Origin of the sequence: Kitasatospora sp. NPDC101183 (assembly GCF_044767945.1) — a bacterium.
Classification (GTDB): domain Bacteria; phylum Actinomycetota; class Actinomycetes; order Streptomycetales; family Streptomycetaceae; genus Kitasatospora.
This window is the reverse complement of record NZ_JBIWOW010000006.1, coordinates 1-114,114: the sequence shown is the minus strand read 5'-3', so window position 1 is coordinate 114,114 and position 114,114 is coordinate 1. Positions and strand designations below refer to the sequence as shown.

Genomic DNA, 114,114 nt, shown 5'->3' with positions numbered 1-114,114 from the left:
TAAGACCTCTAGGTAATTTACCTTTCCGTCCCATGAAGCCGTTGACCGACAAAGAGATCCGCGCCGCCTTCGTGAACTGCAGCAAGGGCGAGGCCTCCCGCCTGAACACCCCCCGCAACCTGACCGAACTCCCCTGGGAGGACTTGGACTTCCTCGGCTGGCGAGACCCCCAGGCCCCTGATCGCGCCTACCTGGCCGGCGAGCTCGGCGGCAGGCTCGTCGCCGTCGTCCTGCGCTCCACCTCCGCCGCCTCCTGGCAGGCCCGCCGCAGCATCTGCTCCCTCTGCGTGACCCCCCAGACCGGGAACGTCGCCCTGCTGGTCGCCCCGCGCGCCGGCCAGGCGGGCAAGCAGGGCAACTCGGTGGGCGCCTACATGTGCGCCGACCTCGCCTGCTCGCTCTACATCCGGGGCAAGAAGGAGTACGGCACCCGCATCCACGAGTCGCTGACCGAGGAGGAGCGGATCGAGCGCCTGCTCGGCAACCTCGCCGAGTTCGTCGGCAAGGTCACGGCGTAGCGGCCCCGGCCGTGGTCCGGAGCGTGGCCGGCGCCGGGGAACGACCGGTGGCGCCGCTCGGGGAGCGGCGCCACCGGTCGTTCTCTCGCTGTTCTGTTGTTCAGCTGGTCATCAGCTGTGGCGTCCCGGTCGGCGGTAGGCCATCACGCAGATGATCAGACCACCGAAGACCGCCAGGGCACCGAAGGCCAGGAGCAGCGGGCCGTTGGTGCTGCTGCCGGTGCTGGGCAGGGACGGGCTGGTCGAGCCGGACGGGACGCCCGGCGTCGTGCTCGGGCTGGTCGGCGGGCTGACCGTGCCGCTCGGCGAGGTCGACCCGGAGGGGGAGGACGACGGCGAGGTGGAGGGCGACGGGGAGCTGCTCGGGCTCGGCGACGGCGAGGAGCTGGGGCTCGGGCTCGGGGAGGAGCTCGGGCTGGGGCTCGGCGACGGAGAGGGCGACGGGGACGGGCTCGGCGAGGGAGACGGGGACGGGGACGGGGACGGCGAGGTGTTCGGCAGGATCACGCCCATGTCGAGGTCCAGGTACCGCTGCCCCCCGCTCAGGGTGACGCTCTGCGTGATCCCGGTGGTCGGGTCCGCGTCCGAGTCCTTCGTCGGGTCGGTTCCCGCGTGCTGCTTGGTGACGGTCGCGCCCTTGGGCAGCGTCGACAGGTCGAACTGCACCTGGTACGTCCCGTCCGGCAGGTTGTCGAACAGGTAGTGCCCGGTGGCGTCCGTCACCGTGGTGACGGGCTTGCCGTCCTTGTCGCGCACGGGCTGCCCGTTGCCGTCCAGCAGCTTGACGGTGACGCCGGAGATGCCGGTGTCACCGGGCTTCTGGACGCCGGACTCGTCCTTGTCCCACCAGACGAAGTCGCCGAGCGCGTTGTTCGACGGCGCCGTCCGCTTGACCGCCACGCCGACCTTGGCCGGCTCGGCCGGCAGCAGCTGCCGGCCCTCGTTGTCGGTGGCGGTGTAGGCGAAGCTGTTCCACGCGTACTCGCCCTCGGGGGCGTCGTACGAGGCGACCATCGGCCAGGTGAGGGTGAAGGACGCGCCGGAGGCGATGGTGCCGGGCCGGTGGATGCGGAACCAGGTCGCCATGCCCGGGCCGGGGAAGGCGGCGGCCCAGACGGCGCCGCTGTTGCAGCCCGTGCGGTCGACGACCACCGTCTCGACGCAGGGGTTGGGGTCGGTGGTGTACTCGATCAGCACGGTCGGGTCGCTGCTGGTGATCGGCTGGCTGAGCGAGGGCGTCCAGGCGCTGCCGCGCGCCGCGCCCTGGGTGAGGACGTAGTTGTCGCCCGGGGTGGGCAGCTTGTCGTAGGCGATGAAGTCGGTGACCGGGTCCGGCGAGTCGTTGCGGACGGTCATCCGCCAGGAGGTCTGGCCGCCGGGGGTGGCGGTGCCGATGGTGACGTAGTCGGCGTCGAGGTCGCCCTTGACCTCCTTGTACGAGCGCAGCACGGCGGGCGCGTCCACGCGGATCTTGGAGGAGGCGTGGCACATCAGCTCGGTGGTGTCGCCGTTGCCGTTGAGGTCGAGCACGTCCGGGGTGCTGCCGCTGTCGGAGCCGGAGAACATGCAGGACACCGGGGCGTTGGGCTTGTCGACGGTGACGTAGATGTCGTTGGTCAGCTCACCGGTGCGGATGCTGCTGGCGACCTGGACGTCGAAGAGCATCCGGTAGGCCAGCTGGTCGTGCAGGTACGTCATGTCCGGCGCGCCGGCGGGCCATTCCATCCGGAGGATCTGGCGCCCGTCCGGGCCGGGGGTGACGGTGATGGAGCTCGGGGCCTTGGCGTCCGGGTAGTTCGGGTCCGGGCGGGCGGAGCCGTCGATGTAGACGACGCCGGCCGGGAGCACGTCGTAGAGGACGAGCGGGCGGTCGAGGTCGCGGGCGCTGCGGTTGTACGGGATGACCTGGAAGGTGGCCTTGCCGCCGGGGGCGGAGAGTTCACCGGCGACGGTGGTCTTGGCGGCGCCGAGGTTGGTGGCCTGGGTGATGGTGGTGGAGGCGCAGGCGTTGGCGGAGGCGCTGTTGGTGCCGTCGCTCGCGGTGGTGTCCACGCAGTTCGTCAGCGGGGCCGGGGCCTGGCGCCCGTCGTGGCCGGGGGTGGCGACCTGGGTGACCACCTGGACGGCGTTGCCGGGGCTCCAGCCGGTGGGGATGGGCCCGTTCCAGGTGAACCTGAGCCCGTCGAGCCAGCGCCCGGCGGGGATGCCGAGGTCGTCGTTCGCCGGGTCGCTCGCGCCCTGCACGAAGGTGATGCGGCGCGCGCCGGAGCCGTTGAACGGGCTGGAGGGGGTGAAGGTCTGCCAGGTGGGGTCGCCGTTGAGGCGGTACTGCAGGGTGAGCTGGATGCTGGTCGGGTTCCACGGCTCCAGCTGGATCGACTGCGGGTAGATCCAGTTGTAGACGCCGTCCGTGCTCCCGGCCCCCGGGTCGGTGATCGTCAGGCTGGTGGCCGGCCCGGAGGTGTTGGTGGCCGACAGGCTGAAGGAGTTGAGGTCGCCGTTGGTGGTGGTCTCGCGCCACACCTTGCTGGCGGTGACCACCACGCCGCTCGCCGGCGGACGGAACTGACCGGTGGTGGTGGAGGCGCTGTCGAGCTTGCGCTCGGTCTCGGTCAGCGGGGCGCCGAGGAGGTCGACGTTGTTGTCGGAGGTCGTCCCGTCCGGGAAGGAGGCCTCGGGGTAGTTGACGACCAGCACGCCGGGGTTGCGGCAGCCACCGCGCCCGTTGCCGGAGGTGAAGGCCCCGATGTCGTAGCCCCAGGTGTTGGGCCCGGGGGCCACCTGGGACCAGCCGGGTGAGCGGCCGGTGTCGACGACGGCGCCGGCCGGGAGGGTGTCCAGGAGGCGGCTGGTGTCCAGGTCGACGTTGGGCACGTTGTCGGTGGCACAGGTGCTGAACTGGTAGGTGACGGTGCGTCCGTCGCTGCTGGAGGTCTGGATGCCCTTGGTCACCGTGTACTGCGGCTGCACGGCGGCCTTGGTGTCGGCGCTGGACGACTGCGTGGGCTCGTTGGTGGCCGACATGGTCGCCGAGTTGGTCGAGGTCGCGCCGTTGGAGGTGGAGAAGTTCGGGTACTTCATCGTCACCGTGATGGTGGCGGTGGTGCCCGGGCTGAGGCTCTTGAGCTTGATGTCCATCGCGCCGCCCATCGCCCCGGCGGCCGGCGTGGTCGAGGCGGCCTCGTCCACGGTGGAGGGGTCGGGCGTCCAGCCGACGAACTGCATGTTCGACGGGAGGGTGTCGAGGATCTGGCCGTTGGTGCACTCGGTGATCGAGCAGGTGTAACGCAGGGTGTAGGTGACGTTCTCCCCCGGAGAAGCGGTCGCCTTGTCCACGGTCTTGGTGAAGGAGATCGCGGCTTGTGCCGGTGGCGCCAGCACGCTGCTGCTCAGCAGCGAACCCGCCACCAGGGCCATGACCGAGGCGATCCTCCCGGTCCGGAATCGAAGTCTCATACCCCGGAGTTCATCCGATCGGGCATCAGACGCCCGTGCGACTCCAGCGCGTCAGATGATCTTTCACCCTTTTGGCGCAGTTTCACCCGTTACGTCCGCCCTCCATTCCCACGATCGGCACGCACGAATCACTCTCCGTAACCCATCCCGAGGAATGCCCGAATGCGCACCCTTGCCCGTAATGAACGGTTGTGTTCCCTATGCCCCGGGGCTACCGTCGGTGGTGTCGGACGAGTCCGCTCGCCCTCCCCGTCGTTCGCACCCGAGCCACTGGGGGACCAGCCATGGCCACCTCGCGCGCCCTGGCCACCGCCGCACCCGCGACCGCGCGCCGCGGCCAGCACCCAGGGATAGCCCTCACCGTCATCGCGGCCACCCAGCTGATGGTCGTCCTCGACATCACGATCGTGAACATCGCCCTGCCGCACATCCAGCAGGCGCTGAAGTTCAACACCACCGACCTGTCCTGGGTCATCAACGCCTACACCCTCACCTTCGGCGGGCTGCTGCTGCTCGGCGGCCGGGCCGGCGACATCCTCGGCCGGCGGCGGGTCTTCATCGTCGGCGTCCTCGTCTTCAGCACGGCCTCGCTGCTCGGCGGCGCGGCCCAGTCCTCCGCCTGGCTGCTCGCGGCCCGCTCGCTCCAGGGCCTCGGCGGCGCGATCGCCTCGCCGACGGCGCTGGCGCTGATCGCCACCAACTTCGAGGAGGGCCCGCCGCGCAACCGGGCCTTCGGCGTCTACTCCGCCGTCGCCGGCGCGGGCGGCGCGGTGGGGCTGCTGCTCGGCGGGATGCTCACCTCCTGGCTGTCCTGGCGGTGGGTGCTCTTCGTCAACGTGCCGATCGGCCTGGCCATCGCCCTGCTCGCGCCGCTCTACATCAACGAGTCCGAACGCCACCCCGGGCGCTTCGACCTCACCGGCGCCTTCACCGCGACGGCGGGCATGGTCTCGCTGGTGTACGGGTTCATCCGCGCCTCCGACCACGGCTGGACGGACCCCGTCACCCTGCTCTCCTTCGGCCTGGCCGTCGTCCTGCTCGCGGCCTTCCTGCTGAACGAGCGGCGGGCGCCGCAGCCGATCACCCCGCTGCACCTCTTCCGCGACCGCAACCGCTCCGGCGCGTACGGGCTGATGCTCTGCGTGGCGGCGGCGATGTTCAGCATCTTCTTCTTCGTGACCCTGTTCGTGCAGGACGTCCTGGGGTTCAGCCCGCTGCGCGCGGGCTTCGCCTTCCTGCCGATCAGCGTGGCGATCATCGCGGCCGCGCAGTTCGCGGCGCGCAACCAGATCCGCTTCGGGGCCAAGCCCTTCCTGATGGCGGGCTCGCTGCTGGTGTTCGGCGGGGTGCTGTGGTCGACGCGGATCGACGCCCACACGAGCTACGCGGGCGGGATCCTCGGGCCGACGCTGATGTTCGGCTTCGGCATGGGCTCGATCTTCGTCCCGGCGATGCTGACCGCCGTCTCCCACGTGGCCCCGCACGAGGCGGGCGCCGCCACCGGCATGCTCAACACCACGCAACAGGTCGGCGGGTCGCTCGGGCTGTCGATCCTCGTCACCGTGTACGGGACGGCGAGCCGCAACGAGGCCCGGCAGCAGGTCGGCGCGTTCCTGCGGCAGGCGACCCCGCAGCAGGCGGCCGCCTTCCGGGCGAGCGGGCGGCTCCCGGCGCCGTACTCCACGGAGGTGCTGGTCCACGGCATCGCGAGCGCCTTCCAGATGGGGCTGGTGTTCGCGGCCCTCGCCGTGCTGATCGCCGCGTTCGTCGTCAAGGTGCGCCGGCCTGCGGCGACACCCCCCGGCGGTGGCGCTTGACAGGGCGTCAGAGCGCCCGGCAGAGTCCTTCTTGCAATGGTTTTCATCTTCGATAACCAGGGCCTTCACCCGCACGCCCGTCTGAAAGAGGACCTCCATGTCGCTCGACGTCTCCCCCGCCCTCCTCGCCCAGGCCCAGGAAGGGCGGGTCGCCCAGGCCGACTTCATCGACACCGTCCGCGGCTCGCTCCCGTACGCCTACCAGGTCGTCGCCGGGCTCAGCACCGAACTCGCGGCCGCCGAGGGCGAGTTCGCCACCGACAACACCACGCCCAGCGACGAGGAGCGCGCCCAGCTGCTGCGCGCCCTGGCCAGCAACGCGATCCGGGGCAGCCTGGAGGACCACTTCGGGGTGAAGCTCGCCTTCGTCAACTGCCACCGCGTCGGCGCCTTCCGGCCGGGCTCCGAGGGCAGCGAGGCGTACCTGGAGTTCACCTCGCTGCACAACCAGATCCGCAACCAGAGCCCTGAGCTGCGCAGCTGCTGAGACCGCCCGCGTGAGCGCCGGCCCGCCCGCAGGCCCCCGTCCCAGGGCCCCGGGCGGGCCCCGGCGTGAAACGGCGTGAACCGGGATTGCGCCGTGTTGCGCGCCCGTGTCCGGATCGCGTGCCGATCTTGTGGCGGCGCCGCGCGTCTGCGTACGTTCGACGGGCACCCCCGGCCCGGACGCCACCGGGCCCGCCCCACACCACGCGGAGCCGCCACCATGCCGTCGACCCCCCGCCCGCTGCGCCAGCTCGGCTTCCTCACCATCGGGCTCTTCGACGAGGCCGACCCGCGCCGGGGCCACGAGGAGACCCTCGACCTCATCGCGCTCGGGGAGGACCTCGGCTTCGACAGCGCCTGGCTGCGCCACCGCCACCTCCAGTACGGGATCTCCTCGCCCGTCGCCGTGCTGGCCGCCGCCACCCAGCGCACCAGCCGCATCCGGCTCGGCACCGCCGTCACCCCGCTCGGCTGGGAGAACCCTCTGCGGCTGGCCGAGGACCTCGCCACCGTGGACCTGCTCTCCGGCGGGCGGCTCAACCCCGGGTTCAGCGTCGGCCCGCCCGTCCACTGGGAGCAGGTGCGCGGCGCCCTCTACCCCGACACCGGCGAGCACGAGGACTTCTCGCCGGCCCGCGCCGAGCGCTTCCTCGCGCTGGTGCGCGGCGAGGACGCCTCCGCGTTCGAGGGAACCGAGGGCATCGAGGACTACTCGCGGCGCGTCCAGCCGCACTCCCCCGGGCTCGCCGAGCGGCTCTGGTACGGCGCGGGCAGCCTGCGCTCGGCGCGCTGGGCGGGCGAGCAGGGGATCAACCTGCTCACCAGCAGCGTCGTCAAGGCCGAACAGGCCGGGCGGGCGGCCGACTTCGCCGAGATCCAGGCCGAGCAGATCCACGCCTTCCGCAGCCGCCACCCGCTGGGCGAGCGGGCCCGGGTCTCACAGGGGCTGGTGGTCATCCCCACCGACTCCGCCACGGCCGAGCAGCGCGCCCGCTACGAGGCGTACGCGCTCTCGCGCACCCCGCGCACGCTCGCCCCGCAGGGGCCCGCCCGGCTGCTGTTCGCGCCGGACCTCGTCGGCACCACCGAGCAGCTGGTGGAGCGGCTGCACGCGCACGCGGGCTTCCGGGAGGTGGACGAGGTCGCGTTCGCGCTGCCGTTCACCTTCGGGCGCGAGGACTACGTGCAGATCCTCACCGACCTGGCCACCCGGCTCGGGCCTGCGCTGGGCTGGCGCCCGGGCTCCGACCTGGGCTGATTCGGCCGAGGAGAGGGGCCGTCAACTGCCCGACGATCTCCTGGCGTTCGTGTGCAACCGGGCGCCCGCCGGCTGCGTCCACCCGGGTACGAACAGCCGAACGGCTGTGCCACCGGGGGGACCTTTCATGACGATCAACGACGCCGTACCCGCGCCGCCGGGCACCGCGCTGACACCCTGCCCGTCCTGCGGGCTCACCGACCACGTCCGCGGCGTGCCGGCGGTGCACCTCGCCGAGCGGCGGACCGTCACCGTCCGGGCGCGGGGCGAGCGGGGCCGGTCGGGGCACACGGAGACCCGCGAGGAGGTCTCGGCACTCGGCAAGGCACTGGCGCCCGCACCGCCGAAGGCGAGCGCCCTCGTCCCGGTGTTCTCGCTGCTGGGATTCGCGGCTCTGGTCGCGGCGGTCGTCATGTTCGTCGTGGGGCTCAACCAGCGCAAGAACGCCGACTCGGCGAAGCTGGACATGTCGCCGCCGGCGTGGGCCACCAAGGGCCCGTCGTGGCCTTTCCCCGACCACCTGCCCGACGCCCCCGCGCCCCACGTCACCCACGTCGCCGAGCGGCAGGACGGCTTCGACCCGCTGCCCCTCTCGTTCCTGGTTCTCGGCGTCGCGATCGCGCTGGTGACCACGGCCGTCCTGCTCTACCGCTCCCGCAGCCGCCTCCTGCGCGCCGGGCAGCCGCAGGCCGAGCGGCTCTGGCGGCAGGCCTGGTACTGCGACCGCTGCGGGAGCGTGCACTTCTCCCCCGCCGCCGGCCAGGGCGCGGGCGCCCTCGACCTGCAGACGTTCCGCATGGCCGTCTGGTCGGCGGGCGGGTACGGCGAACTCGCCGACCGCTACCGGGTGTAGCGGCGGCGTCCGGCCCCGCCCCGCGCGTTCGGGGCGGGGGTCCGGCGGATTCGTCACGGAGTGTTCAGTGGAGGTCCACCCGGCCATCGATGTGGCAGTTGTGCCACTTTCTTAGTGTCGGCTGCACCGGCCACGACCCCGTGGCCTGATCCCGCAGCACTGTGAGGGCCCCCATGAACCACCGCGTGGACACCACCGCCCCCGAGGCCATCGGCATCGTCCAGATCTCCGACCTGCACTTCCGCGACGGGGCCGGCGCCCGGACGTTCGTCGCCCACGAGCCCCAGGACGGTCTGGCGGCGGTGCTCGTCCACGCCGAACAGGCGATCGGGACCTCCGCCGCGGTGATCGCCACCGGCGATCTGGCGGACCTCGGCGAACCCGACTCGTACGCGCGGCTCGGCGAGGCACTGGGCGCGCTGCCGGTGCCCGTCTACTGCCTGGCGGGCAACCACGACCGTCAGGACCCGATGCAGGCGTGCCTGCCCCGCCCCAACGTGCACCTGGAGCCCGCCGTGCAGGTGGGGAACTGGCTCATGCTCCTCCTCGACACCAACGCCCACGGGCTCCGGGCCGAGGCCGACGGCACCTACGTCGACCGTGAGGACCGGGTGCACGCGGCCTCCCATCCGGGCCTCACCCCGGTCGAGGAGAAGCGCGCCCGGGCCATCCTGACGGCCACCCGTGCGGACCACGTCTTCCTGTGGCTCCACCAGCCGCCGCTGCCCGAGATCACCCCGGCGGCCCAGGGCGACAGCGAACTCGCCCGGCTGGTGCGCGACTTCCCCGCGATCCGGGCGATCGGAGCGGGCCACCTGCACGGCGACCTCTCCGGCGAGTTCGAGGGCCGTCCGGTCTACGTCGCCCCGTCCACGTTCATGAGCATCGACCCTCCGAACCGCGCCTTCGAGGGGCCCGGCTACCGCACGTACCTGCTGCACCCCGACGGCCGGATCGAGACCGAGGTCCACATCGTGCCCGGCGCACTGACCGACGCCCTGCGCACCGCCCCCCTGCCCCCGTTCTTCACCGACCTGCTGACGGGCACGGTCACCACGGACGAGCTCGCCGCGCTCAGCGACGCGGAGTTCGAGGAGCGGTACGGCGAGCCCCGGCCGATGCGCCGCTCGTAGCCCCCGGTACGCCCGAGCAGGCGGTGATCCTCGCGGTGTCGCGCGAAGATCACCGCCTGCTCGCGCGTTCCGGGCCCGAGGCGTTTACTTCCGCTCCGCAATTTAGTCTCCGACCCGGGCCCGGGACTAGGCCGAACTCCCGGTCGAAGCACGCCCGCCACACCTTCGACACCTGCCGCAACGTACGGCCAAGGGGCTGCAACACCCGTTCTCAGCAGGCATGTTGACGATTGACATCCGGCCGCGGCGTCAGCACGATGAGCGCCGAGCCCACTCGTAGCGAGACGGAAGGAGGGGCCGTGCACACCGCCGATCGCCGTGTTCCGTGCTCCGTTCCCGCTCGCTGCCGGTGTTGTCGCCGCGCGCTCGCGCACTGACCGCCCGCCGGGGCCCTCCCTCTCACGCGTCCCCGCGGCCGGAACTCCGCCGCGCCGCCGGGCCCTGCCGTGCTCCGTCGCACCGCCACACCGCCACACCGCCATCACGCAAGCACGCCCAGTCGAAGGGAACCGTCATGACCACCGCCCTGACCGAACTCCGCCTCACCCCCGCCGCCGGCCGGATCGGCGCCGTCGTCCACGACCTGCGCCTCGGGGGCGACCTGCCCGCCGAGACCGTCGCCGCCCTGGAGGCCGCCCTCTACGAGCACAAGGTGCTCTTCTTCCGCGGCCAGCAGCACCTCGACGACGCCGCGCACGAGGCCTTCGCCCGCCTGCTGGGCCAGCCGGTCGGGCACCCGACCGTCCCCAGCGCGGACGGCCGCTACATCTTCGAGCTGGACGCGACGAAGGGCGTGCGCGCCAACAACTGGCACACCGACGTCACGTTCGTCCCGTCCTACCCGAAGGCGTCGATCCTGCGCGCCCTCGAACTCCCGACGGCAGGCGGCAGCACGGTCTGGGCCAACACGGCGGCGGCCTACCAGGACCTGCCCGCGCCGCTGAAGGCCCTGGCCGACGGCCTGCGCGCCGTCCACACCAACGACTACGACTACGCCGCGAACCTGGCGCTGCGGCCCGAGCTGGCCGACAACGCCGAGGTGGCGAAGCTGTTCCGCGAGGTGTTCGTCTCCACCGCGTTCAAGACCGAGCACCCGGTGGTCCGCGTGCACCCGGTGACGGGTGAGCGCACGCTCCTCCTCGGCGCTTTCGCCCAGAGCGTCCAGGGCGTCTCCGGCGCCGACAGCAGGGCCCTCATCGGCATCTTCCAGCGGTACGTCGAGCGGCTGGAGAACACCGTCCGCTGGGACTGGCAGGTCGGCGACGTCGCCGTCTGGGACAACCGCGCCACCCAGCACTACGCCGTCGCCGACTACGGCGACGACCCGCGTCTGGTCCGCCGGATCACCCTGGACGGCGACCTTCCGGTGGGGGTGGACGGCACCCCCAGCCGTCTGCTCGCGCCCGCCGACCCGCCCCGGGTGGCCGGGCTGGTCCCCGCCGAGGAGCTCGAAGCCGCCTGATCCGCGCCGCCTGATCCGTACGACTCGAACCGCACCACCCGATCCGCGCCGACAGGACCGACGACCATGACGACCACCACCGGAGTCCGCCCCCGCACCGGGGACGACCGCCGGGACGCCAACGCCGCCACCGTCCTGCGCACGGTGCTCGACCACGGGCCGGTCGCCCGCAGCCGGGTCGCCGCGCTCACCGGGCTCAGCGCCTCCGCGGTGTCCCGGCAGGTGGTGGACCTCATGGGATCCGGACTCCTGCGCGAGCACCCGGAGTTGGCGGGCACCGGCACGCTGGGCCGCCCGCAGCTCCCGGTGGACGTGGACACCGACCGCCTCGCGGTGGCCGGACTGCACATCGGCCTGCCGGGCACCACCTTCGCCCTGCTCGACCTGCGCGGCCGGGTGCTGCACCGGCAGGAGATCTCCCACCGGGGCCGCACCGGAGCCGCCGTGCTGAGGCCGCTGCTGGCGCGCCTTCCCCGGCTGATCGCCGCCCGGCGCGGCGGGCGGACGGTCGTCGGGGTGGGCGCCGTGACGGGTGGCACGGTCGACCCCGTACGCGGGGTGACGATCCGTCACGATCCTCTGGAATGGCGTGACGTGCCGCTTCGGGACCTGCTCCGGGCGGCCACCGGGCTCCCCGTGCAGGTCGACAACCACGCCCGGGCGCTCACCCTCGCCGAGATCCTGTTCGGCCACCCGGCGGCCCGCCGGAGCGTGGTGCACCTGTTCGTCGGCCACGTGGTGGACGCGGCGCTGGCGGTCGCGGGCACGGTCCACCTGGGACCGCCGTCCGCGACCGGCGACGTCGGCCACCTGCCCGTGCCGGACAGCGAGGAACCCTGTCGCTGCGGCCGGCACGGGTGTCTCGCGGTGGCCGCCTCGGACACGACGCTGTTCGCGGCGGCCGCCCGGGAGGGGATCACCGCCGGGCCGGACCGGGCCGGGCTGATCGCCGCCGTCCGGGAGGGCGACCGGCGGGCGGACCGGCTGGTCCGCGAGCGCGCCCGGGTGATCGGGCGGGCGCTCGCCCTGCTGGCCGACGTCGTCAATCCGGACCTGCTCGTCCTCACCGAGACCTTCGCCCTCATCGACCCGGTCTACCTCGACGTCGTCCGCGCCGAGTTCGCCCTCCGCTCGCACCTGCACCGGGACGCCGACCTGCTGATCGGTCAGCGGCACGGCGCCGACGTCCTCGCCGTCGCGGCCGGCGCGGCGTTCCTCGGTGAGCTCTACGCCCGCCCCTTCCGCACCCTCACCACCTGACCACCGCCCCCGGTCTCCGACCACACCGCCCCGATCGAAGGACCCGCCCGATGACCGCGTTCACCACACCACCCGCCCACGGCGTGACCCGCCGCGCCCTGCTGCGCGGCGGCCTCGCCGGAACCGGCCTGCTGGCGCTGGCGGCCTGCCGGTCGGCCACCGACACGGCCGCCTCCTCCGCCACCGGCGGGGCGGCCGGACCACGCAGGGGCGGTGTCCTCACCGTCGGCACCGGAATCGACTTCACCCCCGGCCTGCTCTTCGCCCAGAGCGCCAACACCCTCGTCCAGCGTCTCGTCTTCAACACCCTGACCAGGTACGACGACCAGCTCCGCCCGCAGCCCGAACTCGCCACCTCCTGGCAGGTCGCCCCGGACGGCAGGAGCGTCACGCTCAAGCTGCGCGAGGACGTACGGTTCCACGGCGGGCGCCGGTTCACCGCCGACGACGTCGTGTTCGCCGTCAAGAACCTCCAGAACCCGGCCCGCTCCGCCCAGTTGCGCGCCACGGCCGCAGCCGTCACCGACTTCCGCAAGAACGGCGACTTCGAACTCACCCTGGTCCTGGCCCACCCCGTCAGCAATCTGTTCGACCTCTTCGAGTTCATGATCATCCCGGACTCGGCCACCGTCGAGGACGCCGTCGCCGGGACCAGGCTGATCGGCACCGGCCCGTTCACCTTCACCGAGCGCCGGCCGGGCTCCTCGATCACCTTCGCGCGCAACCCGGACCACTGGCTCCCGGACCGCCCCCACCTCGACGGCGTGGAGATCCGGATCGTTCCGCAGGCCGAGTCCCTCCTGTCCTCCCTGCGCACCGGCCAGACCCACCTCTCCTACAACATCCGCGGCAAGGACGTCGCCACCCTCAGGAACGACCCGCTGTTCCGGATCAAGCAGTACGACACCGGCGCAGGCGCCTACTACATCGGCGTGAACCTCACCGCCGAGCACGTCGGGGACAAGCGCGTCCGCCAGGCCATCGCCTGGGCGATCGACCGCGACCGCTTCCTCCAGCAGGCGCTCGGCGGCTACGGCACCGTCTCCTCCACCCCCTGGCCGAAGTCCTCCCCCGCCTACCGCGAGGCCGACGCCGCCCGCTACCGCCACGACCCCGACCGGGCCCGCGCCCTGCTCAAGGAGGCCGGGGTCGGCCCGATCACCCTCCCGTTCGCCCACTCCTCCGATCCCGGCTCCACCGCCGTCGCGCAGATCCTGCAGTACGACCTCCAGCAGGTCGGGATCCAGACCGTCCTGCAGCCCACCGACTCGCCGACGATGCAGAAGCAGCTCATCTCCCAGTCCATGCCCGCCCTGTGGACGCTCAGCCACGGCTTCGCCCAACTCCAGCCCTCCACACTGGCGGTGAGCGCCTACCCGTTCAACGAGGCCAAGAACAGCTCCCACTTCAGCTCGCCCGCCTACACCGACGTCGTGCAGAAGGCCTGGAACCGCCCCGACAGCGACGGCGCCGAGGCCAAGACCCTCCACCAGCAGATCACCGAGATCCTGCTGGACGAGTCCTTCGTGATCGACCTGGCCATCGCCGGCCTGATCGAGGTCGCCGGCAGCAAGGTCCGCGGCGCGGACCTCAACAAGTTCGGCTACCTCAACCTCGACGACGCCTACCTCACCGCCTGACGGAGCCCGACCGTGCGCACCTTCCTCCTCAAACGGCTCCCCAGCGGGCTGCTCGTCCTCCTCCTCGCCTCCTTCCTGGTTTTCCTGATCCTGCGGCTGATCCCCGGCGATCCGGCCACCACCCTGGCCGGCCCGGACGCCACCCAGGCCACCGTCGACGCCATCCGCGCCCGACTCGGGCTCGACCAGCCGCTGTTCACCCAGTACGTCCAGTGGCTCGGCCACCTGCTGACCGGCGACCTCGGACCGAGCTACGCGATCGGCGGCCAGGTCTCCGACCTGATCGGCAACGGAATCGCCGCCACCGTCCAACTCACGCTCGGTGCCCTGCTGCTGGTCGTCCTGATCGCCGTGCCGCTGGCCATCCTCGGCGCCACCAGCACGCGCCGCGCGGTCACGGCGACCGTCCAGGCCGTCACCACGGCCGTCCTCGCCGTGCCGCCGTTCGTCACCGGCGTCCTCCTCGTCCTCCTCTTCGCCGTCACGCTCGGCCTGCTCCCGGCCGGCGGGCACGAATCCCTGCTCGACGCCCCCGACCTGGCCGTCCAGTACCTGCTGATGCCCGCCCTCTGCCTGGCCCTGCCCAGCGCCGCCGTCCTCGCCCGCTACCTGAAGAACGGCATCGAACGGGCCCTCGGCGAGGACTACGTGCGCACCGCGACCGCCCTCGGCGTCTCCCGCCGGCGCATCCTGTGGCAGCACGCCCTGCCCAACGCCCTGCCGCCCGCCCTCACCGTGCTCGGCCTCCAGATCGGCCAACTCATCGCCGGGGCGGTCCTGGTGGAGCGGATCTTCGCCTGGCCCGGCCTCGGCCAGCTCATCGAGCAGGGCGTGCTGCGGCGGGACTACCCCGTCGTGCAGGACCTGCTGCTGCTCGTCGTCGCCGGCTACGTCGCCGTCCAGCTGCTCACCGACCTCGCGTACGCCTGGCTCGACCCCCGAGTCCGGTGGGAGTGACCTCATGACCACCACCACTGCCCCCGCCCGCTCCCACACCCGCCACCGAAACCCCTACCTGGCCGGCCTGTCGACCTGGCGCGGCCTCACGGGGCTCGCCCTGGTCGGCCTCGTCGCCCTCGCCGGGCTGCTCGCACCACTGCTCAGCGACGCCGACCCGAACGCCCAGGGGCCCCTCGCCCTCGCCCGGCCCGGCGCCGAGCACCCCTTCGGGACGGACGACCTGGGGCGAGACCTGTTCGCCCGGGTGCTCCACGGCATCGCCACCGACCTCTCGATCATCCTGCTCGCCGTCCCGGCCGGCGCCCTCCTCGGCTGCGCGTCCGCCCTGCTGGCCGTCAGTTCCCGGTGGGCCGACCTCGCCGTCCAGCGGCTCTTCGACCTGCTGCTCTCCTTCCCCGGCCTGATCCTCGGGCTCGCCGTCACCGCCGTTCTGGGGCCCGGCCGCTGGACCGTCGCACTCGTCATCGCGATCGCCGAAGTCCCGTACTTCGGACGGCAGTTGCGGGCAGGCATCCTGGTCCAGCAGGAACGCGAGTACGCGGTGGCGGCGCGGGTCGGCGGCGCGACCCGGAGCAGGGTCCTGCTGCGGCACGTCGTCCCCAACGCCGTGGACCCGCTGATCGTCCAGACCGCCGTGGCGCTCTCCGTCGGCGTCTTCATCGAGGGCGCGCTGAGCTTCCTCGGCCTGGGTGTCCGACCGCCGGAGCCCACCCTCGGCAGCATCCTCAGCCAGTCCGTCGCCTACCTCGACACCGACCCCGCCTTCGCCGCCGCCCCGCTGGCCGCCACCACCGCCCTGGTGCTCGGCTTCACCCTGGTCGCCGAGGCCCTGAACCGGGGGATACGCCGATGACCGCCGCCCTGCACGTCCGCGACCTCACCGTGGAGTTCGACGGAGCAGCGGAAGCCGCCGTCGACGGCGCCGCCTTCGACCTCGCTCCCGGCGACACCCTCGGTATCGTCGGCGAGTCCGGCTCCGGCAAGTCCACCACCGCCCTCACCCTGCTCCGCATGCTCCCGGCCGGCGGCCGGATCACCAGCGGCTCGGTCGACCTGACCGGTCAGGACCTCGCGGCCCTGCCCGAGGACGGCCTGCGGGCCCTGCGCGGACGGCGGATCGCGATGATCTTCCAGGACCCGATGTCCTCGCTGAACCCGGTCCTCACGATCGGCAAGCAGCTGGACGAGGCGCTGCGCGCTCACGGCTCCCTCACGCGCTCCGAACGCCGGGATCGCGCAGTCGAGTTGCTCGACCTCGTCGGCATCCCGGACGCGGCCGGCCGACTGCGCGACCATCCGCACCAGTTCTCCGGCGGGCAGCGCCAGCGCATCATGATCGCCCTCGCGCTCGCCCACGACGCGGAGGTGCTCGTCGCCGACGAACCCACCACCGCGCTCGACCCGACCGTCCAGCGGCAGATCCTGCGCCTGCTCACCCGGATCAACCGGGAGAACGGCACCGCCCTCGTCGTCATCAGCCACGACCTCGGCGTCATCGCCCACACCTGCCGCCGTCTCCTCGTCATGCGCGAGGGCCGGATCGTCGAGCGGGGTGACACCGCCGACGTCCTCGAGGCGCCGCAACACCCGTACACCCAGGCCCTGCTGGCCGCCGTACCCCGGCTGGAGACCCCGTCGGGCGCCGCCGCCAACAGCACCCCCGGCCCCGAGCCCCTGCTCACCGTCACCGGTCTGCGCAAGACCTACGGCCCGCGCCGCCGCCCCGTCACCGCCCTCGACGGCGTGGACCTCGTCCTGCATCCCGGCGAAACCCTCGGCCTGGTCGGCGAATCCGGCTCCGGCAAGTCCACACTCGCCAAGGCCCTCGTCCAGGTGCACGCTCCCTCCGCGGGCAGCATCCGCTTCCGCGGCGGGGAACTCGGGCGCACACCGCGCCGGGAGATTCAGATGGTCTTCCAGGACCCCTATTCCTCGCTCAACCCCCGGATGACCGTGGGCCAGATCATCGCCGAGCCCCTGCTCAACCACGGCCTCGGCGACCGCGCGCAGCGCGCCGCCCGGGTCGGCGAACTGCTGCGCCAGGTCGGCCTCGACCCGGCGACGGCCTCCCGGTACCCGCGCTCCTTCTCCGGCGGCCAGCGCCAGCGGATCGGCATCGCCCGCGCGCTGGCGCCCGAACCGAGCGTGCTGGTCTGCGACGAACCCGTCTCCGCCCTCGACGTGTCGATCCAGGCCCAGGTCATCGACCTGCTCGCCCGGCTCCAGCGCGAGCTGGGCCTGGCCGTCCTCTTCATCGCCCACGACCTCGCCGTCGTCCGCCGGGTCAGCCACCGGATCGCCGTGATGCACCGCGGCCGGATCGTCGAGACCGGCCCCGCCGACCGGGTCGTCACCGCGCCCGAACACCCGTACACCGCCGAACTCCTGGCCGCCGTCCCGCGCCTCGACACGACCGGGGCCACCCTGCGAACCACCCCGCGACCCACGACACGGAGCACCGCATGACCAGCGCCGACGCCGACGCCAACGCCACCGGCACCCCCGACGACCCGCACCGCCGCGACCCGTACGCCGGTTTCCCGGGCACCGTCGGCCGCACCTTCGCCGAGTCCACGCCCGCCTGGCCCGGCAGGGTCCGCCCGCGCGAGGGTGCACCCAACATCGTCGTCGTGCTCATCGACGACATGGGGTACAGCGACATCGGCCCGTTCGGCGCCGAGATCCCCACCCCCACGCTCGACCGGCTCGCCGCCACCGGCGTCCGGCTCGCCAACTACCACACCATGCCGCTCTGCTCGCCCGCCCGCGCGGCCCTGCTCACCGGCCTCAACCCGCACCGCGTCGGCTACTCCTTCGTCGCCAACGCCGACCCCGGCTTCCCCGGCTACGGCATGGAGGTCGCCGCAGACATCCCCACCCTCGCCGAACTCCTCCACGACACCGGCTACGCCACCTACGCCGTCGGCAAGTGGCACCTCACCCGCGACTCCGCCTCCAGCGCCGCCGACGACCGCGCCAACTGGCCGATCCAGAAGGGCTTCGACCAGTACTACGGCGTCCTGGAGGGCCTGACCAGCCTCTTCCACCCGCACCAGCTCGTCCGCGACAACAGCCCGCTGGACATCGACGAGTTCCCCGACGGCTACTACTACACCGACGACCTCACCGACCAGGCCATCGCCATGGTCAAGTCCCTGCGCGCGCACGACGCCGACAAGCCCTTCTTCCTCTACCTCGCCCACAACGCCGTCCACGGTCCGCTCCAGGCCAAGCCCGAGGACCTCGCCCGCCACCGGGGCCGCTACGACGGAGGCTGGGACGAACTGCGCACCTCCCGCTTCGCCCGTCAGCTCGCCGCGGGCCACTTCCCGCCCGGCACCGAGCTGCCCGACCGCAACTCCGAGGCCGGGTACGAGGTCGGCCCCTGGGACGAACTCACCCCGGTCCAGCAGAAGTTGTACGCCCGATACATGGAGGTGTACGCGGCGATGGTCGACAACGTCGACCAGAACCTCGGCCGCCTCACCGACACCCTCGCGGCCCTCGGCGAGCTCGACAACACCATCATCCTGTTCACCTCCGACAACGGAGGCACCGGCGAGGGCGGCGCGGAGGGCACCCGCAGCTACTTCAGCCGCTTCGTCCACCACCCGCGCCTTCCCGAGGACTGGAACCCGGACGTCGAGCGCGAGATCGGCCTGATCGGCGGCCCGCAGAGCCTCGTCCACTACCCGCGCGGCTGGGGCATGGCCTCCAACACCCCGTTCCGCCTCTACAAGGGCCAGACCTACGCGGGCGGCGTGCGCGTGCCGTTCGTCCTCTCCTGGCCCGCCGGCCTCCCGCGTGCCGAGGGCGACGACGGTGTCCGGGCCCAGTACCAGTACGTCACGGACATCCTGCCGACCCTCCTCGAACTCGCGGGCGTGGAACGGCCGTCCTCGCGCCGGGGCGCTCCCGTCCAGTCCCTGGACGGCGTCAGCTTCGCCCCTGTCCTGAGCTCCGCCGAGGCGGCGAGCACCCGCGTCGAGCAGTACTGCGAGATGACCGGCAACCGCAGCCACTACCGCGACGGCTGGAAGCTCGTCACCCTGCACCAGCCGGGGGCGGCGTACGACGACAGCGAGTGGGCACTGTACGACCTCCGCACCGACCCGACCGAGATCCACGACGTGGCCGCCGAACACCCGGATCTGGTCAAGGAGTTGTCCGCCGCCTGGGAGGCCGCCGCCTGGCGCAACGGCGTCTTCCCGCTCGCCGACGGCAGCGGGTCCCTCGCCCTGCGCGGCCCGGAGGCCGAACGCCTCCGCCGCCCGGTCACCCTCCTCCCGGGCACCCCCGAACTGGAGCGCTACCGCTCGTCCCGGCTGATCTCCTTCCGCTCCTTCACCGTCGAAACCGCCCTCGACCACCACGCCGAGGGCGACCAGGGCGTGCTGGTCTCGCACGGTGACCAGGGCGGCGGCTACAGCCTCTACATCGAGGACGGCCGGCTGCGCTTCGCCTACAACCAGTACGGCGAGCTGTTCGAGACGGACGCGGGGCCGGTCCCGGCGGGCACCCGGCTGATCACGCTGGAGGCGGCGGCCGTCGCGGACCTCAAGTGGGAGTTCCGGCTCACCGTCGACGGACGGGAAGCGGGCCGGCTCGGCCCCGTCCACCAGCTGATCGGCATGGCCCCGTTCCAGGGCATCAGCGTGGGAATCGACCGGAAGTCCCCGGTGTCGTGGCCCGTCCACGAACGCCACCGGTCCTTCCGCTACACCGGTGGCCTGCGCTCGGTGACCTACGTCCCCGGCGACCCCGCCCCGTACGACCCGGAGACGGTCGCCCAGGCCCTGAGGGAGGCGGCGGCGGCCTTCGAGTGACCGCGGGGCGGCCCGGGTCACGGACGACGTGCCCCGGGCGTGCCGGCGGGGTCAGGCCTCGTCCGGCCAGGGGTAGCCGAGGTCGGCCGCGTCCTCGCGGGTGTAGCCGTCGAGGCGGGCGTAGGTGGTCGGGTGGTGGTCGGTCAGACGGCACACGGCCGCGTCGACCTGGTCGAGGGAGGGGGTTCCGTCGTCCGGGATCAGCCAGCGGAAACGCAGGGGCCTGGCCTCGGGGGACGGCCGGTACCAGATCATCACCACGACCGTGTCCGGGTCGTCCGGGTTGGTATTGATCCAGCCCGGCTTGGAGTCCCAGCGGCCCAGGATCTCCGGGGCGTTGGTGAGCGTGGTCCTGATCCAGCGGGCGATGGTGCGGGCCGGCCAGGTCCAGGACCGGTCCGCCGTGGCCCGGGTGATCTCGGCGTCGTACTCGGCGGCGTCGAAGCGGTACGCGGGGAGTTCGGGCGCGGGCACCTGGTTGCCCGGCAGCGTGCGCGGGTGGCGCCAGTTCTCCCACACCACCTCCTCGCCGTCCCGGCGGACGGTGACCTGGAGGGCGCCGCAGCACCCCTCCGCGCAGTGCGCCTCGGCGAGTTGTACCTCGTGCGGCTCCTCGCGGGCCCGCAGGGCTCCGGCCGTGAGCAGGTGGTCGGGCGGGCTGCCGGGGCCGTATCCGAACACCGCCGGGACCACCGGCCGGCCGTCGACGAGGATGCGGGTCTCCGCACGCGCCTGCTCGGCGGGATCGCCTGCCACCACCTGGATGCGCAGGCGCCGGGGCTCGGCCGGGCGCTGGGCGAGCCGTCGTCTGCCGCGGTGGAACCAGGCGGTCCGGTGTCTCTGGTCGGGTGCGCCCACGGTGGCCCAGCGGGGGCCGGCGAGGAGGCGTTCGAGGGCCTGGAGGAGTTCGGCGCGTCGGCCCGGAGGCCAGTCCAGGAGGACGCCGGTGCCGGTGTCCAGGTCCTGGACGAGGGAGAGCAGCACGGCGGCGTTGTCGAGGGTGGGCGGCAGCTCGTCGGCGCGGGTGACCACCGTTCCGTACAGCGCGAGCGCGTCGGCGCAGGCCAGGAGGTCGCTCGGGTCGTCCGGCGAACGGCCCATCCGCGCGAGCAGCAGGGCGGCCCGGGCGAGGAGGTCGGTGTCGGACGGGTCCTCGCGCAGGAGGTGCGCCAGCCGGACGGCCTCCGCGATGCGCCGGGCGGCGGTGCTGGGGAGGCGGTCCGTGGGGAAGGCGAGCAGTTCCGTACGGGCGGTCGCACCGTCCTCGCGCCACAACGCCTCCACGAGTGGCCGCAGTTCGGGTCGGCGGGTGTGGAACAGGAGCCAGAGCGCGGCGGAACGGCGGCGGTCGAGGACGTCGAGGGCCCGGACTGCGAGCGTGCCGAGGTCCCGGTAGAGGCCGAGGACGGCGAGGTACGGGACGTCCTCGGGCTCGCCGACGCGGGCGAGCAGCGCGAGGCCGGCACCGACGCCGACCCTCGTCGTGCCGGTACGCGTCAGCTGCCGCCCGAGGGCGCGGGCCGTCGCCAACCTGTCTTCCGACAAGGGGAGTCGGGCGATGACGGCCGCGATCCGGTACGTGTGGAGCCCGGTGAGACCGAGGAGCGCGAAGCGGCGCAGAAGGGTGGCGGCATCGGCGGGCAGCGGGGTGAGCGCCCCCAGGACGAGGCCGTCCACATCGGCCCAGGGCGGGGCCTCGCCCGGCTCGGGCTCGTCGGGCAGGCGGTATCCGCGCGGAGGCGGCACGGCGGTGGGGTCGGCGCGCAGGCGGCCCAGCGCGCGGTCGTGGAGGGAGCGCCCGCGGCGCTCGGCCCGGGCGCTCACCGGGCGGAGGGGAACTCGATTCCGTTGCTCATGGGCGGCAGAGTGCCACGCCCGGCGGTCCTCTGTCGAACGAATTTACGGTCCGTCAGGCGGCCGTCCACCGGGCCAGGCCCGGGGTGGAGAGGCGGCGCCCGTCGGGGAGGATCGCGAGGGCTTCGAGGTCGGGGCGGGCGGCGGCCCAGGTGAGGGCCTGGTCGGGGCCCATGGCGAAGGCGGCGGTGGCGCAGGCGTCGGTGTCGGCGATCCGCCGGCCGACCAGGGTGAGGGAGGCCAGGGCGGTGGCCGGTCGGCCGGTGCGGGGGTCGTGGATGTGGGCGCCGCGCTCGGCGGTGCCGGAGGTGGCCACGGCCAGGTCGTGGCCGGTGATCACGGTGGCCAGGGCGCCGGGGTTCAGCGGGTCCGCGATCCCGATCCGCCAGGGGCCTCCGGCGGTCTGGACGTCGCCGCCGCCGCTGACGCAGTACTGGGAGGAGCCCCCGGCGCGCAGGGCGTCGGCGGCCTCCTCGATCGCCAGGCCCTTGACCCAGCCGCTCGGGTCGAGGCGCCCGGCGGGGTGGTCGGTGAAGTAGCCGTCCGTCTCCCCGGCGATCCGGGCGCACTGGCGCAGTGCCTCGGCGATCTCCGGGTCGCAGTCGGCGAGGGCGAGTTCGCCCCGGGCGAGGCGGCTGACGGGGCTGTCGGGGCGGTAGGTCGAGAACAGGGCGTCGAGGTGGTGCAGCCGGGCGGTGGCGCGGCGCAGGGCGGCGGCGGTGGCGGGGCCCGGGTCGCGCACGGTGAAGGAGAAGACGGTGCCCATGACGTGCTCGGCGTGCCGCAGCGGTGTGGTGGCGGCCGTCATGCGTGGGCCTTGTCGAGGGCGCTCTGGAGGGAGCGGGTGTAGCCGTCGCTGGTGTAGCTGGCGCCGGAGACGACGTCGATGGTGGCGCTCTGGGCGGCGATGGCCTCCTGGTTGAGCTGGGGCAGGGCGTAGGAGTTGATGGAGCGGTCGCGGCCGCTCTCGTTGGGGTACCGCACCACGTCGATGCGGGTGATCCTGCCTCCGTCGAGGGTGACCTTGACCTGCACGGGGCCGTAGCGGGTGTCGACGGAGTCGCCGGTGATGCTGCGGGTGGTTCCGGCGGCGGCGCTCGTGGTTGCCGAGGGCTGCGCGGCGGGCTGCGGGGCCGGTGCCTGTGCGGCCCCGGCGTCGGAGCTGATCGGACGGGTCGCGGCACCGGCCGCGCCCGCGTGCGGCTTCAGCGACAGCAGCAGCACCACGCCGGCGGCGGTGGCCGCGGTGGTGACGACGGCTCTGCGCACGTTCGTACTCCTCACAAGGCTGGCGGGGAAGGGGGTTCGGCGAGGGCGGTTCAGAAGGCGTCAGAAGGCGAAGGACTCGTGGTGCAGCCGGGAGCGCGGCACCCCGGCCGCCCGCAGGGCCCGGACGGCCTCGGTGGTCATCGCCTCCGGCCCGCACAGGTACACCTCGTGCCGGGCGAGGTCCGGCACCAGCCGGGCCAGGGCCGCGCCCAGGCCACCCACCTGCTCGCGGGAGCCGACCAGGTGGTGCACCCGGGCGCCCCGCCGCTCCGCCACGGCGGCCAACTCCTGGACGAACAGCAGGTCCTGGGTCCGCCGCGCCCGCTGCACCAGGGTCACCTCGCCCGGCAGCGTCTCGAACAGCGCCCGCAGCGGGGTGATCCCGACGCCCGCGCCGAGCAGCAGCACCTTGCGCTTGCGCTGCACCCTGCCGGTGAACGCCCCGTACGGGCCCTCGGCGCGCACCCGGGTGCCGGGGCGCAGCCGGGCGACGGCGGCGCTGTGCCCGCCGAGGGCCTTGACGGTGAAGCGCAGGAACCTCGGGTGCGGCGGCGCCGAGAGCGAGTAGGGGTTGGCGGCCCAGCGCAGGCCGGGCGCCTGGAACTGGAGGCGGAAGAACTGCCCGGCCTGGGCGCGCAGTTCGTCCAGGCGCTCGCCGGTGACGTACACGGAGACCACGCCCGGCGCCTCCTGGCGGACCTCGGCGACGCGCAGCCGGTGGCGGCGGTCGCGCAGGGCGGGGACGGCGAGGCGGAACCAGGCGATGAGGAGCGCGGTGCCGCCGTACAGCAGGTACCAGAGGGCGAGGCCGGGGCCGTCGCCGAGGTCGGAGCCGGTGCTGAGCTGGTGGCCGAAGGCGAGGGCGACGGCCAGGTAGGTGGCCAGGTGGAGGTGGTACCAGGTCTCGTAGCTCAGGCGGCGGCGGGCGGCCCGGGCGGAGACGGCGCCGGTGCCGAGCAGCAGGAGCATGCCGACCGCGGCCTTGAGCATGTCGGGGAAGTGGAAGACGATCTGCACGCCCTCGGCGAGGACGCCCTGGCCGTCGGTCAGCGCGTAGCCCCAGATGATCGTCAGCACGTGCGCGGTGACGAGGCCGACGAGCCAGCGGCCGCCGTACGCGTGCCAGCGGGCCAGGCGGTCGGCGCCGACCTCGCGTTCCAGCGGCGGAATCCGGGCCATGAGGAGGAGCAGCACCGGCGCGGCGTACCCGGCCAGCAGGCCGGTGATCCGGCCCGCGCCGGTGAGCCAACCGGCGGCTCCGGAGATCATGGCGGTGTCGCGCCACCAGGGCAGCAGGACGGCGAGCGCCCCGGCGGCGATCAGCGCGAGCGCGGCGGCGGGGACCAGCTGCGCGGGCGCCCTGCGCGGCGCGGCGGCCTGGGGGCCGGAGGTGCGGCGGTCCTGGGTGACGGTGCTCACGGGCGGGCCTCCCCTCGGTTTCTGCTTCGGTCGACTGGGCGGTCAGCCTCTCAGCCGAAGCTCTGAGTTCCCTCTGAACCTGCCGCGCCCCGGCGATCGTTTCCCCAGGTCAGGGCCAGTTTCGCGGGGCCTGCGGGGCATTGTGGATCTCACCGCTTTCTCATCGCGGACTGGAAGAATCGACGGCGTACCGCCCGCTCCCGCCCCCCGGAGTCCCATGGACCTCAGCCCCGACCGGCAGCCCTGGCGCATCCTGGTCGTCGACGACGAACCGGATCTGGTCGAGGTGCTCTGCGCGGCCCTGCGCTACGAGGGCTGGCAGGCCCGCGCGGCCGGGGACGGCGCGAGCGCCGTGGAGATCGCCGCCGAGTGGCGTCCGCACGCGGTGGTGCTGGACATGATGCTGCCGGACTTCGACGGCCTGGAGGTCCTGCGCCGCATCCACCTCGGCCGGCCGGAGGTGCGGGTGCTGTTCCTGACGGCGCGCGACGCCGTGGAGGACCGCATCGAGGGCCTGGCCGCCGGGGGCGACGACTACGTGACCAAGCCGTTCAGCCTGGCCGAGGTGGCCGTACGGCTGCGCAGCCTGCTGCGGCGCACCCCCGCCCAGCAGGCCGGGCCGCCCGGGCCGCCCGAGGGCGCGCTGGTGCTCGGCGACCTGGTGCTGGACGAGCGCGCCCGCGAGGTCACCCGGGGCGGCGAGGTGATCGAGCTCAGCCCGACCGAGTACGCGCTGCTGCTGCACCTCGTGCGCCATCCGAGGCAGGTGCTCAGCAAGGCGCAGATCCTGGAGGCGGTGTGGTCGTACGACTTCGGCGGGCGGGCGCACGTGGTGGAGCTGTACATCAGCTACCTGCGCCGCAAGCTCGACTCCGGGCGGCTGCCGATGATCCACACCGTGCGCGGGGCCGGGTACCTGATCAAGGCCGCTCCGTGAGGCGGCTGCCGCGGCTGGTGCCACGGACGCTGCGCTCGCGGCTGATCGCCGGGGTGCTGGCGCTGCTGGTGCTGACCTGCGGGGGCGTGAGCCTGGCCACCACCGAGCTGCTGCGGCACTTCCTGGTCGGCCGGCTCGACCAGCAGCTCGTCCAGACCGGGGCCCGCTACGCGGCCAGCCTGGAGCACTCCGGGGCCGGAACCGGCGCCGGACCGGGGACGGACACCCGGGCGCAGGCCCCCGGCACCTTCGGCGCCCGGCTGCTGAACGGGCAGGTCACCGCCGCCGGCGTCGTCGACGGCGACGCGGACGACGCCGAGGTCGCCGCCGGGGACCGCCCCGCCGACACCGACGACCTCGTCCCCCTCTCCCCCGCCGACCGCCGCCACCTGGCCGCCCTGCCCGCCGACGACTCCGCGCAGGGCATCCACCTCTCCACCCTCGGCGGCTACCGCGTCCGCGCGACCGCAGGGCGCGACGGCGACGTCCTGGTCACCGGCCTGCCCACGGGCCCGGTGGACGCGACGGTGCACAAGCTCGTGATGGTCGAACTGCTGGTCTTCGGCGTCGCCCTCGCCGCCACCGGGATCGCCGGGGCGGTGTGGGTGCGGCTCTCGCTGCGCCCGCTGGAGCGCGTCGCGGGGACGGCCGAGCGGGTCAGCGCCCTCTCGCTCGCCAGCGGCGCGGTGGCGCTGGACGAACGCGTCCCGGACGAGGACCCGCGCACCGAGGTCGGCCGGGTCGGCTCGGCGTTCAACCGGATGCTCGGTCACGTCGAGGACGCCCTCGCCCGGCGCCACCAGGTCGAGGAGCGGCTGCGCGCCTTCGCCGCCGACGCCGGGCACGAGCTGCGCACCCCGCTCGCCACCGTGCGCGGCCACGCCGAACTCGCGCTGCGCCACCCCGGCCCCGTACCGGCGGAGGTGCGGCACTCGCTGGGCCGCATCGAGGGCGAGGCCCGGCGGATGGGCGCGATCGTCGAGGACCTGCTGCTGCTCGCCCGCCTCGACGCCGGGCGGCCGCTGGCCGACGAGGAGGTCGACCTGACCAGGCTCGCCCTCGACGGCGCCGCCGACGCCCACGCCACCGCGCCCGGCCACCGCTGGCGGCTGGACCTGCCCGAGCGGCCCGTCCTCGTCCGGGGCGACGCGGACCGCCTGCGGCAGGTGGTCGCCAACCTGCTCGCCAACGCCGCCGCCCACACGCCGGAGGGCACCGAGGTCACGCTGCGGCTGGCCCCGTCCGGGGGCGGGGTGGCGCTGAGCGTCACCGACAACGGGCCGGGCATCGATCCGGCGCTGGTCGGGCAGGTCTTCGAGCGCTTCGTCCGCGGCGACGCGTCGCGTTCGCGGGCGGCCGGGAGCACGGGTCTCGGGCTGGCGATCGTACGGGCGGTGGTCGAGGCGCACGGCGGCGGCGTCGGGGTGGAGAGCAGCCCGGGGAGTACGGTCTTCACCGTGCGGTTGCCGCAGGGAAGTTGAGGGGCGGTAGGGTCGGCTGATGGAGACCCCGAACCCCGCCTGCCCCGCGCACGGGCCCGGTATCGACCCGTCCTGCCTGGTCGGCAGCCGGCTGGTCGGCGCGATGGCGTCCTGGCACGTCTACGACGGGGAGCCCGACGTCGAGCCGGGGGCGGGGACCTGCGGCTGACGGCGCTGGGGGCTCAGGCCTCCGGGTAGGCCGTGGTGTGCACCTCGCGGACCTCGACGCCCAGGCCGTCGATCGCGGCGTCCGGGATCAGGGCGGCCAGCTCGACGGCGCGCCCCAGGCTCGCGCACTCGACGAGGTAGAAGCCGCCCAGGTACTCCTTCGCCTCAAGGAACGGGCCGTCGGTGACCACCGGCTGCCCGCCCCGGACACTCACCACGACGGACCGGGACGGGTCGGCGAGGCCGTGCGGGGTGACCAGCTCGCCGGAGGCCGTCGCGGCGGCGACGAAGCGTCGGTGGCCGGCGCCGAGCGCGGCCCGCTCCTCCTCGGTGAGGGCGTCCATGACGGCGGGGTTGAGGTGAAGGGCGATCAGGAACGTCATCGAGTGGCTCCAGGTGCGTCGTGCTGCGCGCGTCGCGGGCCATCCTAGGCGCGCGGGGCGGGTGATCGTCCACGGAGGCCTCTTGACCCTTACCCCACGTCAGGCTTCAGCGTGGGGCGCAGCGGAACGGCACGAACACCGAGGGGGACATGTGAGCTGGTCGGTCGGGCAGGTCTCGGGCTTCGCCGGGGTCACGGTGCGGACCCTTCACCACTACGACCGGTCCGGGCTGCTGTCGCCCAGCGAACGCAGCCCGGCCGGCTACCGGCTCTACGGCTCCGCCGACCTCGCCCGGCTCCAGCAGATCCTCTTCTACCGGGAACTCGGCTTCCCGCTCGAGGAGATCGCCACCATCCTGGCGGATCCGCAGGCCAACGCGCTCGACCACCTGCGCGCCCGTCGCCAGGCGCTCACCGAGCAGATCACGCGGCTGCAGAAGCTCGTCGACGTCGCCGAGCGGGCGATCGAGGTCCGCAACCTCGGGGTCGACCTGACTCCGGAGGAGCGCTTCGAGGTCTTCGGTGACGTGGTCTTCGACCTCAGCTACGCCACCGACGCCCACCTCAAGTGGGGTGACCGCGAGGGGCACCAGGAGTCCATGGCCCGCGCCGCCGCCCACTCGAAGGAGGACTGGCGGCAGTTGATGGCCGAGGCCGGTGCGTGGAGGGTCAGGCTGCTCGCCGCCTTCGACGAGGGGCGGCCCTCGCACGACGAGCGGGTGCTCGACCTCGCCGAGGAGCACCGGCAGCACATCACCCGCTGGTTCACGCCGTGTCCGCCCGAGATGCACTGCCGGATCGCCGACGACTACGAGGCGGACGCCCGCGCGTTCGCCCTGGTCGTCCCGCCGGCCGAGCAGCGCCCCGGCCTGGCCGCGTACCTCCGTGCGGCCATCGGCGCCAACGCCGAGCGCCGGGCCGGGGCGGACGTGAACGACGCGAACGACGCGAAGGAAGCCCAGTGAAGATCCTCATCATGGCAGCCGGTTCACACGGTGACGTCGCCCCCTACACCGGCCTCGGCGCCCACCTGCGCGCGGCGGGACACGCGGTCGCGCTCGCCGCGCCCGAGGCCTTCGGCGGCCTCGTGGCGGCCGGCGGCCTCGAGTTCCGGCCGCTCTCCGCCGACCCGCGCGGCGGGACGGGCGGGCTGACGGGCGGGGCGACGGGCGGGGGGTCCCTGCTGGGGAAGGCCGCCGCGTTCATCGACCGGCTCGGTGACGGGCTCGCCGACGCCGCCGCACCCGGCGCGGACCTGCTCCTGCTCTCGACCACCACCGCCCCGCTCGGCTGGCACCTCGCCGAGGCGATGAACGTGCCGAGCCTCGGCGTGTACCTGCAACCCACCCTGCCGACCGGTGAGTTCCCGCCGGTGGTCGGCGGCACCCGCTCGTTCGGCCGCTGGGGCAACCGGGCCGCCGGCGCGATCGGCCAGCGCGTCGTCGACCGCCTCCACGCCGACGCGGCCCGCCGGCTGCGCACCCGACTCGGGCTGCCCCCGCTCCCCCAGAGCGCTCAGCGGCGGGCCCGGGAACGCGGGAACTGGCGCGTCCTGCACGGCTTCAGTCCGGTCCTCGTGCCGAGGCCCGCGGACTGGCGCAGCGGGTTGGAGGTCGTCGGCACCTGGTGGCCGCACGTGGCACCGGACTACCAACTGCCCGGCGAGGTCGAGGACTTCCTGCGGGCCGGGCCGGCACCGGTGTTCATCGGCTTCGGCAGCACGGCGGGCGGGGAGGGCGAACGCCTGGGCGCGCTGGCGGCGGAGGCTCTGCGGCGTGCGGGCGTGCGGGGTGTGGTGCAGGCGGGCTGGGCGGGGCTCGCCGTGGACGGGGACGACGTCCTGACCGTCGGCGAGATCCCGCACGCCCACCTGTTCCCGCGCATGGCCGCCGTCGCCCACCACGCCGGGGCCGGCACCTCCGCCGCCGCGCTGCGCGCCGGCGTCCCGAGCATCCCGATCCCGGTGACGGCCGACCAGCCCTTCTGGGCCGCCCGCCTGGCCCGTCTCGGCGCGGCGACCGACCCCGTCCCGTACGGGGAACTGACGGCGGAGCGCCTGACCGAATCGATCCGCCGGGCCGTGGAGGAGCGCACCTTCCGGGCACGGGCGGAGACGGCGGCGGGCGAGCTGGCGCGGGAGGACGGCGCCGCGCGCGTGGCGGAGGCGGTGGGGCTCAGCTGGGCCTGAGCGGCTGTCGCATCCATCGCTCGCTCGTCGCCGAAACGATCGTCGTGAGGACGATCGCTCCGGCGACGACCGTTCCCGCCCCGGTCAGGCGTCCCGGCGCCGCAGGCTCACGGCGGCGAGGGCGAGCGCGACGGCGAGGTAGCCCGCCAGGGTGAGGAAGCAGGCGGTCGGGGCGAGGCGTTCGGCGCCGCCCGCCCCCGTCACCGTGGTGCCCAGGCCTTCGAACACGCCCTGGAGCCCGTACCGGGAGGCCTCGTCCCCGAAAGGCTCCAGCAGCATCGGCGAGAGGAAGAACAGGCCGAACAGCAGGGCCAGCGCGCCCGCCGTGTGCCGCAGGACGAAGCCCAGGGCGAGCCCGATCAGCGCGAAGGCGGCGAGGAAGAACCCGCAGCCGATCACGGCCCGGGCCACGCCCGGGGCCCCGAAGGAGACGGCGAGGTGCTTGCCGTCGATCGCCCGCATCCCCAGCAGGAAGGTGAGCACGGCGAGGACCTGCCCGAACAGGCCGGCCGCCGCCACGACCACCAGGGCCTTGGCGAGCAGCAGCCGCCCCCGGCGGGGCACGGCGGCCAGGGTGGAGCGGATCTGCCCCGTCCCGTACTCGCTGGAGGCGGCCAGGGTGCCGAGCGTGCCCATCGCCAGGACGGCGATGTAGAACCCGCCGGAGAAGCCGTAGCGGACGGGGTCGAAACGGGCCCGCTCGGCGGCCGTCCAGGTGTCCCAGTGGTCGGCGGCGCTGCCGTAGTCGATCAGGCCGATGAACAGGGCGGCGGCGAGGGCGACGGCGGCGGAGAGCGGGGTGGCGCGCACGCTGCGCAGCTTGATCCACTCGCCCGCGACGGCGCCCGCGAGGCCCGCGCCGCGAGCGTTCGGCTCCCGAGCGTTCGTCTCCTGAGCGTTCGTTCGCCCGACGATCGTTCCCGGCTCGTTCGCATCCACGGTGCTCATGCGGCCCGCTCCCCCACTCCGGTCTCGACGGCCTCCAGGAAGGCCTCCTCCAACGACGACTGCCGCGCGGTCAGTTCGTACACCCCGATGCCGTGCGCGGCGGCCAGCTCCCCGATCGCGGCGGGCTCGCGGCCGGTGACGGCCAGCGCCCCGCCCTCCCCCACGGCGACCTGTGCCCCGGCCTCCCGCAGCAGCCGCGCCAGTTCGGACGGCCGGGCGCAGCGCACCAGCACGTCCGTGCGGGCGTGCCGGGCGAGGAACTCCCCGGTGGTGCAGTCCGCGACCAGCCGCCCCCGCCCGATGACCACCAGGCGGTCGGCGGTGACGGCCATCTCGCCGAGCAGGTGCGAGGAGAGCAGGACGGTGCGTCCCTCGGCGGCGAGGTCGCGCATGAGGGTGCGCATCCACAGCACGCCCTCCGGGTCGAGCCCGTTGACCGGCTCGTCGAGCATCAGCACGGGCGGGTCCCCGAGCAGGGCGGCGGCCAGCCCCAGGCGCTGCTTCATGCCGAGCGAGTAGGCCCCGGCCCGGCGGCGCCCCGCCGCCTCCAGCCCGGTGAGCGCCAGCACCTCCCGCACCCGGCGGGCCCCGAGGCCGTGGGTCGCGGCGAGGGCGAGGAGGTGGTGGCGGCCGGAGCGGGCGGGGTGGACGGCGCCCGCGTCGAGCAGCGCGCCGACCTCGCACAGCGGCCGCCGCAGCGCCGCGTACGCGCGGCCGTTGATGGTGGCGTGCCCGCCGGTGGGGGCGTCCAGCCCGAGGACCATCCGCAGGGTGGTGGACTTGCCGGAGCCGTTGGGCCCGAGGAAGCCGGTGACCTGCCCGGGCCTGGCGGTGAAGGTGAGCCCGGCCACGGCGAGGGTGCCGCCGTAGCGTTTGGTGAGGTCGCGTGCCTCGATCATCGTGGTGCCTTTCCTTGTGACGTGCCTCCACGCTCCCGTCCGTACCGGGGCCCCGGCGTCGGGCCGTGGGCAGAACACCGGCTTGAGGAGAGCTGTGCTCTCCACCCGTGGTCATAGGCCTGCGGGGCGATGCCGGGGCCCCGGGCCGGGGCTAGCCTGGGGCGATGATCGCTGCCCCGCTCCCGCCGGTTGCCAGGAGGCTGCGCCCGGGTCACTGGCTGGCGCTGGACGCGGTGGTGTCGCTGGCCCTGACCGTGGTCACCTGGCTGCGGGTGCTGGAGGCGGGCCGGGTCTTCGATCCGCACCACCGGGGCTACGCCCGCCCGGCCGCAGCCGAGCTGGCCGTGGTGCTGGCCTGCGTGCTGGTCGTGGGGGCGGCCGCCGCACTGCGGCGCCTCGCGCCGGTGGCCGCGTCCGTGGTGGTGTTCGCGGCCTGGGCGGTGGTCGTGGCGGTGGCCGGCCGGCTGACGATCGCCAACCTGGCCGGGTTCCAGATCGCGGTGGCCGCCGGGATGCTGGTCTACCTGACGGCCGCGCTCCGGCCCCCGCGCACCTCGGCGGCGGTGCTGGCGCTGGGCCTGGCGGGTGCGGGCCTGAGCGTCCTCGGCTCGCGGGAGCTGTGGAACAACCTGGTGGTCGTGGCCCTGGAGCTGCTGGTGTGCTGGGCGCTGGGCCGCGCGGTGGCCCGCTACCGTGCGTACGGGGTGGAGCTGCGCCGGTACCAGGTGGAGCTGGCCCGGGCGGAGCTGACGGAGGAGCGGATGCGTCTGGCCCGGGAGCTGCACGACGTGATCGCGCACAGCATGAGCGTCGTCAACGTCCAGGCGGGCTACGGCCGCTTCGTGATCGGGCGGGACGGTGCGAAGGCCGAGCAGGCGCTGGAGGCGATCGAGGCGGTGAGCCGGGACGCGATGGTGGAGCTGCGCGGCCTGCTGACGGTGCTGCGCGGCTCGGTCGTCGAGGAGCTGGCGCCCGCGCCCCGGCTGGCGGACCTGGAGCGGCTGGTGGCGAGCAGCGCCGAGGCCGGGGTGCGGGTGGAGCTGCGGGTGGGCGGCCGGGTGCGGCCGCTGTCGGAGGGTGTGGAGCTGTCGGCGTTCCGGATCGTCCAGGAGGCGTTGACGAACGTGGTGCGGCACGCGCACACCGACGCGGCGCGGGTCGCGGTGGCGTACGAGGAGGAGCGGCTGGTGCTGGAGGTGACGGACGGCGGCCGGGGCGGCCCGGTGGGCGTCGGCGGGCACGGCCTGGCGGGGATGGCCGAGCGCGTCGGCCTGTACCGGGGGCGGCTGGAGGCGGGCCCGCTGCCGGGCGGCGGCTTCCGGGTGCGGGCGGTGCTGCCGGTGGCGGGGGCGGGGGCATGACGGGCGCGCCGCCGATCCGGGTGGTGGTCGCGGACGACCAGGCGCTGGTCCGGGCCGGGCTGGTCGGGATCGTGGCGGCCGGCGGGGGCTTCGAGGTGGTCGGCGAGGCTGCGGACGGCGCGCAGGCCGTACGTCTCGCCCGCACCGCGCACCCGGACGTGGTGCTGATGGACATCCGGATGCCGGGCACGGACGGCCTGGCGGCGACGCGCCGGGTGACGGCCGAGAGCGCGGCCCGGGTGCTGATCCTGACCACCTTCGACCTGGACGAGTACATCTACGGCGCCCTGCGCGCCGGGGCCTCCGGCTTCCTCCTGAAGTCGACCCGCCCCGAGGACCTGCTCACCGCGATCCGCGTGGTGGCCGCCGGGGAGGCCCTGCTCGCCCCGAGCGTGACACGCCGCCTGATCCGCGAGTTCGCGGCCCGCCCGGCCGAAGCGGCCGCCGCGAGGCCGAGTGAGGCCGAGCGGGTGCAACGCACCGTCACCGAGCGGGAGTTGGAAGTCCTGACGCTGATCGGCCTCGGCCTGACCAACGCCGAGATCGCCGCCCGTCTGGGCGTGAGCACCGGCACGGTCAAGACCCACGTGGGCCACCTGCTCGCCAAACTCACCGCCCGCGACCGGGTCCAACTGGTCATCACCGCCTACCGCGCGGGCCTGGTGGAGTAGGGATCAGTACACCGTGTCGGCCTGGTCCGGGACCACCGCCCCCCGGTCGTCGAGGACGGGGCCGGCGGAGCCGTCCGGGCGGGCGAAGGCAGTGGTCGAGCAGGGGTAGCGCGTGGCCCTGGCGGGCAGCGGCCCGATGAACCTCGGGTTCACCAGCCACCGGCCGTCCTCGTCGTCGTAGGCGCGGCACATCAGCTCCTCCGCGTTCCGGTTGACGACCAGGCGGAGCCCGGTGGCGTCACCGACGAACGTGACGTCGGTGGTGGCGTCCCCCGCCGCGAAGGCCTGTCGCACTGCGGCGGGCGCCTGCTCGAAGGCCGCGCCGCCGGGGATGCCGAGGATCTCCTGGTTGATGAAGCAGCGCTTGCCCTCGATGTAGGTGATGACGGTGTCCTCGCCCGAACCACCGCAGTCGGCCAGGTGGGGCGTCAGCTTCCCGGCGACGACCCGGTTGCGGATGCCGATCACCCGCGCCGCGGGGATGCCCAGCGCCTCGGCCCAGACCCGGGCCACCGGCTCCGCCGAGGCCGAGACCACCCGGACGTCGAAGCCGGCGCGCTCCAACGTGCGGGTCAGATCGGCCATCTGCTCGTAGTAGCGCACCCAGGCGGTCAGATTCTGCCGGGTGCCTACGGTCTGGGTGGCCCCCTGCGGCGCCGCCAGGCTCTCGGCCCTGGCCCGACGGGCGAAGTCCAGCACCTCGTCAGGGGTCCAGCCGGCCAGCAGCTGGGCGGCCCAGGCCAGGGAGGGCTCGATCCGCCGGTGGTCGTAGTTGCCGAAGGCCGGCTCGTGCCGTGTGGTGGCGGAGTCCAGGTAGACCGCGAGGATCTCGTCCGCGCACCGCGAGTCGCTGTCCGTCGGCAGGGGCTCCCCGGCGGCCGCCGCATCCGCACACGCGGAGTTCAGCGCGTCGGCCGCGGCGGGGGTGAGGTACCGACTGGTGGTCGACCAGTCCTTCCGCTCGGGCTGGCGCACTGTGCCGTTCCGCAGCATCCAGAGCACCGTGGCATCACCCGTGTCGTTCCTGACCATGGTGTTGTCCCAGTCGAACAGCGCCAGCGGATGCCCGCCCGGGTGGGTGCACGTTCCGTGGGCGTCGATGAACTCCTGCAGCCGGGCACGGTTGTCCCCGTACCAGGCCGGGCCGGCGTCCAGGGCCGGACAGTCCGCCGCGGCCACGCGCGGAGCGGCCCGAACGCCGGGCGCCGGCGCCGGTACGGCCAGAGCGGCGGCGGTCACGGCGACCACCCAGAACGGAACTCTCATGCGCCACCTCGGAGGACACGGCCGGATCGGCCGCCGACGGATTCCGCACCCTGGGTACCCGGCCGCCGCTGCCGCCTTGCAGGAGCGGCCGGGGGCGCACTCGAATGGGTCCGTGGCCCGCGTTCGGCGGCCACCAGGGATCGATCGTAGACAGAGTGTCGCTGTCCAAGACGCTCGGTGACCGCGTGTCAGACTCGGGCGGACGGTTCCCACCGAACCGCGGCGGGTTCGCGCTGTGCGGCCGCCCGAGCTGGTCGCCGTCGACCCTCACCCTTTCTCCCGTTCGGGCTCCCCCGCCTCCGAAGGAGATCTGCCCATGACCCAATTCACGTTCACCACACGCAGGTTGGTCGCCCACACCGACCCGGCGCCCGAGCCGCAGGCCATTCGCAACTGGGAGGACAGATGAGCAGCGACACCCCGAAGGCTGCGCCCGCCCTGCCGGCGTCGCTGCTGGAGGCCATGAACCGCAAGCCTCGTCCGGGTGGCTTGAAGGCCATTCGTCACGTCGTCTTCCTGATGCAGGAGAACCGCTCCTTCGACCACTACTTCGGCAGCAACTTCCGTGGGGTGCGCGGATTCGCGGACCGCAACCTCGTCAAGCTCGCCGGGCCGGGCGACTACACCGTCCTCCAGCAGCCCGACCAGGACCACCCGGGCATCTTCTTCCCGCCCTACCGGCTCAGGCCGGAGGAAGGCACGGCCGGGCCGAAGTCGCACGACTGGGGCTCCGGCCACGAGGCGTGGCACAACGGCCACCACGACCGCTGGTACCACGCCAAGTGGTCGAGGTGCATGGGCTACTTCGACCAGGAGGAGGTTGTGGGGACGTACCGCACCCTGGCCGATTGCTTCACGGTCTGCGACGCCTACCACTCCTCGGTGATGGGCGAGACCACCTCGAACCGCAACTACCTCTTCACTGGGTACGGCGGCTACGAGCCCGACGGGAAGCGGGTGACCGGCTCTGCGGCGCACGACCGCGAGGATTCCACGAGCTCGGCGTTCTCGCCGGCGGGCTACGACTGGAAGAGCTACCCCGAGATCCTGGAGGGCCAGAAGGACCCCTTCGGCGCCGACGGGATCAGCTGGCGGGTCTACCAGGGCTGGAACAACTTCTACGACAACAACCTGGAGTTCCACGCCGAGTTCAAGCGCATCTTCCAGGCCGTGCTGGACAAGGCCAGGGCGGACAACCCCCACCTGAACCTCCACTACCAGAGCCTGTTCGAGTTCTACGACCGTCCCCGCAAGGGGAAGGCCGACTGGCCGGCGGTGACGCAGGCGGAGGTGGAGGCGCTCGCCAAGGCAGCCGCCGCGGTGCTCTCCCCGGCCGACCAGATCCTCTACGACCGCGGGCTCTTCCGCTACCCGTCCGAACCGGACCAGACCAAGAACCCCAACGGCTACACCGACTTCGTGTACGCGTTCTGGAAGGACGTCAACAACGGAACCGTCCCACGGGTGTCGTACCTCGTTCCCTCGGACACGGACTCGGAGCACCCGGGGGATTCCGGCCCCACGGACGGCGAGGGGATCGTCCGCCAGGTCCTGGAGGTCATCTCCTCCAACTCGGAGATGTGGGACTCCACCGTGCTGTTCATCAGCTACGACGAGAACGACGGGTTCTTCGACCACGTTCCACCACCCGTACCCCCGCAGACGGTTGAGAACAAGAAGGACGAGTACGTCGGCGACCAGCCCATCGGCCTGGGCATCCGCGTCCCGATGATCACCGTCTCACCGTGGACCGTGGGCGGATTCGTCAACTCGCAGGTCTTCGACCACACGTCACAGGTCCGCTTCCTGGAGAAGTGGCTGGGCGTGAAGCAGGATCTGATCAGCCCGTGGCGGCGCACCGTGGCCGGCGACCTGACCTCGGTGTTCGACTTCGACCGCACCGGCGACGAGCCGCAGCAGGCGCTCGTACCGGACCGCAGGCCGGCGCGGCCGCTGCCCTACCAGGCGGACGCCCACGGCGTCCTCAGCCACGACACCGGCACGTTCCTCCTGCGGATGGCCAACACCGGTACCGCGTCCGCGCACCTGACCCTCTACTCCTACCACCCGTGCGCCACGTCCGACGAGTGCGACGCCCCTCAGCACTTCGACGTCCTCGGAACCGCCGTGCCATCTGCCAAGGTTCCGGTGAAGGACGGCACGTACGACCTCGTCGTCACCGGGCCCAACGGGTTCCGCCGCGAGTTCGGCGGGGACGCCAAGGGCGCCGCCGCCGAGCTCGACGTGACGTCCGTCGTCAGCCCAGCCCCGAAGCGCACCGTGACCGTCACGATCACCTCGCCCAACTCCCAGTCCCAGGCCGTCACTTTGACGCCGCGGTACTACAGCAGCGCGAAGGCCCTGGGAGGGGACGTCGTCGCGGGTACGCCCCTCGTCCTCACCTGGGACGCCGAGGACGCCAAGGGCTGGTACGACCTGGACCTCTCCGTCACCGGAGACAAGTCATTCCGCCGCCGTCTGATGGGCCACGTCGAGAACGGCCGCCCGAGCATCAGCGGCTGAGCAGCGGAAACGGGCGGGGGGGGGGGGGGGCGCCCCCCCCGGGCCCCCCCCCCCCCCGGGGGGGGGGGGGGCGCGGGGGCGGGGGGGGCCCCCCCCGCCCCCGCGGCCCCCCCCCCCCCACCGCTGGGAACCGCTACCGCATCAGCCGAGCTTGTAACAGAGGTAGATGTACTTCCCCTTCGCGCCCTTGTTGAGGTCCAGGTCGTAGCGCTTGAAGCCCGCCGGAGGGTTCGCGTTCGGGTCGGAGGAGCTGATCACGCAGAGGTCCGTGATGGGCGTCGCGCCGCCCTTCGCGAAGCAGAGGTACAGGTAGTCGCCGCCGGCCCCCTTGTTGAGGTCCACGTCGATCTTCGTGTAGCCGGAGGGGGCCTCGCCCTGGCCGTCGAGGACGTAGAGGTCGGTGACGGCGCCCGAGCTGCCGTCCGTCTCCCAGGTCAGGTAGAGGTAGTCGCCGCCGGCGCCCTCGTTGAGGTCGTGGTTGTCCTTGTGCCAACCCGACGGCGGGGGCTGGTCCTTGCCGTCGAGGATGTCGATGTTCGTCACTGCCATGGAGTGCCTCCTCGGATGTGCGCCGGCCTCGGCTCCAGGGCGAGTGACGCCTGGTCGGTCGGCCGACGAGCTACGGGAAGCGGGCCGAACGCCCGCTGCCGCGGCCAACAGTAGGCATGACGGGCAAGTCTCGTGCGCATACGGACTTGAGGATCGACCGCATCCACCCAGACGGGTGACGCCGAGCCTCCTCCCACCCCGCCTTCCGTCCGAACTCTCCTCGGCGCAGCGGAATCCCCCGCCGGGCGTCCCTCAGAGCCAGCCGCGTTCCTCGGCCAGGCGGAGGGCCTCGGTGCGGTTGCGGGTGCCGGTCTTGGCGATGGCGGCGGAGAAGTAGTTGCGGACGGTGCCCTCGGAGAGGTACAGCTTCGCGGCGATCTCGGCGACGCCGGCGCCGGAGCGGGAGGAGTTGAGGACGTCGCGTTCGCGGGCGGTGAGGGGGGAGGCTCCGGCGGCGAGGGTGGCGGCGGCGAGGTCGGGGTCGACGACGCGTTCGCCGGCGGCGACGCGGCGGATGGCCTCGGCCAGGACCTCGGCGGGGGCGTCCTTCACGACGAAGCCGACGGCGCCCGCCTCCATGGCCCGGCGCAGGTAGCCGACGCGGCCGAAGGTGGTGAGGATGACGACCCGGCAGCCGGGTGCCTGCTGGGCGAGGACGGCGGCTGCCGCGAGGCCGTCCAGTCCGGGCATCTCGATGTCCAGCAGGGCGACGTCCGGGCGGTGCTCGCGGGCGGCCTCGGCGACCTGGTCGCCGCGCCCGACGGCCGCGACCACCTCGAAGTCCTCCTCCAGGTCGAGCAGGGTGCGCAGCGCGGTGCGCACCAACTCCTGGTCCTCGGCGAGCAGCAGGCGGATCGTCACGTGGTGCCTTCCTCGTAGGCGCGTGCGTCGGCGGATTCACGCGGGCGGCGGCCCGGCGCCGGGAGGGTGACGAGCAGGCGCCAGCCGTGCGGGGCGAGCGGCCCGGCCTCGACCGTACCGCCCGCGTCGGCGACGCGTTCGCGCAGGCCTCGCAGGCCCCCACCGTCCGTGCCGGTGGCGGCGCCCCGGCCGTCGTCGCGGATCTCCACGGAGTCGGCGGCGAGGGCGACGGTGCAGCGGGTGGCGCGGGAGTGCCGGACGACGTTGGTGATGCCCTCGCGCACGACCCAGCCGAGCAGTTCGCGCTGTTGGGGGGCGACGGCGTCGGTGGCGGTGGGCAGGTCGGCGACGATCCCGGCGGCGCGCAGCAGTTCGCGGGCGCGGGCGAGCTCCCCAGCGACGGTGACCTCGCGGTAGCCGGTGACGGCGGCGCGGACGTCGGCGAGGGCCTGGCGGGAGAGCGTCTCGACGGCGGCCATCTCGGCGACGGAGGCCGGCTGGTCCTTGGCGGCGAGGCGCTGGGCGAGGCGGGCCTTGACGGTGATCGCGGTGAGGGAGTGGCCGAGCAGGTCGTGCAGGTCGCGGGCGATCCGGTTGCGCTCGGCCTCGGAGGCGAGCCGCTCGACCTCGGCGCGGGCGGCGACCAGGGCGGCGTTGGTGGCGACGAGTTCGGCGAAGCCGCCGCAGGTCAGCGCGGTGAACAGCAGGGCGAGCGCCTGGAAGCCGGCGGGCCCGGTCTGCCAGGGCCGCACCGCCCAGGGCACCAGCAGGGCCGCGAGGGTGGCTCCGCCGATGACGAGGCCCACGTGCCGGGGCCGCAGGATGGCGACGAAGGACACCACCACGGCGGCGAGGTAGAAGGCGTTCTCGTGGGTGAAGGGCAGTGCGGCGAGGAAGAGCGCGGTCATGGCGGCGAGCGCTGCGGTGAGCCAGGCGCGCAGGCGCCGGCCGAGGGCGAGGGCCGCGAGGACCATGCAGACGACGAACGCGCCGATCACGGCGTATCCGGCGGCCGCCGCGCGGCCGTGGACGGTGGTCCCGACGGCCACGGCGGCGATCGCCGGGTAGACGAGCATCCCGGTGGCGAGCATCAGCCGCCCCGGCAGCCGGGGCCGCCTGCGGGCGGAGCCGGTCGTACGGTCGAACAGACTCAACCCGTCCCCCTCCTCAGTGCCCGGCGAACAGGGTACGCAGGTGGCGGCCGTTGATCACGACGGCCACCCCGAGCAGGGCGAGGCCGCACAGCACCTGCTCCGCCTTGAACCAGAGCGGGAACCCGCCGGGCAGGGCGACGATCACGACGATGGCGGCGAGCATGACGCCCGAGACGATCCGCAGCCGTATGAAGGCACTGCGGGAGCCTCGGGCGGCGCGGGCCCGGAACAGGAGGGTGAGCGCCGCGCCGACGGCGACGAGGGCGCCGCGCACCCAGACCGACGGGGTGACCAGGCCGGGGTGGTCGCGCAGGAGGGCGGCGACGGCGAGGGCGGCGAGGCTGAGGCCGAGGTAGGCGAGCAGGAGGCCCCGGACGGTGCGAAAGGCCCGACGGGTGTCCGGGTGGTCGAGGCCGGGAACGACGGTCCCGGTGCGGTGCGGTTCGGTGGTGGTCATGCATCCATGCTGGCCGCGCGGGGTGCGCCGGGGGCAGTGTGCCACCGCACCGGTGCGGCATGACAATTGTCAGCCCCTCCCCGCTCCCCCCGGCGCCCGCCCCTCACCCGTACGGGTGAGCGCACGCGCCCCACCCGTACCCCCGCGCACGCTCCGGCGCCGCGCCCGTAGCACGAACTCACTGGCATATGCCGGGAATTGCTCCGGAAACCCTTCTCACGAGCGAATCCGGCGCCAGTTCCCTGTGCGCGCGCGCCGGGGGGACAAGCCTTGGGGGCGGGGCATCGGACCGGCCTCCCGGAACTGGTGTGCGAGCAGCCCGACATGTCGGGCGAGTTGCCACAAGTCGGTTGTCGCGCAGTATTTTTGGGATTCGGTCAGGATTGTCCGGAACTTGGCTATGCTGCGGCCCACGCCTGCGGAGCCGGTCGACGCCCCGTCCCGTACCGCTCACGATCAGTTGAGGATTCCCCGCATGCATCGAGCTGGATCGTCATCCACCAGACGGCGCCCCGCGCCCCTGTTCGGCTGGCTGCTGCCCACCGCCGTCATGGCGGCGGCGGTGGGCGTCGCCGGAGCGCTGGTGGACGCCGGGGCCCGGGCCGCGGTGCTCTGGTGCGGGGCGACGGGCACCGTGCTGGTCGCCGTGGTGGCCGCCGAATCCGCCCGCCGGGGCACCGCGCTCGCCGCCCTGCGCGACCAACACACGCGCCAGCTGGACGAGTTGAGGCGCCAGGCCGCCGCCCAGGAGGCGGCCGTGGTGCGGATGTCCGAGAACGGCATGGCCCTGCTCGTGGCCGCGACCCGCAACGGCTCCCCGCACGACGAGCTGATGGGCCCGTACGAGAGCCCGTCCGACGCCTCCCCGGTGTTCCGCAAGGCCCTGCGCGCCGTCGCCAAGAGCGTCTGCATCGCCGTCGACGACGAGGTCAGCCGCCGCGACTCCGCCGAGCGCGCCTTCGTCAACATCACCCGGCGCATCCAGGCGATCATCCACCGCCAGGCCAAGGACCTGCGCGAGATGGAGGACCGGCACGGCAACGACCCGGCCGTCTTCGACGACCTGCTGCGCCTGGACCACGGCAACGCGCTCACCGGCCGCCTCGCCGACTCCATCGCCGTCCTCTCCGGCGCCCGGCCCGGCCGCCAGTGGACCAGGCCCATCGCGCTGTACAGCGTCCTGCGCGGCGGCATGTCCCGCATCCTGGAGTACCAGCGCGTCGACCTGCACCCCACCCCGGAGCTGTCCGTCAGCGGCCCGGCCGTCGAGCCGCTCATCCACGCCGTGGCCGAGCTCCTCGACAACGCGACCCGCTACTCCCCTCCGCAGACCCACGTGCACCTGAGCGCCTCCGAGGTGCAGAGCGGCATCGCCATCGAGGTCGAGGACGGCGGCCTCGGCCTGAGCGACGAGGCCCGAACCCGCGCCGAGCGGGCGATCCGCGAGGGCATGGTCTCCAAGGACTTCGACGACCTCACCGAGTCCCCCCGTTTGGGCTTCGCCATCCTCGGCCGGCTCTGCCGCGCCTACGGCTACCACCTGTCGCTGCGCCGCTCCGCGTACGGCGGCGTGCGCGCCGTGCTGATCGTGCCGCAGGCCATGTTCACCACCGCTCCCCCGACCGGCCGGGCGCACGGCATCGGCGCCGTCTCCGGCCCGCGCCCGCTCCCCCCGGAGCCGCCCCGCCACGCGGCCCCCGCCTGGGGCTCGCGCCCCTCGGCCGGCGTCGGCCCGTCCTACGGCGCGACCAGCCCGTGGGGCCCGCCCGCCGGAGCCGTCGCCGCGGCGGCCTCCGGCGGGGACGACGAGTACGTCGTCACCGAGCGCACCGCCAACGGCCTGCCGCAGCGCCGCCGCCACCGCGGGTCGGCCCTCGGCGGGTACGCCACCCCCGCGCGCGGCACCGCCCAGCCCGCCGGCCCGACCGCCGCGCCCGCCCCGGGCCCGGCCGCGCCGGCGCCCCGCCCCCAGAAGGAGCCCGGCCTGTGGCTGGAGGCGTTCATGGACGGCTACAAGGGCACCGGACCGTACGCCGGCCCGTCCGCCGGACCGTCCGGCCGGACCAGTGAAGAGACGGCAGGGAAAGGCGAGCAGTGATTCCTCACCGCAACAACATGGACTGGATCCTCAACGACCTCGCGCACAGCGTCCCGTACGTGCGGCACATCATCGTGCTGTCCTCGGACGGTCTGAGGATCGCCCAGTACGGCGCGGACCCGGACACCGCGGACCGGCTGGCCGCCGCCTGCGCCGGGCTGCAGAGCCTGGCCGCCGCCGTCGGGCAGCAGTTCCCGCACGGGAACGGCTCGATGCGGCTGGTGGTGATCGAGGTGGACGGCGGCTACTTCTACCTGATGTCGGCCGGCGACCGCGCGTACCTCGCGGTGCTGGCCGACGAGGGCGTGGACGCCGGGCTCGTCAGCCACCAGATGCGCGACCTCGTCGCCCGGATCGGCGAGCACCTGGCCGCCCCGCCGCGCAACCCCGAAGCGGTCGCGTGAACCGGGGCGGTCGCGAGGACCCGCACGACCACGGCCGCCCGGACCGGCGCGGCCGTGCGAACCAGCACAGTGAGGCGAGCACATGACGGCAGCGGACCAGGGCGGCTGGGACGGCCCCTCACCGGACCGCCTCTACGTGATCACGCGCGGCCGCAGCGGCCCGTCCGGGCCGGGCGTCTTCGACCTGGTCACCCTGATCGTCTCCCTCACGGAGCCGACCCCGGCCATGCAGCCCGAGCACGCGGCCATCCTGCGGCTGTGCCGCTCCCCGCTCTCGGTGGCGGAGGTCTCCGCCTACCTGGGGCTGCCCACCAGCGTGGTCACCGTCCTGATGGCCGACCTGCTCGACGACGGACGGATCGAGGCCCGATCCGCCGTCCCCCGGGCCGAACTCCCCGACATTGCCCTCCTGGAGGCGGTGATCCATGGACTACAGCGGCTCTGACACCGTGGCGGGCCCGGCCCGGGAGGACCTGCTGCCGGACTCGATGACCATGGCCGTCAAGGTGGTGATCGTCGGCGGCTTCGGCGTCGGCAAGACCACCCTCGTCGGCTCCGTCAGCGAGATCCGCCCGCTGACCACCGAGGAGACGATGACCCAGGCCGGCATCGGGGTCGACGACCCGACCGGCGTCGAGCAGAAGACCGCCACCACCGTGGCCATGGACTTCGGCCGGATCAGCATCGACGACCGCCTGGTGCTGTACGTCTTCGGCACCCCCGGACAGGAGCGCTTCTGGTTCCTGTGGAACGGCCTCTTCGAGGGCGCCCTCGGCGCGGTGGTGCTCGTCGACACCCGCCGGCTGGAGGTCAGCTTCGAGGTGATCGGACGGCTGGAGGACCGCGGCGTGCCGTTCGTCGTCGCCGTCAACGGCTTCCCCGAGGCGCCCGCCTTCGCCGTCGACGAGCTGCGCCAGGCCCTGGACCTCCCGCCCGAGGTGCCGATCGTCGACTGCGACGCGCGCAGCCGCGAGTCCAGCCGGGACACCCTGATGACCCTGATGCGCTACCTGTACGACCTCGCCGTACCGGCCCCGCGCCACGCCTGACCCCCATACACCCCCCGGCAATCCCCCGGAGACCTTGTGACCACCCCCTACCACGACGACCCGGCCCTCACCCCGCCCCCGGGCTGCCCCGCCCACGGGCGCCCGGCCGTCGACCCGATCGGCCCCGGCGGCCTGCGCCGCCTGTACGGGCCGGACGCCGAGACCGACCCGGCGAGCCTGTACGAGAAGCTGCGCGCCGAGTACGGCGACGTCGCCCCCGTACTGCTGCACGGCGACCACCGGGCCTGGCTGATCCTCGGCCACGCCGCCAACATCACCGCGATGCGCACCCCCTCGCTGTTCTCCCGCGACTCCCGGCGCTGGACGGCGTTCCGCACCAACGAGGTCCCGGTGGACTCCCCGCTGATGCCGGTCGTCGCCTGGCAGCCGATCTGCGTGTTCGCGGACGGCGAGGAGCACCGCCGGCTGCGCGACGCCCTGCTGGACGGCCTCAACGGCTTCGACCGGCGCGGCATCCGCCGCCACGTGCGCCGCTACACCACCGAACTCGTGCAGGAGGTCTGCCGGACGGGCCGGGCCGAGCTGATCACCCAGTTCGCCGAGCACCTGCCGATGCTGGTGCTCGCCCGGCTGATCGGCATGCCCGTCGACGACGGGCCCCGGCTCGTCAACGCCGCACGGGACCTGATGAAGGGCACCGAGACGGCGGTGGCCAGCAACGAGTACGTCGTCGCCGCGCTGCGCCGCACCATCGCCCTCAAGCGCACCGACCCCGGCGACGACCTCACCAGCCGCCTGCTGGCCCACCCGGCCGAGCTGACCGAGAACGAGGTGCTGGAGCACCTGCGGGTGGTGCTGCTCGCCGCCAACGAGACCACCATCAACCTGATCGCCGACTCGCTGAAGATGGTCCTCACCGACCCGCGCTTCCGCGCCCACCTGTCGGGCGGTCAGATGACCCTCGGCGAGGCGCTCGACCAGGTGCTGTGGGACTCCCCGCCGATGTCCCTGGTCGCCGGCCGCTGGGCGACGGCCGACACCGAGCTGGGCGGGCAGCAGATCCGCGAGGGCGACCTGCTGCTGCTGGGCCTCGCCGCCGGGAACGTCGACCCGGTGGTGCGCCCCGACCTCGCCGCCCCGCTGTACGGCAACCGCTCGCACCTGTCCTTCGGCGCCGGGCCGCACGAGTGCCCGGGGCAGGACGTCGGGCGGCACGTGGCCGAGGCCGGGATCGACATCCTCCTGACCCTGCTGCCGGACCTGCGCCTGGCCGGGCGGGAGGAGGACCTGGTCTGGACCTCGGCCTGGATCTCGCGCCACCTCACCGCGCTGCCGGCCGAGTTCACCCCCTGCGAGGTGGAGGACGACCCGGACACCGTGGCCGAGGCCGCCGTCCGCTCCACCCCGGCACCCGTGGAGGAGCCGGCCCCCGTGGAGCCCGAGCCGCAGCCGGTGGCGTTCGTGCCGGCACCTCGGCGCAGCTGGTGGGACGCCCTCACCGACTTCCTGCGCGGGCGCTGAGCCGCGAGCGGGTCGCGGGCGGAAGGGGTGCGGGCCACAGGGGCCCCGCCCCTTCCGCGTTCACGGCTTGCGGCCGATGGCGCCGTAGGCCGGGGTCTCCTCGCGGGGGGCGGGGGTGTCGCCGAGTTCCGGGTGCCAGCGGTTGATCAGGACCACGCCGGGGTCGTCGAGTTCGAGGCCTTCGAAGAACCGGCTGAACTCGGCCCGGGTGCGGGCGTGGACCTCGACGCCGGCCTCGGCGTAGCGGCGGGAGCCCTGCTTGATGCGCTCGGTGGCGGCGTCGGTGGTGCCGGCGGTGAGGGCGAGGAAGCTGCCGGAGGGCAGGGCGGCGACGAGCTCGCGGACGGGCGGGTGCGCGGCCTCGTCGGAGAGGAAGTGGACGATGTTGATCAGCGTCAGCGCGACGGGCTGCCGGAGGTCGAGGGTGGCGGCGACGGCCGGGTCCCCGAGGAACTTGCCCGGGTCGCGCAGGTCGCCCTCGACGTAGGCGGTGCGGCCCTCGGGGGTGCTGGTGAGCAGCGCGCGCGAGTGGGCGAGGACGATCGGGTCGTTGTCGACGTAGACCACCCGGCCCGCGGGGTCGACGCGTTGGACGACCTCGTGCAGGTTGGGCGTGGTCGGGATGCCGGTGCCCACGTCGAGGAACTGGCGCACGCCGTGCGTCTCGGCGAGGCGGCGGACCATGCGGTGCATCACCGCGCGGGCGGAGGCGGCGGCCTCCCGGGCGCCGGGCCAGTCGGCGAGGACGCGGTCGCCCACCTCCCGGTCGGCGGGGAAGTTCGTCTTCCCGCCGAGGAGGTAGTCGTATATCCGGGCGGGGTGGGCCCGGTCGGTGTGCAGATCCGTCTGCGGCGGCAGTTCGAACCCGGCTTCGGTCAGCCAGGTGTCCGGTGTGCGCTCGGTCATGGAAGCCCTCCCCGTCGGCTTGTCCAGACCACTGAACCACAGGGGGTGAGCGTCCGTCAGGCGGTTCAGGCTGTCCGCTGGAGGCGACGGCCGTCCGTCTCCCGCAGGGCCGTGACGAAGGAGGGCACCCGCATCGCGGTGAGGAGGCCGAGGAGCGGGCCCGCGGTGCAGAGCGTCACGTAGAAGGGGATCAGGCCGAGCCCGTGGTGGTGGCCGAGCCATTCGGCGAGTAGCGGGAAGGTGCCGCCGAAGGCGGCGATGGTGGCGGCGTTGACCACGCCGAGGCCGACGGCCCGCACCTCGGTCGGGAAGAGCAGGCCGGTGAAGACGTTGAGGGTGCCGAGGACGGTGGCGACGAGCACGCCGAGGGCGACGGCCACGAGCTGGAACGGCAGCCAGCCGTGGCGCAGCGCGGCCAGCAGCACGGGGACGAGCGGGATCGGCAGGGCGAAGCCGGCCCGGGCGACGGGCATCAGGCCGAAGCGGTCGGCGGCGGCGCCGGTCAGCAGCATGGCGACGAGGACCACCGCGAGGACGACGGTCATGAAGGAGGCGGCCTCCTCCTTGCCGATGACGCCGTAGGCGGCGGCGTACTGCGGCAGGTAGACCAGGGCGAAGTAGTAGCCGACCGTGCCGCCGAGGGTGTTGAGGAAGACGGTCAGGGCCGCCCAGCGGTGGGTGCGCAGCATCCGCAGGAAGGGCGGGCGGTCGCCGCCGTGCGAGGCGCGGGCGCGGTGGAACTCCTCGCTCTCGGGGGCGGTGCGGCGCACCCAGACGGCGGCGAGGCCGAGCAGTGCGGCGACGAGGAAGCCCCAGCGCCAACCGCCGTTCTCCAGACCGGACTTGCCGATGAGGTGGATGAGCAGGGTGAGCACGCCGAAGGAGAGCAGCGAGCCGATGATCACCCCGCCGTAGGAGAGCGCGCTGAACGCGAAGCGGTGCCGGGGCGGCGCGGTCTCGGTGACGTACGCGGCGACGCTGGGCGCCTCCCCGCCGAAGGCGAGGCCCTGGACGAGCCGGGCGGCGACGGCGAGCACGGCCGCCCAGACGCCGATGGTCGAGCGGCCGGGCAGGGCGGCCAGGCCCAGGCTGGCGGCGGCGATGACGACCATGCCGAGGGTGAGCGCGAAGCGCCGTCCCCGGGTGTCGCTGAGCCGGCCGATCAGGTAGGAGCCGATCGGCCGGGCGACGAACCCGACGGCGAAGGTCGCATAGGCGGCGAGCAGGCCGCTGACGCCGCTCCTGCCGTGGCCGAAGAGGTCGGCGGCGAAGTAGGTCGCGAGGACGGCGTAGACGTTCCAGTCGAAGGACTCGACCACCGAGCCGACGGTCGCCGCGGCCAACTCCCGCCGCCGGCCGGTGCTCTGGCGCGCGGCGGGCGGGGCCGTGGCGGCGATGGGATCTGTCATGGACTCAGCATGGCACCGGGGTGGGCGGGGCGGAACGCTCGCGGAGCCGGGTGTACGGGTGTTCGGATCTGAGTACGGCTACTCATGTGCGGGCCGGGCCGCTCCCGCCAGACTCCGGGTATGACCAGCAGCGTTCCGTACCCGTCCGACCCACCGCTCGACGCCCACCGGTGCCCCGACTGCGGCGCCGGGCTGCCTCCGGGCGGCGCGGCGCGCTGCCCGGCCTGCGGGCTGCCGCTGACCGGACCCCTGGCGGCGCGGCTGTGGCAGGTCGTGACGGGGCTCCACGCGGTGGAGGTGCAGCGGGCTTCGCTGCTGCGGGCGCGGGGCGAACTGCTGGTCCAGCTGCGGGCGTTGCGCGGGGTGCCGGACGCACCCCTGGGAGGCCCCGCCGTGGCGGCGAGGGCGGGCGAGGTGTCCGGGCGTTCGGCGCAGACCGCGCTGCTGGTGCTCGGCGGCGTGCTGGTGAGCATCGCGGCGCTGGTGTTCACGGTGGTCAGCTGGGGCCGGATGGGCGTCGGCGGCCGGGCCGCCGTGCTGTTCTGCCTCACCGCCGCCGCGCTGGCCGCCCCGCTGGTGCTGCGGTGGCGCAGGCTGTTCGCGACGGCCGAGACCTTCGCCGGGATCGGCGTCGCGCTGCTCCTGCTGGACGGGTTCAGCCTCCAGTACCTCGGGGTCGGCGGGTTCGGAGCGGTCGGAGGGTCCGACGGGGTCGCCTACTGGGCGGGCGTGACGGCCGTGGTGTCGGTCGTCTCGACGCTGTACGGCTGGGTGCTGCGCATCGGCGTGCCGGTGTTCGCGGGCTACCTGCTCGGCCGGCTGCCCCTCCTGCTGGCCGCCCACGCCGCCGGGTACGGCTCCCTGACGGGCTCCGCCGCCGCGATGGCCGCGACGGCGGCCGTGGACTTCGGGCTGCTGCGCCTGGCCACCGGGCGCCTGGCGCGGCCTGACCGGCCGCTGCCGCAGGGCGTGGTGAACCTCTACGGGGCGGTCACCCTCGCCTGGGCGGGGCTGGCGGGCGCGCTCGCGCTGCGGGTCTCGCTGGCCGCCGGTCTCGGCCTGGCGCCGGTCGGCGGCGAGGGCCCGGTGCGGGCCTCGCTGGGGGCCTGGCTGCCGCTGGTGCCGCTGGCGCTGCTCGCCCTGGCCGTCTCCCTCCCGAAGGGCTTCCCGGGCCTCGGCCCGGCGGGCCGTCGCACGGCCGCCCAGGCGGCGGGCGCGGCGGCCGTGGTGGCCGGGGGCGGCACGCTGGCGGCGCTGCTGCCGCGCGGCTGGGGCGCGGTGGGCTTCGCCGTCCCGGCGGCGCTGCTGGCGGTGGCGGGCGCGGCGCGGCTGCGACGGGGCCGGTTCGACGGACGGGTGGTGCCGGTCGGGCTGCTGACGGTGGCGGGCGGGGTGCTGTTCCTCACCTCGGCGGCCGCGCTGGCGCAGCTGCTCCCCGGGGTGGTCGAGCCCGTGACGCACTGGCGGGCCGCCTGGGAGGGCACCCGGGCGGTGCCGTGGAGCCGGTCGGTTCCGGGCGCGGCGCTCACCGCGCTGGGGCTGCCGGTGGCCGCCGCCGTGGCGCTGCGCCTGCTCGGGCTGCGGGGGTCCGCGACGGCCTCGGCGGAGGCGGGGCTGTGGGCGGGAGCCGCCTTCGTGCTCGCCCTGCTGCCGGTGGCGCTGGGGCTGCCGCACCCGGTGGTGGTCGGGTTCGCCACCGGGCTGGCGCTGGTGGGCGGCTGGTTCCTGGCGGCGCGGCCTCCGCTGGCGGCCGGGGTGCTCGTGGCGGGTGTCCTCGCCCTGGTGTGGGCGCTGGCCGACCGGTCGTGCACCGTGGTCGTCCTGGCCCTGGGGGCGGCGCTCGCCGTGGCGCTGACCGTCCGGGGGCGCCCGGCGCCGGCCGTGACCGCCGCGCTGGCGGTGGCCCTGCTGGGCGGGGAGGCGGCGGCCGTCGCCGTGACGGCGGGGCTCCAGCGGCCGGACCACCTGCTGGCGGTGCTCGGCGTCGCGCTGGCCACCGCGCCGGCGGCGGCCCTGCTCGCGGCCCGTACGGACGCGGCCGTGGCGCGGGCGGTGGAGTTCACGGGCTACGGCCTGGCGGCGCTCGCCCTGCTGCTGAGCGCGGACGTGCCCGGGCGGCTCTCCTTCGAACTGGCCGTGACGGGGGCCGCCGCGCTCGGCGTCGGCCTGCGGGAGGAGCGGCGGCGCAGCGCCCCGGCCGTCGGGGTCGGCCTGCTGGTCGCGGCCTCCTGGATCTGGCTGGCGCTGCTGGACGTGCGCGCGCCCGAGGCGTACAGCCTGAGCCCGGCGGCGGCCGCGCTGGTCTTCGGGCACCTGCGGCGGGAGGTGTTCCGGCAGGAGGGTCTCGGCTCCTGGGGCGCGTACGGGCCGGGGCTCGCGGCGGGGCTGCTGCCGAGCCTGTGGGCGCTCTTCCCGGACGGGTACTGGCTGCGGCCGCTGCTCCTGGGGGCGGCGGCGCTGGTGGTGACGGTGCTGGGCGTTCGGCTGCGGCTGCAGTGCCCGCTGCTGCTGGGCGGCGGGGTGCTGGTGCTGGTCGCCGGGCACGAGCTGGCCCCGACGGTGGTGCAGGTGCTCGGCCTGCTGCCGCGCTGGGTGCCGTTGGCCGCGGCGGGGGCGCTGCTGCTGGCGCTCGGCGCCACGTACGAGCAGCGGCTGCGGGACGCGCGGCGGCTGCACGGGGCGCTGCGCCGACTGGGCTGAGGCGCGGGAACGGAAGGGGGCTCCGGCGATCGCGCTGCCGGAGCCCGCTTCGATGCGCGTGTCAGCAGCCGAAGTTGATGGTGCGGAACGTCGCGTAGTGGTCGCTGGTGTAGTAGTCCTCGTGGTAGCGCTGGCCGGTGATGATGCGGCGGGCGCCGCGGGTCGGGGCGCCGGGGGTGACCACGGTGTACTCGTGGTAGTAGCCGGAGGACTTGACGGGCAGGACGTTGCCCTTGTTCTGGAAGACGATGCCGTCGTGCGGGTACGGGAACGGCCCGTTCGAGGCGATCAGGTTGAGGGTGGTGTGGGCCTGCGCCGGAAGCGCGGAGAGGCACACCGAGCCGCTGACCGCGGCCTGGGCCTCGGTGGCGACGGCGACGGGCGCCAGGGTGACCAGGGCGAGGGCGGCGGTGACGGCGGCAGCGCGGGTCTTCGCGCGTAGAGTGCGGGTCATGTCAAACAGGATGGCGACCGCCCGGGCACTCCGGAAGCCCCCGGAGCGACTCTTCATCTCCGGTCAACTCGACGGACGCGCCCAGGACTTGCCCCGGCCCCGCGTCGGCCGTCCCGGACCTGTGCGCCACGCCCGGCGATGACGGACCGTCACGACTGTCACACCCTGCCGCTAGCGTGTGCTCCCGTACCGGCGGTGCCCCCGCGCCGCCCGCCGCACACCGAGCAGAGGAGGCAGCCCATGTCCCTGGTCCGGGTCCACAACTTCTCGATCTCCCTCGACGGCTACGGCACCGGCGAGGGCCAGAGCCTGGACGCGCCCTTCGGCCACGCCGGCACCCGCCTGACGGAGTGGTTCTTCGAGACCCGCGCCTTCCACCGGATGACCGGCCGGGAGGGCGGCACCACCGGCGTGGACGACGCGATGGCCTCCGCCTGGGGCCCCGGCATCGGCGCCGAGATCATGGGCCGCAACAAGTTCGGCCCCCAGCGCGGCCCCTGGGAGGACGAGAGCTGGCGCGGCTGGTGGGGCGAGGAACCGCCCTTCCGCACGCCCACGTTCGTGCTCACCCACCATCCGCGCCCCTCCGTGGAGATGGAGGGTGGCACGGTCTTCCACTTCCTCGACGCCACGCCCGAGGAGGCGCTGCGCCGGGCCAGGGAGGCCGCCGGCGGGCTGGACGTGCGGATCGGCGGCGGGCCGAGCACCGTCCGGGCGTTCCTGGAGGCCGATCTGATCGACCACCTGCACGTCGTCCTGGTGCCGATCGTGCTCGGCCGGGGCGTCCAGCTCTGGCCGGGCCTCGAAGGCCTCCAGGAGCGCTTCGACACCGAGGCGGTGAGCAGCCCCGGCGGGGTCGTCCACCTCACCTTCACCCGGCCCCGGGCGTAGGCCCTCTCGCGGCCGGGAACGCGCACGGGCGGCCTCCCCTCCCCGCAGTACGCGAGGGGAGGCCGCCCGTGCGGCGCGTGGATCAGACGCGGTCGGCGGCGATCAGCACGTACTGGAACGAGCCGTCCTTGTAGGACTCGATGAACGCCTCCTCGATGCCGGTGACCAGCGAGGTGGTGTTGCGCAGCTCCCAGTAGGGCAGGGTGTCCGGGGTCAGGTCGATGACGGCCTGGGGCACCAGGCGGTTGTCGGCCATGGCCCGCAGGTACTCGCGGCGGGAGTGGATGTTGCACTCGAAGTGCGCGTTGATCTGCGAGACCCACTTCGACGGCTGGCCGTACTTCGGGTTCCAGCAGCCGGTGATGGTCACGTAGCGGCCGCCGACGGCGAGCACGCGGGAGTGCTCGGCGAACAGGTCGTGCAGGTCGACGTACATGCTGGACTCGTTGTTCCAGGAGCCCGCGATGCTGCCGTTCTCGATCGGCATGTCCAGCATGTTGGCGACGCGGGAGCGCACGGAGTCGCCGATGCCCAGTTCGCGGGCACGGTTGTTGCCGAAGTCGGCCTGCTGCACGGAGAGGGTCAGGCCCTCGACCTTGGCGCCGAAGCGCTGGTGGGCCATGACCATCGAGCCGCCGCGGCCGCAGCCGGCGTCGAGCAGGGTGTGGTCGGCGCGGATGTCGCCGAGGTGGTCGAGCAGGACGTCGGCCTGGGCGGACTCCAGGCGGTGCAGCTCGGTGATGACCTTCTTCTCGCGCTCGCTGTCGGCCGGGTCGCCGATCGCGGCCTCGTCGATGGCGCCGATCCCGTAGTGGTGGTGGTACAGGCCGTCGACGTCGCCGAGGCGCAGGTTCACGGGGCGCGCCTCGTTGTTCCAGTAGCGCGCGATGTCGCCCTGGTAGGGAGTCGCCGGGCCGGGGATCGCGGCGTCGTTGGCGGTGAGGTCGTCGGTCAGGGACATGCGGGTCAACTCCATGATTCTCATCGGTTGTTACGGTCGGTACGGGACAGGCAGCACTGTCGACGGCTGGTTACCAGAAGTCGGGCAGGCTGTAGCGGTGCGTGTTGGTCTGGTGCCAGTGGTGGTTGCCGTCGAGCCAGGCGGCCACGCCGCGCAGGAAACGCACGAGCGTCGGTACCGGGCAGGCGACGGCCAGGGCCGCCGACTCGGCCTCGAAGGCGTGCATCAGGTCGTTGTGGACCTCGACGGCCTTCAGGTAGCCCTCCTGGCGCGAGACGTTCTCGCGTTCGGAGATCACCACGGGCAGGTTCAGGTGCAGGCCGGGACTGGCCAGTTCCTTGGTGTACGAGTACAGGTCGTTGACGATCGTGGTGGCGTTGCCGGCCAGCGCGATCACCCGCTGGAGGGCGGGCAGGGCGTGCAGCTCGGCGGGCAGCTCGTAGCCGCCGACCGTGTCCGTGATCGTCGGACAGGGGCGGAAGTTGTTGAACTGGCGCATCGCCAGGTACTCCCACACCTCCGGGACGTGCTCGGCCTCGGCCCAGGAGGCCTCGGCCAGGTAGCCCATGTGCAGCCGCGCCATGTCGTGCCGGAAGCGGTCCGCCTGGGAGGGTGTGGAGGCGCGGACGAAGTAGTCCATCGCCGAGCGGTACGAGCGCCGGGGCGCGTCCTCGGAGAGCGAGGCCTCCCAGGCCGGGTGGTACTCCGGCGTGGTGTGCAGCGGGTCCAGTGCGGTGTGCGCGAGCAGCAGGCGGCTGCCGAGGCCGACCGGTGAGCCGCCGAGGTCCTCGCAGTAGCAGTCGTCCACCGCGTTCTCGGCGACCATGAGCCGGGCCGCGAGCATCAGGTGGTCGATGCTCGGCGCGTCCGGGTGGCAGGCCACCATGTAGCGGCCGGTGGAGAACCCGTCGAAGTCCTTCTCCCACTCCGGCGGGTAGAGCTCGATCTCGTCGATCGCCCATTCCTTGATCCGCTGGCTCAGCAGTTCCACGCGCAGCGGGTCGGGCTCAGCGATGGGGTGGTGGTAGAGGCCCGGGATGGGGTCGCCCGTCTGCGGCTTGCCGCTGGGCGCGGCGGAGGCTGCCGGCGCGGCCACCTCGGCGAGCACCTGGGCGATGAGCCCGGACAGCCCGTTGGACGGGTGCCGGATCAGCTCGACGGCAGGGGACTCCACCACGGGCGCCTCGGCGGAGGGCGGCTCGACGGTGGGGCTCTCGGCGGCCGGGGCCTCGACGGACGGCAGCGCGAGGGCGGGATGTGCCACGAGGGCGGGAGGTGCCGCGGGGACGGGAGGCACCGCCACCGGGGCCTCGGCACCCTCGGCGACCTCGACGGTTTCCACGGCGGGCGGCTCCGCCACGGGTGCGGGCGCGAACTGGAGCCCCGCGGTGCCCAGTCCGGTCGGTCCGCGCAGGATGCGGTCGATCGCCGTCGAGGTCATGACGGCACCACCGCGGCGACGGCGTGACCGGGCGGGGTCTGCGCTCTGGTGCGCACGGACATGGAGACTCCTCCGGGAAGGAAAGGATCGCTCGATAGGACGGTTCGTCAGCTGGCCTGCTGAGCAAGGGAATCTCCGGACGCGCGGGCTCCGTCTCGCTCGCGACCCAACCGTAGGGGCGTAAGGCGCTCAGGAAACGCTCTGGACGATCTTCTACACCCGATTAGGTGAACGTTCGTGCTTATGGCGTTTGAAACGCGCCCCCGGTGTACACCGGTCCGCCCCACGCCCCCGGCGCGCCTCCGCGCCGTTCCCCCGGCCCCTGTCGCCCGCGTCACACCCGCCGCCCCGGCACCCCCGATCGGCCCGGGTTCGCATAAGGAGGAGAAGAATGGCCGTCGGCGCCGTCGCTGGTGGCGGGGCCGAGAAGGAGGACCAGCGCATGCAGAGCGAGACCGGCAGCCGTACCGCCCTCGTCGAGGACCTGATGGGGCGCTTCCCCGACGTGCCCCGGGAGGCGGTGATCAAGGAGGACCTGCTGCGCGGCGGCATGGCCTTCGACGAGTCCGCCCTCAGCGGCAGCACCGGGGCCGGGGGCGGCGAGGTCAAACCGAAGTCGTACTTCATCTTCTCCTTCGACCACCGCACCCTCCCCGAGCTCGGCGCCGCCGCCCTCAACCGGCCGCCGGAGGAGGTCGTGCTGACCGGCGGACCGTACGGGCTGCGCCGCACGGTGGTGTCGGTGCGCGTCAACCCGGACTCCCCGTACCGGGTCGGCGCGGGGGACGACGGCACGCTGGGCCTCTACCTGGACGGCGCGCGGATCGCCGACGTCGGCCTGCCGCCGATGCCCGACTACTACCGGCACACCCTGGCCAACGGGAAGTCGGTGATGGAGGTCGCCCCGACCATCCAGTGGGGTTACCTGATCTACCTCACGGTCTTCCGGGTCTGCCAGTACTTCGGCGCCAAGGAGGAGTGCCAGTACTGCGACATCAACCACAACTGGCGTCAGCACAAGGCCGCCGGCCGCCCGTACACCGGCGTCAAGCCCGTCGAGGAGGTGCTGGAGGCGCTGGCGATCATCGACGAGCACGACACCGCCCGCACCTCCACGGCGTACACCCTCACCGGCGGCGCCGTCACCTCGCAGGTCGGCGGGAAGGACGAGGCCGACTTCTACGGCCAGTACGCCAAGGCCATCGAGGAGCGCTTCCCCGGCCGCTGGATCGGCAAGGTCGTCGCCCAGGCGCTGCCGCGCGAGGACGTCCAGCGCTTCCACGACTACGGGGTGCGGATCTACCACCCCAACTTCGAGGTCTGGGACAAGCGGCTGTTCGAGCTGTACTGCCCGGGCAAGGAGCGCTACGTCGGCCGGGACGAGTGGCACCGCCGCATCCTCGACTCCACCGAGGTGTTCGGGCCCGAGAACGTCATCCCCAACTTCGTCGCGGGCGTGGAGATGGCCGCGCCGCACGGCTTCACCACCGTCGACGAGGCCATCTCCTCCACCGAGGAGGGCCTGCGGTACTTCATGTCGCACGGCGTCGTGCCGCGCTTCACCACCTGGTGCCCCGAGCCGACCACCCCGCTCGGCAAGGCCAACCCGGGCGGGGCGCCGCTGGAGTACCACATCCGGCTGCTCCAGACCTACCGGGGGACGCTGGAGGAGTTCGGCCTCTCCTCCCCGCCCGGGTACGGGCCGGCCGGGCCGGGCAACGCGGTGTTCTCGGTGAGCTCCTTCATGGACTCGCTGACGGGCTGAGGCGCCCCCCGGAGGTCACGTCCGCTTGAAGAACTCGACCTCGGCCAGGGCGATGCTGCGGCCGGGGCCCGCGCCGGCGGCCTCGCGGACGGTGAGCCGCACCTGGACCACGTCGCTGATCCCGGTGGCCACCGTCTGCGGGCCCGGGCGGTCCTCCAGCGTCACCTGCTGGTGGTGCGTCCCGCCGTCCTTGTCCGTGACGTCCAGGGCGAGGACGACGGGGCGGGCCTGCTGGTGGAACTTCTCCGGGTCCGGGGCGGCGCCGGTGTGGACGATCAGGTCCACCAGCCGGAACGGGGAGCGGAACGAGAAGGTGATGGAGCCGCCGACGGCGGGGGCTCCCCAGTAGGTGTTGGTGACGCCGTCGTCGGCCGCCGTCGCGGGGTGGCCCTCGACGGCCGCGCTCGCCTCGGTGGCGGAGGGGGCGACGGCGGCCGTGGAGCCGAGCTTGTCCAGCACGTCCTGGAAGGCGCGCTCCCCCGCCGGGTAGAACACGATCCCCGCGACCACCAGGGCGGCCAGCACCAGCAGCGCGATCGTGCGCCGCAGCACGGTGCCCGAGCCGCCGATGCGCACCCGGCGGCGGAAGGGCCAGCGGGTGCGCCACCACGGCAGCGGGGGCGGCGGGGCCTTGACGGCGAGCGGGGCGGCGCAGCGGCGGCAGAAGCGGCGCTCGGGCAGGTTGGGGGTGCCGCACTTGGGGCAGGGCGGGCCGTCCTGGGTGTCGTCGGGGCCGGTGGGGCGGACGACGGGGCGGGGGGCCTCGGGCTTGGCGGGCCGGACGGCGATGGGGTCGGGGCGGGGGTCGGTCTTCGGTTCCGGCTGTACGGGCTGGGGCTGTACTGGCTGTACTGGCTGGACGGGCTGTGACGTTACGGGCTGTGGCCGTACGGGCTTCTCCGCCGGCTTCTCGGGTTCCGTCGCCGTCGGTTCGGGCTTCTGCGCGGGCTCCTCGGGCCCCGTCGCCTCGGGCCCCGTCGCCTCAGGTCCTGCGGGCTCCTCGCGCACGGCCGCCCCCGACCAGCCGAGGTAGGCGCCGCAGTTGCCGCAGAAGTCGTCCCCCTGCGCATTGGCCGTTCCGCACTCCGGGCACACCGCCATCCGTCACCCCTCCGCTCGGCCGGGCGGGCCCGGCAGGATCTCCACCCGGCAGCTCAGGTGGACCGGGCAGCCCGCCCTCACCACGGCGAGCACCTGGCCCTCGTCCGGTTCCGTACCGCTCAACGCGCTCAACGGCCAGGCCCGGACGAGAAGTTCGCCGCTCGGCGCGGGCGGCAGGTCGGCGCCGGCGGTGGTGGACCAGGCGGCCCCGCCGCCGTCCACGATCTCGGCGCCCACCCCCAGCACGAGCCGCAGCCGTTCGACCAGGCCGCGCCGGGTGCCGCGCCAGCGGTGCAGTTCCACCGCGCGGCCGACGACGGCGCGGCGCACCTCCAGCGGCCAGGCCCCGTCCGTCTCCACCGCGACCCAGGAGGCCAGCCAGTCGACGAAGTCCGCCGGGGCCAGCCGGGGTTGGAGGTAGGCGGGCAGGTTGTCGAGGGTGGCGAAGACGGGGGCGAGGACGGTGTCCAGGCCGGCGGTGAAGCGCTGGGCGAAGTCGTCGTCGGCGAAGAGCGCGGGCAGCAGCGCGCCGATCGGATGGGGGCTGGGCAGCCCGGGGACGGCGGCGCGGGTCATGCCGTGCCCTCCTCGGCCGGGGTGACGATCACCTGGTGCTGGTGGGAGAAGGCGAGGGCGTCCGGCGGGACCTCGATCCGCTCGGCGGGCGCGCCCCGGCGGCCGGTGATCGGGTCCGCCGGGAAGAGCCGCAGCTCCTCGACCCCGGCGACGGCGGCGACGCGCTGGAGCACGGCGAACACCTCTCCGTAGCGCACGGCCCGTCCGAAGGGCCAGCCGGTGCCGTCCGGGCCTCCGCGCAGCGGGTTGAGGTGGCGGTAGAGCGCGGCGAGCGCGGCCTCCCGGACGCGGTCCGGGTCCGGGGAGCGGGTGGTGAGCCGGGCGACGACCGTCACGCCCTGGTAGGCGGGCGGCTGGACGAGCAGCCGGGTGCCGATCAGCCGCCGCTCGTCGAGGGCGGTGGCGACGGCGGCGAGCACCTGCTCGTCGGGGATCAGCTGCTCGAAGCGCAGCCGGTCGCCGTCGTCGGCGACGGCCTCGGGGACGACCAGCACCCGGACGGCGCCGGGCTCGCCGGGGGCGGCGGGCACGCAGCTGATCCGGGCGGCGGAGGGGGCGGCCTGGCGGGCGATCAGCTCGTAGTCCCCGGCGGTCACGGCCCGTCCCTGGAGCCGGAGTTGGTGCGGGGCGCGCTGCTTGGCGTTGTCGACGCTCTCGCCGTCCACCCCGCCCCGGGCGGCCTCGCGGTTGTCGACCCGGGCGATGTACGGGACGGAGCTGCGCAGCACGGTGATCGTGCCGCGGGCGACGTTGCCCGCCGTGCCGCCGCCCGTGCGGTAGCTCGGCACGCGCAGGCGGGCGCCCTTGGGCGGGACGGCGCCGAAGGCGCGCAGGGTGCCGTCCGGCTCCCGTACGGCGGGCGGGAGGTGGAACTCGCCGGTGGTGGCGTCGAGGACCACGTGCCGGTCGGTGGGCGCGGAGTCACCGAAGTGCTCGACGACCGTCCAGCGCTCCCAGCCCTCGCCGTTCGAGACCTCGACGGCCGGGGGCCCCGCGTCGAGCAGGACGGGCGGCCGGGCGAGCCGGTAGCGCTGACCGGCGACGCCCTCGGAGGTGCCGAGCTGGGCGTCGGTGACGGTCTGGGCGTGGGCGGCCGTCGCGGTGCCGCCGACGGTGAAGACCTCGGCGCTGCGGATGGTCGGGGACTCGGAGTAGAAGGGCTGGCCGGGGCGCGGTTCGGTGACGCGGCAGCGCAGCCAGCCCGCGCGGCGGCCGGAGACCACGGAGGCGGTGTGGCCGGCGGGGACGAACACCACCACCTCGCCCGGCCGGTTGAGGCCGCCGGTGGTGTCGGCGCCGGTCTCGCAGGCCGTCCAGCGGGCGCCGTCCCAGGCCTCCCAGGCCAGCGGCGGCTGCCGGGGGTCGACGCCGACGCCCTCGACGCGGCTGTCCAGGCGGACGGTCAGGATGCAGCGCGGGACGGCGGCGGGGAGGGCGAGGAGCATGGCGTCCCCGGCCTCGGGGCGGGCCTGGAAGCAGGGCACGTCCGTGCCCTCGGCGAGCCGGGCCGTGCGGTCGGCCTGCTCCCCGGCGGCGGAGACGGTGATCAGGCGCTCCAGGGTGCTGGGGACGATCGGGAGGTCCTCGGCGGTGGCGAGGACGACGGCCTCGTCGGTCTCGGTGCGCAGGGTGGAGACCTCGGTGCCCGCGCGCAGCAGGACGGTCTCGGGCTGCGGGGCGGAGAGCCAGAAGTCGACCTCGGCGCGGGCGGCGGCGGGCGGGAAGAGGCGCACGCCGAGGAGGTCGAGGAAGGCGGCGTAGTTCTTCTCGGGGACGCGGTTGAGGCGGTAGAGGAGCTGGTCGACGAGGTAGGCGAAGGTCTCGATGAGGGTGACGCCGGGGTCGGAGACGTTGTGGTCGGTCCACTCGGGGGCGCGCTGCTGGACGTAGCGCTTGGCCTCGTCGACGAGTTGCTGGAAGCGGCGGTCGTCCAGGTTCGGGGAGGGCAGGGCCATCAGTTCGCGCCCCCGTCCGTCCGGAGGGCCTCGGCGGCCCGGTCCGGGTGCTCGGGGATCGTGTAGAAGGGGAAGACGAGGTTGCGGCGGTCGTTGGTGGAGCGGACGGTGTAGTGGACGTCGATGTAGAGGGTGCCCTCGTCGACGCCGTCGAAGGCGATCACCACGTCGTCCACCTCGATGCGGGGCTCCCAGCGCTCCAGGGCCAGGCGCACCTCGCGGGCGATGCGGCCCGCGGTCGTGCCGTCGCCGGGGGCGAAGACGTACTCGTGGATGCCGCAGCCGAATTCGGGGCGCATCGGGCGCTCGCCGGGGGCGGTGCCGAGGACGAGGCGGATGGCCTCGGCGATCTCGCGGTCGCGTTCCACCATGCCGATGCCGCCGGTGGCGTTGACGCGCAGGGGGAAGGCCCAGCCGCGCCCGATGAAGCTCGCGGTCATATCGCGCCCCCGATCAGCACGTTGAAGGCGCCCGCGACGATCGCGGCGCCGCAGACGGTCTTGTCGCCCATGCGGGCGGCGGGCAGGCCGCCGATGAGGACCACTCCCCCGGTGAGGCCGCCGAGGTCGGGCTCGACGAGGTTGGCGGGGCCGAGTTCGACGTGCGGGACGCAGGCGTGCAGGGTGCCGACCACGGCGGCGGGGCGGCCGCCGATCAGCACCGTCGCCACCTTGAGGGCGCCCGGCGGCGGGGTGGTGAGGACGCCGCCGTGGTCGGTGGGGTCGCCGGTCCGGGCTGCGGGGGGCATGTGCGGGTCTCCGTTCGGGGTTCGACGCGTGGTTCGTTCGACGTGCGGTTCGTTCGACGTGCGGTTCGTTCGACGTGCGGTTCGTTCGACGTGTGGTCAGTTGATGCGCACCAGTGCGGCCTTGAGCACCGCCTCGGCCCCGCCGTCGACGGTGACGGCGGCCGTTCCGCGCACGGTCACGGAGGAGCCGCGCACGTTCACCTCGCCGGTGCCCGCGTCGAGGGTGATGCCGGAGGGGGACAGCCGTACGGTGCTGCCCGCGCCGCCGCCGAGGCCGTGGACGGTGAGGACGATCTCCCCGGCGCGCTGGTCGAGCTTGACCTCCAGCTTCCCGTCGCCGCTGGCCAGCCGGACCCCGGAGGCCCCGCCCGGAACGTCGAGCAGCTCCAGCCGGTGGCCCGAACGGGAGACGACGGAGCGGCGGTTGACGGTGCCGGAGCCGGCGTCGACCAGCGGCACGTCGTGCGGGGAGGGCCGGTCCACGCCGTTGTAGAGGCCGCCGAGGACGTACGGGCTGTCCAGGTCGCCCTGCTCGAAGCCGACGAGCACCTCGTCGTTGACCTCGGGGGTGATCACCCCGCCGCCGCCCTGGCCGCCCCACTGCACGGTGCGCACCCAGTCGGAGACGTAGGTGTCGTCCAGCCAGGGGAACTTGAGCCGCACCCAGCCGCGCTGCCCCTGCTCCGGCTCGCGGACGTCCGTCACCAGGGCGACGGCCAGCCCGGGCATCCGGGGCCCGCGCGGCGGCGCGCTGCCGCCGGTGACCAGCCCGGCCAGCGAGCGGTCCGGGGCCGCGCTGACCACCACCGTGGTGCGGTAGCCCCGGAAGGGTTCGAGCAGGTGGCGCACCCCGGTGGCGGTGTAGCGGCCGGAGAAGGCGGCGCCGACGTTGCCCAGGGCGACGGCCGTCCCCGCCCGCAGCCTCGGGTTGCCCTCGACGACGGCCTCCAGCTCGCCGAACCCGGAGGCCACGGAGGCGGCCAGCGAACGGGCCGCGGCGGCCGTCTCCGCCTGAGTGCGGTACGGGGTGTCGGCGACGGTCAGTTTGGCCGCCGGGCCGGGGAAGGCGGAGGCCGCGACGGCGGGGCTCATGCCCGGCTGGACGGTCGGGGAGGTCACGGACGGCTCGGTGGCGACCAGGGCGCGCTTGGTGGTGACGTTCCAGCCCCGCGCCTCGACGGTGCCCGCCCCGGCGGCGCCGGTGAGCACCCCGCGCAGCTCCAGCAGGTTGCGGCCGTACTCCAGCACCAGCGGGCTCTGCGGCGCGGGCGTGGACGGCGCGGGCGCGCCCGAGGCGGGATCGGGGCGGACGAACTCCAGCCGCCCCTCGTCGTCCACCCGCACCTGGGCGCCGCTCTCCTGCGCCAGGAAGGAGAGGAACTCCCAGTCCGGGACGTTCGCCTGGGACAGCTGCTGGTGGACGACGGGAAAGGAGTCGACCTTCCCGCACTCCAGCCCGGCCCCGGAGGCGACCTCGCGGACGATGTCGGCGGTGGTCATGTTCCGGAAGGCCTTCACCCGGCGGCCGCGCATCAGGCGGTGCGTCACCGCCGAGGCCCGCACCACGGTGTACGAGCCGGTGGCGTCCACCTCCAGCTCCAGCGCCGTCACCTCGCCGGTGAACAGGCGCACCCGGGTGTTGCCCTGGACGGTGACCACGGAGACCTTCAGCTGCGTGCCGATGGTGACGCCCGTCGCGGAGAGGAAGGTGTGGTCGGCGTCGCGGAAGGACAGCACGGCCGTGTCGGGCAGGCCGACGCTCTCCTCGATGTCGCAGGAGACCAGTTGGGCGGCCCAGACCGGCGGCAGCGGGCCCGGCGCCTCGACCACCGGGTCGGCGGCGAAGGCCCGGCCTCCCCGGGCCTCGGGGGTGGTCACGGCCGGCCTCCCCGGGTGAGTTCGTCGATCCCCGGGACGATCAGCTCCGCGCCGGGGGCGAGCACCATCGGGTCGTCGATGTCGTTGGCCTCCGCGATGGTGCGCCAGGCCGTCGCGTCGCCGTACGCGCGCCAGGCGATCAGCGGCAGGCTGTCGCCGGCGATCACCCGGTGGGTGCTGCGGGCCTCGGGCGAACCGGAGGTCGGGTTCTGGCCGGCCGGGTCGACGCTGGCCTCGTCGATGGTGAGGGAGCAGACGGCGCGCAGCGGGTTCCCGTCCACGTCGAAGAGCGTGTACGAGACGGACAGGCCGGTCAGCACGCCGTTGAAGGAGGTGGTGGTGGAGGTGCCCCAGTCCAGGCGGATCCACGGGCTGGCGGGGGTCTTGCGGGCGAGGCTGGCCGGGGTCGGCACGCAGGCCGTCATCAGCTGCTCGACCGCGCGCTCCACGGAGTTGTCGTGGGTGGCGGTGGCGTCGAGGAACACGTCGAGGGAGAGGGAGCGCGGGCCGCTGCCGACGAATTCGGGCAGGGCCGACTGGCCCGCCATCCGGGAGGGCGTGCGGCGCCACTCGGTGCTCTTGCGCAGCGAGAGGGTGGCGGGGTTGAACTGCAGCGGCAGGCGCGCGAGCGCGCCGCCGGGCTGGGCTCCGACGGTGGACGGGGGCTCCATGATGGTCAGTTGGGCCCGGGTGACGCTCGCGGGGACGGTGGCGGACATGGTGGGCTGCTCCTCTCTCCTCTCCGTGGCCGCTGCTCTAGGACGGGCGCAGGCCCGCGTGGGCGATCTCCAGGCTCTCGGTGGCGGCCTGGGAGCTGGACGGGTCGAAGGAGGGGCCGTCCCAGCGGACCGGGACGATCCCGAGGACCTGCCAGCCGACGATCCGGCTCAGGTCGGGGCGCAGGGCGACGATCTCGCCGTCCTTCGGTTCGACCTTGCGGACGATCTCGCTCAGCCAGCGGGCGATCTTCGTGGTGTCGGCGGTGACGGCGCGGCTGAGCGTGATGTTGGACCAGGTGATGCGGCCGGGGAGCTGCCAGGCGAAGCCGTTGTTCCCGCCCTCGGCGTACTGCTCGATCTCGACCTGGGCGCCGAGGCCCGAGCAGGTGGTGAACTCGCCGAGGTCGTTGCCGCCGATGGTGAGGCTGAAGAAGACGCTGGTGGCGAAGATGTTGTCGGTCATCCGTTCCTGTTCCCTGGTCCCTGGTTGTTGCTGTTCTCAGCGGCGGCCGTCGTACGGGCGCCCGGTGCGTTCCCTGCCCCTGCGGAGGTCGGTGCGCAGAAGGCGCGCGAGGGGTTCGACCAGGCGGCGGGCGAGCTCGTCGAGGTCGGCGGGCTCGGTGGGGTGGGGCGGTGGCGGGGCCTTCGTCGGCGGTGCGGCCTGGGTGGTGGAGGTGCGTGCCTGCACGGGGGTCAGCGGGATCCCGGTCAGGCCCGCCTGTTCGGCGACGCGCTGCAGCACGCGGGCGGGGGCGGCGGGGCCGCTCGGGGCGGACTGCGGTGCGTGGTGCTGGGCCTGGGGCCGGAGCACGGCGGGGAGGGGTGGGGGTGCGCCGACCTGCGGGGGCGCGGGGCGTACGAGCGGGGGGTGGGGCGCGGCGGGTGGGGCGGCGATGCGCTGGACGGGGGGTGGGGTGCTGCGGCGCGGCTGGAACGATCGTTGGTCCGACGAGCGGTTCCGGGACGAGCGCTGGACTGCCGGTGCGGCGGCGGGCGCCGGGGCTGCGGAGATCGGCTGGCGTGGTGCGGTTCCGTCACCGAACGATCGTCCGGCCGACGAACGGTTCCGGTCCGAGCGCTGAACCGCTGAGGCCGCACCGGGTACCGGGGCGACGGTGGACGGCGGGCCCGATGCCGTTCGATCGCTGGACGATCGTCCGCCTGACGAACGGTCGGGCACCGAACGGCCCTGGGAGGGCGGCTCAGCAACCGATCGTTCCTCCGACGAACGGTTCCGGACCGAACGCTGAGCCACCGGTGCGGTAGTCGGCGCCGGGGCTGGGGCTGGGGCTGGGGTGGACGGCTGGCGTGGCGTGGTTCGGTCGCCGAACGATCGTCCGGCCGACGAACGCTTCCAGGCCGAACGCTGAACCACCGGCGCCGTGCCGGGCTCCGCGTCCTCGGCGGCCGCCGGGCTGACCGGCGTCGACCTCCCGCCGAACGATCGTCCGACCGACGAACGGTCCCGTGCCGAACGGCCCCGCTCCGAACGGCCCCATGAGGGCGCCTCGCCGAACGATCGTTTCTCCGACGAACGGTTCCCGGGTGAACGCTGAACCACGGGTACGGCTGCGGACGGCTGACCCTGAGCCGACTCACCGCCGAACGATCGTCCGGCTGACGAACGGTCCCGTGCCGAACGCTGGAACACCGACGAGCTCCGGCGCGAAGCGCCCGGTGTCGGCGTTTCGCCGACCGATCGCTCCTGCGGCGATCGTCGTGACCCCGAACGCCCCGGAGCAGACGGCCGACCGTACGACCCGTCGCTCGGCGCCACCGGCTCGCGGGCAGGCTCGGCGTTCGTGAGCGGCGCGACCGACCTGCGTCGGACGACCGGGACCGGTGGCCGCGCGGTGGCCGATCCCGTTGCGGGCGGGGCCGGGAGGGCGACCTTCAGCGGGCGCTCGCCGATCAGCCCCAACCGCCGACCGATGGGCTCCGCCACGGCCCGCTGCACGCCCCGGCCTCCGGGCGCCGTCCTGACCCGGACCACGGGAACGGCCGAGCCGGGCCGGGCCGAGCCCGCACCTCCGTCGGCCTGGGCCCCGCTAGCCCCGACAGCCCCGACGGCCTCGGCGGCCTGCGTCACGGTCCTGGTGGCGGCAGGCACGGCCGTCGGCCGCTCCGCGACGGCCTTGGCGGGCGTGGTCCGCACCGACGGCCCGCGGCGGCCCGGCAGCCGAGCCGCCGCAGTCGGCGGCAGCGCATCGAGAGGAGCACCGAGGCCCGTACGCCTGCTCGCCCCGCCAGGCCGCTGAGGCGCGGGGGAAGGATCGGAGGCACCGCGGGTGCCCCGCACCACGCCCTCCCCCGTCCTCGGGGCGGGCGGAGAACCCACCGGAGCGACGGGCAGCACCTGGCCAGGGGCCGTACGCTCGCCGCCGACCGCAGGCGTGGCACGCGCGGGCGTGGCACTCGCGGGCATCGCCGTCAGCGGTGCGCCGAGGACCGGGCGGGCCGCCGAGGCCGGGCGTCCTCCCGCCTCGGGCACGGCGACGGCGGCAGGGCCGGTCGTGGCCGGCTGCTCGCCATCCGCGGATCGGGCCACCGGGCTCGGCATCCCGCCTGCCGCAGCCCGGGCCACGGGCAGGGAGCGCGTGGGAAGCGACCGGGGGCGGCGCGCCACGACCAGCGATTCACCGACCGATCGCAGCCGCGACGAACGGTTGCGATCCGAACGCTCGACACGATCGGGTGAGGCCGTCTCCCGAGCGGCAGCCGGGGCGGCACCGCCCGGCTCCTCCACCCCCTGAGCGTCAGACCCACCGGCAACAGCACCGGTCGACCCGACAGCCGGGTGCTCCTGACGACCAGGCGAAACCTTTCTCTGCGCGCCCTGCCCGGACGGCGTGTCCCGCTCGGCCGAAACCCGCCCAGCCGAGACCCGCCCCTCCTCCGACGGTCGGCGCGGGCCGGACCCGCCTCCCGCGCGGGTCCGGCCCGGCGCCGCGCTCACCCGCACCGGGAGCCGCCGCCTCGGCAGCGCCCGCTGGACGGGCCGAGCCGACTCCTCCGCCCCGCCTCCGGCGTCGGCGGCGTCGGCCGTCCCGACCTCACCGGTGAACACGGGCAGCTCGAGCCCGGCCCCCGCCGAGTGGATCGGCGACGCGAGCGGCACCGCCACCGCCCGCAGGATTCCCGCCGGGGCGGAGGGCATGACGGCGTGGCCCAGCGGCCCGCTCAGCGACGGGTCCTGCCAGGCGCTCAGCCGCGACCGGAACCGCAGCCCGTCGCTGACGCCCCGCGACGACGCCGCGAGGGTCGGCACCAGCGGCCGTACGTCCCGCCAGCCCTCCGGACGCGGCGGCACCGGGCCCCGTACCGGACCCGGCGCCGGGGCGGCAGCCTCCTCCGACGCCCGCCGCCGCTGCCCGAACCACTCCCGCAGTCCCACCTACCCGCCCTCCCCCACCCGGACGTTGAGCCGCGCGATCTCGCGCACCCACTGCCCGCGCTCGTGGTGGGTGAGGTCGAGGACGTCCTCCCGCTGCCAGTGGAAGTAGTACGCGATGTACGCGATCTCCTCGTACAACCGAGCAGGCGCGTACGTCACGATTCCCCCAGGCGCCCACCGGCGAGGTCGACCTCGAAGGCGCCGTCGCAGTGCGGGCAGGTCACGGCGGCGCGCGTGTGGCCCTCGCTGTTGATCCGCTGGTAGAGGTCCTGGAGGAACGCCACGTCCGTCGCGTACATCCGCTCGACGATCCCCGCGTGCACCTCGGGCACGTCCCCCAGCCGGGTGATGACGTGGCTGAGCAGCACGACGCTCAGGTACGCCGGGTTCTCCTTCACCCGCAGGTCGATCTGCGGCATCAGCTCGTCGCGCGCGGTGGCCAGGCGCATCGCGCCGTAGCGGTGGACGGTGCCCTCGTCGTCGACGTAGCCGATCGGCAGCTCGAACTCGAACTCGGTGTGCGGCGCTCGCCCCTGGGGCGCCCGGGAGGCCCCGGGCGCCGGGGCGGGCGACGGCTCCTGGGCCGCCGGCGCCCGCTCCAGCAACTCGTCGAGGCCGATGCGTCGCCTCACTCGACGCTGATCTCTTCGAAGACGATGGTGACCGTCTCCGTCGCCGCGCTGGACTCGCCCGCGCTCAGCGTGGGGCCCTCCCACCGGCTCGCCCAGGCGTTGGTGAGCTGGATGCGCCGCAGCGTGGCGCCGGTGGTGTCCTTGACCTCGATGGTGAGGTTCTGGCGCGCGGTGTTGATCGCCCCGTTGTTGAGGGTCTCCTTGATCCAGTCCGTGAACGCGCCGCTCTTGTCGAGGCCGCGGGTGATCGTGACCTCCCCGGGCAGCCGCGCGCCGGGCTGCTTGCGGACGATCAGCTTGCCCTCCTGGGTCACCTGCTTGTACTCGACGACGTCCTGTTCGACCGTCAGGTTGCTGATCTCCTTGACGGACTCGACGTTGTAGCCGCCGAGTTGGACGCCGAAGATGTGTGTGGAGAGCGGATCGCCTTCAGCCATGGCGTGCTGTCACCTTCCAATCCGATGCGCGAGGCGCGTTGTGCGATGTGCAGTGGGCGAGGGCGTGTGCGAGGGCGTGGGCCTGGGCCTGGGCCTGGGGTCACTCGTCGACGAGGCTCGTGCTGTCGGAGAACTGCGACAGCCGGAACACCACGAACTCGGCCGGCTTCACCGGCGAGACCCCGATCTCGCAGACGACCTGCCCGAGGTCCACGGACTCCGGCGGGTTGTTGTCGCGGTCGCACTTGACGTAGAAGGCCTCGGCGGCGGTCTGGCCGAACAGCGCCCCGCGCCGCCACTCCTCGGTGAGGAACGCGGTGATGTTGCGGCGGATGCTGGACCAGAGCCGGTCGTCGTTGGGTTCGAAGACGACCCACTGGGTGCCCAGGAGGATCGACTCCTCCAGGTAGTTGAACAGCCGGCGCACGTTGAGGTAGCGCCAGGCCGGGTCGGAGGCGAGCGTGCGCGCGCCCCAGATCCGGATGCCGCGGCCGGGGAAGGCCCGGATGCAGTTGACGCCGATCGGGTTCAGCAGGTCCTGCTCGCCCTTGCTGAGCCGCAGTTCGAGGTCCACCGCGCCCCGGATGACCTCGTTGGCGGGCGCCTTGTGGACCCCGCGCTCGGCGTCGCTGCGCGCCCAGACCCCGGCGGCGTGGCCGCTGGGCGGGACGAGCACGTTGCGGCCGCCCGCCGGGTCGAACACCTTGATCCACGGGTAGTAGAGCGCGGCGTAGCGTGAGTCGTAGCCCGCCTCGTCGTTGCGCCAGGTGCGCATCCGCTGGGCGTTGAGGCCGGGCGGCGGGTCGAGGACGGCGATGCGGTCGCCCATCTGCTCGCAGTGCGAGATGACGGCGAGCTGCACGGTGCGCACGCCCTCCTCGTCGAGGTCGCCGCGCTGGTAGGCGCTCATCAGGTCGGGGACGGCGACCATGGTGATCTCGTCGATCGCCTCCAGGCCGGAGAAGCCGGTACGGGCGGCGGCGTCGCCGACGTACTCGGCGGCGTCGAGCCGGCCGGTGGGGGCCGTGGCGGGCGCGGGGGCGGCGGGCAGGGCGAGGGTCTGCCGCTCGGGGCGGCCGGGCGCGGCGCCGGGCTGCTCGGCGACGGCGACGAGCTTGGACTCCCGCAGCTGGGTGACGACGTAGCCCTTGGTGTTCTTCCGGGTCGAGACCTCGTACGTCTCCGCGACCTCGGCACCCCGGCGCACGAGGACGCGGAAGCGGTCCTCGGGGACGTTCTCGCCCTCCACGTCGGCGATCTCGACGCTCACCTCGCCGCCCGCGCCGGGCAGGGCCGTGAACAGGAACCCGGCGTGCGCGACGGGCTGCGGCGCGGCGGCCTTCTCCCCGCCCGCCGCCTGCCGCGCGGCCGGGTCGCCGACCCGCACGACGTACGCGGAGCCGCCGCCGTTGGCGAAGTAGCCGTACACGGCGTGGGCCAGGTAGGTGCCCTCGGTGAAACCGCCGAAGCGCTGGACGTACTGGTCCCAGTTGGTGACGAGCGTGGGCTCGTGGAAGGGGCCGGCCTCGGCGAAGCCGACGAACGCGGCGACGGCCGTGCCGACGCCCTCGATCGGCCGCGCACCGGACTGGACCTCCTCCACGTACACGCCCGGGGTCAGGTACGACGGCATTCGCGCTCCTTCGGGTGGCCGGTCGTTCGCCCCCGAGTCTGCTGCGGGGCGCCCGCCGGGGACATGTCCCGAAGTCCCGGACCGGGGGCAAGGTCACTGCCCCGCGGGGCACTTCCTAACTGTCCAGACCGTCCAGGCTGTCCAGAACACGCATCCAGGGGCCGAACTCGCTCTCCAGCACCAGCCTCCCGAGCTTGCGGTACTCGCCGACGATCGCCCCGACCAGTTGCGCCATGCCCAGCGGGGCGCCCGTCCCGGCGGCGAGGTAGGCGGCGGAGACGGCGCAGGCGCGGATGGAGCCGCCGCTGAGTTCGAAGGCGCGGGCGCAGAAGTCCAGGTCGAGGTCGTCCTTCCTGGGCAGGTGGGGGCCCAGGCAGCGGTCCCACAGCAGGCGCCGCTGGGCCTCGTCGGGCAGCGGGAACTCGGCGATGACGTCGATCCGGCGGGTGAAGGCCTCGTCGAGGTTGGCGCGCAGGTTGGTGGTGAGCACGGCGAGGCCGTCGAAGGACTCCAGGCGCTGGAGCAGGTAGGCCGTCTCGACGTTGGCGTGCCGGTCGTGGGCGTCCTTGACCTGGGAGCGCTTGCCGAAGAGGGCGTCGGCCTCGTCGAAGAGGAGCACGGCGTTGACCTGGGCGGCCTCGGTGAAGACGCGTTCGAGGTTCTTCTCGGTCTCGCCGACGTACTTGTCGACGACGGTGGACAGGTCCACCACGTAGAGCTCCATGCCGAGTTCGGCGGCGACCACCTCCGCCGACATGGTCTTGCCGGTGCCGGACTCCCCCGCGAACAGGGCGATGACGCCGTGGCCGCGCCCGCCGCCGGGGCGCATCCGCCAGGTGCCGAGCACCTGGTCGCGGTGGCGGGCGCGCAGGACGAGTTCGCGCAGCCGGCCGGCGGTGGGGGCGGGGAGCACGAGGTCCTCCCAGCCGACGCCGGGGTCGATGCGGCGGGCGAGGCGGGCCAGTCCCGCGCTGTTCTGGGCCCGGACGGCGGCGCGCAGGCCGTCCGGGTGCAGCGCGCGGCCCTCGGCGGCGGCGGTGCGGACGGCGAGGGCGGCGGCGCGCCGCAGCTGCTCGTGGTCGAGGCGGTGGGCGGCCACGGCCTCGGCGATCTCCCCCGCGTCGACGGGGGCTCCGGCGGCGGTGAGCGCGTGGGCCCACTGGCGGGCGCGGTCGGCCGCGTCGGGCGGCGGGAGGGTGATCGTGACGGGGCTCTCCTCCGCCCAGCCCGGGTCCCAGGCCTGCGGGCCGTACGCGATCAGGCGCAGCCCGGCGAGGGCCGCGCACAGCCCGCGCACCAGGGCGGCGCGCTCGGGCCGTTGGGGTTCGAGCCGGTCGATCGGCCCGAGCACCACCCCTCCGCCGTGCAGCCGTGCCTCGCGGGCGAGGGCCCGTACGGTGTGGCGGTCGCCGTGGGCGGCCAGGGCTGCGGCGTCGACGACCAGGGGCGGCGGGGCGCCGTCGGCCGTCAGGGCGGCGACGGCCTGCGGGGCGGCGTGGCCGGAGCGGTCGAGGAGGTACAGGAAGCCGGTCGGGAGGCGGGTTCCGAGGGCGACGGGCGCGGTGCGGCGGGCGATCCCGGCGAGCGCGGCGTCCGGTTCGTCGTCGCCGAGCAGATGCGCCGTGACCCGGTCCGGGACGCGCAACACTCGTGAGAGCAGAGGCCGTTCGGGTTCGGTGACCTCCAGCAGGCCGCCGGCGACCAGCGGCGCCCCGGGCGAGAGGCGGAAGCGGCCGGCGCCCGCGCTGGGCAGTCCGCACAGGGCGAGGGCCAGGGCGACGGTGGGGCGGCGCCGGGTGAGGTCGTCGTTGAGGTAGCCGTAGAGCGGCTCGAAGCGGGTGTCGAGGTCGGGGGCGAGGGCGACCGTCAGGAGGTCGAGGTCCACGGGCAGCAGCCCGAACTCCTCGGCGAGGCGGGCGAGTCGGGATCCGGCGGGCGGCTCGGCCGACATCGGCACGGCCGCGCCCGTACGGAGGGCGGCGTCGGAGGCGAGGATGCGCTCGACGGCCTCGGGGGCGAGGTACTGGCCCCGGTACGGGTCGTCCGGGTCCGGGTCGTCGGCGCGGCGGTCGCGGACGGCCTCGCGCACCCGCCGCTCGACCTCCCCCAGCCGCGCCCAGAGGCCGCCCGGCCCGGTGTCGGGGCTCACCGGGGCGCCGTCCCGCGTCGGCGGCGGCCGGGCGGCAGCGGCAGTTCGCGGGGCGCGGCGAAGCCGTCCGGGCCGGGGTCGGCGGCGCCGTCGTAGCGCAGGCGGCGCCCCGGCGCGTCCCCGGGCGCGGTGTGGACGGTGTCGGAGACCCTGGCGACCAGCCCCTCCGTGACGGGCGGGCCCGCCGGGGTGCGGGCGCCGGGCAGCGGGGCGAGGACCCTCAGGTCGATCGAGGGCCGCAGCTCGCCGCCGAGCGCGGACCAGACGTCGGACACCGAGGGCAGCCCGGTGTCGCGCCCGGCGATGTCGAGGGGGACGGTGAGGCCGAGGCGGGCGAGGCCGCCGGTGAGCAGCCGGGCGGGCAGGGCGTCGACGGCGGTGAGGCACTGCAACACCTCGGCCAGCAGCCGGTGTTCGTCCTGCGCCCGGTTGGTCCAGACGGTGACCAGGTAGGCCAGTTCGAACCAGCGGGGCGCGCCGTGGTGGGCGACGGCCATGCCGTCGGCGTCGTGCTCGGCGACGGTGCCGGACTGGCGGCGGTCGGCGTCCTCGCGCAGCGCGTAGAGGAAGGCGCTGACGGTGGGCGCGTTGCGCCGGGCGGCGAAGTCCCGGGTGGGCGCGTCGAAGACGATCTCGACGCCGCGCTCGGGCAGTCCGGTCTCGGTGAGCAGCAGGCGCAGCGCCTCGTCGACCTCGTGGATCACCGGCGTTCCACCTCCCCCGGCGGGCCGATGCTGCCCTCGACGACGAGGAAGGGGGTGGTGACCGGGGAGAAGCCGGGGCCGCTGGCGGTGATGGTGCGCGGGCCGGTCTCGTCCTTGGGGAGGATGAGCAGTTGGCCGGCGAAGGTGCCGTCGGCCTTGGGGTGGACGGGCGCGGCGGAGGCGGTGATGCCGGGCTGCCAGGTGAGGGTGACGGGCGCGCCGGGCGGGAAGTCGACGCCGCGTACGGAGGTCACGAAGCCGGGCTTGCCGATGGGCGGCACGGCGACGATCCGGGGCTGGAGGATGCGCAGCGGGGTGGCGGCGCGGTGGGGGCCGGGGATGGCGTCGGTGCCGGTGGTGGTGAGTTCAGCGGTGATGACGGTGTCGAGGGCCGCCTTGGGCGAGAGGACGACCTGGAGGGTCTGGCTGCGGCCGGGGGGCAGGTCGGCGAGCTGGCAGCCGGCGCCGGCCGCGCGGTCGGCGCGGCAGGCCGGGGGCAGCGGCCCGGTGGGGACTCCGGCGGGCAGGCCGAGGGTGAGGCGCAGGCCGGTGGCGAGGGCCTGGCCGTCGTTGCGGACGGTGTAGGTGACGGTGACGCGGCCGCCGACGTAGCCGGGGTTGGGCTGGGCCTCGACGGCGACGGCCGGGCCCGCCAGGGGTGCGGGCGGCGGCGGGGGCGGGGGTGCCGTGGTGGGCGTGACAGGCGGAGTGGGCGTCGTGGGCGCAGTGGTCGTCGTGGGCGGGGGCGAGCTCGGCGGGTCGGCGATCACGGGCAGGACCGTCCGGGCGGAGCCCTCCCCCGGGTCCGGGTCGACGACCGTCCCGGTGACGCCCCAGCCGAACTCCCTCGGCCCGGCCAGGGTGCCGATCAGCGTGGCGCCGATCCGCACCTGTTCGCCGGGGGCCAGCAGGCCAAGCTCGCAGCGCAGCGCGGCGGCGTCGCAGCGCCCGGTCGGGGTGGTGAGGCGGCCGAGCCGGGCGCCGGTGGGCACGGAGACGGTGAGGACGGTGCCGGGCGAGGGCGCGGGGCCCTTGTTGGCGACGGTGACGGTCACCTCGGTGCCGTCGTTCACCCGCACCTCGGGGGCGCGGGCGGGCGCGGTGAGGGCCAGGTGGACGCCCAGCTGGACGGCGGGCTCCTTCTGGCGCCCGGGCAGCCGCCCGGTCAGCGGGGTGAGGGTGCGGGCGGCGAAGTCGTAGACCGCCAGCTGCTCGGGCGAGTTGGGCGCGAGGGCCCGGCGGGTGGTGAGCACCAGCTGGGCGCCGTTGGCCGTCCAGGCGGCGTCGCGGGGCTGGAACGGGCCGGTGTCGGGCGTCTCGGGCAGCGGCCGGGTACAGGCGCCCGCGCCGAGGCCGGCGGGCAGGACGACGGTGCAGTCGGTGCCGGTCGGCGAGGTGACGAGGAGGCCGTCCTGCCGGTTGTTCCCGCCGTTGCCGGCCTTGCGGTTGAAGGCGAGGCGGCGGCCGTCCGGGGAGAAGACGGGGCTGTCGTCGATGACGGCGCAGGTGCCGGGGCAGATCCGGCGGCTGAGGTCGCTCTGGCGGGCGGAGTCGTCGGCGGGCGCCGTCCAGATGTGGAGGTTGCCCGCGTTCCCGTCGACGACGGCCGTACGGGAGAAGGCGATCAGCGTGCCGTCCGGGGACCAGTGGGGCTCGGCGTCGGAGGCGGCCTCCTGGCCGGCGGGCGGGGTGACGGTGGCGAGGATCGCGCCGGTGGCGACGTCGGCGATCAGCAGGCGGCCGGGGCCGCCCGGGGTGCTGCGGCTGAAGACGATCCGGCGGCCGTCCGGGGAGAGGGCGGGGTCGGTGTCCCGGTCGAGCGGGCCGCGACCGGCGAGGTCCAGCGGCCGGGGGCCGGTGCCGTCCGCGTCGGCGAGCCAGATCCGTTCGGCGCGGCCGCCGCCGGGCGCGTCCTCGTAGCGGGTCGCCACGAGCCCTCGGCCGTCCGGGGTGTAGGACTGCCGCTCGTACCAGGGGTCGAAGCCGGGGCGGGGGTGGAAGAGGGGGTCGGCGGCGGGGTTCGGGTCGGTGGTGGTGTCGGCGGCCGGGTCCTCTCGGAGGACGCTGATGCCGAGGTCGCGCGGGTCGCTGCCGTCCGGGCGGATGTCCTGCACGTCGGCGACGTTCGCGGCGGAACCGCTCGTCTGCTCGACGACCGGTCCGCCCTTGTCCTGTGGTCCGAGCCACGTCGGCGTCGCGATCAGGCGGTCGGCGCTGTAGAGCAGGCTCGGCGCCTCGCAGGAGCAGGTGGGCGCGCGGTAGAGGTTGACGACCGCCGACGGCGGCGTGGAGTCGAGCCGGTCGGCGCTGAGGAACAGGACGCCGCTGCCGTCGGGGAGGTACGCGGCGGAGCCGGTCCTCCAGGTGGAGCCGGTGGCGCGGAAGAAGGGCTTGTCGCCGCCGGTGGGCGAGGTGACCATCAGGGTGCGGCCCTGGGCGGCGCCCTGGTCCCAGGTGTAGACGATCTCGTTGCGGTGGGCGTCGTCGTTGACCGGGTTCCAGGTCGGGTCGACGGCGTCGCCGGTGGGGACGTGGGTGATCTTGACGGGAGCGCCGCCCTCGAACGGCCGCAGGTAGATCTGGCGGTGCGCCGGATCGCCCGTGCAGGAGTACGCGATCCACTTGCCGTCCGGGGAGACCGTCGGGTGCGTCTCGTCCGCCGCGCCGTCGGTGATGCGGCGCAGGCCGGTGCCGTCCCGTTCGACCGCCCACAGCACGTGCTGGGGCCGCCCGCCGGGGCCGGTGGGCTCGACGGCCTCGAAGACGATGCCCTTGCCGTCCGGGGCCAGGGCGGGGTGGGCGGTGTCCATGCCGGTGGTGAGCCTGCGGACGGAGCCGGTGGCATCGCGCAGGTAGACCTGCGGGAGGGGGCTGTCGCGCAGGCTGGTGAAGACCAGGTCGTCGCCCCGGGCGGACGGGTCCCGGTCGAAGTGCACAGGGCCGGGCCCGAACAGCCGGGCGCTGCCCGCCGCGCCGGTGACCGTGGCGAGGCCCCGGTGGTTCGTCCCGGCGTAGACGATCCGCCCGGCGTCCTGGACGGCGGCGGCCGTCCCCTTGGCGCCTCCCGGGCCGGAGGGCGCGGCGATGCCGAGGATCGGCAGGGCCACCGCCAGCGCGAGCAGGACGGCGCCGACGGCCCGGCCCGGCCGCCGGGCGAAGCGGGCGGCCGGGGCGGGGCGGGCGGTGCCGGTGGCGCGGATCACGCTCGACCTCACAGGGTGTCAGGGGCGGTCTCCCCGCAGTCTCCCCGGCCCGGGCGCGCGGCGGCAGGGCCGGGGCGCCCGAGCCGGGGGAAGCGGCCGCTGCCCGGGAGGGCAGGCGGCCGTGCCTGTTGCTCGTAGCCTCCGAAGCCTCCGCGGCCTCCGTGGCCTCCGTGGCCTCAGATCAGGCCGCGGCGCAGGGCGTACCCCACGGCGTGCGCCCGGTTGCGCAGGCCGAGGCGGGTGATGATCTCGTGCAGCACGTTCTTGACGGTCCGTTCGGAGTACGAGGTCTTCGCGGCGATCTCGCTGGTGTCGAAGCCCTCGGCGACCAGCCTCAGCATCTCCGCCTCCCGGGCCGTCAGGGTGGACAGGGTCAGGCCCCGCCCGTCGAGCATGGTGCGCTGCAGGGTGCCGATCCGGTCGAGCAGCTCCCCCAGGAGGTCGCCCGGCATCACGCCCTCGCCGGCCGCCAGGGCGGTGATGAGGTGCACCAGCCGGTCCTGGTCGGCCTCCGCGCGGCGCAGCACGGCGGCCACCCCGCACTCGACGATCGTCTGCAGCCCGCCCGCCTCGAACTGGCCCACCACCAGCCCGATCCGGCCGGAGGTGGCGAGCCGCAGCCGGCGCAGGTGCTCCGTCACGGCCTCGGTCAGGGCGTCGACGACCAGGAGGGAGACCTCCGCCCGGCCGGCCTGCGCCTCCGCCTCGCTGAGCAGCTCCACCTCGGGGCGCTGGCGCAGCTGTTGGACCACGCCGGTCTGCAGGATGAGGTCCTCCGCGTACACCGCCACCCGTATCTGGGCCTGCCGGCCGCGCAGTTGGGCGGGGACGCGGGGGTTCGGGTTCGCGGGGCGGACGGCTTCGTCGCGGGTCGTACCGGTCTGCGTCATCCTCTACTCCATTCTCCAGGGGACCTGTGGTGTGACGGCCCGCCGCCGGACGGGGCGGCCGGGCCGTTCTGGTCAGGCGGTCGTTCGGTCTGGTGGTCGTTCGGTCTTTCGGTCTTTCGGTCCGGTCGTCTTTCGGTCGGGTGGTCTTTCGGTCGGGTGGTCTTTCGCCCCGCCGGCTGTCAGCCCGGGCAAGGGGATGTGCCCCCGCCTTGCCCGCGCGGCCCTCTCCCGGGGGCGGGCGGCGGCCCTACCGTCGCGCTATGACCGCATCCGCATCCGCCGAACTCGCCCTCACCGCACTGACGGTGGAGCCCGGTGGCACGGCCACCACGACCCTGACGGTCCGCAACGACCTCGACATCGTGGAGGCGTACGCGCTGGAGGTGGTCGGCGACTGCGCCGCGTGGACGACGGTCGAGCCCGCCCGGGTCTCGCTGTACCCGGGTACCTCCGAGACGGTGACGGTGCGCCTCGCGCCGCCGCGCTCCGCCGAGGCGCGGGCCGGGGACTTCCCGCTGGGCATCCGGGTGCTGCCGGTCGAGCACCCGGAGCTGGCCACCGTGCCGGAGGCCACCGTCACCGTGCTGCCCTTCCACGAGCTGCGCGCGACCCTCGCGCCGCGCCGCCGCCGAGGCTGGCTGCGCGCCCGCTACCGGGCCTCGGTGCGCAACCTCGGCAACGCGCCCGCCGCCGTCGCGTTCACCCCCGGCCAGGCGGGCGAGGACCTGCGCTTCCGGGTCGCCCCCGAGAAGCTGCGCCTCGAACCGGGCGCCACGGGCGAGGTCCGGGTGCAGGCGCGGGCGCGGCGGCTGATCTGGTTCGGCAAGCCGACCACCTGGCCCTTCGAGGTCAAGGTCGCCCCGGAGGACGCCGATTCCCCCGGCCCTTCCGTCGACGGCGAGTTCGTCCAACTCGCCGTCCTCCCGAAGTGGCTGCTCGCCCTGCTGGCCGCCCTGATCGCCCTTCTCCTGGCCTGGTTCGCCCTGGTCCGCCCGGCGGTGCGCAGCTCCGCGAAGCAGGCCGCCGAACAGGCCGTCGCCCAGAAGTCCGCCACTCCGGCCGCTCCCGCCCCGGCTCCGGCCCCGGGAGCCGCCACCCCGGGCGATCCCGCGAGTGCCGACCCGGGCGGCCAGGGCAAGCCCGCCGCCGGCCAGCCGGCCTCGGGCTCCCGTGGCGGCGGGGCACAGATCAACGGCACCATCGACGTACAGGCCCCCAACGCCGGTACCGCCGTGGGCAGTTACCCCGTCCCGCACGGCAAGGTCCTGGACATCACGGACATCGTCGTCGCCAACTTCCAAGGCGACCAAGGTCTCTTGACCATCAAGGCGGGCGATCTGACGATCACCACGATCGCCTTGGAGACCTTCCGTAATCAGGACTACCACTGGGTGACTCCCATCCGGGTCTCCGAGGACCAGGCCGTGACGGCGAACGTGACCTGCGAGGCACCGGGCACCCCCGCCTCGGGCACCCAGGCCTCCACCTGCCACGAACTCGTCAACATCAGCGGAACCCTGAGCGACCTCCCCCGAAGTCACTGAACCGCACCCCCGTATCTCCCCCTACGTCCCGTGACCATGTCAACACGCGATCATCGCCACACCATCTCCACACACCCATCCAAACCGCCCCAACCCGCCCCCCTGCCCTCCCGGACACCCCACCACTGCCCCCAGCGACCACGAACTCTGCCCTACCCGGCAGTAACCCTGCCCCTCCCAGCACGGGGCAAGCTCCTTCGGATACGTTCCTCCCGTCACACTGCATCAGGGGGAGCGTTGACGGATTCCTCGTCCGACCTGGCCGACCGGTTGGCCTCGGCGGTGACCGCCCGGGACGCCCGCGCGGTACAGGCCTTGCTGGAAGAAGAAGGCGCGCCACCGGACGCCCCGGGGCCCGATGGCCTACCCCTGCTCTGCACGGCCGTGGCCGGGTTCGCCCCCCTCACCGCCGCGGCCCTGGTCGAGGCGGGCGCCGACCAGGACCGCGCACTGCCCGACGGCAGCACCCCGTTGCTGCGCGCCGTCGACTCCGGCTCCCCCGCACTGGTCACCGCGACACTCGGGAAGGCCCCTCGCCTCCGCCTGCCCGAGGCCTCCCGCCGACGGCTGCTCGACCTCGCCCGGCACTGGCACGAGACCGGCGCGGCCGAGGAGTTGGGCTACCGGACCGGAGCCGCCGGGCCGGCCGTCCGGCGCCGGATCGACGACCCCGACGGCGACGCGATCGAGGAGGTTTCCCTCGGCGGCCGCACCGTACGGAACGGACACGGCGCCATCCTGACTTACCTGGAGTGGGAGTTCGGCGTCATCCCGCCGGTCGCCGAGGTGGTGTCCCGCACCCTCCCGCAGGCGCAGGAGGACGACAGCACCTGGCACACCGCCGCCCACACCCTGAGCCGCCGCCTCGGCCCCCGCGTCCGCTCCGAACTCGCCGCCCTGCGCCACCACCCCGACCCCGTCCACCGCCGCTTCGCCGCCTCGGTCCTGTGGCACCGGGGCCTGCTGGTGACGGTCGACCGCGTATCGGACGTCGCCCCGGACGCCGACTTCCTCGCGTCCTGGGCACGGGACGAGGCTGACGGCGAAACCCTCGCCGCCGTCCTGAACGCCTACAACCTCCACGACCACCCGGCCCAGGAGGCCGTTGGACTGCCGCACCTCACCCACCCGGACCCACGCGTCCGCAGCGAGGCCGTCTTCTGCGCGAGCGCGGAGCAGACCGCCCGCGGCGATGCGGCCACCTCAGCCCTGCTCGCCCTCGTCCACGACCCCACCCCCGACGTCCGGGCCGCCGTCGCCCAGGCCCTCGCCGTACGCTTCACCGCCGACGGCCGCCTCGCACCGGCCCACCGGGACGCCCTGATCCTCCTGCTCCGCGACGACACCTCCCACGTACGGCGCCACGCCGCGCGGTCGCTCTCCCACTCCGACGACCGGGCCACCCCCACCATGGACGCCCTCCTCGCCCTCCTCGACGAGGACGACGCGGACCTGCGCCTCGAAGCGGCCGCCGCACTGGCCCACCGCGACGACCCGCGCACCGCGGAGGCGTGCGCGAGGGTCGGCCCCCTCGACGCCTTCCCCGACCACGACCCCCGCCTCTTCGCCCTCTGGCGCTACGGCACCGGCCCCGTTCGATGACGACAGATCCGACACGGGCGGGACCGCGCGCTCATCAGAAGCTGGATGCAACCGAGCCGATCGCCGGGTGGATCACGGCCCGCAACCTGCGCGCCTTCCTGGAACTGCTGTCCCACTACGCCGGTTACGCCTTCGACGCGACCGACTGGGACACCGTCGAGCTCGGCCTCCATGACACCGACGACGAGAACCCGGACGCCTGGTACGCGTACCCGCTGGTCGGCGCGAACGCCACCCTCGAGGCCCGACTCGCCCGTGCTGTCGGCGCCGAGGTGATCTCGGTCAGCATCGCCGGAGCCGAGGAGTACGACCTGCGACTGCGCGCCGACACCCTTCTGGCCGCCTTCGCCTGCACCTGACTCGCCCCTTCGAGCCCATTGGTCAGGAGGGGGACGTGGGCCGGGTGAGGCCGTGGTCGTAGGCGAAGATGACGGCCTGGACGCGGTCGCGGGCGCCGATTTTGGCGAGGACGCGGCTGACGTGGGTCTTGACGGTGGATTCGGCGAGGACGAGGCGTTGGGCGATTTCGCCGTTGGTCCAGCCGCGGGCGATGGTGAGGAGGATTTCGCGTTCGCGGTCGGTGAGGGCGTCGAGGCGGGGGTCCGGGGCGGGGGTGGTGCCGGTGGGGCGGAGGGGGAGGTGGTGGGCGTAGGCGTCGAGGAGGCGGCGGGTGACGGCGGGGGCGACGACGGCGTCCCCGGCGGCGACGGCGCGGATGCCGGTGAGGAGTTCCTCGGGTCGGGCGTCCTTGAGGAGGAAGCCGCTGGCGCCGGCACGGAGGGCGGCGTGGGCGTACTCGTCGAGGTCGAAGGTGGTGAGGACGAGGATGCGGGAGCGTCCGCCGGAGGCGACGATCTGGCGGGTGGCCTCGATGCCGTCCATGCCGGGCATGCGGATGTCCATGAGGACGACGTCGGGCCGCAGGTCGGCGGCGAGCCGGACGGCTTCGGCGCCGTGGGCGGCCTCGCCGACGACCTCGGTGTCGGGCTGGCTCTCCAGCAGCATGCGGAAGCCGTAGCGCTGGAGGGGCTGGTCGTCCACGATGAGGACGGTGGTCACGTCGGTCCGCCTGTCGGCTGAGGGGTGAGGTCGAGGTCGGCCTCCACCGTCCATCCTGCACCGGGTCCGGGCCCCGCCGTGACGGTGCCGCCGTAGAGGGCGGCGCGTTCGCGCATCCCCGCAAGGCCGTGGCCCTCGCCGCGGCCCTCGCCGTCCGGGCGTACGGGCCCGTGCCAGGTGCCGGCGGGCGGGCCGGTGTCCTGGACGCGCAGGCGCAGCCGGTCGGCATCGGCGGTGAGGGTGACGCGGACCCGGGTGTCGGGGCCGGCGTGCTTGAGGGTGTTGGTGAGGGCCTCCTGCACGATGCGGTAGGCCATCAGCTGGACGCCCCGATCGAGGCGGTCGAGGTCCCCGGCGGCGGTGTAGACGACGCGGGGGCCGGCGGTGCGCAGGCGGGCGCAGAGCCCGTCGAGGTCGGCGATGCCGGGCTGGGGGGTGAACTCGGCGGCGGTGTCGGCCCGGTCACGCAGGACGCCGAGCATGCGGCGCAGTTCACCGAGTGCCTGCCGGCTGGTGTCGCCGATCAACTCCAGGGCCTCGCGGGCGCGTTCGGGGTTGGCCTGGGCGGCGTAGGCGCCGCCGTCGGCGAGGGTGACGATGACGGAGAGGTTGTGGCCGATGATGTCGTGCATCTCCCGGGCGACCCGGGCGCGTTCGGTGGCGGCGGCGAGGCGGCTGCGCTGGTCGCGTTCGATCTCGAGGCGGGCGGCGCGTTCGCGCAGTCCGTCGAGCTGGGCGCGGCGGACCCGGACGGCGATGCCGAGGGCGACGGCGGCGGTGGCGGCGCTGACGAGGAAGAACAGGGCGTCGCCGACGGGGAATCCGCCGCCGGAGACCTGGACGGCGGCGAAGGCCAGCGCGCCGAGCGCGATCGCGCAGCTCCAGGCGAGGTGGCGCAGCCGTCCGTTGAGGGCCAGGTGGTAGAGGGCGATCATCAGGGCGGCGTCGGCGCGCAGGGTGACGCCGAAGGACCACTGGACGACGAACACGGCGAGGATCACGGCGAACGCGGCGGTGGGGCGCCGGCGCCGCCACAGCAGCGGCAGCACCAGGCCGGCCTGGAGGGCGAGGGTGGCCCACAGCGGCGGACGGACGAAGGTGAACCGGTGCTCGCGCGGGCCCTCCCCGTGGCCGCCGGGCGGGAAGAGGTCGGGCAGGCAGAACAGGACGAAGGCGGCGGCGACCACGGCCGCGTCCCGCACCCAGGGGTGGTCGCGGTCGGCCTGCCGCAGCCGCCGGCCGAGGCGGGCGAGCCGGGCGAGCAGGGGGTGGCCGGGCAGCGTGTCGGCGCCCGGGCGGGGCCCCAGGGGGTCGGTGCTCACCGGTGGCAACTCCTGAACGACTGACGACCACGGAAACGGCTGACGACTCTACGGAAAGGGGTTCGCGGTGCGGCGGCCACCAGAGGAGGGGTGGTCGCCGCACCGCGAAGTCTCTCAGGCGTCGGTGCGCACCAGGCGCACGGCGGCGCCCGCGAGGGCGAGTGCCGTCCAGCCGAGGAAGACGGCCAGGCCTACGCCGGGCGAGAGCGTGGTCGAGTCGTGCTGGAGGGCGAACATCGCCTCGCCCGCGTGGCTGGGCAGGTAGGGGCTGATGTGGCTCTGCCAGGAGTCGGGCAGCAGGGAGATGAGGCCGGGGACGAGCATCAGCGAGGCGACGAGGACGGCGATGCCTCCGGCGACGGAGCGCAGCAGGGCGCCGAGGGCGACGCCGATCACGGCGACCAGGCCGAGGTAGAGCCCGGCGCCGAGGAGGGCGCGCACCACGCCCGTGTCGGAGAGGGTCTTCGCCGCGCGGGTGCCGGAGAGGATGCCGCTGTCGGCGAGGAAGACGGTGAAGGCGCCGATCGTGCCGACCACGAGGGCGATCACGCCGTACACGGTGGCCTTGGACCACAGCACCGGGAGCCGGCGGGGCACGGCGGCCAGGGTGGAGCGGATCATGCCGGTCGAGTACTCGCCGGCGGCGACGAGGACGCCGAGCACGCCGAGGGCCAGCTGCGCGAAGTTGGTGCCGAAGAGGGACAGGCTCAGCGCGCTGGCGGAGGTGAGGTCGCGGTCGATCGGGCGGCCCGAGTCGAGCCGGGACTTGAAGTGGAAGGCGGCGATCAGGCCGAAGGCGACGAGGAAGACCAGCGCCAGGGAGAGGGTGATCCAGGTGGAGCGCAGGGACCACAGCTTCGCCCACTCGGAGCGCAGGACGCGGGCGGGCGTCACGCGGTAGGCGGGGCGGGCGGCGGGCGCCTCGACGGCGGGCGTCCTGCTCGGTGCGATGGCGCTCATGCCGCGCTCCTCTCGACGACGGTGGTGCCGGCGGTGGTCGTACCGACGGTGGTGGTGCCGTGGTATTCGACCGCGTCCCTGGTCAGGTCCATGAACGCCTGCTCCAGGGAGACGGTGCGCGGGGTGAGCTCGAAGACGGCGATGCCCTGCTCGGCGGCGGTGAGGCCGATCTCGCGGGCGGTGCGCCCGGTGACGAGCAGCTCCTCCGAGCCGGCCTGCCCGGTGATCTCGACGCCGGGCCCGGCGAGGGCGCTGCGCAGCCGGGCAGGGTCGGCGCTGGCGACCTTGACGGCGTCCCCGCCGGCCTCGCGGATGAGCTCCTGGACGGTGGTGTCGGCGAGCAGGCGGCCGCGCCCGACGACGATCAGGTGGTCGGCGACGAGGGAGACCTCGCTCATCAGGTGCGAGGAGACGAAGACCGTACGGCCTTCGGCGGCCAGCGAGGTGAGGAGGTTGCGGATCCACAGGACGCCCTCGGGGTCGAGCCCGTTGACCGGCTCGTCGAGCATCACGGTGGCCGGGTCCCCCAGGAGGGCGGCGGCGATGCCCAGGCGCTGGCCCATGCCGAGGGAGAAGGCCCCGGCGCGCTTGCGGGCCACGGACTGCAGGCCGGTGAGCTCGATGACCTCCTCGACCCGGCGGCGGGGGATGCCGTGGGTGTGGGCCTGGGCCATGAGGTGGTTGAAGGCCGTGCGGCCGGGGTGGATCGACTTGGCCTCGAGCAGGGCGCCGACCTCCTGGAGGGGCGCGGCGTGCTCGGCGTAGCGGCGGCCGTTGACGCGGACGGTGCCGGCGGTGGGCGCGTCGAGGCCGACGATCATCCGCATGGTGGTGGACTTGCCGGCCCCGTTGGGCCCGAGGAAGCCCGTGACGGCGCCGGGCCGGACGGTGAAGTCCAGCCGGTCGACGGCGGTCTTCTCGCCGTAGCGCTTCGTCAGCTGGTGCGCCTCGATCATCGGTCACCTCTGTGGTCCCGGGGCCGGTCCGTCCCGGCGACTCCCGCGTTCTCCACGCTAGGCGAGGGAGGGGGCCGAACCGGTGGTACCGCCGGTTGATCATCGGGGCGGCCGTAGTACCGCGGTACCACGCCGCTCCCCCACTGCGGGACCGCCCGCTGCCCGCGCACAACACCGCTCGCCGTCCGCGCCCAACAAAGGACCGATAAGATGACCGGCGGTGTGCCGGGAAGTCTGGTCGGCTCGGGGGGCGGCTGCAGCGATAGGGCTTCGGCGACCCCGCTGATCGTGATGGGTCGTTGCCGCAGATGCACGCCGTGGGGATCGTCCTCGTCCTCGTCGTCCTGGCCACCGGTGTGGCCACCTTCGCCCGCCGCTGGCGGGTGCCCGCGCCCTCCCTGCTGGTGCTGGCCGGGATCGGCGTCGCGCTGGTGCCCGGGGTGCCCGCGCTGCACGTACCGCCGGAGCTGATCGCCGTGGTGGTGCTCCCGCCGCTGCTGTACGCCTCCGCCGAGGAGTTGTCGCTGCGTGACCTGCGCACGGTCTGGCGGCCGGTGACGGTCCTGTCCTTCGGCCTGGTCTTCGCCTCCGCCGCCGCCGTGGGCTTCGCGGCCGTCGCCCTCTTCGGGCTGCCGCCCGCGCTCGCCTTCGTCCTCGGCGCGGTGCTCTCCAGCACCGACCCGGTGGCCGTCTCCGCGCTCGGGCGCCGCCTCGCGCTTCCCGGGCGGGTGCAGGTGCTGGTGCAGGCCGAGAGCCTGTTCAACGACGCGACCTCGCTGGTGCTGTTCAAGGTGGCCGTCGGCATCGCGGTGGCGACGGGCGGCGCCGTCTCCCTCCCGGCGGCGGGCGGCGAGCTGCTGCTGCTCGGCGGGGGCGGCAGCCTGGTGGGCGCCGTCGTCGCCGGGGCGGTGTGGCTGGTGCGCAGCCGGACCACCGATCCGGTGCTGGAGACGGTGATCGCGCTGGTCACCCCGTACGCGGCGTACGTGCTCGCGGAGGGCGCGCACACCTCGGGCGTCACCTCGGTGGTGGTGGCCGGGGTGCTGCTCGGGCGCTCGGGCCACCGGCTGACCGACGCCCGCATCCGGCTGCAGCTGCACGCCGTGCACGCGGTGGTGGTGTTCCTGCTGGAGAGCGTCGTGTTCAGTGTCATCGGCCTCGAACTCCCGTCGCTGGTAAGGGATTTGCCTGCCGGTTCGGGCTGGTGGCCGGTGCAGGCCGTCGCCCTGGCGGCGGTGCTGATCGGGGTGCGGGTGCTGTGGACGCTGCCGCTGACCCGCGCCGTCAAGCCCAGCCACGGGCGGCTGTCCTGGCGGGTCGCCGGGGTGGTCAGCTGGGCGGGCACCCGGGGCGTGATGCCGCTGGCCGCCGCCCTGTCCATCCCGCTGCTCGGCGCGGACGGCGGGCCGCTGGCCGGCCGCCCGCTCGTGCTGGTGCTGACCACCGCCGTCGTGGTGCTCACCCTGGTCGTCCAGGGACTGACGCTGGCGTCCGTGGTCAACCGCTCAGGGCTGGCGCTCGAACCCGAGCACACCGCCCGCGAGGAGCAGGACACCCGCGACGACCTCAACCGGGCCGCGCTGGAGCACGTGGAGAGCCTCTCCGAGCTGGAGGCGATACCGGAGACCGCCGTCGACCGCGTCCGGCGCGGCCTGACGGCCCGCCTCGACCGCACCCCCGAGGCCCCGGACGGCACCACCGCCGACACCGCCTACCGGCAGCTGCGGCACGAGCTGATCGGCGTCCAGAACGACCGGCTGCACCGGCTGTACGAGGAGCACCGCATCAGCGACACCACGCTGCGCCGCCTCCAGCGGGACCTCGACCTGGAGCAGGCGGGGCTGGGGCGGGTGACGTAACCGGTACCCGGTCTTCCGCCGTCCACGGGACAGGAGCACACTGTCCCGCTGAACGAGTCGAAGGGCGGCCATGGCGGGCAGACCGAACAAGAAGCGCAAGAGACCCCTCGCCGAGGGTGTCACCCCGGCGCCCAAGCGCCCCCGGAAGCCGCAGAGTTGGGAGCCATCGCGCCGCACGGTGCTGCGCACCGCGCTGGCGACGGGGCTGGGCGCGCCGGTGCTGATGGTCGGGCTGATGGCCCTCGGCAGCAACCCCGACTACATGCCGTGGGCAGCGATCGGCGCCGTCCTGGTGCTGATCGTCTCGCTGGTCGCGACGATGCTCGTCCGGGCCAAGGCCTGGGTGCTGTGGCCGTGCGTGGCGCTGGGCGCGGTGATGCTGGTACTGCCCACCATGGCCCTGCGCGCCCAGCTGATCGAGCACCGGGGCGTCAAGGCGGAGGTGGTGGTCACCGCCGCCCACCGCTCGACGGACCGCAACGGCACGGCGCACTGGTCCTGCGACATCCGCCGCCAGGACAACGCGCCGCTGCCGCACGCGAACTACGCCGGGTCCGGCTGCTCCTCGAACCTCTCGGTGGGCAGGGCCACCGTCGTGGTCGTCGACCCGGCCGGCTGGGCGCCGCCGGTGGGGACGGACGAGGACACCGCCTTCAGCGGGGGCGCGCTCTGGCTCCTGCCGGGCCTCGCGGTGCTGTGGGCGGCGATCGTCCTGGGCGCGGCCCGGCGGACGCTCAAGGACACCACGGACAGCTAGGACACCACGGACACCACGGACACCTAAGATCCCAACTCCCGCCCGCAGCGCAGGTTCCAGCGCCCGGCGCGCCCGGACAGCTCCGTCGCCGAGAGCGGCCGCACGTCCAGGCGCCAGAACGCCGCCGCCGGCAGCCCGAGGGCGTGCACCACGGCGGCCCGGACGACGGCGGGCTCCGCCACCACCGCCGTCCGGCCGCCCTCCGGGGCGCGCGCGTCCAGCCAGGCGCCGACCCGCGCGCACAGCGCGGTGACGGACTCGCCCCCGTGCGGCGCGGCCTCCGGATCGGCCAACCAGGCGGCGAGGGCCCCGGGTTCGGCCGCCGCGACCTCGTCCAGGCGCAGCCCGCGCCAGCGCCCGGTGTCCAGGTCGGCGAGCTCCTCGGCGGCGGTGGCGTCGTCCAGGCCGAGGGCCTCGGCCGTACGGAGGCAGCGCCCGGCGGGCGCCGTCCAGGCCCGGGCGACGGGGGCCAGTGTGCCGGCGGCCGTACGGGCGGTGGCCAGCGCGGACGGCTCGGGAGGGGCGTCGCCGCCGAAGCGGGCTTCGCGCAGGTCCGCGCTGATCGCCGGTGCGATGAAGATCACGTGTGCGGTCATCGGCCGTCCTTCCGGGCCCGGGATGCGGCCCTCGTCCGTGTGCGCAAGGGGTTCCGCGCCCCCGGTGAGCCGTGCGGTCCTGCTCAGCGCCGGTGCACGGCCCCTTGGCCGGGTGCCCGCGACACGGTACCGTCCCGTGCGACAACTCAAGACGACGGTGCGTGGAAGTCCGGTCCGAAACCGGCACGGTCGCGCCACTGTGAGTCCGGACCGGTCACGGTCCGGTGAGTCAGACCCGCCTCCGTCGTCCGTGCTCCATCGAACGGGACGCGTGTTCCCGAAAAGGAGGTCGGCCATGGCTCACCCCATCGCCCCCGCAGCCCCCGCCGCACCGGCGCTCGCCCCCATCTCGGTCAAGGCGATCCTGCCCTGGGCCGTCTTCTTCGGCATCCTGCTGATGGCCCTCATCTACTTCGTCGGCGCCGAGCAGGGCGCCACCTCCCTGATCTCCGGCGAGGACGTGCACGAGTGGGTGCACGACGGCCGGCACCTGCTCGGCTTCCCCTGCCACTGACCGGGGGCCGCACAGTGAACTCCGCAACCGTCAGATCCCTGCTCGTGCGCGGCATGCTCTCGGGCCTCGGTGCCGGCGTGCTCGCCCTGATCGTCGCCTACCTGCTGGGCGAGTCCAAGGTGGACGCCGCCATCGCCTACGAGGACGGGCACGCCGCGCACGAGCACGGCGACGGCCCGTCCGTGGAGATCGTCAGCCGCACCCTGCAGTCGACCGCCGGCCTCGCGACCGGCGTCCTCGTCTACGGGATCGCGCTCGGCGGCATCGCCGCGCTGGCGTACTGCTTCGCGCTGGGCCGCGTCGGCCGCTTCACCCCCCGGGCCACCGCGGCCCTGCTCTCCGGGGTGGCGCTGCTCGCCGTGTACGTGGTGCCGTTCCTCAAGTACCCGGCCAACCCGCCGTCGGTGGGCGACCCGGAGACCATCGGCAAGCGCACCACGCTGTACTTCCTGATGATGGTGCTCAGCGTGCTGCTGGCCGTCGCCGCCGTGATCGTCGGCAAGCGGCTCGCCCCGCGCCTGGGCAACTGGTACGCGACGGTCGTCGCCGTGCTCGGCTTCGCCGTGCTGGTCGGGATCGCGTACGCGTTCCTGCCCGCGATCAACGAAGTCCCCGCGGACTTCTCCGCCTCGCTGCTCTGGCAGTTCCGCCTCGCGGCGCTCGCCATCCAGCTCACCCTCTGGGCCTCCTTCGGCCTGCTGTTCGGCCACTTCGCCGAGCGGCTGCTGAACCCGAAGCCCGCCGCCGCTGCCCGGGAGACCTCCCAGGAGGCGGCCGCGACCGCGCACTGACGCGCGGCGCGCGAGACGAGCGACCCGGGCCGGCCGGGGCGGAGCGATCCGCCCCGGCCGGCCCCTTTCTTGACGGGCACCCCCCTTCCTGGGCCCGCGAGTTCGGGCGTAGTGTTCCTGGCGTGAACGAACTGATCTACCGGGGGAAGGATCTGTTCCGTCCCTCCTCGCTCGCGCTCATCGCCGGCCTCCTCGCCGTGGAGGGCGTCGTCGCCGGCATCAAACTCGGCGCCGCCGGGGTGTTCTTCTTCGTCGGCCTGACGGTGCTGGTCCTCGCCCCGCTGCTCTACATCAGCTACCGCAGCTGGAGTTCGGTCGGCCCGGCCGGGATCACCGTCAACTGGGGTGTGGGGCAGGGCCGTACGTACCCGTGGCGGGACATCCAGTGGATGGACGTCCGCGAGACCAAGGCCCGCAGCAGCACCTCGTACGCCGTCCGCTTCTACCTGCCGAACGGCGGCCGCCGCACGATGCCCGGGTTGCAGCACAGCGGGATGTACCCGAACCCGAGCTTCGGGGAGCAGTACCAGCAGGTCGTCCGGTGGTGGGAGCACAGCACCCACCCGGGCAGTCGGGTCCAGCCCCGGCGCACGCTCCGGGACAAGCTGTCGCCGCAGGTCATCGGTGTGATCATCGGTGTCGTGGCCGCCCTGGGGATCTTCGTCGTCATGGCGCTCCGGGCGAGCTGATCCCGGCGCGGGGGCCAACTGGGCACCGTTGCCGGGTCGTTAAAGACTGGGCCAAGAATTCGCACGCCATCTTGTTGATAATGTGATCACATGTGTATGGCGCCACGGCGCTGCACATCAAGGGGAGGGAGGTCCGGTCTCTCGGGGCCGGGCCCGTAGTACAGGAGTCACACCATCAACACCACCATCCGCAAGACCGCTCGCGCGACCACGCCCGTCGTGGCCGTCGCGGCGACGCTCGTCGCGGGGCTGACCGCCTGCGGCACCGTCAAGGAGCTGGACGCCGCGCAGAAGGCCTCCGGCGCCTTCGACCGGATCGGCGAGGGCAAGTCCCTCGGTCTGACCTTCTCCATCGACGCCACGCCCGACCAGGTCCTCGCCTTCGGCCGGGCCACCGACGCGCCCGTCGAGCCGGAGAGCGCCCGGCAGTTGTCGGGGCTCAGGGTCGCCGTCGCGATGTCGGCCGACAAGCCGCTCAAGGACGTCGACGCGTTCAAGAAGGCCCAGGGCTCCGGCCCGGCCAAGGACTTCACGCTCGACAAGTCGCTGCGCATCGCCTACGCGCTCACCGACCGCTCGGGCGCCAAGCTCCTGGAGTACCGTCAGATCGACGCCAAGGCGTACCTGCACGTGGACGCCAAGGGCCTGGTGAAGCTCGCCGGAGGGGACCCGTCGATCGTCGACGAGGCCGGCAGGAACCTGAACGGCGACCTCAAGGCCGCGCACGACGTGCTGGCCGGCAAGTGGCTCTCCTTCGATCTGCAGGAGTTCGCGGACGAGGCCAAGAAGACCGACGGCGCCAAGGGCTCGGCCGGTGCGCCCAGCGCCGACCCGGAGGCCGCCAAGGAGTTGCTCAACTCGCTCAAGGACGTCTTCCAGCGCACCGTCACCTTCGAGGACAAGGGCAAGAAGGACGGGCAGGACCACCTCTGGGTGAGCGCCCCCGGCCGCCAGGTCGTCGACGAGGTCTACAAGGCCGTCAAGCCGCTGACCGGCAAGTTCCCGGGCCAGTTCGGGCACTTCCCGACCACCCCGCCGGCCGACGTGCCCGAGGGCAGGGTCGGCGTCGACATGTACCTCAAGGACGGCTCGCTGTCCTCGGTCACCTTCGACGTGGCGCAGCTGGTCCCCGAGGCCGGGCCGGGCGTCACCCTCCCGGTGAAGCTCGCCTTCGACCGGACCTCGCCGGCCGTCGAGGCGCCCGGCGACGCCACCAAGGTGAGCGTCGCGGAGCTCCAGAACACCGTCATGACCCTCGCGATGGACGCCTTCCGCGCCCCGCGCGGTGCGGACGCCGGCGACGGCCCCGCCTTCGGCAGCGGCGCGGGCCAGCCGAAGCCGCTGACGGACGCCCAGCTCAAGGAGCTGGCCGCCGCCGGGGTACCGCAGACGGACGCCATCATGTACAACAAGCTCGGCCTGAGCTTCGAGGACATCAAGGCGCTCGCGCGGAAGAAGGGCACCGGCGCCACCGTCTGATCTCCCCCGGCCGCGCGCCGGGGCCCACCCCCGGGGCTCCCGGAGAGCCCCGTCCCCTCCCCCCGCCCCCGCAGCACGGCCGGCCGCTCCCCGCGGCCGGCCGTGCTGCGTGCGAGGCGGGTCCGTACGGAAGGACACCGGTGGACGACATCCACCTCGCCGCCGCTCCCGGCACCCGCTGGTACCTCGGACTCAACGAGGTCGAGGCGTTCCTGCGCACGCACCTGCCCGAGCTACGCCTGTGGCGGCCACGCTCGACCGACAGCGGGCAGACGTACCTGAGCTTCTCCGTGGACCTCGACGGGATGGGCCGCCAGGGCTGCTACTTCGAGGACGGCCACCTGCTGCTGGAGGACGGGGACCCGCAGGTGTGGGCGCCCACGCTCGCCGGGTTCCTGCGGATGCTCCCGGCGGGGGCGCAGGTGGTGACGCTGCTGTCCTCCGACCCGGAGACGGTGCTGGAGGTGTCGCCGTTCACGGACGAGCGGGGCGTGCGGGAGCTGCTGGAGCCGCTCTTCGCGGCGCTCTGAACTCCCTCACGCCCCTGAGGCCCGTCTCGTTCACGCGTGGGCGGCCACGCACTCCGGGTGGCCCCAGCTCGCGCCGACCTTGGTGATCGTGTCGCCCTTGCCGTACGGGCGGGCGCAGGGGCAGGTGCCCGGGAAGCGGGCGGCGAGCGTGCGCGAGCCGCCCTTCGGCCTGGTGGAGGAGGCCTTGGCGGCCGTGCCCGAGGAGCCGCCGGACGGGCGGGCGCGGCGGGCGGAGGCCGCCGGGGCCGGGTCGGGCACCGGCAGGTCGGCGTCCGTGCCCTCCGCGCCCTGCTGGGTGCGGGCGGCGTCGCTGGCGGCCTTGTCGGCAACGGCGTTCAGCGGGTCGCCGTCGACCTGGTGGGCGGGCACGTACACGAAGGTGACGTCCCGCCCCTCCAGCAGGGCGTCGATCGCCTGGATCAGCTCCTGGTTGGCGACGGGCTTGCCCGCCGCCGTCTTCCAGCCGTTGCGCTTCCAGCCCTTGAGCCACTTGGTGACCGAGTCGCGCGTGTAGGTGCTGTCCAGGCGCACCTCCAGCGCGGCGGCCGGGTCGACCGCCGCGAGCAGCTCCCGCAGGGCCGTCAGCTCGCCGACGTTGTTGGTGCTGTGCCCGAGGGCGCCGGAGCGCCAGCGACGGGGCGCGCCGGAGGCGTCCGCGACCACGTACGCCCAGCCCGCCGGACCGGGGTTGCCCTTGGCTGCTCCGTCACACGCTGCAATGACTCGTTCGACCATGCCCCCGATCATGCCTGGCCGGGCACCCCGGAGCCAAAAGCCGCCCTCCGCCCGTCAGTGGCGCAGCAGCGGGAGCAGCAGGGCCGCCGACCAGCTGAAACCCCGGGAGTTGCGGCCCTCGCCCGTCAGCGGGTCGTAGTTCTCCCGGATCGGGGCGTCGCCGGTGAGGCCGCCGGCGGTGGCCAGCAGGCGCTCCACCGCCTGGCGGGCGTCCTGGTTCCAGCCGTAGCGGCGCAGGCCCTCGATGGCGAAGTGGCTCTGGTCGAGCCAGACCAGGCCGCGCCAGTACCCGGCCGCGTCGAAGTACGGCGAGCTGCGGGCGACGGTCGGGAAGGGCATCGGGGTGCCGAACTCGGCCGGGTCGAGCAGCAGGCGCCGCACGGTGCGGGCCTGGGCGGGGGTGGCGGTGCCGGACCAGAGCGGGATCGCGCCCTCGATGCCCCGGCCCCGGGCGGTGAGGCGGGCGCCGGTGGCGAGGTCGGTGTCGTGGAACCAGCCGGTGGCCGGGTCGTACATGGTGTCGCGGACGGCGGTGTCGATGCGCTCGGCCGTGGCCCGCAGGCGTGCGGCGGTGGCGCGGTCGCCGAGTTCGGCGGCGATCAGGGCGAGGTGGCGGTGGTCGGCGGCGAGGTGGGCGTTGAGGTCGACGGAGCGCTGGGTGAGCGACCAGCCGACGGTGTGCCCGGCGGCGTCGGTGTTGGCGACGACCGCGCAGCCGAGGGCCGCGTCGAAGCGCGGCGCGTTGTCCATGCCGGACTCCCAGGCGGCGGCCTGGCGGCAGTCCTCGGGGGTGGCGTTGGCCGGGTCGACGGTGGCGCCGTACTGGCACAGGCCCTCGCCGTGGTGGTCGCGGGTGCGGAACCACCAGGCCTGGTAGGCGGACAGCTTGGGGAGCATCTCGCGCAGGAAGGCGCGGTCGCCGCCACGGCGGTAGACCTCCCAGACGGCCCAGGAGGCCAGCGGGGGCTTGGAGTTGCGCTCGTTCCAGTTGCCGCCGCCGGTGGACGGGTCGTTGTAGAAGACGCAGTCGGGGATCATCCCGGCGTCCTGGGGGCGTTCGGCGGAGCCGGCGGGGACCTGGTGGTCGAACATCGCGCGGATCTGGTCGGCGGCCAGGGCCGGGGCGAAGACGGCGGTGCCGACGGCCTGCTTCCAGGTGTCCCAGGCCCAGACGCCGCTGAACCACTTGTAGGCGAGCGCCGGGGTGACGGCGTCGTGGAGGATGCGGCCGGCGGGGCTGCGCCAGTTGGTGACGAGGGTCTGGACGCACTTGACGGCGGTGCGGCGGCGCTCGGCGGGGACGCCCTCGGTGGCGCGGGCCACGTACCCGGCCCAGCGGGCGGCGCCGGTGGCGGCGACGCGGCCGGGGTCGCGCAGGACGGTCTCGGCCTCGGCGGCGGCGCGGGTGTACTCGGCGTCGGTGAAGGTGTAGCTCTCCGTCCAGTGCAGGCTGCGGGCGGCGCCGGGTGCGAGGCGTACGGGCTCGGCGAGTTCGGTGCGGTGGCCGTCGCCGGTGGCGTCCAGGGCGACGCGGACGGGCTGGGCGTGGCGGACGGCGAAGCGTTCGGTGCCGTCGGTGAGGTAGTCCCAGGTCTTGCGGACGCGGGCGAAGTGGACCTCGATGCCGCGCTCGGCGGCGGTGAGCTTCGGGGCGTCGTGCTGGGGGCCGGTGGCGGGGCGCAGTAAGGAGCCCGTCCAGGCGACGCGCAGGGTGCGTTCGGCGGGGCCGGTGTTGGCGAGGCGGGCGTGGAGGAGGGCGGTGCGGTTGCCGGAGAAGCGCAGGTCGAGGGTGAGGGTGAGGCCGGTGCCGAGGTCGTAGCGCTGGCGGAGCAGGCCGGGCAGGGCGGTGAGGCGGGGGGCGCCTCCGGCGGCGAGGTCCAGGGGCTTGTCCTGGTCCCGGTCGGTGAGCTGGAGACGGGTGAGGCCGTCGCTGAGCCACCAGGGGTACTCCTGGGCGAGGTACAGCGGGCCGGTGAAGCCGCCGAGGCGGTCGCCGGGGCGGGGCAGGGCGTAGGCGTGCCAGGCGCCGAGGTCGGCGAAGACGGTGATGGGGTTGTGGCCGTCGGCGTCGCCCGGGTAGGCCTGGGCGGGGGTGCCGTGCTGGTCGAGGACGTCGGCGTAGCGGTCGTTCGTAGACCGTTCGTCGGCGGCCTGTACGTCGGTGGGTACGTCCGCGGAGGCGGGGGTGGCGGCCAGGGTCGCAGTGGCGGTGAGGGCCGCGGAGGTGGCGAGGAAGTGGCGGCGGGTCAGGGGGGTCATGCGCGCTCCTCGGTGGGTGGGATGCGGAGGACGGCCGCGCCGAGGGGGGCGAGGGTGAGGCCGTCGGCGGCGGCGGTGCCGGTGAGCAGGTCGGTGCCGGGGCGGTCCAGGGCGACGTGGCGTGCGGCGGAGCCGTGGTTGAGCAGGAACAGGTACTCGGTGCCGTCGGCGGCGCGGCGGCGGGTGGCCTCGACGCCCTCGGGCAGACCGGGCAGCTCGGCGCCCACCCCGGCCTCGGCGAGCGGCAGGTCGAGCACCCTGCCGGTGTCGGCGGCGTCGAGGTGGCAGCTCAGGTACCAGGCGGTGCCCCTGCCGTGGCGGCGGCGGGTGACGGCAGGGCGGCCCGCGAGGGAACCGGTTGTGTAGCGGACGATCGTTTCAGCTTCGTACGGTTCGGCAGCGTACGGCTCCGCGGCGTACGGTTCTGCGCCGTTCGCACCGGAAACGCTCGCTCTGCCGACGATCGTTTCGATCCATTCGCTCCAGCGCACGGCGCTCAGCCCCGTCCCGTCCAGGTCGAGCCCGGTCGTCTCCCCGTCCGGGATCGGCCACGGCTCGTCGACCACGACGCCCAGCAGTTCGCGCAGCGGCCCGGGGTGACCGCCGGGGTGGAGGTGGTCGTGGCGGTCGGCGATCCCGCTGAACGGCCCGCAGACCAGGTGGCCGCCGCCCCGGACGTACGCGTCGAGGCGTTCGGCCGTCGCCGCGTCCAGCAGGTACAGGTTGGGCGCGAGCAGCAGCGGGTAGCCCGCGAGGTCGGCGGGGTCCGCCGTCGGCGGGACGAAGTCGACGGTGACGCCGCGCTCGTACAGCGCCGCGTACCAGGGCCGGAGCAGGTCGAGCCAGCGCATCCGCGCGGAGGGGTGGTCGTCGAGCTCCAGCGCCCACCAGCTGTCCCAGTCGAGCAGCACGGCGGCGCGCCCGCGCGTGCGGCTGCCCGCGACCTCCCCCAGCCGGCGCAGCTCGGAGCCGATCGCGACGGTCTCGCGCCAGCCCCGCCCGGCTGTCCCCCGGTGCGGCAGCATCGCGCTGTGGAACTTCTCCGCCCCGGCCACGGAGGCCCGCCACTGGAAGTGGAGGACGCCGTCCGCGCCGCGCGCGAGCGCCTGGAGCGACCAGAGCCGGTAGAGGCCGGGCCGCTTGGGCACGTTGACCGGACGCCAGCTGACGGCGGAGGGCGCCTGCTCCATCAGCAGCCAGGGCCTGCCGCCCTTGAGGGAGCGCATCAGGTCGTAGTTCATGGCGGCGTTGACGTGGGCGCGCGGGTCGGCCGGATCGGGGTAGGCGTCGTCGGAGACGAAGTCCTCGTGCCGGCTCCACTCCCAGTAGTCGAGCGCCTTGAACATCGACATGAAGTTGGTGGTGACGGGCACTCCGGGCGAGACCTCGTCGAGGACGGCCTTCTCGGCGCGGTGGAGGGCGAGCAGCGCGTCCGAGCAGAAGCGCCGCCAGTCGAGCACCTGGGTGGGGTTGACGGGCCCGGGCGCGGTGCGCGGCGGTTCGATCTGGTCGAAGGAGTTGTAGCGCTGGGACCAGAAGGCCGTGCCCCAGGAGCGGTTCAACTCCTCGACGGTGCCGTGCCGTTCGCGCAGCCAGCGGCGGAAGTCGGCGGCCGAGGCGGGGCAGAAGCACTCCTGCACGTGGTCGCCGTACTCGTTGTGGACGTGCCACACGGCCAGGGCCGGGTGGTCGCGGTAGCGCTCGGCGAGCATGCGGGCGAGGCGGACGGCGGCCGTGCGGTAGGCGGGAGAGGAGGGGCAGTAGTGCTGGCGGGAGCCGAACTCCAGCCGTACGCCGTCCGCGGTGACGGGCAGCACCTCGGGGTGGTCGCGCACCAGCCAGGCGGGGGGCGAGGCGGTGGCGGTGGCGAGGTCGACGGCGATCCCGTGGGCGTGGACGAGGTCGAGGAGGCGGTCGAGCCAGCCGAAGTCCCAGCTGTGGGCGTCGGGTTGGAGGCGGGCCCAGGAGAAGACGCCGACGGTGACGAGGTTGACGCCGGCCTCGGCCATCAGCTTGACGTCCTCGGCCCAGACCTCCTCGCTCCACTGCTCGGGGTTCCAGTCCCCGCCGTAGAGCAGTCCCGGTACCCGGGTGAGGTTCATCGTCATCATCCTTTCAGCGCCCCGCCGAGCAGGCCGGAGACGAACTGCCGCTGGAAGAGCAGGAAGAGCAGCATCAGCGGCAGGGTGGCGAGCAGCGAGCCGAGCATCAGCCCGGAGTAGTCGACGCGGGTGAGGCCGGTCAGGGTGTTGAGGGCGACCGGCACGGTGTAGGTCTCCTGCTTGTTGAGCATCAGCAGCGGCCAGATGAAGCTGTTCCACTGCCCCATGAAGGTGAAGATCACCAGTGCCCCCAACTGGGGCCGTACGCAGGGCAGGACGACCTGGTAGAAGGTGCGCAGCTCGCCGGAGCCGTCGATCCGGGCGGACTCCAGGAGTTCGTCGGGGAAGTCGAGGAAGCTCTGGCGCATCAGCAGGATGCCGAAGGAGTTGGCGAGGAAGGGCAGGATGACGGCCTGGTAGGTGTTGATCCAGCCGAGGTTGGCCATCATCTGGAACAGCGGGACGAGCAGCACCTGGATCGGGATCATCATGGTGGCGAGGACGACCCCGAGCAGCACGCCCCTGCCCCGGAAGCGGTACTTGGCCAGCCCGTAGCCGCACATGGCGGAGAGCAGGGCGCTGAGCGCGGTGTAGACGACGGCGATGCCGAGGCTGTTGAGCATCACCCGGCCGAAGCCGATGGTCTCCTGGAGGTGCGCCAGGTTGCGCAGCAGTTCGCCGCCGGGCAGGAACGGCGGTGGGGAGTGGAAGAGTTCGGAGCTGCTGTGGGTGCTGGCGATCAGCATCCAGGCGAAGGGGACGAGGCTGACGACGGCGCCGAGGGCCAGGACGGCGAGGACGGCGGCGCGGCCGAGCCTGGCGGGCAGCGGGCGCTTCGCGGGCAGCGGGCGCTTCGCGGGCCGCGGGCGCTTCGCGGGCTGCGGGCGCCGGGGTGTGGCGCTCATCGACGGCGCTCCCTTCCGTAGAACCGGAACTGCAGCAGCGAGACGGCCGCGATGATGAGCACGACCACCCAGGCGATCGCGGCGGCGTACCCGAAGTCGAACTGCTGGAAGCCGACCTTGTAGAGGTAGACGACCGGGGTGAGGGTGGCGTCGCCGGGGCCGCCGCGGGTCAGCACGTAGTTCTCGTCGAAGAGTTGCAGGGTGCCGATGGTGGAGGTGATGACGCAGAACAGCACCACCGGGCGCAGCTGCGGCAGGATGACGCCGGTGTAGGTGCGCAGCGGCCCGGCGCCGTCGAGGGCGGCGGCCTCGTACTGGTCGCGGCCGATGGCCTGGAGGCCGGCGAGCAGGATGACGGCGTTGTAGCCCGTCCAGCGCCAGGTGACGGAGCCGACGACGGAGATCCGCGCCCAGGTGGGCGAGTTGAGCCAGTCGACGCCGTCGAGGCCGAGGGCCTGGAGGAGTTGGTTGGCGAGGCCGCCGTCGGTGCGCAGCAGGACCTGGAAGACGACGGCGTAGGCGACGAGGGTGGTGACGGCGGGCAGGAAGTACACCGCCCGCCAGCTGGCGCGAAAGCGCAGCCAGGACTGGTTGAGCAGGACGGCGAGGACGAGCGCGAGGCCGATCATCACCGGCACCTGGACGGCGAGGATGAGCCCGGTGTTGACGAGGGAGTGCAGGAAGGCGGGGTCGTCGAGCAGGCGCCGGTACTGGTCGAGGCCGACGAAGACGTCGACGCCGTCGCGGCGGGCGGTGAGGCTCTGGTAGAGGCTGGCGCCGAGCGGATAGGCGAAGAAGGCGGCGAACAGGACGGCGGCCGGGCCGGCGAAGAGCCAGGCGGCGCCGGCCGGTGAGCGGCGGCGCCGCCGGGGCCGTGCGGCCGCGGGGGTGCGGGCGGCGGCGGGCTTGCGCAGGGAGGCGGGTGGGCTGGTCATGGCGGCGCGCTACCCGACCGTCTGGCGGCCGGTCGCGGTGGCGATCTGGCGGGCGGCGGAGCGCAGGGCGGTGCCGGGGTCGGCGCCGTTGTGGAGGACGGTGTTGACGGCGGTGGTGACGATGTCCCCGGCCTTGGTGTCGTCGGTGGTGCGCTCGATGGTGGGGATGGAGCGGGCGAGTTCGGCGAACAGCTTCATGGCGGGCTGGTCGGCGTAGTAGGGCGAGGGCTGCTGGAAGTAGGGGTCGTCGAGGGCGGGGAGGTAGGCGGGGAAGAGTCCTTCCTGTTTCATCATCGAGACCTGGTTTCCCTTGTCGGCGAGGAGGAACTCGGCGAAGGCCCAGGCGAGTTCGGGGTTCTTGCTCTGGGAGGGGACGCACAGGACGGAGCCGCCGCTGTTGGAGGTGCGGCAGCCGCCGGCGTCGAAGGCGGGCAGCGGGACGACGCCGTACTTGCCGCTGAGGTCGGCGAGGTCCCCGGTGAGGGTGCCGTCCCACCAGGCGGCGGTGGGGGTGGTGGAGGCCTTGCCGTCGTGGGTGGCGGAGACGAGGCCGTCCCAGCCGTCCTCGAAGTCGACGAGGTCGGCGTCGACGAGCCGCTTGAGGAGGGTGAGGGCGCGTTCGGCGGCGGGGGTGGCGACGGCGACCTTGCCGTCGGTGAACCAGCCCTGGCCCTGCTGCTGGAGCAGGAGGGAGAAGGTGCTGTCCTTCTTGGAGTCCAGGATGAGGAGCTTCTTGCCGGTGGCGGCCTTGAGCTTGGCGCCGGCCGTGACGTAGTCGTCCCAGGTGGCGAGGGTGGCGGGGTCGACTCCGGCCTGCTGGAAGTGGTCGCGGCGGTAGAAGAGGGCGCAGGGGCCGCTGTCCCAGGGCAGGGCGAAGACGTGGCCCTTGGCGTCGCTCACCGTCTTCCAGACGGACTGCGGGTACTTCTCCTTGAGCCCGTCGGCGCGGCTGGTGAGGTCGACGAGGGCGCCGGGGAAGTTGCCGATGTAGCCAGGCACCTTGTGGGCTTCGAGGGTGAGGACGTCGGGCAGGCCGCTGCCCGCGCCGAGGCCGACGGTGATCTTGTCGTAGGCGTTCTCGTAGCCGATGTCGACGACTTCGATCGTGGTGCCGGGGTGGGCCTGTTCGAAGGTCTTGCCGAGGCGCTTCATGGCCTTGGCGGCGACGTCCCAGGACCAGATGGTGATCTTGCCGGTGAGCGTGGCGCTGGCGCTTTCGGCCAGTTTCCTGGTCCCGGGGGAACCGCTGCCGCCGGTGGCGCAGCCGGTCAACAGCAGGGCGCCGCCTGCGAGTCCGGCGCCGAGCAGGCTGCGCCGGGTGGGGGACGGCCCGAGGGGGCGGGGGAGATTTCCGAGCCGGGTTTTCGCTGACATCTTGCCTCCCGACGAGTGAATGCCGAATGCTGTATACAGAACTCAGCATGCACAGTGCCGTCAAGGCCTGTGACGGAAATCGCGGAAGGTGCCAGATGAGCGCACGCGCCCCCCGAAGCCATCCCTACATCCCCAACTCCGCGCCCGACGTGAGGAAGGCGATGCTCGCCGAGGTCGGCGCGGGCAGCGTCGAGGAGTTCTACGCCGACATCCCGGCCGAGTTGAGGCTGGACCGCCCGCTGGACCTGCCGGAGCCGCTGGGGTCGGAGGCCGAACTGGCCTCCCACCTGGAGGAGTTGCTCGCGCGCAACACGGCGGTGCCCCCGGGGCGCAGCTTCCTCGGAGCGGGCTGCTACCGCCACCACGTGCCGGCCGTGGTGGACGAGGTGGTCAACCGCAGCGAGTTCCTCACCGCCTACGCGGGCGAACCGTACGAGGACCACGGGCGGTTCCAGGCACTGTGGGAGTACCAGTCGCTGATGGCCGAACTGCTGGCCGTCGAGGTGGTCAACGTCCCCACCTACGACGGGTTCCAGGCGGCGGCCACCGCGCTGCGGATGGCCGGGCGGGCGACGGGCCGGGGCCAGCTGCTGCTGGTCGGCGAGATCGACCCCGACCGGGTCTCCCGGATCGAGGACTACGTGCGCGGCGTCCACGAGCTGGTGCCGGTCGCCGCCGAGCCGCAGGCCGTCCGCGCGGCGCTGGCGGCCGGGGACGCCGCCGCCGTGTACGCGCAGCTCACCGACCACAGCGGACGGGTGGACCCACACCTGCCCGAGTACGTCGAACTCACCCACGCGGCAGGCGCGTTGGCCGTCGTCCACGTCAACCCGATCAGCCTCGGCGTGCTCGCCCCGCCCTCCGCCCTCGGCGCCGACCTGACCTGCGGGGAGCTCCAGCCGCTCGGCATCCACCCGAGCTTCGGCGGCGGCAACGCGGGCTTCATCGCGAGCGCGGACGACCCGCGCCTCGTCTCCGAGTACCCGAGCCGGCTGTTCGGCCTGGCGCCCACGGACGTGCCCGGCGAGTACGGCTTCGGCGACGTCGCCTACGAGCGCACCTCCTTCGCCCTGCGCGAGGAGGGCAAGGAGTGGGTGGGCACCGCCGCCGCCCTGCACGGCATCGCCGCCGGGGTCTACCTCGCGCTGATGGGCCCGCACGGCATGCGCGAGATCGGCGAGACGATCCTCGCGAACACCGCCTACGCCCGCGCCCGCCTCGCCGAGGTCCCCGGGATCGAGCTCGCCGAGCCGCAGGCCGTCCACTTCGCGGACTTCACCCTGCGCTACACCGGCGCCCTCACCGCCGCCGAGATCGCCGCCGCCCTGCTGGAGCGCGGCCTGCACGCGGGCACACCGGCAGGCGAGCGCGAGGGCCGCTACTGCGTGACCGAGCTGCACACCCGGGCCGACATCGAGCGCCTCGCCACCGCCCTTGAGGAGATCGTGAAGTGACGAACAGTCAGACAGATCATCAGGTGACCGGCGGCGCGGAGCCCGTCGACCCGAGGATCGCCCCCAAGCCGCCGCTGCGCCGCTTCCACCAGGCCCGCTGGGACGAGAAGCTGATCTTCGAGCTGGGCACCCCCGGCGAGCGCGGCGTCCTGCCGCCGCTGCCCGACACGGCCGTGACCGCCGCCGTCGGCTCCCCCGCCGACCGCCTGCCCGCCGCCCTGCGCCGCACCGCCCCTCCCGCGCTGCCCGAACTCGGCCAGCAGCAGGTCCTGCGCCACTACCTGCGGCTCTCCCAGGAGAACCTGGGCGCCGACCTCAACGTGGACGTCGGCCAGGGCACCTGCACCATGAAGTACAGCCCCAAGGTCAACGACACCTTCGTCCGCGACCGCCGGATCGCCTCCCTGCACCCCGCGCAGGACGGCTCCACCGTGCAGGGCCTGCTCGAACTCGTCCACCGCCTGGAGCAGATGCTCAAGGAGATCTCGGGCATGGACAGGGTCAGCCTCCAGCCCGGGGCCGGCTCCGCCGCGATCTGGACCAACGTCTCCGTCATCCGCGCCCACCACGCGGCGCGCGGCGAACTGGAGCAGCGCGACGAGATCATCACCACCGCCTTCTCCCACCCCTCCAACGCCGCCTGCGCCAAGACCGCCGGGTTCAAGGTCATCACCCTTCACCCCGACGCGGACGGCTACCCCGACATCGAGGCGCTGCGCGCCGCCGTCGGGCCGCGCACCGCCGCGCTGCTCATCACCAATCCCGAGGACACCGGCATCTACAACCCGCGCATCCGCGAGTTCGTCGAACTCGTCCACGCGGCGGGCGGGTTGTGCGCCTACGACCAGGCGAACGCCAACGGCATCCTGGGCATCACCCGGGCCCGCGAGGCCGGGTTCGACCTGTGCCACTTCAACCTGCACAAGACCTTCTCCACCCCGCACGCCTGCGGCGGCCCCGCCGCCGGCGCCTGCGGCGTCACGGCGGAGCTGGCGCCCCACCTGCCGCGCCCCACGGTCGAGTTCGACGGCGAGCGCTACCGACTCGACGAGGGCGGCCCCGAGTCCGTCGGCAAGATCCGCCCCTACCTGGGCGTGGTGCCGAACCTGGTGCGCGCCTACGCCTGGATCATGTCGCTCGGCGCCGAGGGACTGCGCGAGGTCGCCGAGACCGCCGTGCTCAACAACAACTACCTGCTGCACAAGGTCCGGCAGATCCGCGGCGTCTCCGTCCCGTACGCCGAGGGCCGCCCGCGCGTGGAGCAGGTGCGCTACAGCTGGGAGCGGCTCAACGAGGAGACCGGGCTGCACAGCGAGGACATCGGCTACCGGGCCGCCGACTTCGGCACCCACTACTGGACGAGCCACCACCCGTACGTGGTGCCCGAGCCGATGACGCTGGAGCCCACCGAGTCCTACTCCCGCGCCGACCTGGACGAGTACGCGGCGATCCTCGCCGAGGTCGCCCGCGAGGCGTACGAGGAGCCCGAGACCGTCCGCACCGCGCCGCACAACTCGACGGTGCACCGCATCCGCCACGAGCCGCTGGACGACCCGGAGGTGTGGGCCGTCAGCTGGCGCGCCTACCGCCGCAAGGTGCTCGGCGAGCAGCCGTGACCTCCGCGCCCGTCATCGGGGTGGTGGTCAACCCGGTCGCCGGGCTGGGCGGCCGGGTCGGACTCAAGGGCAGCGACGGCCCCGAGGTGCAGCGGCGGGCGCTCGCCCTCGGCGCCCGGCCCGAGGCCGCGCAGCGCGCCGACCTGACGGTCCGTCAACTCCTCTCCCTCGCACCAGAGGTGGAGCTGTTGACGGTCGGCGGGCCGATGGGCTGCGGCGCCGGCCGGGTGGTCCACCGCCCGGCCGGGGAGCCCACCGGCGCGGCCGACACCCGGGCGGCGGTGCGCGCCCTCGTAGGCGCGGGCGCGGGCCTGCTGCTGTTCTGCGGCGGCGACGGCACCGCCCGGGACGTCCTGGACGCGCTCGGCCCGTTCGCCGCCCTGCCCGTCCTCGGCGTCCCGGCCGGCGTCAAGATGCACTCCGCCGTCTTCGCCCACCACCCCCGCGCCGCCGCCGAGGTCGCCGCCGCCTGGGCACGCGGGACAGGGGTGCGACTGGCGCCCGCCGAGGTCGTCGACCGGGACGAGGATGCCCTGCGCGCCGGGCGGGTCGGCGCCCGGGTGTACGGCCGCCTCACCGTCCCGCTGCTGCCCGCCCGGGTGCAGCAGCGCAAGACCGGCAGCTCGGCCGACTCGCCCGCCGACTCCCTCGGCGGGATCGCCGCCGAACTCGCCGAACGGGTCGGCCCCGGCGCCCTGCTCGCCCTCGGCCCCGGCACCACCACCCACGCCGTCGCCACCGCCCTCGGCGCCCCCGACGCCAGCCTGACCGGCGTCGACGTGCTGCGCGTCCGCACCGACGGCACCGCCCGCCTCGAACTGCGCGACGCCCGGGCCGACCAGTTGCTCGCCCTGCCGGACACCCCGTGGATCGCCCTCTCCCCCATCGGCGGCCAGGGCTTCCTCCTCGGCCGCGGCAACCAGCAGCTCTCCCCCGACCTGCTGCGCGCCGCCGGCCCCGGGCGGCTGCTCGTCCTCGCCACCGAGGCCAAGCTCGCCGCCCTCTCCGGCCGCCCGCTGCTGCTGGACACCGGCGACCCCGCCCTGGATCATGCCCTCTCCGGGCACGTCCGGGTGATCACCGGCCGGCACGCGAGCGCCGTCTACCGCCTCACCGACTGACCTCAACCCCCTTGCAGAGGAGCCCACATGATCGACCTCACCGGCAAGCGCGCGATCGTCACCGGCGCCGCCTCCGGCATCGGCCGGGCCACCGCCGGCCTGCTGGCCGAGCTCGGCGCGTCCGTCCTCCTCGCCGACCTCGACGCCGAGCGCGGCGAGCAGGCCGCCAAGGAGACCGGCGGCGTCTTCGCCCGCTGCGACGTCTCCCTGCGCACCGACTGCGAGCGGGCGGTGGGCACCGCCGTCGAGGCCTTCGGCGGCGTGGACGTGCTGTTCAACAACGCCGGGATCATCCGCCGCTCCACCGTCACCGAGATCACCGACGAGGACTGGGACCTCGTCATGGCCGTCAACGTCCGCTCGATCATGCTGCTCAGCGGCCTGGTGGTGCCGCTGATGGCCGCCGCCGGCGGGGGCAGCATCGTCAACACCGGCTCCGGCTGGGGCATCAAGGGCGGCGGCCGGGCCGTCTCCTACTGCGCCTCCAAGGGCGCCGTCGTCAACATGACCAGGGCCATGGCCATCGACCACGGGCCGGACAACATCCGCGTCAACTGCGTCTGCCCGGGCGACACCGACACCGGCATGCTCGCCGAAGAGGCCCGCCAGCTCGGCGAGAGCCCCGACGCCTTCTACGCCGACGCCGCCGACCGCCCGCTCGGCAGGATCGGCCGCCCGCGCGACATCGCGCAGACCGTCGCCTTCCTCGCCAGCGACGCCGCCGCCTTCATCAGCGGCGCGGTGATCCCCGTGGACGGCGCCGGCACCGCCTGAGACGCCCCGGGGCGCCCGGTCGTGGGGGCCGGGCGCCCCGGGCCGGTAGGCTTTCGGACCGAAGAAGAAAGAGGGATGTTCCGATGGCGATCGAGCGGCGTCCGCTGCGCGAGCAGGTGAAGGACGAGCTCCTGGAGCAGCTCGGCCGTGGCCGGTTCACCCCCGGCGAGTCCATCAACGAGGTGCAGCTCGCGGAGGAGCTCGGCGTCAGCCGCACCCCCCTGCGCGAGGCGCTCATCAGCCTGGAGCGCGAGGGCATCATCACCAGCGAGCGCGGCAAGGGCTTCCGGTTCGCGCCCACCGGCAAGCGGGAGTTCCGCGACCTCACGGCCATCGTGATCGCGCTGGAGTCCCTGGCGCTGCGCACCTCCGACCCCGCGTACCTCACCTCGGTCGCGCCCCGGCTGCTGGCCGAGGCCCGTGCCTTCTCCGCCCCACGGGCGCCGCACGGCACGATAGAGCGCTCCGACGACGCCTGGCACGCGCTGCTCCTCGCGGGCTGCGCCAACGCCCGGCTGCGCGAGATGATCGACTCCCTCAAGCTCACCCTGCACCGCTACGAGCGGGTCGTCGTCGGCGACCACGAGATCCTGGCACGGGCCGCGGAGGAGCACGAACGGATCGCCCAGTGCCTGCTGGACGGGGACGTGGAGCGGGCCGTCGCCGCGCTGGAGGCCAACTGGACCAGCGGCATGGAGCGCATCCTGGAGCGCCTGCCCCCGGTCGCCTCGACCTGACGCTGACGCTGTTCTTCGAGGCCGCCCTGCTGCTCGTGGCCACCGTCGGCGCGGGGATCGGCGCCCCGCTCCACCGGGTGCACTGACAAGTCGTTTATTTATCCGTTTTTCCGACATTTCGTCAGAATGCTTGTGCCCGAACGGTCTCTTCCTCATACTGCCGGACAGCGCCTGTCAGGAGCAGATCACCCGTCACGCCCTCCCGACGGCGTCGACGGACCTCCGCGACGCACCGCCTGACCGCGCCTGACGGCCCCCCGACCCTCAGGGGGCCTGCCACTCCCAGGAGGAGACCGGTGAGGACCCAGCGCCCGAACCCCCGCCCCACCCGAGGAATCCGTCTGCTCGCCGCCGCGATCGGACTGCTGTCCGCCACGGCGCTCGCCGCGCCGAGCGCGGTGGCCGCGCCGGCCGCCCCGTCCACCGCCGAGCAGCTGTCGGCCGTCGACGACGCCGTGCTCAACGCCCAGGTCGACGGCACCGCCTGGTACGTCGACGAGGAGGCCGGCCGCGTCGTGGTGACGGCCGACAGCACCGTCAACCCGTCCGGCCTCGCCAGGATCGTCCGCGCGGCCGGCACCGCCGCGCACACGCTCACCATCCGGCACGTCCCCGGCCGGTTCACCCCGCTGCTCACGGCCGGCGACGCGATCTACGGCGGCCACTACCGCTGCTCGCTCGGCTTCAACGTCGTCAGCGGCTCCACCCACTACTTCCTCACCGCCGGGCACTGCGGCAACGTCGCGAGCACCTGGTACACCGACCAGGCCCACGCCACCCTGATCGGCCCGACCGTCCACTCCGACTTCCCGGGCACCGACTACGCGCTGGTCCGCTACGACAACGGCGCGCTCGAGCACCCCGGCGGCTTCACCTCCGCCCCGAACGCGTACGTCGGCGAGCCCGTCACCCGCACCGGCTCCACCTCCGGCACCCACACCGGCACCGTCACCGGCCTCAACGCCACCGTGCGCTACACCGGCGGCGGCACGGTGCGCGGCCTCATCCAGACCGACGTCTGCGCCGAGCCCGGCGACTCGGGCGGCCCGCTGTACGACGCCACCAAGGCCCTCGGCCTCACCTCCGGCGGCAGCGGCGACTGCACGGTGGGCGGCACGACCTTCTTCCAGCCCGTGAAGGCGGCCCTCGCCAAGTACAAGGTGAACGTGTACTGACCCCGGGCGATGCCAAAGGCCGCCCTCCCCGGGGCTCCGAATCCCGGGGAGGGCGGCCTTCGCGCGGCCTCGACCCGCTGCCCTCGCCCCGATCCTGCCGCCTCCCGCCCGAACCGGACTCGCCCCCCGGTCGGGCCCGGGTTGCGGACGGGCTCGGGCCGGGGGTTCAGTGGACGGGGGCCCGATTCCCCTCCCCGCGCCCCGCGCGGCCCGGACGGCCCCCTCCGCCAGGACGAGGAGGAGCCATGGCGCACCACAAGTCGAACAAGGCCGTCGAGGGCGACCCGGACACCGGGCACGGCCGCGGCCTGCCCCGCCGCCCGGACGAGGACGAGCTGGAGGAGCGCACCGAGGAGGACCGGGAAGAGGTCGGCCTGCCGCCGGACCCGGAGGAGAACGAGTCCTGAGCCCCTTGCCAGTGGGCCCCGTCAGCGCGCGCCCACCGTCCAGCTCGACGGGGCGAAGGTCGGCAGCTGCTCCAGGCTCTGCGCGACCGCCGCGAAGCCGTACTCCAGCATCTCGCGCTCGTAGCGCTCCACAGCCGTCCGCAGCCCGGCCTCGCCCCGACGGACGGCGGCGAGTTCACGGCAGAGCAGCGCCGCGTCCCGGAAGGCGGTGTTGGCGCCCATGCCCCCGCTCGGCGGCATGACGTGGACGGCGTCGCCGAGCAGGGTGACGGGCCCGGTGCCCCAGTGCGGCACGGGCTTCGCGTAGCGGACGGTCAACACGGAGCTGTTCACCACGTCCGACTGCCGCACCAGCTCGACCAGGTCCGGGTGCCAGCCGGCCATGTGCGCCAGCAGCAGGTCGCGGACGCCCTCCCAGTCGGCGGGGCGCGGCCCTGCGGGGTCGGGCAGGAAAGCGGCCCAGCGCAGGTAGCTCCCGGTCTCCGGGAGTTCGACGTCGGGGGCCAGTTCGGCGGCGGCCAGGTGCGGCGGGCGGCGGAACTCCATCTTGCCGAGCAGCATCCGCGTCCCCGGGCCGTTGACCACGGTGCCGAAGCCCGGAACGAGACCGGCGAACCGCTCGGTGAGCGGGGTGCGGCCGAGCACGCCGTTGCCGTCGATGGTCACCACCTCGGCGTCGGGCAGGAGTTGGCGGCGCACCGGCGAGTTGCCGCCGTCGGCGCCCACCAGGAGGTCACCGGTGGCACCGGTGCCGTCGGCGAACTCGGCCCGAACGGTGCCGTCCTCCAGTTCGGTGTAGCGGACGAACCGCTTGCCGAACTCGATCCGGTCGGCGAGCCCGGCCATCAGCAGGTGCCGCAGGACGTGGCGGTCGGTGGCGGTGCCGCCGTGCATCGCACCGAGTTGGCGGATCTCACGAAGCTGCTCGTCGACCATCGGCCGCTCGCCCGAGATCTCCCCGGTGCTGGCCTCCAGCACCGGGTGCAGCCGCGGCGGCAGGCACTCGCGCAGCGCCTCCAGCCCGAGGCCGCCGATGCCGATCCGGAAGCCCTGGTAGCGGGCTTCGGCGCTCTCCTCGCGCTCGTAGACCCGTACGTCGATTCCCGCCCGTCGCAGGCCCTGTGCCAGACACAGTCCGCCGATTCCGGCCCCGATCACCAGGACGCGCACGTCGATCCCCCCACTTGAACTTGAACAGTGTTCACTTGGACGCTGTTCAAGTTACTTGGTCGCCGTTCAAGTGGCAAGATGCGCGGGCGGACGGAGCACGGACGGAACCGGACGCGGAATCGCACACGGGAGGGGACCGGGATGCCGCTCAGGCAGGCCGACGTACTGCAGGGCGCGATGGAGCTGCTCGACGAGGACGGCCTCGACGAGCTGACCACCCGTCGCCTGGCGCAGCGGCTCGGCGTCCGCGCCGGGGCCCTGTACTGGCACTACCCGAGCAAGGCGGCGCTGCTGGACGCGCTGGCGGACCGCATCATCGGCGAGATGCTCGCGCCGCCGCCCGCCGAGGGCCAGGACTGGGCCGACCGCCTGCGCGAGCTGGCCACCCGGGCCCGGACGACCATGCTCGCCCACCGCGACGGCGCCCGGCTCCTGGCCTCCTTCAGCGCCCCGCCGCCCAACGCCCTCGCCTTCTTCGGCTCGCTGCTCGACGCACTGCGCTCGGCCGGCGCCGACGACCGAGCCGCCCACCTCGGGGCGGACGTGGTCACCAGCTTCGTCAACGGCTACACCCTGGAGGAGCAGGCCCGCCAGGCCGCCGTGTGGCCGCTGGAGCAGCGCGACGCGACCTTCCGGCTGGAGCTGGACATCGTCCTCGCGGGCATCCGCACGCAGTTGCTGGACGGCTGAACGACCGCACGAAGGCCCGCCCCCGGCGGGCCTTCGTGGGTTGCGGTGCCGCGGGCCCCGAAGCCCCCCTTCTACGACGCACCCTCACACGCCCCGGCGCGACGTCGTTCGGCCGTTGATGCCGTGTATACCTCCGCCTGGTTCGGTGCCGGTCGGCGAACCGCGTCCTGCGGGAGCCGGTCCAGCTCCCGTGATGTGAGGACGGCATGCTCGAACACCACAGCCCACCAGGGCCGGTAGGCAACCCGGCGACACCACCGTTCCGAACCCGGCCACGGGCATCGGGTGTGACGGTCGTCCTGGTCCTGGCCCTGCTCGCCACACTGGTGCCGTTCCTCCCGGTGTTCACGTCGTCGGCGTCCGCCGCGGTGGCCGACCACTCGGTGGCGACCTGGAACATGCAGCGGAAGAAGAAGAACTGGCAGACCGCGCTGACCTACCTCCTGCCGGGGCGCGAGGCGGTGGCCCTCCAGGAGGTACCGGACAGCGTCACCGCACCGAGGGGCTACGACCTCTTCTCGCCGATGCCCAACGACCCGGTTGACATCGGGACTTTCCGGCGATCCGGGGGCGCGAAGGTCAACACGTATTCCGTGTACAAGCACGAGTGGACCGTCAAGGGCCGTCCCGGCCCGGACGCGGACACCGTCTACATCTACTACCTCAACACCAACAGCACCGGCACGAACATCGCGTTCATGACCCATGCGAACCTGGACGTCCGCGACGGGCAGGGGCAGGTCGACGTCATCGGCTGGCGGGACGCCTTCGACGTTGTCGGCAAGTACCCGAAGCCCATGCTGGGACTCAAGCTCGGTGACACCTGGTTCTACAGCGCGCACATGCTCACGGACGGTGGTGACGACACCGTCGACCAGCTCACGGCGGTCGCCACGGCGAGGTTCGGGGAGAAGTGGGCGGTGATGGGCGACTTCAACCGCAAGCCGGCGACTCTGGCCGCCGCCTTCGTCGCGCACCCCGAGTGGCGTGCGGTGAGGAGCGGCCAGGAGACCCGGCCGACGAGCCCGGCGGGGGAGCGCGAGCTCGACTACATGGTCGCGAGTGACCCCCCGACGGGCGTGGCCCAGGAGTACACCGGCTTCGTCCAGGGGTACTTCAACGACGTCCAGTCCGACCACCGGCCCGTCGGGTTCCGGCTGGAACAGGATCCCCAGCGCCGTCAGAACCGGCGGGACCACTGTCCGCCGGGCCTTCGGCCGCTCCCCCGCGTCGCGGCCGTACCGGCCGCTGTCACCACCGCCTCCGACACCACCCCGCAGACATCTGCGAGCCCCGACCCGTCGGCACCTCAGCACGGCAGGACCTCGGTCCTGACCTCGGCCTCCGGCAACCTCGTCGCCGACGTGACGGGCGCCTCCCCCGCCGCCGGTACGGGGGTCCGCGCGGCCGCGCCCGCCTGTGCCCCGCAGCAGAACTGGGCGACCTGGCAGAAGCCCGACGGCACCTGGGTGATCGAGACCGGGCTGACCAACGGCACCACCCCCGCAGGACAGGGCAGCGTCCTCGGCCTCCCCACCTACGGCGACCAGCTGGTGATCCGCCCGATCGAGAACGACGCGACCGGAAAGCCCGACGGCAGTCCGGCGCAGCGCTGGAAGTTCACCCCGGCCGACGAGGACGGCTGGTACCGGATCACCGCCGCGTCCACCGGGGCCTGCCTCACCGCCTCGACGGACGGGGCCGGACTGACCACGAAGGACTGCGACGGGTCCGACCGGCAGCGGTGGCGGCTGTCCATGCCGTGCAACGGACCCGGCCACGCCGTTCCGGGCTTCCCGGACACCCCGTGGCCGGTCGTGGCCGACCACCCCGAGCTGACCTGGCCGTCCCTGCCCGGGCACACGGCCATCCCCTGGCCGTCCGTCCCCGGCTACCCGAACGTCCCGATGCCCGGCCACCCCGATCTGCCGGAGATCCGCTGGCCCGGGTTCCCGACCGTACCGAGCCGACCGTGGCCGACGATCGGCGGCCACCCCGAGGCGACCTGGCCCTCCGTACCGGGCCTGCCGACCGTCCCGTGGCCGGCGATGCCCGGGCACCCCGACGTCCCGTGGCCGGTGCTGCCGCTACCCGGCAACGGGAACGACGACGGCACCGCCCTGATCCCCGGCCTCCCCGCGGTCACCGACCCGGCGATCCCGGACCACCCGGGCCTCGCCTGGCCGACCGTCCCCGGGTTCCCGCAGGTCAAGTGGCCCTCCGTCCCCGGCAATCCGACCGTTCCGTTCCCCGGCCACCCCGCCATGCCCGCGGTCACCTGGCCGGGAGCGCCGTCGTCCCCATCCGTCCCGTGGCCCCGGCTGCCCGACCAGCCCCTCTGGGACTGGCCGTCGATCCCTGGCTTCCCGACGGTCCCCTGGCCGTCGCTGCCCGGTCTGCCGAACGTGCCGTGGCCGACCACCTCGGGCTTCCCGAACGACCCCGCCGCGTCCGCCAATCCGCCCAAGGCCCCGGAGGAGCCGACCAAGTGCGAGCCGGCGGACACCAACCAGCCGGCCCCCGACGACAGCGGCACGCCGAATCCCGGCAATCCCGACCCCGGTAGCGGTGGCACGCCCGGCGGCGGACCGTCCATGCCCCCGCTCCCCGCCATCCCCATCCTCGGCTTCCCCTGGCTGCCCAGCCTGCCCTCCTGGGGCGGCACCCCCGGCGGGCCGAGCTGGCCCGGCGGACCGGGCGGCGGTACGCCACCGGAGTCGGCCCAGGGGATCGGCATCGTCTCCGCCGCCGACCCCCAGCTGGTGCCGGACGTACGCGGCGGCGTGCCCGCCGTGGGCACGCCCGTCCAGGCGTGGCAGCCCAACTCGACCGACTCCCAGCGCTGGGCGTTCTGGGACCGGGGCAACGGCAACTGGCTGATCGAGTCCCGGCTCACGTACGGCGGAAGCCGCCCGGAGGAGCGGCTCGTCCTCGGGCAGGACACCGCCCACCGCACCGAGCTCCAGGCGGTGGCGGCGGACCGGGCGAACCAGCTCTGGAAGTTCGCCGACGCCGGGAACGGCTGGTCGACGATCACCAACGGTGACGGCGGCGGCTGCCTGACGCTCGCCGCCTCCGGCCAGCCGCTGACGGTCGGCACCTGCGACGGCTCCGACCGCCAGAAGTTCCGCCTGACCGGCCCCACCGGCAGCGACGGCGGCGGTGGTGCCGGCTCGGTGCCCGTCTACTCGGCGTTCCCGGGCAAGTGCCTGGACGTCACCGGAGGCAACACGGCCGACAAGACCCCGATCGACCTGTACGACTGCAACAACACCCGCTCCCAGCGCTGGACCCCGTCCGCGAGCAGCGGCGTCGTCACCCTGAAGGCGTTCGACAAGTGCCTGGACGTCACCGGAGGCCTCACCGACCGCGGCACCCGGGTCGGCCTCTACACCTGCAACGGCACGCCCGCGCAGAACTGGCAGCAGGGCGACAACAGTTCACTGGTCAACCCCGCCTCGGGCCGGTGCCTGGACGTCTCCGGCGGCAACCCCGCGAACGGCACCGCCCTGCAGATCTGGGACTGCAACGCGAGCGACTCGCAGCGCTGGGGCCTGGGCAGCGTCCCGCCCCGAGCCCCGCAGCAGCCGGCGCCGAAGCCGGGCACCGGCCCGGTGGTCAACCCCGGCGTCGGGACCGGGCAGGTCTCCACCCTCGTCTCCGGGAACAACGGGATGGTCGCCGATCTGGACGGTGCGAGCACCGGCTCGGGTACGTCGATCAAGTCGCTGGGCGCCAACGGCAACGACGCCCAGCGGTGGGCCTTCTGGAGCACCGCCAACGGGCGCTGGATCATCGAGACCCTGCTCACCGACGGCAAGACCGCGGCCGGCCAGGGCATGGTCATGGACCACGACCCCGGCAACCACCGCACCCACCTCATCCGCACCATGGACGGCAACGCCAACCAGCACTGGGCCTTCCACGACGCCGGAGGCGGCTGGTACTGGATCACCAGCGACACCGACAACAACTGCCTCACCGCCAACAACCCCGGCGAAGCCCTCGCCATCAGCCCCTGCGACAGCAGCGACCGCCAGAAATGGCGCCTCGGTGACGTCGCCAACGGGCCGAACCCGCCGACCGGGGGTCAGCCGAGCCAGCCGAACCCGGCCACCGGCCCGGTCGTCGATCCCAGCGTCCGCAACAACCAGGTGGCAACGCTGCGTTCGGCGAACAACGGGATGGTCGCCGATCTGGACGGTGCGAGCACCGGCTCGGGTACGTCGATCAAGTCGCTGGGCGCCAACGGCAACGACGCCCAGCGGTGGGCCTTCTGGAGCACCGCGAACGGACGCTGGATCATCGAGACCCTGCTCACCGACGGCAAGACCGCGGCCGGCCAGGGCATGGTCATGGACCACGACCCCGGCAACCACCGCACCCACCTCATCCGCACCATGGACGGCAACGCCAACCAGCACTGGGCCTTCCACGACGCCGGAGGCGGCTGGTACTGGATCACCAGCGACACCGACAACAACTGCCTCACCGCCAACAACCCCGGCGAAGCCCTCGCCATCAGCCCCTGCGACAGCAGCGACCGCCAGAAATGGCGCCTCGACAACCTCGCCCAGGGCCCCAACCCGCCGAACCCGGCCACCGGCCAGGTCGTCAACCCGGGCGTCGCGGACAACCGGGTCGCGACGCTGCGTTCCGCGAACAACGGGGTGGTGGCGGACCTGGACGGCGGCACCACCAACTCGGGTACGTCGATCAAGGCGCTCGGCGCCAACGGCAACGACGCCCAGCGGTGGGCCTTCTGGGCCACCACCAACGGACGCTGGATCATCGAGACGCTCCTCACCGACGGGAAGGCGGCGGCGGGCCAGGGCATGGTCATGGACCACGACCCCGGCAACCACCGCACCCACCTCATCCGCACCATGGACGGCAACGCCAACCAGCACTGGGCCTTCCACGACGCCGGAGGCGGCTGGTACTGGATCACCAGCGACACCGACAACAACTGCCTCACCGCCAACAACCCCGGCGAAGCCCTCGCCATCAGCCCCTGCGACAGCAGCGACCGCCAGAAGTGGCGCCTCGACAACGTGGCCCAGGGGCCGTCCGCTCCCCAGCCGCAGCCCCAGCCCGGCGGCGGGTCCTCCGGCGGGTCGCCCGGCGGCCCGGTGGTCGGCCCGAACATCGGCAGCAGCCAGGTCGCCACGCTCCGCTCGAACAACAACGGCCTGGTCGCCGACCTCGACGGCGCCAACACCGCCTCCGGTACCTCGATCAAGGCGCTGGGCGGCAACGGCAACGCGGCCCAGCGGTGGGCGTTCTGGGACGCGGGCAACGGTCAGTGGATCGTCGAGACCCTGCTCACGGACGGCAAGGCCGCGCCGGGCCAGGGCATGGTGATGGACCACGACCCCGGCAACCACCGCACCCACCTGACGCAGAACCAGCAGGGGAACGCCAACCAGCGGTGGTCGTTCCGCGACGCGGGCAACGGCTGGTACTGGATCGTCAGCGCCACCGACGGCGGCTGCCTCACCGCGAACAACGCCGGTGAGCAGCTCGGGGTGTGGCGGTGCGACGGCTCCGACAAGCAGCGCTGGCGCATGGACAACGTCCAGAACGGCCCGACCCCCGGCGGTGGCGGCGGTTCTGGGGGCGGCGGTGGCGGCGGCACCGGTGGTGGCGGGGGTGGCGGTGGCAACACCGGCGGCGGCGGTGGTGGCGGCCAGCCGTCCTCCGACTGCGCCCTCCAGCCTCCCGGCGCGGAGCGCCAGGGCTCCTGGATATGGCGGAACTTCACCATCTGCCGCGGCCAGACCTTCGAGGCCACCGGGAACCCGGACCAGTGGACCGTCCTGAAGATGGAGGACAACGGCGAACTGGCGCTCTGGTACACGGAGGTCAACGAACTCGGCCAGGAGCGCCGGGTCAAGGAGTGGAGCGCCCCGAACACCGCCGGCTGCGGCACCCGGGCGACCATGCAGACGGACGGCAACTTCGTCGTCTACGGCGTCGGCAACCAGTCCTGCTGGTCCTCCGGCACCAACGGCTACACCAACGCCTGGCTGGAGATCAACCAGTCGGGAACGCTCTCGATCTGGTGGACCGACCAGAACCTGGCCCAGATCGGGCTGGGCGGGCTGCTCACCTGGATCGGCTTGATCCCGCGCCTGGAATGGAGGGCCGGGACCCAGCACAAGATCTCCGTTCCCAACTGCGGCAGGATCAAGTGCTTCTGACGCCCGCCCCCGACCGGTCACACCGCTGACGGTGTCCGGCGACGGGGGGGGGCCCCCCCCCCCCGGGGGGGGGGCGGGGGCCGGGGCGGGGGGCGCCCCCCCCCGGGGGGGGGGGCCCGGGCGGCCGGGGGGGCCGGGCCCCCGCGCGGGGGGCCCCCCCCGCC

95 protein-coding genes are annotated in these 114,114 nt (G+C 73.9%); 48 read left to right on the top strand and 47 right to left on the bottom strand.

The annotated features are described in order from the left end of the window. The first annotated feature begins 32 nt into the window (after positions 1-32). Positions 33-518: an FBP domain-containing protein gene (locus ACIRRS_RS09720; RefSeq protein ID WP_402967256.1), complete on the top strand. Its 486-nt coding sequence runs from the start codon at positions 33-35 to the stop codon at positions 516-518. Positions 519-629: 111 nt separating this feature from the next. On the opposite strand, the gene ACIRRS_RS09715 is transcribed toward ACIRRS_RS09720, so the two are convergent. Then, a complete protein-coding gene (locus ACIRRS_RS09715; RefSeq protein ID WP_402967253.1) occupies positions 630-3,974 on the bottom strand; it encodes an SdrD B-like domain-containing protein in 3,345 nt (1,114 codons plus the stop codon). A gap of 284 nt (positions 3,975-4,258) precedes the next feature. On the opposite strand from ACIRRS_RS09715, the gene ACIRRS_RS09710 reads away from it, so the two are divergent. The 12 genes from ACIRRS_RS09710 to ACIRRS_RS09655 all read left to right on the top strand — a co-directional run bounded on the left by ACIRRS_RS09710 (position 4,259) and on the right by ACIRRS_RS09655 (position 19,669). Next, positions 4,259-5,791 carry an MFS transporter gene (locus ACIRRS_RS09710; protein WP_402967250.1) on the top strand — a complete coding sequence of 511 codons (1,533 nt, stop codon included), beginning with the start codon at positions 4,259-4,261 and terminating at the stop codon, positions 5,789-5,791. A 97-nt stretch (positions 5,792-5,888) separates the two neighbouring features. Next, complete coding sequence (locus ACIRRS_RS09705) at positions 5,889-6,278, top strand: SCO5389 family protein (protein ID WP_402967247.1); 390 nt, start codon at positions 5,889-5,891, stop codon at positions 6,276-6,278. Between the two features lie 219 nt (positions 6,279-6,497). Continuing rightward, positions 6,498-7,535, top strand: a complete 1,038-nt coding sequence (locus ACIRRS_RS09700; RefSeq protein ID WP_402967244.1) for an LLM class flavin-dependent oxidoreductase — start codon at positions 6,498-6,500, stop codon at positions 7,533-7,535. A 127-nt stretch (positions 7,536-7,662) separates the two neighbouring features. Continuing rightward, positions 7,663-8,388 carry a hypothetical protein gene (locus ACIRRS_RS09695; RefSeq protein WP_402967241.1) on the top strand — a complete coding sequence of 242 codons (726 nt, stop codon included), beginning with the start codon at positions 7,663-7,665 and terminating at the stop codon, positions 8,386-8,388. A gap of 173 nt (positions 8,389-8,561) precedes the next feature. Further along, complete coding sequence (locus ACIRRS_RS09690) at positions 8,562-9,521, top strand: metallophosphoesterase (protein ID WP_402967238.1); 960 nt, start codon at positions 8,562-8,564, stop codon at positions 9,519-9,521. 514 nt (positions 9,522-10,035) lie between these two features. Continuing rightward, positions 10,036-10,983, top strand: a complete 948-nt coding sequence (locus tag ACIRRS_RS09685) for a TauD/TfdA dioxygenase family protein (protein ID WP_402967235.1) — start codon at positions 10,036-10,038, stop codon at positions 10,981-10,983. A 66-nt stretch (positions 10,984-11,049) separates the two neighbouring features. Then, the gene (locus tag ACIRRS_RS09680) at positions 11,050-12,243 is read left to right on the top strand and encodes an ROK family protein (RefSeq protein ID WP_402967232.1); all 1,194 of its coding nucleotides are present in this window, start codon (positions 11,050-11,052) and stop codon (positions 12,241-12,243) included. A 50-nt stretch (positions 12,244-12,293) separates the two neighbouring features. Then, entirely contained in the window at positions 12,294-13,883 is a 1,590-nt protein-coding gene (locus tag ACIRRS_RS09675) for an ABC transporter substrate-binding protein (RefSeq protein ID WP_402967229.1), read from the top strand. A 12-nt stretch (positions 13,884-13,895) separates the two neighbouring features. Then, the gene (locus ACIRRS_RS09670; RefSeq protein ID WP_402967226.1) at positions 13,896-14,840 is read left to right on the top strand and encodes an ABC transporter permease; all 945 of its coding nucleotides are present in this window, start codon (positions 13,896-13,898) and stop codon (positions 14,838-14,840) included. A 4-nt stretch (positions 14,841-14,844) separates the two neighbouring features. Further along, positions 14,845-15,696, top strand: a complete 852-nt coding sequence (locus ACIRRS_RS09665; protein WP_402967223.1) for an ABC transporter permease — start codon at positions 14,845-14,847, stop codon at positions 15,694-15,696. Then, positions 15,693-17,309 carry an ABC transporter ATP-binding protein gene (locus ACIRRS_RS09660; RefSeq protein ID WP_402967221.1) on the top strand — a complete coding sequence of 539 codons (1,617 nt, stop codon included), beginning with the start codon at positions 15,693-15,695 and terminating at the stop codon, positions 17,307-17,309. The genes ACIRRS_RS09665 and ACIRRS_RS09660 overlap by 4 nt, the downstream gene beginning before the upstream one ends. Then, positions 17,306-19,669 carry an arylsulfatase gene (locus tag ACIRRS_RS09655; RefSeq protein ID WP_402967219.1) on the top strand — a complete coding sequence of 788 codons (2,364 nt, stop codon included), beginning with the start codon at positions 17,306-17,308 and terminating at the stop codon, positions 19,667-19,669. The genes ACIRRS_RS09660 and ACIRRS_RS09655 overlap by 4 nt, the downstream gene beginning before the upstream one ends. 51 nt (positions 19,670-19,720) lie before the next feature. On the opposite strand, the gene ACIRRS_RS09650 is transcribed toward ACIRRS_RS09655, so the two are convergent. From ACIRRS_RS09650 to ACIRRS_RS09635, 4 genes are all read right to left on the bottom strand, one after another. After that, positions 19,721-21,493 carry a hypothetical protein gene (locus ACIRRS_RS09650; protein WP_402967217.1) on the bottom strand — a complete coding sequence of 591 codons (1,773 nt, stop codon included), beginning with the start codon at positions 21,491-21,493 and terminating at the stop codon, positions 19,721-19,723. Positions 21,494-21,578: 85 nt separating this feature from the next. Beyond that, the gene (locus ACIRRS_RS09645) at positions 21,579-22,331 is read right to left on the bottom strand and encodes an FAD:protein FMN transferase (RefSeq protein WP_402967215.1); all 753 of its coding nucleotides are present in this window, start codon (positions 22,329-22,331) and stop codon (positions 21,579-21,581) included. After that, positions 22,328-22,792, bottom strand: coding sequence for an FMN-binding protein (locus ACIRRS_RS09640; RefSeq protein ID WP_402967213.1), 465 nt, complete (start codon positions 22,790-22,792; stop codon positions 22,328-22,330). Before ACIRRS_RS09640 ends, ACIRRS_RS09645 begins: the two co-directional genes overlap by 4 nt. A 60-nt stretch (positions 22,793-22,852) precedes the next feature. Then, positions 22,853-24,211 carry a ferric reductase-like transmembrane domain-containing protein gene (locus tag ACIRRS_RS09635; protein ID WP_402967211.1) on the bottom strand — a complete coding sequence of 453 codons (1,359 nt, stop codon included), beginning with the start codon at positions 24,209-24,211 and terminating at the stop codon, positions 22,853-22,855. Between the two features lie 217 nt (positions 24,212-24,428). On the opposite strand from ACIRRS_RS09635, the gene ACIRRS_RS09630 reads away from it, so the two are divergent. From ACIRRS_RS09630 to ACIRRS_RS09620, 3 genes are read left to right on the top strand one after another with little or no spacing between them, the layout of a single operon-like run. Next, positions 24,429-25,148, top strand: coding sequence for a response regulator transcription factor (locus ACIRRS_RS09630; protein WP_402967209.1), 720 nt, complete (start codon positions 24,429-24,431; stop codon positions 25,146-25,148). Then, positions 25,145-26,629, top strand: a complete 1,485-nt coding sequence (locus tag ACIRRS_RS09625) for a sensor histidine kinase (RefSeq protein WP_402967207.1) — start codon at positions 25,145-25,147, stop codon at positions 26,627-26,629. Before ACIRRS_RS09630 ends, ACIRRS_RS09625 begins: the two co-directional genes overlap by 4 nt. A 19-nt stretch (positions 26,630-26,648) precedes the next feature. Next, the gene (locus tag ACIRRS_RS09620; protein ID WP_402967205.1) at positions 26,649-26,798 is read left to right on the top strand and encodes a hypothetical protein; all 150 of its coding nucleotides are present in this window, start codon (positions 26,649-26,651) and stop codon (positions 26,796-26,798) included. A gap of 13 nt (positions 26,799-26,811) precedes the next feature. Here ACIRRS_RS09620 and ACIRRS_RS09615 read toward each other — a convergent pair whose 3' ends face one another. Continuing rightward, a complete protein-coding gene (locus ACIRRS_RS09615; RefSeq protein WP_402967203.1) occupies positions 26,812-27,180 on the bottom strand; it encodes a YciI family protein in 369 nt (122 codons plus the stop codon). Positions 27,181-27,331: 151 nt separating this feature from the next. On the opposite strand from ACIRRS_RS09615, the gene ACIRRS_RS09610 reads away from it, so the two are divergent. Further along, positions 27,332-28,144, top strand: coding sequence for a MerR family transcriptional regulator (locus ACIRRS_RS09610; protein ID WP_402967201.1), 813 nt, complete (start codon positions 27,332-27,334; stop codon positions 28,142-28,144). Next, a complete protein-coding gene (locus tag ACIRRS_RS09605; protein WP_402967200.1) occupies positions 28,141-29,367 on the top strand; it encodes a nucleotide disphospho-sugar-binding domain-containing protein in 1,227 nt (408 codons plus the stop codon). Before ACIRRS_RS09610 ends, ACIRRS_RS09605 begins: the two co-directional genes overlap by 4 nt. 84 nt (positions 29,368-29,451) lie before the next feature. On the opposite strand, the gene ACIRRS_RS09600 is transcribed toward ACIRRS_RS09605, so the two are convergent. Together ACIRRS_RS09600 and ACIRRS_RS09595 are read right to left on the bottom strand one after the other, a co-directional pair. Then, the gene (locus ACIRRS_RS09600) at positions 29,452-30,315 is read right to left on the bottom strand and encodes an ABC transporter permease subunit (RefSeq protein ID WP_402967198.1); all 864 of its coding nucleotides are present in this window, start codon (positions 30,313-30,315) and stop codon (positions 29,452-29,454) included. Continuing rightward, positions 30,312-31,214 carry an ATP-binding cassette domain-containing protein gene (locus tag ACIRRS_RS09595; protein WP_402967196.1) on the bottom strand — a complete coding sequence of 301 codons (903 nt, stop codon included), beginning with the start codon at positions 31,212-31,214 and terminating at the stop codon, positions 30,312-30,314. Before ACIRRS_RS09595 ends, ACIRRS_RS09600 begins: the two co-directional genes overlap by 4 nt. A 164-nt stretch (positions 31,215-31,378) precedes the next feature. Between ACIRRS_RS09595 and ACIRRS_RS09590 the strand changes: the two genes are divergently transcribed. Both ACIRRS_RS09590 and ACIRRS_RS09585 read left to right on the top strand, forming a co-directional pair. Further along, on the top strand, positions 31,379-32,575 hold the full coding sequence (locus tag ACIRRS_RS09590) for a sensor histidine kinase (RefSeq protein WP_402967194.1): 1,197 nt from the start codon (positions 31,379-31,381) through the stop codon (positions 32,573-32,575). Next, a complete protein-coding gene (locus tag ACIRRS_RS09585; RefSeq protein WP_402967192.1) occupies positions 32,572-33,246 on the top strand; it encodes a response regulator in 675 nt (224 codons plus the stop codon). The genes ACIRRS_RS09590 and ACIRRS_RS09585 overlap by 4 nt, the downstream gene beginning before the upstream one ends. Before the next feature lie 3 nt (positions 33,247-33,249). Here ACIRRS_RS09585 and ACIRRS_RS09580 read toward each other — a convergent pair whose 3' ends face one another. Beyond that, positions 33,250-34,512, bottom strand: coding sequence for a haloacid dehalogenase-like hydrolase (locus tag ACIRRS_RS09580; protein WP_402967190.1), 1,263 nt, complete (start codon positions 34,510-34,512; stop codon positions 33,250-33,252). A gap of 405 nt (positions 34,513-34,917) precedes the next feature. On the opposite strand from ACIRRS_RS09580, the gene ACIRRS_RS09575 reads away from it, so the two are divergent. Then, positions 34,918-37,035, top strand: a complete 2,118-nt coding sequence (locus ACIRRS_RS09575; RefSeq protein ID WP_402967188.1) for an alkaline phosphatase family protein — start codon at positions 34,918-34,920, stop codon at positions 37,033-37,035. Positions 37,036-37,176: 141 nt separating this feature from the next. On the opposite strand, the gene ACIRRS_RS09570 is transcribed toward ACIRRS_RS09575, so the two are convergent. The 4 genes from ACIRRS_RS09570 to ACIRRS_RS09555 form a co-directional block, all read right to left on the bottom strand. Continuing rightward, positions 37,177-37,584, bottom strand: coding sequence for a hypothetical protein (locus tag ACIRRS_RS09570; RefSeq protein ID WP_402967186.1), 408 nt, complete (start codon positions 37,582-37,584; stop codon positions 37,177-37,179). A gap of 252 nt (positions 37,585-37,836) precedes the next feature. Continuing rightward, positions 37,837-38,445 carry a response regulator gene (locus ACIRRS_RS09565; RefSeq protein ID WP_402967184.1) on the bottom strand — a complete coding sequence of 203 codons (609 nt, stop codon included), beginning with the start codon at positions 38,443-38,445 and terminating at the stop codon, positions 37,837-37,839. Further along, the gene (locus ACIRRS_RS09560; protein WP_402967182.1) at positions 38,442-39,599 is read right to left on the bottom strand and encodes a sensor histidine kinase; all 1,158 of its coding nucleotides are present in this window, start codon (positions 39,597-39,599) and stop codon (positions 38,442-38,444) included. Before ACIRRS_RS09560 ends, ACIRRS_RS09565 begins: the two co-directional genes overlap by 4 nt. 13 nt (positions 39,600-39,612) lie before the next feature. Further along, complete coding sequence (locus ACIRRS_RS09555) at positions 39,613-40,056, bottom strand: hypothetical protein (protein ID WP_402967180.1); 444 nt, start codon at positions 40,054-40,056, stop codon at positions 39,613-39,615. 475 nt (positions 40,057-40,531) lie between these two features. Between ACIRRS_RS09555 and ACIRRS_RS09550 the strand changes: the two genes are divergently transcribed. From ACIRRS_RS09550 to ACIRRS_RS09530, 5 genes are all read left to right on the top strand, one after another. Beyond that, positions 40,532-42,154: a sensor histidine kinase gene (locus ACIRRS_RS09550; RefSeq protein WP_402967178.1), complete on the top strand. Its 1,623-nt coding sequence runs from the start codon at positions 40,532-40,534 to the stop codon at positions 42,152-42,154. Positions 42,155-42,171: 17 nt separating this feature from the next. Continuing rightward, positions 42,172-42,558, top strand: a complete 387-nt coding sequence (locus ACIRRS_RS09545) for a roadblock/LC7 domain-containing protein (RefSeq protein ID WP_402967176.1) — start codon at positions 42,172-42,174, stop codon at positions 42,556-42,558. A gap of 82 nt (positions 42,559-42,640) precedes the next feature. Further along, the gene (locus tag ACIRRS_RS09540; RefSeq protein ID WP_402967174.1) at positions 42,641-43,003 is read left to right on the top strand and encodes a DUF742 domain-containing protein; all 363 of its coding nucleotides are present in this window, start codon (positions 42,641-42,643) and stop codon (positions 43,001-43,003) included. Further along, the gene (locus tag ACIRRS_RS09535; protein ID WP_402967172.1) at positions 42,984-43,607 is read left to right on the top strand and encodes a GTP-binding protein; all 624 of its coding nucleotides are present in this window, start codon (positions 42,984-42,986) and stop codon (positions 43,605-43,607) included. Before ACIRRS_RS09540 ends, ACIRRS_RS09535 begins: the two co-directional genes overlap by 20 nt. Before the next feature lie 36 nt (positions 43,608-43,643). Then, positions 43,644-45,089 carry a cytochrome P450 gene (locus ACIRRS_RS09530; protein ID WP_402967170.1) on the top strand — a complete coding sequence of 482 codons (1,446 nt, stop codon included), beginning with the start codon at positions 43,644-43,646 and terminating at the stop codon, positions 45,087-45,089. Between the two features lie 60 nt (positions 45,090-45,149). On the opposite strand, the gene ACIRRS_RS09525 is transcribed toward ACIRRS_RS09530, so the two are convergent. Beyond that, a complete protein-coding gene (locus tag ACIRRS_RS09525) occupies positions 45,150-45,995 on the bottom strand; it encodes an SAM-dependent methyltransferase (RefSeq protein ID WP_402967168.1) in 846 nt (281 codons plus the stop codon). A 65-nt stretch (positions 45,996-46,060) separates the two neighbouring features. Then, on the bottom strand, positions 46,061-47,404 hold the full coding sequence (locus ACIRRS_RS09520; protein ID WP_402967166.1) for an MFS transporter: 1,344 nt from the start codon (positions 47,402-47,404) through the stop codon (positions 46,061-46,063). Between the two features lie 120 nt (positions 47,405-47,524). Here ACIRRS_RS09520 and ACIRRS_RS09515 point away from each other — a divergent pair, with 120 nt between their 5' ends. After that, complete coding sequence (locus tag ACIRRS_RS09515; protein ID WP_402967164.1) at positions 47,525-50,104, top strand: SCO7613 C-terminal domain-containing membrane protein; 2,580 nt, start codon at positions 47,525-47,527, stop codon at positions 50,102-50,104. A gap of 61 nt (positions 50,105-50,165) precedes the next feature. Here ACIRRS_RS09515 and ACIRRS_RS09510 read toward each other — a convergent pair whose 3' ends face one another. Then, positions 50,166-50,558, bottom strand: coding sequence for a ribonuclease domain-containing protein (locus ACIRRS_RS09510; protein WP_402967162.1), 393 nt, complete (start codon positions 50,556-50,558; stop codon positions 50,166-50,168). A gap of 240 nt (positions 50,559-50,798) precedes the next feature. Here ACIRRS_RS09510 and ACIRRS_RS09505 point away from each other — a divergent pair, with 240 nt between their 5' ends. Further along, positions 50,799-51,449, top strand: coding sequence for a dihydrofolate reductase family protein (locus tag ACIRRS_RS09505; RefSeq protein WP_402967160.1), 651 nt, complete (start codon positions 50,799-50,801; stop codon positions 51,447-51,449). A gap of 82 nt (positions 51,450-51,531) precedes the next feature. On the opposite strand, the gene ACIRRS_RS09500 is transcribed toward ACIRRS_RS09505, so the two are convergent. After that, positions 51,532-52,410, bottom strand: a complete 879-nt coding sequence (locus tag ACIRRS_RS09500) for a geranyl diphosphate 2-C-methyltransferase (RefSeq protein WP_402967158.1) — start codon at positions 52,408-52,410, stop codon at positions 51,532-51,534. 70 nt (positions 52,411-52,480) lie between these two features. Continuing rightward, entirely contained in the window at positions 52,481-53,851 is a 1,371-nt protein-coding gene (locus ACIRRS_RS09495; protein ID WP_402967156.1) for a family 2 encapsulin nanocompartment cargo protein terpene cyclase, read from the bottom strand. 442 nt (positions 53,852-54,293) lie between these two features. Between ACIRRS_RS09495 and ACIRRS_RS09490 the strand changes: the two genes are divergently transcribed. Beyond that, entirely contained in the window at positions 54,294-55,616 is a 1,323-nt protein-coding gene (locus tag ACIRRS_RS09490; protein WP_402967948.1) for a radical SAM protein, read from the top strand. Between the two features lie 15 nt (positions 55,617-55,631). On the opposite strand, the gene ACIRRS_RS09485 is transcribed toward ACIRRS_RS09490, so the two are convergent. The 17 genes from ACIRRS_RS09485 to ACIRRS_RS09405 all read right to left on the bottom strand — a co-directional run bounded on the left by ACIRRS_RS09485 (position 55,632) and on the right by ACIRRS_RS09405 (position 75,635). Beyond that, positions 55,632-56,717: an NADase-type glycan-binding domain-containing protein gene (locus tag ACIRRS_RS09485; protein WP_402967154.1), complete on the bottom strand. Its 1,086-nt coding sequence runs from the start codon at positions 56,715-56,717 to the stop codon at positions 55,632-55,634. Between the two features lie 3 nt (positions 56,718-56,720). Beyond that, a complete protein-coding gene (locus tag ACIRRS_RS09480; protein WP_402967152.1) occupies positions 56,721-57,293 on the bottom strand; it encodes a phage tail protein in 573 nt (190 codons plus the stop codon). Further along, complete coding sequence (locus ACIRRS_RS09475; protein ID WP_402967150.1) at positions 57,290-59,248, bottom strand: putative baseplate assembly protein; 1,959 nt, start codon at positions 59,246-59,248, stop codon at positions 57,290-57,292. Before ACIRRS_RS09475 ends, ACIRRS_RS09480 begins: the two co-directional genes overlap by 4 nt. Then, positions 59,248-59,688 carry a GPW/gp25 family protein gene (locus ACIRRS_RS09470; RefSeq protein WP_402967148.1) on the bottom strand — a complete coding sequence of 147 codons (441 nt, stop codon included), beginning with the start codon at positions 59,686-59,688 and terminating at the stop codon, positions 59,248-59,250. The genes ACIRRS_RS09475 and ACIRRS_RS09470 overlap by 1 nt, the downstream gene beginning before the upstream one ends. Then, entirely contained in the window at positions 59,685-59,996 is a 312-nt protein-coding gene (locus ACIRRS_RS09465; RefSeq protein ID WP_402967146.1) for a PAAR domain-containing protein, read from the bottom strand. The genes ACIRRS_RS09470 and ACIRRS_RS09465 overlap by 4 nt, the downstream gene beginning before the upstream one ends. A gap of 96 nt (positions 59,997-60,092) precedes the next feature. Further along, positions 60,093-61,874 carry a VgrG-related protein gene (locus ACIRRS_RS09460; RefSeq protein WP_402967144.1) on the bottom strand — a complete coding sequence of 594 codons (1,782 nt, stop codon included), beginning with the start codon at positions 61,872-61,874 and terminating at the stop codon, positions 60,093-60,095. Then, a complete protein-coding gene (locus tag ACIRRS_RS09455) occupies positions 61,871-62,593 on the bottom strand; it encodes a LysM peptidoglycan-binding domain-containing protein (protein ID WP_402967143.1) in 723 nt (240 codons plus the stop codon). Before ACIRRS_RS09455 ends, ACIRRS_RS09460 begins: the two co-directional genes overlap by 4 nt. A gap of 37 nt (positions 62,594-62,630) precedes the next feature. Next, the gene (locus tag ACIRRS_RS09450) at positions 62,631-63,056 is read right to left on the bottom strand and encodes a phage tail protein (RefSeq protein ID WP_402967142.1); all 426 of its coding nucleotides are present in this window, start codon (positions 63,054-63,056) and stop codon (positions 62,631-62,633) included. Between the two features lie 36 nt (positions 63,057-63,092). Beyond that, positions 63,093-63,404, bottom strand: coding sequence for a hypothetical protein (locus ACIRRS_RS09445; RefSeq protein WP_402967140.1), 312 nt, complete (start codon positions 63,402-63,404; stop codon positions 63,093-63,095). A 2,583-nt stretch (positions 63,405-65,987) separates the two neighbouring features. Then, the gene (locus tag ACIRRS_RS09440) at positions 65,988-66,146 is read right to left on the bottom strand and encodes a DUF6760 family protein (protein WP_402967138.1); all 159 of its coding nucleotides are present in this window, start codon (positions 66,144-66,146) and stop codon (positions 65,988-65,990) included. Further along, positions 66,143-66,619, bottom strand: coding sequence for a hypothetical protein (locus tag ACIRRS_RS09435; RefSeq protein ID WP_402967136.1), 477 nt, complete (start codon positions 66,617-66,619; stop codon positions 66,143-66,145). Before ACIRRS_RS09435 ends, ACIRRS_RS09440 begins: the two co-directional genes overlap by 4 nt. Next, positions 66,616-67,056 carry a phage tail protein gene (locus ACIRRS_RS09430; RefSeq protein ID WP_030290301.1) on the bottom strand — a complete coding sequence of 147 codons (441 nt, stop codon included), beginning with the start codon at positions 67,054-67,056 and terminating at the stop codon, positions 66,616-66,618. Before ACIRRS_RS09430 ends, ACIRRS_RS09435 begins: the two co-directional genes overlap by 4 nt. 100 nt (positions 67,057-67,156) lie before the next feature. Beyond that, a complete protein-coding gene (locus ACIRRS_RS09425) occupies positions 67,157-68,689 on the bottom strand; it encodes a phage tail sheath family protein (RefSeq protein ID WP_402967134.1) in 1,533 nt (510 codons plus the stop codon). Positions 68,690-68,804: 115 nt separating this feature from the next. Beyond that, positions 68,805-70,838 (bottom strand): AAA family ATPase, encoded by a 2,034-nt coding sequence (locus ACIRRS_RS09420; protein ID WP_402967132.1) that lies wholly within the window; start codon positions 70,836-70,838, stop codon positions 68,805-68,807. After that, positions 70,835-71,542 carry a DUF4255 domain-containing protein gene (locus ACIRRS_RS09415; protein ID WP_402967130.1) on the bottom strand — a complete coding sequence of 236 codons (708 nt, stop codon included), beginning with the start codon at positions 71,540-71,542 and terminating at the stop codon, positions 70,835-70,837. Before ACIRRS_RS09415 ends, ACIRRS_RS09420 begins: the two co-directional genes overlap by 4 nt. Continuing rightward, positions 71,539-74,745: a hypothetical protein gene (locus tag ACIRRS_RS09410; RefSeq protein WP_402967128.1), complete on the bottom strand. Its 3,207-nt coding sequence runs from the start codon at positions 74,743-74,745 to the stop codon at positions 71,539-71,541. The genes ACIRRS_RS09415 and ACIRRS_RS09410 overlap by 4 nt, the downstream gene beginning before the upstream one ends. Positions 74,746-74,921: 176 nt before the next feature. Further along, on the bottom strand, positions 74,922-75,635 hold the full coding sequence (locus ACIRRS_RS09405) for a LuxR C-terminal-related transcriptional regulator (RefSeq protein ID WP_402967126.1): 714 nt from the start codon (positions 75,633-75,635) through the stop codon (positions 74,922-74,924). A 260-nt stretch (positions 75,636-75,895) separates the two neighbouring features. Between ACIRRS_RS09405 and ACIRRS_RS09400 the strand changes: the two genes are divergently transcribed. From ACIRRS_RS09400 to ACIRRS_RS09390, 3 genes are all read left to right on the top strand, one after another. Next, positions 75,896-77,179, top strand: coding sequence for a hydrolytic protein (locus tag ACIRRS_RS09400; RefSeq protein ID WP_402967124.1), 1,284 nt, complete (start codon positions 75,896-75,898; stop codon positions 77,177-77,179). A 237-nt stretch (positions 77,180-77,416) separates the two neighbouring features. Further along, positions 77,417-78,781, top strand: coding sequence for a HEAT repeat domain-containing protein (locus tag ACIRRS_RS09395; RefSeq protein ID WP_402967122.1), 1,365 nt, complete (start codon positions 77,417-77,419; stop codon positions 78,779-78,781). Next, positions 78,778-79,140 (top strand): hypothetical protein, encoded by a 363-nt coding sequence (locus tag ACIRRS_RS09390; protein WP_402967120.1) that lies wholly within the window; start codon positions 78,778-78,780, stop codon positions 79,138-79,140. Before ACIRRS_RS09395 ends, ACIRRS_RS09390 begins: the two co-directional genes overlap by 4 nt. Before the next feature lie 22 nt (positions 79,141-79,162). Here the strand turns inward: ACIRRS_RS09390 and ACIRRS_RS09385 are convergent, their stop codons facing one another. The 4 genes from ACIRRS_RS09385 to ACIRRS_RS09370 all read right to left on the bottom strand — a co-directional run bounded on the left by ACIRRS_RS09385 (position 79,163) and on the right by ACIRRS_RS09370 (position 83,078). Next, on the bottom strand, positions 79,163-79,840 hold the full coding sequence (locus ACIRRS_RS09385) for a response regulator (RefSeq protein ID WP_402967118.1): 678 nt from the start codon (positions 79,838-79,840) through the stop codon (positions 79,163-79,165). Next, complete coding sequence (locus tag ACIRRS_RS09380) at positions 79,837-81,162, bottom strand: sensor histidine kinase (RefSeq protein WP_402967116.1); 1,326 nt, start codon at positions 81,160-81,162, stop codon at positions 79,837-79,839. Before ACIRRS_RS09380 ends, ACIRRS_RS09385 begins: the two co-directional genes overlap by 4 nt. A gap of 114 nt (positions 81,163-81,276) precedes the next feature. Beyond that, complete coding sequence (locus ACIRRS_RS09375; protein ID WP_402967114.1) at positions 81,277-82,122, bottom strand: ABC transporter permease; 846 nt, start codon at positions 82,120-82,122, stop codon at positions 81,277-81,279. After that, positions 82,119-83,078: an ABC transporter ATP-binding protein gene (locus ACIRRS_RS09370; RefSeq protein WP_402967112.1), complete on the bottom strand. Its 960-nt coding sequence runs from the start codon at positions 83,076-83,078 to the stop codon at positions 82,119-82,121. Before ACIRRS_RS09370 ends, ACIRRS_RS09375 begins: the two co-directional genes overlap by 4 nt. 308 nt (positions 83,079-83,386) lie before the next feature. Between ACIRRS_RS09370 and ACIRRS_RS09365 the strand changes: the two genes are divergently transcribed. Both ACIRRS_RS09365 and ACIRRS_RS09360 read left to right on the top strand, forming a co-directional pair. Next, the gene (locus ACIRRS_RS09365; protein ID WP_402967946.1) at positions 83,387-84,937 is read left to right on the top strand and encodes a Na+/H+ antiporter; all 1,551 of its coding nucleotides are present in this window, start codon (positions 83,387-83,389) and stop codon (positions 84,935-84,937) included. Positions 84,938-85,007: 70 nt separating this feature from the next. Further along, positions 85,008-85,694: a hypothetical protein gene (locus ACIRRS_RS09360; protein ID WP_402967110.1), complete on the top strand. Its 687-nt coding sequence runs from the start codon at positions 85,008-85,010 to the stop codon at positions 85,692-85,694. Between the two features lie 23 nt (positions 85,695-85,717). Here the strand turns inward: ACIRRS_RS09360 and ACIRRS_RS09355 are convergent, their stop codons facing one another. After that, positions 85,718-86,290 carry a histidine phosphatase family protein gene (locus ACIRRS_RS09355; RefSeq protein ID WP_402967108.1) on the bottom strand — a complete coding sequence of 191 codons (573 nt, stop codon included), beginning with the start codon at positions 86,288-86,290 and terminating at the stop codon, positions 85,718-85,720. Between the two features lie 295 nt (positions 86,291-86,585). Between ACIRRS_RS09355 and ACIRRS_RS09350 the strand changes: the two genes are divergently transcribed. From ACIRRS_RS09350 to ACIRRS_RS09330, 5 genes are all read left to right on the top strand, one after another. Further along, on the top strand, positions 86,586-86,804 hold the full coding sequence (locus tag ACIRRS_RS09350; protein ID WP_402967106.1) for a CbtB domain-containing protein: 219 nt from the start codon (positions 86,586-86,588) through the stop codon (positions 86,802-86,804). A gap of 14 nt (positions 86,805-86,818) precedes the next feature. After that, entirely contained in the window at positions 86,819-87,595 is a 777-nt protein-coding gene (locus tag ACIRRS_RS09345) for a CbtA family protein (RefSeq protein WP_402967104.1), read from the top strand. A 122-nt stretch (positions 87,596-87,717) separates the two neighbouring features. Beyond that, complete coding sequence (locus ACIRRS_RS09340; RefSeq protein ID WP_402967102.1) at positions 87,718-88,284, top strand: hypothetical protein; 567 nt, start codon at positions 87,718-87,720, stop codon at positions 88,282-88,284. A 219-nt stretch (positions 88,285-88,503) separates the two neighbouring features. Then, a complete protein-coding gene (locus ACIRRS_RS09335) occupies positions 88,504-89,763 on the top strand; it encodes a hypothetical protein (RefSeq protein ID WP_402967100.1) in 1,260 nt (419 codons plus the stop codon). Between the two features lie 140 nt (positions 89,764-89,903). After that, positions 89,904-90,293, top strand: a complete 390-nt coding sequence (locus tag ACIRRS_RS09330; RefSeq protein ID WP_402967098.1) for a hypothetical protein — start codon at positions 89,904-89,906, stop codon at positions 90,291-90,293. A 30-nt stretch (positions 90,294-90,323) separates the two neighbouring features. Here the strand turns inward: ACIRRS_RS09330 and ACIRRS_RS09325 are convergent, their stop codons facing one another. The 6 genes from ACIRRS_RS09325 to ACIRRS_RS09300 are packed head-to-tail and all read right to left on the bottom strand — an operon-like array spanning position 90,324 to position 98,603. After that, the gene (locus ACIRRS_RS09325; RefSeq protein WP_402967096.1) at positions 90,324-91,040 is read right to left on the bottom strand and encodes a ribonuclease H; all 717 of its coding nucleotides are present in this window, start codon (positions 91,038-91,040) and stop codon (positions 90,324-90,326) included. A gap of 42 nt (positions 91,041-91,082) precedes the next feature. Then, entirely contained in the window at positions 91,083-93,287 is a 2,205-nt protein-coding gene (locus ACIRRS_RS09320; RefSeq protein WP_402967094.1) for an MGH1-like glycoside hydrolase domain-containing protein, read from the bottom strand. After that, the gene (locus tag ACIRRS_RS09315) at positions 93,284-95,389 is read right to left on the bottom strand and encodes a beta-galactosidase (protein WP_402967092.1); all 2,106 of its coding nucleotides are present in this window, start codon (positions 95,387-95,389) and stop codon (positions 93,284-93,286) included. Before ACIRRS_RS09315 ends, ACIRRS_RS09320 begins: the two co-directional genes overlap by 4 nt. Positions 95,390-95,394: 5 nt before the next feature. Then, on the bottom strand, positions 95,395-96,294 hold the full coding sequence (locus ACIRRS_RS09310; RefSeq protein WP_402967090.1) for a carbohydrate ABC transporter permease: 900 nt from the start codon (positions 96,292-96,294) through the stop codon (positions 95,395-95,397). Then, positions 96,291-97,229 carry a carbohydrate ABC transporter permease gene (locus ACIRRS_RS09305; protein WP_402967088.1) on the bottom strand — a complete coding sequence of 313 codons (939 nt, stop codon included), beginning with the start codon at positions 97,227-97,229 and terminating at the stop codon, positions 96,291-96,293. Before ACIRRS_RS09305 ends, ACIRRS_RS09310 begins: the two co-directional genes overlap by 4 nt. Positions 97,230-97,238: 9 nt before the next feature. Next, positions 97,239-98,603, bottom strand: a complete 1,365-nt coding sequence (locus tag ACIRRS_RS09300; protein WP_402967086.1) for an ABC transporter substrate-binding protein — start codon at positions 98,601-98,603, stop codon at positions 97,239-97,241. Between the two features lie 95 nt (positions 98,604-98,698). On the opposite strand from ACIRRS_RS09300, the gene gcvPA reads away from it, so the two are divergent. From gcvPA to ACIRRS_RS09265, 7 genes are all read left to right on the top strand, one after another. After that, positions 98,699-100,057: an aminomethyl-transferring glycine dehydrogenase subunit GcvPA gene (gcvPA, locus tag ACIRRS_RS09295; RefSeq protein WP_402967084.1), complete on the top strand. Its 1,359-nt coding sequence runs from the start codon at positions 98,699-98,701 to the stop codon at positions 100,055-100,057. Beyond that, positions 100,054-101,673: an aminomethyl-transferring glycine dehydrogenase subunit GcvPB gene (gene gcvPB / locus ACIRRS_RS09290; protein WP_402967082.1), complete on the top strand. Its 1,620-nt coding sequence runs from the start codon at positions 100,054-100,056 to the stop codon at positions 101,671-101,673. Before gcvPA ends, gcvPB begins: the two co-directional genes overlap by 4 nt. Continuing rightward, the gene (locus ACIRRS_RS09285; RefSeq protein WP_402967080.1) at positions 101,670-102,794 is read left to right on the top strand and encodes an ATP-NAD kinase family protein; all 1,125 of its coding nucleotides are present in this window, start codon (positions 101,670-101,672) and stop codon (positions 102,792-102,794) included. Before gcvPB ends, ACIRRS_RS09285 begins: the two co-directional genes overlap by 4 nt. 27 nt (positions 102,795-102,821) lie before the next feature. Then, positions 102,822-103,568 (top strand): SDR family NAD(P)-dependent oxidoreductase, encoded by a 747-nt coding sequence (locus tag ACIRRS_RS09280; RefSeq protein ID WP_402967078.1) that lies wholly within the window; start codon positions 102,822-102,824, stop codon positions 103,566-103,568. Between the two features lie 83 nt (positions 103,569-103,651). After that, positions 103,652-104,305 (top strand): GntR family transcriptional regulator, encoded by a 654-nt coding sequence (locus ACIRRS_RS09275; RefSeq protein ID WP_402967076.1) that lies wholly within the window; start codon positions 103,652-103,654, stop codon positions 104,303-104,305. Positions 104,306-104,601: 296 nt separating this feature from the next. Beyond that, positions 104,602-105,480, top strand: a complete 879-nt coding sequence (locus ACIRRS_RS09270) for a S1 family peptidase (protein WP_402967074.1) — start codon at positions 104,602-104,604, stop codon at positions 105,478-105,480. Positions 105,481-105,725: 245 nt separating this feature from the next. Further along, a complete protein-coding gene (locus ACIRRS_RS09265) occupies positions 105,726-105,887 on the top strand; it encodes a hypothetical protein (RefSeq protein WP_402967072.1) in 162 nt (53 codons plus the stop codon). A 21-nt stretch (positions 105,888-105,908) separates the two neighbouring features. On the opposite strand, the gene ACIRRS_RS09260 is transcribed toward ACIRRS_RS09265, so the two are convergent. Beyond that, positions 105,909-107,057, bottom strand: a complete 1,149-nt coding sequence (locus tag ACIRRS_RS09260) for an FAD-dependent oxidoreductase (RefSeq protein WP_402967070.1) — start codon at positions 107,055-107,057, stop codon at positions 105,909-105,911. A 141-nt stretch (positions 107,058-107,198) separates the two neighbouring features. Here ACIRRS_RS09260 and ACIRRS_RS09255 point away from each other — a divergent pair, with 141 nt between their 5' ends. Together ACIRRS_RS09255 and ACIRRS_RS09250 are read left to right on the top strand one after the other, a co-directional pair. Further along, on the top strand, positions 107,199-107,747 hold the full coding sequence (locus ACIRRS_RS09255; protein ID WP_402967068.1) for a TetR/AcrR family transcriptional regulator C-terminal domain-containing protein: 549 nt from the start codon (positions 107,199-107,201) through the stop codon (positions 107,745-107,747). Between the two features lie 287 nt (positions 107,748-108,034). Beyond that, positions 108,035-113,950, top strand: a complete 5,916-nt coding sequence (locus tag ACIRRS_RS09250; RefSeq protein WP_402967066.1) for an RICIN domain-containing protein — start codon at positions 108,035-108,037, stop codon at positions 113,948-113,950. The last annotated feature ends 164 nt before the right edge of the window (positions 113,951-114,114 follow it).

Excerpts from the sequence above, each read along its gene's own strand:
- ACIRRS_RS09720 (WP_402967256.1), top strand. The coding sequence starts at position 33 with ATGAAGCCGTTGACCGACAAAGAGATCCGCGCCGCCTTCGTGAACTGC.
- ACIRRS_RS09715 (WP_402967253.1), bottom strand. The coding sequence starts at position 3,974 with ATGAGACTTCGATTCCGGACCGGGAGGATCGCCTCGGTCATGGCCCTG.
- ACIRRS_RS09710 (WP_402967250.1), top strand. The coding sequence starts at position 4,259 with ATGGCCACCTCGCGCGCCCTGGCCACCGCCGCACCCGCGACCGCGCGC.
- ACIRRS_RS09705 (WP_402967247.1), top strand. The coding sequence starts at position 5,889 with ATGTCGCTCGACGTCTCCCCCGCCCTCCTCGCCCAGGCCCAGGAAGGG.
- ACIRRS_RS09700 (WP_402967244.1), top strand. The coding sequence starts at position 6,498 with ATGCCGTCGACCCCCCGCCCGCTGCGCCAGCTCGGCTTCCTCACCATC.
- ACIRRS_RS09695 (WP_402967241.1), top strand. The coding sequence starts at position 7,663 with ATGACGATCAACGACGCCGTACCCGCGCCGCCGGGCACCGCGCTGACA.
- ACIRRS_RS09690 (WP_402967238.1), top strand. The coding sequence starts at position 8,562 with ATGAACCACCGCGTGGACACCACCGCCCCCGAGGCCATCGGCATCGTC.
- ACIRRS_RS09685 (WP_402967235.1), top strand. The coding sequence starts at position 10,036 with ATGACCACCGCCCTGACCGAACTCCGCCTCACCCCCGCCGCCGGCCGG.
- ACIRRS_RS09680 (WP_402967232.1), top strand. The coding sequence starts at position 11,050 with ATGACGACCACCACCGGAGTCCGCCCCCGCACCGGGGACGACCGCCGG.
- ACIRRS_RS09675 (WP_402967229.1), top strand. The coding sequence starts at position 12,294 with ATGACCGCGTTCACCACACCACCCGCCCACGGCGTGACCCGCCGCGCC.
- ACIRRS_RS09665 (WP_402967223.1), top strand. The coding sequence starts at position 14,845 with ATGACCACCACCACTGCCCCCGCCCGCTCCCACACCCGCCACCGAAAC.
- ACIRRS_RS09660 (WP_402967221.1), top strand. The coding sequence starts at position 15,693 with ATGACCGCCGCCCTGCACGTCCGCGACCTCACCGTGGAGTTCGACGGA.
- ACIRRS_RS09655 (WP_402967219.1), top strand. The coding sequence starts at position 17,306 with ATGACCAGCGCCGACGCCGACGCCAACGCCACCGGCACCCCCGACGAC.
- ACIRRS_RS09645 (WP_402967215.1), bottom strand. The coding sequence starts at position 22,331 with ATGACGGCCGCCACCACACCGCTGCGGCACGCCGAGCACGTCATGGGC.
- ACIRRS_RS09630 (WP_402967209.1), top strand. The coding sequence starts at position 24,429 with ATGGACCTCAGCCCCGACCGGCAGCCCTGGCGCATCCTGGTCGTCGAC.
- ACIRRS_RS09620 (WP_402967205.1), top strand. The coding sequence starts at position 26,649 with ATGGAGACCCCGAACCCCGCCTGCCCCGCGCACGGGCCCGGTATCGAC.
- ACIRRS_RS09615 (WP_402967203.1), bottom strand. The coding sequence starts at position 27,180 with ATGACGTTCCTGATCGCCCTTCACCTCAACCCCGCCGTCATGGACGCC.
- ACIRRS_RS09600 (WP_402967198.1), bottom strand. The coding sequence starts at position 30,315 with ATGAGCACCGTGGATGCGAACGAGCCGGGAACGATCGTCGGGCGAACG.
- ACIRRS_RS09595 (WP_402967196.1), bottom strand. The coding sequence starts at position 31,214 with ATGATCGAGGCACGCGACCTCACCAAACGCTACGGCGGCACCCTCGCC.
- ACIRRS_RS09590 (WP_402967194.1), top strand. The coding sequence starts at position 31,379 with ATGATCGCTGCCCCGCTCCCGCCGGTTGCCAGGAGGCTGCGCCCGGGT.
- ACIRRS_RS09585 (WP_402967192.1), top strand. The coding sequence starts at position 32,572 with ATGACGGGCGCGCCGCCGATCCGGGTGGTGGTCGCGGACGACCAGGCG.
- ACIRRS_RS09580 (WP_402967190.1), bottom strand. The coding sequence starts at position 34,512 with ATGAGAGTTCCGTTCTGGGTGGTCGCCGTGACCGCCGCCGCTCTGGCC.
- ACIRRS_RS09575 (WP_402967188.1), top strand. The coding sequence starts at position 34,918 with ATGAGCAGCGACACCCCGAAGGCTGCGCCCGCCCTGCCGGCGTCGCTG.
- ACIRRS_RS09570 (WP_402967186.1), bottom strand. The coding sequence starts at position 37,584 with ATGGCAGTGACGAACATCGACATCCTCGACGGCAAGGACCAGCCCCCG.
- ACIRRS_RS09555 (WP_402967180.1), bottom strand. The coding sequence starts at position 40,056 with ATGACCACCACCGAACCGCACCGCACCGGGACCGTCGTTCCCGGCCTC.
- ACIRRS_RS09550 (WP_402967178.1), top strand. The coding sequence starts at position 40,532 with ATGCATCGAGCTGGATCGTCATCCACCAGACGGCGCCCCGCGCCCCTG.
- ACIRRS_RS09545 (WP_402967176.1), top strand. The coding sequence starts at position 42,172 with ATGGACTGGATCCTCAACGACCTCGCGCACAGCGTCCCGTACGTGCGG.
- ACIRRS_RS09540 (WP_402967174.1), top strand. The coding sequence starts at position 42,641 with ATGACGGCAGCGGACCAGGGCGGCTGGGACGGCCCCTCACCGGACCGC.
- ACIRRS_RS09535 (WP_402967172.1), top strand. The coding sequence starts at position 42,984 with ATGGACTACAGCGGCTCTGACACCGTGGCGGGCCCGGCCCGGGAGGAC.
- ACIRRS_RS09525 (WP_402967168.1), bottom strand. The coding sequence starts at position 45,995 with ATGACCGAGCGCACACCGGACACCTGGCTGACCGAAGCCGGGTTCGAA.
- ACIRRS_RS09520 (WP_402967166.1), bottom strand. The coding sequence starts at position 47,404 with ATGACAGATCCCATCGCCGCCACGGCCCCGCCCGCCGCGCGCCAGAGC.
- ACIRRS_RS09515 (WP_402967164.1), top strand. The coding sequence starts at position 47,525 with ATGACCAGCAGCGTTCCGTACCCGTCCGACCCACCGCTCGACGCCCAC.
- ACIRRS_RS09510 (WP_402967162.1), bottom strand. The coding sequence starts at position 50,558 with ATGACCCGCACTCTACGCGCGAAGACCCGCGCTGCCGCCGTCACCGCC.
- ACIRRS_RS09505 (WP_402967160.1), top strand. The coding sequence starts at position 50,799 with ATGTCCCTGGTCCGGGTCCACAACTTCTCGATCTCCCTCGACGGCTAC.
- ACIRRS_RS09500 (WP_402967158.1), bottom strand. The coding sequence starts at position 52,410 with ATGTCCCTGACCGACGACCTCACCGCCAACGACGCCGCGATCCCCGGC.
- ACIRRS_RS09495 (WP_402967156.1), bottom strand. The coding sequence starts at position 53,851 with ATGACCTCGACGGCGATCGACCGCATCCTGCGCGGACCGACCGGACTG.
- ACIRRS_RS09490 (WP_402967948.1), top strand. The coding sequence starts at position 54,294 with ATGCAGAGCGAGACCGGCAGCCGTACCGCCCTCGTCGAGGACCTGATG.
- ACIRRS_RS09485 (WP_402967154.1), bottom strand. The coding sequence starts at position 56,717 with ATGGCGGTGTGCCCGGAGTGCGGAACGGCCAATGCGCAGGGGGACGAC.
- ACIRRS_RS09480 (WP_402967152.1), bottom strand. The coding sequence starts at position 57,293 with ATGACCCGCGCCGCCGTCCCCGGGCTGCCCAGCCCCCATCCGATCGGC.
- ACIRRS_RS09475 (WP_402967150.1), bottom strand. The coding sequence starts at position 59,248 with ATGGCCCTGCCCTCCCCGAACCTGGACGACCGCCGCTTCCAGCAACTC.
- ACIRRS_RS09470 (WP_402967148.1), bottom strand. The coding sequence starts at position 59,688 with ATGACCGCGAGCTTCATCGGGCGCGGCTGGGCCTTCCCCCTGCGCGTC.
- ACIRRS_RS09465 (WP_402967146.1), bottom strand. The coding sequence starts at position 59,996 with ATGCCCCCCGCAGCCCGGACCGGCGACCCCACCGACCACGGCGGCGTC.
- ACIRRS_RS09455 (WP_402967143.1), bottom strand. The coding sequence starts at position 62,593 with ATGTCCGCCACCGTCCCCGCGAGCGTCACCCGGGCCCAACTGACCATC.
- ACIRRS_RS09450 (WP_402967142.1), bottom strand. The coding sequence starts at position 63,056 with ATGACCGACAACATCTTCGCCACCAGCGTCTTCTTCAGCCTCACCATC.
- ACIRRS_RS09430 (WP_030290301.1), bottom strand. The coding sequence starts at position 67,056 with ATGGCTGAAGGCGATCCGCTCTCCACACACATCTTCGGCGTCCAACTC.
- ACIRRS_RS09425 (WP_402967134.1), bottom strand. The coding sequence starts at position 68,689 with ATGCCGTCGTACCTGACCCCGGGCGTGTACGTGGAGGAGGTCCAGTCC.
- ACIRRS_RS09405 (WP_402967126.1), bottom strand. The coding sequence starts at position 75,635 with ATGACGCAGACCGGTACGACCCGCGACGAAGCCGTCCGCCCCGCGAAC.
- ACIRRS_RS09400 (WP_402967124.1), top strand. The coding sequence starts at position 75,896 with ATGACCGCATCCGCATCCGCCGAACTCGCCCTCACCGCACTGACGGTG.
- ACIRRS_RS09390 (WP_402967120.1), top strand. The coding sequence starts at position 78,778 with ATGACGACAGATCCGACACGGGCGGGACCGCGCGCTCATCAGAAGCTG.
- ACIRRS_RS09375 (WP_402967114.1), bottom strand. The coding sequence starts at position 82,122 with ATGAGCGCCATCGCACCGAGCAGGACGCCCGCCGTCGAGGCGCCCGCC.
- ACIRRS_RS09370 (WP_402967112.1), bottom strand. The coding sequence starts at position 83,078 with ATGATCGAGGCGCACCAGCTGACGAAGCGCTACGGCGAGAAGACCGCC.
- ACIRRS_RS09365 (WP_402967946.1), top strand. The coding sequence starts at position 83,387 with ATGCACGCCGTGGGGATCGTCCTCGTCCTCGTCGTCCTGGCCACCGGT.
- ACIRRS_RS09360 (WP_402967110.1), top strand. The coding sequence starts at position 85,008 with ATGGCGGGCAGACCGAACAAGAAGCGCAAGAGACCCCTCGCCGAGGGT.
- ACIRRS_RS09355 (WP_402967108.1), bottom strand. The coding sequence starts at position 86,290 with ATGACCGCACACGTGATCTTCATCGCACCGGCGATCAGCGCGGACCTG.
- ACIRRS_RS09350 (WP_402967106.1), top strand. The coding sequence starts at position 86,586 with ATGGCTCACCCCATCGCCCCCGCAGCCCCCGCCGCACCGGCGCTCGCC.
- ACIRRS_RS09325 (WP_402967096.1), bottom strand. The coding sequence starts at position 91,040 with ATGATCGGGGGCATGGTCGAACGAGTCATTGCAGCGTGTGACGGAGCA.
- ACIRRS_RS09320 (WP_402967094.1), bottom strand. The coding sequence starts at position 93,287 with ATGACCCCCCTGACCCGCCGCCACTTCCTCGCCACCTCCGCGGCCCTC.
- ACIRRS_RS09315 (WP_402967092.1), bottom strand. The coding sequence starts at position 95,389 with ATGAACCTCACCCGGGTACCGGGACTGCTCTACGGCGGGGACTGGAAC.
- ACIRRS_RS09310 (WP_402967090.1), bottom strand. The coding sequence starts at position 96,294 with ATGAGCGCCACACCCCGGCGCCCGCAGCCCGCGAAGCGCCCGCGGCCC.
- ACIRRS_RS09305 (WP_402967088.1), bottom strand. The coding sequence starts at position 97,229 with ATGACCAGCCCACCCGCCTCCCTGCGCAAGCCCGCCGCCGCCCGCACC.
- ACIRRS_RS09300 (WP_402967086.1), bottom strand. The coding sequence starts at position 98,603 with ATGTCAGCGAAAACCCGGCTCGGAAATCTCCCCCGCCCCCTCGGGCCG.
- gcvPA (WP_402967084.1), top strand. The coding sequence starts at position 98,699 with ATGAGCGCACGCGCCCCCCGAAGCCATCCCTACATCCCCAACTCCGCG.
- ACIRRS_RS09280 (WP_402967078.1), top strand. The coding sequence starts at position 102,822 with ATGATCGACCTCACCGGCAAGCGCGCGATCGTCACCGGCGCCGCCTCC.
- ACIRRS_RS09275 (WP_402967076.1), top strand. The coding sequence starts at position 103,652 with ATGGCGATCGAGCGGCGTCCGCTGCGCGAGCAGGTGAAGGACGAGCTC.
- ACIRRS_RS09265 (WP_402967072.1), top strand. The coding sequence starts at position 105,726 with ATGGCGCACCACAAGTCGAACAAGGCCGTCGAGGGCGACCCGGACACC.
- ACIRRS_RS09255 (WP_402967068.1), top strand. The coding sequence starts at position 107,199 with ATGCCGCTCAGGCAGGCCGACGTACTGCAGGGCGCGATGGAGCTGCTC.